The sequence below is a fragment of the Streptomyces lienomycini genome, assembly GCF_027947595.1.
Taxonomy (GTDB): domain Bacteria; phylum Actinomycetota; class Actinomycetes; order Streptomycetales; family Streptomycetaceae; genus Streptomyces; species Streptomyces lienomycini.
Genome location: NZ_CP116257.1, coordinates 4,721,719 through 4,833,921, shown reverse-complemented (window position 1 = coordinate 4,833,921; position 112,203 = coordinate 4,721,719). Strand labels below are relative to the sequence as shown.

General features: G+C 73.4%; 110 protein-coding genes (2 of these 110 cut by a window edge). 66 read left to right on the top strand and 44 right to left on the bottom strand.

Features of this window, described 5'->3' with window-relative positions; translation table 11 throughout:
- The 3 genes from BJ961_RS21940 to BJ961_RS21930 form a co-directional block, all read right to left on the bottom strand.
- Positions 1-192, bottom strand: partial view of a dipeptide/oligopeptide/nickel ABC transporter permease/ATP-binding protein gene (locus tag BJ961_RS21940; protein ID WP_271414513.1) — the 5' portion only. The gene continues 1,803 nt to the left of window position 1, outside the view; the window shows 192 of its 1,995 coding nt (coding positions 1-192); it begins with the start codon at positions 190-192; the stop codon falls past the left edge of the window.
- Positions 192-1,142, bottom strand: a complete 951-nt coding sequence (locus tag BJ961_RS21935; RefSeq protein WP_271414512.1) for an ABC transporter permease — start codon at positions 1,140-1,142, stop codon at positions 192-194. The genes BJ961_RS21940 and BJ961_RS21935 overlap by 1 nt, the downstream gene beginning before the upstream one ends.
- Before the next feature lie 79 nt (positions 1,143-1,221).
- A complete protein-coding gene (locus tag BJ961_RS21930) occupies positions 1,222-2,775 on the bottom strand; it encodes an ABC transporter substrate-binding protein (protein ID WP_271414511.1) in 1,554 nt (517 codons plus the stop codon).
- Positions 2,776-2,963: 188 nt separating this feature from the next.
- Between BJ961_RS21930 and BJ961_RS21925 the strand changes: the two genes are divergently transcribed.
- The 6 genes from BJ961_RS21925 to BJ961_RS21900 all read left to right on the top strand — a co-directional run bounded on the left by BJ961_RS21925 (position 2,964) and on the right by BJ961_RS21900 (position 9,174).
- Positions 2,964-3,716 (top strand): FadR/GntR family transcriptional regulator, encoded by a 753-nt coding sequence (locus BJ961_RS21925; protein ID WP_381160547.1) that lies wholly within the window; start codon positions 2,964-2,966, stop codon positions 3,714-3,716.
- A 234-nt stretch (positions 3,717-3,950) separates the two neighbouring features.
- A complete protein-coding gene (locus BJ961_RS21920; RefSeq protein ID WP_271414510.1) occupies positions 3,951-4,973 on the top strand; it encodes an acetylxylan esterase in 1,023 nt (340 codons plus the stop codon).
- A gap of 26 nt (positions 4,974-4,999) precedes the next feature.
- On the top strand, positions 5,000-6,484 hold the full coding sequence (locus tag BJ961_RS21915) for an exo-alpha-sialidase (RefSeq protein ID WP_271414509.1): 1,485 nt from the start codon (positions 5,000-5,002) through the stop codon (positions 6,482-6,484).
- An 88-nt stretch (positions 6,485-6,572) separates the two neighbouring features.
- Positions 6,573-7,532 (top strand): dihydrodipicolinate synthase family protein, encoded by a 960-nt coding sequence (locus BJ961_RS21910; RefSeq protein WP_271414508.1) that lies wholly within the window; start codon positions 6,573-6,575, stop codon positions 7,530-7,532.
- Positions 7,529-8,482, top strand: coding sequence for an ROK family protein (locus tag BJ961_RS21905; protein ID WP_271414507.1), 954 nt, complete (start codon positions 7,529-7,531; stop codon positions 8,480-8,482). The genes BJ961_RS21910 and BJ961_RS21905 overlap by 4 nt, the downstream gene beginning before the upstream one ends.
- A complete protein-coding gene (locus tag BJ961_RS21900) occupies positions 8,479-9,174 on the top strand; it encodes an N-acetylmannosamine-6-phosphate 2-epimerase (RefSeq protein WP_271414506.1) in 696 nt (231 codons plus the stop codon). Before BJ961_RS21905 ends, BJ961_RS21900 begins: the two co-directional genes overlap by 4 nt.
- A 75-nt stretch (positions 9,175-9,249) precedes the next feature.
- Here the strand turns inward: BJ961_RS21900 and BJ961_RS21895 are convergent, their stop codons facing one another.
- Entirely contained in the window at positions 9,250-10,704 is a 1,455-nt protein-coding gene (locus BJ961_RS21895) for a glyceraldehyde-3-phosphate dehydrogenase (protein WP_271414505.1), read from the bottom strand.
- A 198-nt stretch (positions 10,705-10,902) separates the two neighbouring features.
- Here BJ961_RS21895 and BJ961_RS21890 point away from each other — a divergent pair, with 198 nt between their 5' ends.
- The 5 genes from BJ961_RS21890 (at position 10,903) to BJ961_RS21870 (ending at position 13,543) form a co-directional block, all read left to right on the top strand.
- The gene (locus BJ961_RS21890) at positions 10,903-11,304 is read left to right on the top strand and encodes an SseB family protein (RefSeq protein ID WP_271414504.1); all 402 of its coding nucleotides are present in this window, start codon (positions 10,903-10,905) and stop codon (positions 11,302-11,304) included.
- Positions 11,305-11,487: 183 nt separating this feature from the next.
- Positions 11,488-11,952: a fluoride efflux transporter FluC gene (locus BJ961_RS21885; protein WP_271414503.1), complete on the top strand. Its 465-nt coding sequence runs from the start codon at positions 11,488-11,490 to the stop codon at positions 11,950-11,952.
- Complete coding sequence (locus BJ961_RS21880; protein ID WP_271414502.1) at positions 11,949-12,296, top strand: DUF190 domain-containing protein; 348 nt, start codon at positions 11,949-11,951, stop codon at positions 12,294-12,296. The genes BJ961_RS21885 and BJ961_RS21880 overlap by 4 nt, the downstream gene beginning before the upstream one ends.
- A complete protein-coding gene (gene crcB, locus BJ961_RS21875) occupies positions 12,293-12,667 on the top strand; it encodes a fluoride efflux transporter CrcB (RefSeq protein ID WP_271414501.1) in 375 nt (124 codons plus the stop codon). The genes BJ961_RS21880 and crcB overlap by 4 nt, the downstream gene beginning before the upstream one ends.
- Positions 12,668-12,706: 39 nt before the next feature.
- A complete protein-coding gene (locus BJ961_RS21870) occupies positions 12,707-13,543 on the top strand; it encodes an undecaprenyl-diphosphate phosphatase (RefSeq protein ID WP_271414500.1) in 837 nt (278 codons plus the stop codon).
- Between the two features lies 1 nt (position 13,544).
- Here the strand turns inward: BJ961_RS21870 and BJ961_RS21865 are convergent, their stop codons facing one another.
- Positions 13,545-14,615, bottom strand: coding sequence for a fatty acid desaturase family protein (locus BJ961_RS21865; protein WP_271414499.1), 1,071 nt, complete (start codon positions 14,613-14,615; stop codon positions 13,545-13,547).
- 134 nt (positions 14,616-14,749) lie between these two features.
- Here BJ961_RS21865 and BJ961_RS21860 point away from each other — a divergent pair, with 134 nt between their 5' ends.
- Positions 14,750-15,682, top strand: coding sequence for a glutaminase (locus tag BJ961_RS21860; protein ID WP_271414498.1), 933 nt, complete (start codon positions 14,750-14,752; stop codon positions 15,680-15,682).
- Positions 15,683-15,708: 26 nt separating this feature from the next.
- Here BJ961_RS21860 and BJ961_RS21855 read toward each other — a convergent pair whose 3' ends face one another.
- The 3 genes from BJ961_RS21855 to BJ961_RS21845 form a co-directional block, all read right to left on the bottom strand.
- Positions 15,709-16,881 (bottom strand): D-alanyl-D-alanine carboxypeptidase family protein, encoded by a 1,173-nt coding sequence (locus BJ961_RS21855; protein WP_271414497.1) that lies wholly within the window; start codon positions 16,879-16,881, stop codon positions 15,709-15,711.
- A 121-nt stretch (positions 16,882-17,002) separates the two neighbouring features.
- Positions 17,003-18,142 (bottom strand): transcription termination factor Rho, encoded by a 1,140-nt coding sequence (rho, locus tag BJ961_RS21850; protein ID WP_271414496.1) that lies wholly within the window; start codon positions 18,140-18,142, stop codon positions 17,003-17,005.
- A 300-nt stretch (positions 18,143-18,442) separates the two neighbouring features.
- Complete coding sequence (locus BJ961_RS21845) at positions 18,443-18,853, bottom strand: nuclear transport factor 2 family protein (RefSeq protein WP_271414495.1); 411 nt, start codon at positions 18,851-18,853, stop codon at positions 18,443-18,445.
- 80 nt (positions 18,854-18,933) lie between these two features.
- On the opposite strand from BJ961_RS21845, the gene BJ961_RS21840 reads away from it, so the two are divergent.
- Both BJ961_RS21840 and BJ961_RS21835 read left to right on the top strand, forming a co-directional pair.
- Positions 18,934-19,521: a PadR family transcriptional regulator gene (locus BJ961_RS21840; protein ID WP_271414494.1), complete on the top strand. Its 588-nt coding sequence runs from the start codon at positions 18,934-18,936 to the stop codon at positions 19,519-19,521.
- A 4-nt stretch (positions 19,522-19,525) separates the two neighbouring features.
- A complete protein-coding gene (locus BJ961_RS21835) occupies positions 19,526-20,251 on the top strand; it encodes a class I SAM-dependent methyltransferase (RefSeq protein WP_271414493.1) in 726 nt (241 codons plus the stop codon).
- Positions 20,252-20,261: 10 nt separating this feature from the next.
- On the opposite strand, the gene BJ961_RS21830 is transcribed toward BJ961_RS21835, so the two are convergent.
- The 6 genes from BJ961_RS21830 to BJ961_RS21805 all read right to left on the bottom strand — a co-directional run bounded on the left by BJ961_RS21830 (position 20,262) and on the right by BJ961_RS21805 (position 24,861).
- Positions 20,262-21,005 (bottom strand): GntR family transcriptional regulator, encoded by a 744-nt coding sequence (locus BJ961_RS21830; protein WP_271414492.1) that lies wholly within the window; start codon positions 21,003-21,005, stop codon positions 20,262-20,264.
- A gap of 124 nt (positions 21,006-21,129) precedes the next feature.
- A complete protein-coding gene (locus tag BJ961_RS21825; protein ID WP_271414491.1) occupies positions 21,130-22,098 on the bottom strand; it encodes an acetylxylan esterase in 969 nt (322 codons plus the stop codon).
- A 117-nt stretch (positions 22,099-22,215) separates the two neighbouring features.
- Entirely contained in the window at positions 22,216-22,800 is a 585-nt protein-coding gene (locus BJ961_RS21820) for an Rv1733c family protein (protein ID WP_271414490.1), read from the bottom strand.
- A gap of 187 nt (positions 22,801-22,987) precedes the next feature.
- Entirely contained in the window at positions 22,988-23,707 is a 720-nt protein-coding gene (locus BJ961_RS21815) for a ferredoxin reductase (protein WP_271417126.1), read from the bottom strand.
- A 49-nt stretch (positions 23,708-23,756) separates the two neighbouring features.
- Positions 23,757-24,362: a sulfite oxidase-like oxidoreductase gene (locus BJ961_RS21810; RefSeq protein ID WP_271414489.1), complete on the bottom strand. Its 606-nt coding sequence runs from the start codon at positions 24,360-24,362 to the stop codon at positions 23,757-23,759.
- Positions 24,363-24,453: 91 nt separating this feature from the next.
- A complete protein-coding gene (locus BJ961_RS21805; RefSeq protein ID WP_381161363.1) occupies positions 24,454-24,861 on the bottom strand; it encodes a MarR family winged helix-turn-helix transcriptional regulator in 408 nt (135 codons plus the stop codon).
- A 351-nt stretch (positions 24,862-25,212) separates the two neighbouring features.
- Here BJ961_RS21805 and BJ961_RS21800 point away from each other — a divergent pair, with 351 nt between their 5' ends.
- The 5 genes from BJ961_RS21800 (at position 25,213) to BJ961_RS21780 (ending at position 30,260) form a co-directional block, all read left to right on the top strand.
- Positions 25,213-26,058, top strand: coding sequence for a putative protein N(5)-glutamine methyltransferase (locus BJ961_RS21800; RefSeq protein ID WP_271414487.1), 846 nt, complete (start codon positions 25,213-25,215; stop codon positions 26,056-26,058).
- A gap of 143 nt (positions 26,059-26,201) precedes the next feature.
- Positions 26,202-27,095, top strand: a complete 894-nt coding sequence (locus BJ961_RS21795) for a hypothetical protein (protein ID WP_271414486.1) — start codon at positions 26,202-26,204, stop codon at positions 27,093-27,095.
- Between the two features lie 70 nt (positions 27,096-27,165).
- Entirely contained in the window at positions 27,166-27,537 is a 372-nt protein-coding gene (locus BJ961_RS21790; RefSeq protein WP_271414485.1) for a hypothetical protein, read from the top strand.
- 113 nt (positions 27,538-27,650) lie between these two features.
- Positions 27,651-29,666, top strand: a complete 2,016-nt coding sequence (locus BJ961_RS21785) for an NADPH-dependent 2,4-dienoyl-CoA reductase (protein WP_271414484.1) — start codon at positions 27,651-27,653, stop codon at positions 29,664-29,666.
- Positions 29,667-29,708: 42 nt separating this feature from the next.
- Positions 29,709-30,260, top strand: a complete 552-nt coding sequence (locus BJ961_RS21780; RefSeq protein ID WP_271414483.1) for a PadR family transcriptional regulator — start codon at positions 29,709-29,711, stop codon at positions 30,258-30,260.
- Between the two features lie 34 nt (positions 30,261-30,294).
- Here BJ961_RS21780 and BJ961_RS21775 read toward each other — a convergent pair whose 3' ends face one another.
- The gene (locus BJ961_RS21775; RefSeq protein WP_271414482.1) at positions 30,295-30,846 is read right to left on the bottom strand and encodes a hypothetical protein; all 552 of its coding nucleotides are present in this window, start codon (positions 30,844-30,846) and stop codon (positions 30,295-30,297) included.
- Between the two features lie 171 nt (positions 30,847-31,017).
- A complete protein-coding gene (locus tag BJ961_RS21770; RefSeq protein ID WP_271414481.1) occupies positions 31,018-32,037 on the bottom strand; it encodes a fibronectin type III domain-containing protein in 1,020 nt (339 codons plus the stop codon).
- A gap of 392 nt (positions 32,038-32,429) precedes the next feature.
- Between BJ961_RS21770 and BJ961_RS21765 the strand changes: the two genes are divergently transcribed.
- Positions 32,430-33,287, top strand: coding sequence for a glycoside hydrolase family 75 protein (locus tag BJ961_RS21765; protein WP_271414480.1), 858 nt, complete (start codon positions 32,430-32,432; stop codon positions 33,285-33,287).
- A gap of 138 nt (positions 33,288-33,425) precedes the next feature.
- Here BJ961_RS21765 and BJ961_RS21760 read toward each other — a convergent pair whose 3' ends face one another.
- Genes BJ961_RS21760 through dhaK form a run of 3 tightly spaced genes read right to left on the bottom strand, consistent with a single transcriptional unit; the run spans position 33,426 to position 35,473 of the window.
- A complete protein-coding gene (locus BJ961_RS21760) occupies positions 33,426-33,839 on the bottom strand; it encodes a PTS-dependent dihydroxyacetone kinase phosphotransferase subunit DhaM (RefSeq protein ID WP_271414479.1) in 414 nt (137 codons plus the stop codon).
- A complete protein-coding gene (gene dhaL, locus BJ961_RS21755) occupies positions 33,832-34,431 on the bottom strand; it encodes a dihydroxyacetone kinase subunit DhaL (RefSeq protein WP_271414478.1) in 600 nt (199 codons plus the stop codon). The genes BJ961_RS21760 and dhaL overlap by 8 nt, the downstream gene beginning before the upstream one ends.
- A gap of 49 nt (positions 34,432-34,480) precedes the next feature.
- A complete protein-coding gene (gene dhaK / locus BJ961_RS21750) occupies positions 34,481-35,473 on the bottom strand; it encodes a dihydroxyacetone kinase subunit DhaK (protein ID WP_271414477.1) in 993 nt (330 codons plus the stop codon).
- 496 nt (positions 35,474-35,969) lie between these two features.
- On the opposite strand from dhaK, the gene BJ961_RS21745 reads away from it, so the two are divergent.
- Entirely contained in the window at positions 35,970-37,103 is a 1,134-nt protein-coding gene (locus BJ961_RS21745) for a M48 family metallopeptidase (RefSeq protein WP_328656200.1), read from the top strand.
- 41 nt (positions 37,104-37,144) lie between these two features.
- On the opposite strand, the gene BJ961_RS21740 is transcribed toward BJ961_RS21745, so the two are convergent.
- From BJ961_RS21740 to BJ961_RS21730, 3 genes are all read right to left on the bottom strand, one after another.
- Complete coding sequence (locus tag BJ961_RS21740) at positions 37,145-38,005, bottom strand: aldo/keto reductase (protein ID WP_271414475.1); 861 nt, start codon at positions 38,003-38,005, stop codon at positions 37,145-37,147.
- 54 nt (positions 38,006-38,059) lie between these two features.
- The gene (locus BJ961_RS21735; RefSeq protein WP_271414474.1) at positions 38,060-39,058 is read right to left on the bottom strand and encodes an aldo/keto reductase; all 999 of its coding nucleotides are present in this window, start codon (positions 39,056-39,058) and stop codon (positions 38,060-38,062) included.
- Between the two features lie 522 nt (positions 39,059-39,580).
- The gene (locus tag BJ961_RS21730; RefSeq protein WP_271414473.1) at positions 39,581-40,210 is read right to left on the bottom strand and encodes a TetR/AcrR family transcriptional regulator; all 630 of its coding nucleotides are present in this window, start codon (positions 40,208-40,210) and stop codon (positions 39,581-39,583) included.
- 110 nt (positions 40,211-40,320) lie between these two features.
- Here BJ961_RS21730 and BJ961_RS21725 point away from each other — a divergent pair, with 110 nt between their 5' ends.
- Positions 40,321-41,610 (top strand): MBL fold metallo-hydrolase, encoded by a 1,290-nt coding sequence (locus BJ961_RS21725; protein ID WP_271414472.1) that lies wholly within the window; start codon positions 40,321-40,323, stop codon positions 41,608-41,610.
- A 78-nt stretch (positions 41,611-41,688) separates the two neighbouring features.
- Here the strand turns inward: BJ961_RS21725 and BJ961_RS21720 are convergent, their stop codons facing one another.
- Positions 41,689-42,345: a response regulator gene (locus tag BJ961_RS21720; protein ID WP_271414471.1), complete on the bottom strand. Its 657-nt coding sequence runs from the start codon at positions 42,343-42,345 to the stop codon at positions 41,689-41,691.
- Complete coding sequence (locus BJ961_RS21715) at positions 42,342-43,592, bottom strand: sensor histidine kinase (RefSeq protein ID WP_381161366.1); 1,251 nt, start codon at positions 43,590-43,592, stop codon at positions 42,342-42,344. The genes BJ961_RS21720 and BJ961_RS21715 overlap by 4 nt, the downstream gene beginning before the upstream one ends.
- A 203-nt stretch (positions 43,593-43,795) precedes the next feature.
- On the opposite strand from BJ961_RS21715, the gene BJ961_RS21710 reads away from it, so the two are divergent.
- On the top strand, positions 43,796-44,578 hold the full coding sequence (locus BJ961_RS21710) for a class I SAM-dependent methyltransferase (RefSeq protein ID WP_271414470.1): 783 nt from the start codon (positions 43,796-43,798) through the stop codon (positions 44,576-44,578).
- A 28-nt stretch (positions 44,579-44,606) separates the two neighbouring features.
- Here the strand turns inward: BJ961_RS21710 and BJ961_RS21705 are convergent, their stop codons facing one another.
- The 4 genes from BJ961_RS21705 to BJ961_RS21690 all read right to left on the bottom strand — a co-directional run bounded on the left by BJ961_RS21705 (position 44,607) and on the right by BJ961_RS21690 (position 49,943).
- The gene (locus tag BJ961_RS21705; RefSeq protein WP_271414469.1) at positions 44,607-45,233 is read right to left on the bottom strand and encodes a histidine phosphatase family protein; all 627 of its coding nucleotides are present in this window, start codon (positions 45,231-45,233) and stop codon (positions 44,607-44,609) included.
- 99 nt (positions 45,234-45,332) lie between these two features.
- Positions 45,333-47,492, bottom strand: coding sequence for an ATP-binding SpoIIE family protein phosphatase (locus tag BJ961_RS21700; RefSeq protein WP_271414468.1), 2,160 nt, complete (start codon positions 47,490-47,492; stop codon positions 45,333-45,335).
- A 222-nt stretch (positions 47,493-47,714) separates the two neighbouring features.
- Positions 47,715-48,899 (bottom strand): beta-ketoacyl-[acyl-carrier-protein] synthase family protein, encoded by a 1,185-nt coding sequence (locus BJ961_RS21695; protein WP_271414467.1) that lies wholly within the window; start codon positions 48,897-48,899, stop codon positions 47,715-47,717.
- Positions 48,900-49,196: 297 nt separating this feature from the next.
- Positions 49,197-49,943, bottom strand: coding sequence for a TetR/AcrR family transcriptional regulator (locus BJ961_RS21690; protein ID WP_271414466.1), 747 nt, complete (start codon positions 49,941-49,943; stop codon positions 49,197-49,199).
- Positions 49,944-50,085: 142 nt separating this feature from the next.
- Here BJ961_RS21690 and BJ961_RS21685 point away from each other — a divergent pair, with 142 nt between their 5' ends.
- The gene (locus BJ961_RS21685) at positions 50,086-51,207 is read left to right on the top strand and encodes an FAD-dependent oxidoreductase (protein WP_271414465.1); all 1,122 of its coding nucleotides are present in this window, start codon (positions 50,086-50,088) and stop codon (positions 51,205-51,207) included.
- 163 nt (positions 51,208-51,370) lie between these two features.
- A complete protein-coding gene (locus tag BJ961_RS21680) occupies positions 51,371-52,264 on the top strand; it encodes an IclR family transcriptional regulator (protein ID WP_381160583.1) in 894 nt (297 codons plus the stop codon).
- Between the two features lie 227 nt (positions 52,265-52,491).
- Here the strand turns inward: BJ961_RS21680 and BJ961_RS21675 are convergent, their stop codons facing one another.
- On the bottom strand, positions 52,492-53,064 hold the full coding sequence (locus tag BJ961_RS21675; RefSeq protein ID WP_271414464.1) for a flavin reductase family protein: 573 nt from the start codon (positions 53,062-53,064) through the stop codon (positions 52,492-52,494).
- A 265-nt stretch (positions 53,065-53,329) separates the two neighbouring features.
- On the opposite strand from BJ961_RS21675, the gene BJ961_RS21670 reads away from it, so the two are divergent.
- The 8 genes from BJ961_RS21670 to BJ961_RS21635 all read left to right on the top strand — a co-directional run bounded on the left by BJ961_RS21670 (position 53,330) and on the right by BJ961_RS21635 (position 62,618).
- Positions 53,330-54,196 (top strand): alpha/beta fold hydrolase, encoded by an 867-nt coding sequence (locus tag BJ961_RS21670; protein ID WP_271414463.1) that lies wholly within the window; start codon positions 53,330-53,332, stop codon positions 54,194-54,196.
- Positions 54,193-55,890, top strand: coding sequence for an FAD-binding protein (locus BJ961_RS21665; protein ID WP_271414462.1), 1,698 nt, complete (start codon positions 54,193-54,195; stop codon positions 55,888-55,890). Before BJ961_RS21670 ends, BJ961_RS21665 begins: the two co-directional genes overlap by 4 nt.
- Positions 55,887-56,924, top strand: coding sequence for a ferredoxin--NADP reductase (locus tag BJ961_RS21660; RefSeq protein WP_271414461.1), 1,038 nt, complete (start codon positions 55,887-55,889; stop codon positions 56,922-56,924). The genes BJ961_RS21665 and BJ961_RS21660 overlap by 4 nt, the downstream gene beginning before the upstream one ends.
- A gap of 122 nt (positions 56,925-57,046) precedes the next feature.
- A complete protein-coding gene (locus tag BJ961_RS21655; protein WP_381332893.1) occupies positions 57,047-57,901 on the top strand; it encodes an acetaldehyde dehydrogenase (acetylating) in 855 nt (284 codons plus the stop codon).
- A 28-nt stretch (positions 57,902-57,929) separates the two neighbouring features.
- Positions 57,930-58,982, top strand: coding sequence for a 4-hydroxy-2-oxovalerate aldolase (gene dmpG / locus BJ961_RS21650; protein WP_271414459.1), 1,053 nt, complete (start codon positions 57,930-57,932; stop codon positions 58,980-58,982).
- 8 nt (positions 58,983-58,990) lie between these two features.
- On the top strand, positions 58,991-60,175 hold the full coding sequence (locus BJ961_RS21645; RefSeq protein WP_271414458.1) for an acyl-CoA dehydrogenase family protein: 1,185 nt from the start codon (positions 58,991-58,993) through the stop codon (positions 60,173-60,175).
- A 20-nt stretch (positions 60,176-60,195) separates the two neighbouring features.
- Positions 60,196-61,128, top strand: a complete 933-nt coding sequence (locus BJ961_RS21640) for a VOC family protein (protein ID WP_271414457.1) — start codon at positions 60,196-60,198, stop codon at positions 61,126-61,128.
- Positions 61,125-62,618: an FAD-dependent oxidoreductase gene (locus tag BJ961_RS21635; protein WP_271414456.1), complete on the top strand. Its 1,494-nt coding sequence runs from the start codon at positions 61,125-61,127 to the stop codon at positions 62,616-62,618. The genes BJ961_RS21640 and BJ961_RS21635 overlap by 4 nt, the downstream gene beginning before the upstream one ends.
- 108 nt (positions 62,619-62,726) lie before the next feature.
- On the opposite strand, the gene BJ961_RS21630 is transcribed toward BJ961_RS21635, so the two are convergent.
- Both BJ961_RS21630 and BJ961_RS21625 read right to left on the bottom strand, forming a co-directional pair.
- Positions 62,727-63,104, bottom strand: coding sequence for a hypothetical protein (locus BJ961_RS21630; RefSeq protein ID WP_271414455.1), 378 nt, complete (start codon positions 63,102-63,104; stop codon positions 62,727-62,729).
- Complete coding sequence (locus tag BJ961_RS21625; RefSeq protein WP_271414454.1) at positions 63,104-64,267, bottom strand: Rieske 2Fe-2S domain-containing protein; 1,164 nt, start codon at positions 64,265-64,267, stop codon at positions 63,104-63,106. The genes BJ961_RS21630 and BJ961_RS21625 overlap by 1 nt, the downstream gene beginning before the upstream one ends.
- A 216-nt stretch (positions 64,268-64,483) precedes the next feature.
- Between BJ961_RS21625 and BJ961_RS21620 the strand changes: the two genes are divergently transcribed.
- The 15 genes from BJ961_RS21620 to BJ961_RS21550 all read left to right on the top strand — a co-directional run bounded on the left by BJ961_RS21620 (position 64,484) and on the right by BJ961_RS21550 (position 80,685).
- Positions 64,484-65,230, top strand: coding sequence for an SDR family NAD(P)-dependent oxidoreductase (locus BJ961_RS21620; RefSeq protein WP_271414453.1), 747 nt, complete (start codon positions 64,484-64,486; stop codon positions 65,228-65,230).
- A 148-nt stretch (positions 65,231-65,378) separates the two neighbouring features.
- Complete coding sequence (locus BJ961_RS21615) at positions 65,379-66,539, top strand: steroid 3-ketoacyl-CoA thiolase (RefSeq protein WP_271414452.1); 1,161 nt, start codon at positions 65,379-65,381, stop codon at positions 66,537-66,539.
- Positions 66,540-66,548: 9 nt separating this feature from the next.
- Entirely contained in the window at positions 66,549-68,753 is a 2,205-nt protein-coding gene (locus BJ961_RS21610; protein WP_271414451.1) for an acyl-CoA dehydrogenase, read from the top strand.
- A 7-nt stretch (positions 68,754-68,760) separates the two neighbouring features.
- Positions 68,761-69,654, top strand: a complete 894-nt coding sequence (locus tag BJ961_RS21605) for a MaoC/PaaZ C-terminal domain-containing protein (RefSeq protein ID WP_271414450.1) — start codon at positions 68,761-68,763, stop codon at positions 69,652-69,654.
- Complete coding sequence (locus BJ961_RS21600; protein ID WP_271414449.1) at positions 69,651-70,343, top strand: PaaI family thioesterase; 693 nt, start codon at positions 69,651-69,653, stop codon at positions 70,341-70,343. The genes BJ961_RS21605 and BJ961_RS21600 overlap by 4 nt, the downstream gene beginning before the upstream one ends.
- A 14-nt stretch (positions 70,344-70,357) precedes the next feature.
- Positions 70,358-71,128 carry an SDR family NAD(P)-dependent oxidoreductase gene (locus tag BJ961_RS21595; RefSeq protein ID WP_271414448.1) on the top strand — a complete coding sequence of 257 codons (771 nt, stop codon included), beginning with the start codon at positions 70,358-70,360 and terminating at the stop codon, positions 71,126-71,128.
- Positions 71,129-71,385: 257 nt separating this feature from the next.
- Positions 71,386-73,047, top strand: a complete 1,662-nt coding sequence (locus BJ961_RS21590) for an AMP-binding protein (RefSeq protein ID WP_271414447.1) — start codon at positions 71,386-71,388, stop codon at positions 73,045-73,047.
- 39 nt (positions 73,048-73,086) lie between these two features.
- A complete protein-coding gene (locus BJ961_RS21585; protein WP_271414446.1) occupies positions 73,087-74,253 on the top strand; it encodes an acyl-CoA dehydrogenase family protein in 1,167 nt (388 codons plus the stop codon).
- Positions 74,250-75,248 carry a bifunctional MaoC family dehydratase N-terminal/OB-fold nucleic acid binding domain-containing protein gene (locus BJ961_RS21580; RefSeq protein WP_271414445.1) on the top strand — a complete coding sequence of 333 codons (999 nt, stop codon included), beginning with the start codon at positions 74,250-74,252 and terminating at the stop codon, positions 75,246-75,248. Before BJ961_RS21585 ends, BJ961_RS21580 begins: the two co-directional genes overlap by 4 nt.
- The gene (locus tag BJ961_RS21575) at positions 75,248-76,381 is read left to right on the top strand and encodes an acyl-CoA dehydrogenase family protein (protein WP_271414444.1); all 1,134 of its coding nucleotides are present in this window, start codon (positions 75,248-75,250) and stop codon (positions 76,379-76,381) included. The genes BJ961_RS21580 and BJ961_RS21575 overlap by 1 nt, the downstream gene beginning before the upstream one ends.
- Positions 76,378-76,836 carry a MaoC family dehydratase gene (locus BJ961_RS21570; protein WP_271414443.1) on the top strand — a complete coding sequence of 153 codons (459 nt, stop codon included), beginning with the start codon at positions 76,378-76,380 and terminating at the stop codon, positions 76,834-76,836. The genes BJ961_RS21575 and BJ961_RS21570 overlap by 4 nt, the downstream gene beginning before the upstream one ends.
- Positions 76,833-78,017, top strand: coding sequence for a lipid-transfer protein (locus tag BJ961_RS21565; RefSeq protein WP_271414442.1), 1,185 nt, complete (start codon positions 76,833-76,835; stop codon positions 78,015-78,017). Before BJ961_RS21570 ends, BJ961_RS21565 begins: the two co-directional genes overlap by 4 nt.
- Positions 78,014-78,865: a MaoC/PaaZ C-terminal domain-containing protein gene (locus BJ961_RS21560; protein WP_271414441.1), complete on the top strand. Its 852-nt coding sequence runs from the start codon at positions 78,014-78,016 to the stop codon at positions 78,863-78,865. The genes BJ961_RS21565 and BJ961_RS21560 overlap by 4 nt, the downstream gene beginning before the upstream one ends.
- On the top strand, positions 78,858-79,646 hold the full coding sequence (locus tag BJ961_RS21555) for a 2-keto-4-pentenoate hydratase (protein WP_271414440.1): 789 nt from the start codon (positions 78,858-78,860) through the stop codon (positions 79,644-79,646). The genes BJ961_RS21560 and BJ961_RS21555 overlap by 8 nt, the downstream gene beginning before the upstream one ends.
- A 103-nt stretch (positions 79,647-79,749) precedes the next feature.
- Entirely contained in the window at positions 79,750-80,685 is a 936-nt protein-coding gene (locus tag BJ961_RS21550) for a 3-oxoacyl-ACP reductase (protein ID WP_271414439.1), read from the top strand.
- Between the two features lie 21 nt (positions 80,686-80,706).
- Here the strand turns inward: BJ961_RS21550 and BJ961_RS21545 are convergent, their stop codons facing one another.
- Entirely contained in the window at positions 80,707-81,318 is a 612-nt protein-coding gene (locus tag BJ961_RS21545) for a TetR family transcriptional regulator (protein ID WP_271414438.1), read from the bottom strand.
- A gap of 206 nt (positions 81,319-81,524) precedes the next feature.
- Here BJ961_RS21545 and BJ961_RS21540 point away from each other — a divergent pair, with 206 nt between their 5' ends.
- The 5 genes from BJ961_RS21540 to BJ961_RS21520 are packed head-to-tail and all read left to right on the top strand — an operon-like array spanning position 81,525 to position 87,716.
- Positions 81,525-83,192, top strand: a complete 1,668-nt coding sequence (locus BJ961_RS21540) for an FAD-dependent oxidoreductase (RefSeq protein ID WP_271414437.1) — start codon at positions 81,525-81,527, stop codon at positions 83,190-83,192.
- A 13-nt stretch (positions 83,193-83,205) separates the two neighbouring features.
- Entirely contained in the window at positions 83,206-84,000 is a 795-nt protein-coding gene (locus BJ961_RS21535) for an SDR family NAD(P)-dependent oxidoreductase (RefSeq protein WP_271414436.1), read from the top strand.
- Positions 84,001-84,059: 59 nt separating this feature from the next.
- Positions 84,060-85,709, top strand: a complete 1,650-nt coding sequence (locus BJ961_RS21530; RefSeq protein ID WP_271414435.1) for a FadD3 family acyl-CoA ligase — start codon at positions 84,060-84,062, stop codon at positions 85,707-85,709.
- 60 nt (positions 85,710-85,769) lie between these two features.
- Complete coding sequence (gene hsaA, locus BJ961_RS21525) at positions 85,770-86,936, top strand: 3-hydroxy-9,10-secoandrosta-1,3,5(10)-triene-9,17-dione monooxygenase oxygenase subunit (protein ID WP_271414434.1); 1,167 nt, start codon at positions 85,770-85,772, stop codon at positions 86,934-86,936.
- A gap of 12 nt (positions 86,937-86,948) precedes the next feature.
- Positions 86,949-87,716: an SDR family NAD(P)-dependent oxidoreductase gene (locus tag BJ961_RS21520; protein ID WP_271414433.1), complete on the top strand. Its 768-nt coding sequence runs from the start codon at positions 86,949-86,951 to the stop codon at positions 87,714-87,716.
- Positions 87,717-87,770: 54 nt separating this feature from the next.
- Here the strand turns inward: BJ961_RS21520 and BJ961_RS21515 are convergent, their stop codons facing one another.
- From BJ961_RS21515 to BJ961_RS21495, 5 genes are read right to left on the bottom strand one after another with little or no spacing between them, the layout of a single operon-like run.
- On the bottom strand, positions 87,771-88,571 hold the full coding sequence (locus tag BJ961_RS21515) for an SDR family oxidoreductase (RefSeq protein WP_271414432.1): 801 nt from the start codon (positions 88,569-88,571) through the stop codon (positions 87,771-87,773).
- A 35-nt stretch (positions 88,572-88,606) separates the two neighbouring features.
- Positions 88,607-89,683: an acyl-CoA dehydrogenase family protein gene (locus BJ961_RS21510; protein ID WP_271414431.1), complete on the bottom strand. Its 1,077-nt coding sequence runs from the start codon at positions 89,681-89,683 to the stop codon at positions 88,607-88,609.
- Positions 89,684-89,724: 41 nt separating this feature from the next.
- Entirely contained in the window at positions 89,725-90,711 is a 987-nt protein-coding gene (locus tag BJ961_RS21505; protein WP_271414430.1) for an acyl-CoA dehydrogenase family protein, read from the bottom strand.
- Entirely contained in the window at positions 90,711-91,886 is a 1,176-nt protein-coding gene (locus BJ961_RS21500; protein ID WP_271414429.1) for an acyl-CoA dehydrogenase family protein, read from the bottom strand. Before BJ961_RS21500 ends, BJ961_RS21505 begins: the two co-directional genes overlap by 1 nt.
- The gene (locus BJ961_RS21495; RefSeq protein WP_271414428.1) at positions 91,886-92,773 is read right to left on the bottom strand and encodes an enoyl-CoA hydratase; all 888 of its coding nucleotides are present in this window, start codon (positions 92,771-92,773) and stop codon (positions 91,886-91,888) included. Before BJ961_RS21495 ends, BJ961_RS21500 begins: the two co-directional genes overlap by 1 nt.
- 48 nt (positions 92,774-92,821) lie before the next feature.
- Here BJ961_RS21495 and BJ961_RS21490 point away from each other — a divergent pair, with 48 nt between their 5' ends.
- Genes BJ961_RS21490 through BJ961_RS21475 form a run of 4 tightly spaced genes read left to right on the top strand, consistent with a single transcriptional unit; the run spans position 92,822 to position 96,632 of the window.
- On the top strand, positions 92,822-93,988 hold the full coding sequence (locus BJ961_RS21490) for an acyl-CoA dehydrogenase family protein (protein ID WP_271414427.1): 1,167 nt from the start codon (positions 92,822-92,824) through the stop codon (positions 93,986-93,988).
- Positions 93,985-94,785 (top strand): SDR family oxidoreductase, encoded by an 801-nt coding sequence (locus BJ961_RS21485; RefSeq protein ID WP_271414426.1) that lies wholly within the window; start codon positions 93,985-93,987, stop codon positions 94,783-94,785. Before BJ961_RS21490 ends, BJ961_RS21485 begins: the two co-directional genes overlap by 4 nt.
- A gap of 4 nt (positions 94,786-94,789) precedes the next feature.
- Positions 94,790-95,431, top strand: a complete 642-nt coding sequence (locus tag BJ961_RS21480) for a TetR/AcrR family transcriptional regulator (RefSeq protein ID WP_271414425.1) — start codon at positions 94,790-94,792, stop codon at positions 95,429-95,431.
- Between the two features lie 43 nt (positions 95,432-95,474).
- The gene (locus BJ961_RS21475) at positions 95,475-96,632 is read left to right on the top strand and encodes an acetyl-CoA C-acetyltransferase (RefSeq protein WP_271414424.1); all 1,158 of its coding nucleotides are present in this window, start codon (positions 95,475-95,477) and stop codon (positions 96,630-96,632) included.
- A 65-nt stretch (positions 96,633-96,697) separates the two neighbouring features.
- On the opposite strand, the gene BJ961_RS21470 is transcribed toward BJ961_RS21475, so the two are convergent.
- The 4 genes from BJ961_RS21470 to BJ961_RS21455 are packed head-to-tail and all read right to left on the bottom strand — an operon-like array spanning position 96,698 to position 100,204.
- Complete coding sequence (locus tag BJ961_RS21470) at positions 96,698-97,765, bottom strand: NAD(P)H-dependent flavin oxidoreductase (RefSeq protein ID WP_271414423.1); 1,068 nt, start codon at positions 97,763-97,765, stop codon at positions 96,698-96,700.
- A complete protein-coding gene (locus tag BJ961_RS21465) occupies positions 97,762-98,538 on the bottom strand; it encodes a CoA-transferase subunit beta (RefSeq protein WP_271414422.1) in 777 nt (258 codons plus the stop codon). Before BJ961_RS21465 ends, BJ961_RS21470 begins: the two co-directional genes overlap by 4 nt.
- Positions 98,535-99,404: a CoA transferase subunit A gene (locus BJ961_RS21460; RefSeq protein WP_271417123.1), complete on the bottom strand. Its 870-nt coding sequence runs from the start codon at positions 99,402-99,404 to the stop codon at positions 98,535-98,537. Before BJ961_RS21460 ends, BJ961_RS21465 begins: the two co-directional genes overlap by 4 nt.
- A 14-nt stretch (positions 99,405-99,418) precedes the next feature.
- Positions 99,419-100,204, bottom strand: coding sequence for an enoyl-CoA hydratase family protein (locus tag BJ961_RS21455; RefSeq protein ID WP_271414421.1), 786 nt, complete (start codon positions 100,202-100,204; stop codon positions 99,419-99,421).
- 130 nt (positions 100,205-100,334) lie between these two features.
- On the opposite strand from BJ961_RS21455, the gene BJ961_RS21450 reads away from it, so the two are divergent.
- Complete coding sequence (locus tag BJ961_RS21450; protein ID WP_271414420.1) at positions 100,335-101,255, top strand: SDR family oxidoreductase; 921 nt, start codon at positions 100,335-100,337, stop codon at positions 101,253-101,255.
- Positions 101,256-101,321: 66 nt separating this feature from the next.
- On the opposite strand, the gene BJ961_RS21445 is transcribed toward BJ961_RS21450, so the two are convergent.
- Both BJ961_RS21445 and BJ961_RS21440 read right to left on the bottom strand, forming a co-directional pair.
- A complete protein-coding gene (locus tag BJ961_RS21445) occupies positions 101,322-101,819 on the bottom strand; it encodes a nuclear transport factor 2 family protein (protein WP_271414419.1) in 498 nt (165 codons plus the stop codon).
- The gene (locus BJ961_RS21440; protein ID WP_271414418.1) at positions 101,816-102,691 is read right to left on the bottom strand and encodes a TIGR03619 family F420-dependent LLM class oxidoreductase; all 876 of its coding nucleotides are present in this window, start codon (positions 102,689-102,691) and stop codon (positions 101,816-101,818) included. The genes BJ961_RS21445 and BJ961_RS21440 overlap by 4 nt, the downstream gene beginning before the upstream one ends.
- A 174-nt stretch (positions 102,692-102,865) precedes the next feature.
- Between BJ961_RS21440 and BJ961_RS21435 the strand changes: the two genes are divergently transcribed.
- Together BJ961_RS21435 and BJ961_RS21430 are read left to right on the top strand one after the other, a co-directional pair.
- Positions 102,866-103,537 carry a TetR family transcriptional regulator gene (locus tag BJ961_RS21435; protein ID WP_271414417.1) on the top strand — a complete coding sequence of 224 codons (672 nt, stop codon included), beginning with the start codon at positions 102,866-102,868 and terminating at the stop codon, positions 103,535-103,537.
- Positions 103,538-103,546: 9 nt separating this feature from the next.
- Positions 103,547-104,323, top strand: coding sequence for an SDR family oxidoreductase (locus tag BJ961_RS21430; RefSeq protein ID WP_271414416.1), 777 nt, complete (start codon positions 103,547-103,549; stop codon positions 104,321-104,323).
- A gap of 83 nt (positions 104,324-104,406) precedes the next feature.
- On the opposite strand, the gene BJ961_RS21425 is transcribed toward BJ961_RS21430, so the two are convergent.
- On the bottom strand, positions 104,407-106,050 hold the full coding sequence (locus BJ961_RS21425; RefSeq protein ID WP_271414415.1) for a class I adenylate-forming enzyme family protein: 1,644 nt from the start codon (positions 106,048-106,050) through the stop codon (positions 104,407-104,409).
- 284 nt (positions 106,051-106,334) lie between these two features.
- Here BJ961_RS21425 and BJ961_RS21420 point away from each other — a divergent pair, with 284 nt between their 5' ends.
- The 6 genes in view from BJ961_RS21420 to BJ961_RS21395 are tightly spaced (at most 52 nt apart) and all read left to right on the top strand, a layout consistent with a single transcriptional unit that may run on beyond the window.
- The gene (locus tag BJ961_RS21420) at positions 106,335-107,954 is read left to right on the top strand and encodes an ABC transporter substrate-binding protein (RefSeq protein ID WP_271414414.1); all 1,620 of its coding nucleotides are present in this window, start codon (positions 106,335-106,337) and stop codon (positions 107,952-107,954) included.
- Positions 107,955-108,006: 52 nt separating this feature from the next.
- Entirely contained in the window at positions 108,007-108,975 is a 969-nt protein-coding gene (locus BJ961_RS21415) for an ABC transporter permease (protein ID WP_271414413.1), read from the top strand.
- Positions 108,968-110,002 carry an ABC transporter permease gene (locus tag BJ961_RS21410; RefSeq protein ID WP_271414412.1) on the top strand — a complete coding sequence of 345 codons (1,035 nt, stop codon included), beginning with the start codon at positions 108,968-108,970 and terminating at the stop codon, positions 110,000-110,002. The genes BJ961_RS21415 and BJ961_RS21410 overlap by 8 nt, the downstream gene beginning before the upstream one ends.
- A complete protein-coding gene (locus tag BJ961_RS21405; protein ID WP_271414411.1) occupies positions 109,999-111,060 on the top strand; it encodes an ABC transporter ATP-binding protein in 1,062 nt (353 codons plus the stop codon). Before BJ961_RS21410 ends, BJ961_RS21405 begins: the two co-directional genes overlap by 4 nt.
- The gene (locus BJ961_RS21400) at positions 111,057-112,058 is read left to right on the top strand and encodes an oligopeptide/dipeptide ABC transporter ATP-binding protein (RefSeq protein WP_271414410.1); all 1,002 of its coding nucleotides are present in this window, start codon (positions 111,057-111,059) and stop codon (positions 112,056-112,058) included. Before BJ961_RS21405 ends, BJ961_RS21400 begins: the two co-directional genes overlap by 4 nt.
- Positions 112,055-112,203: the start of an NADH:flavin oxidoreductase gene (locus BJ961_RS21395; RefSeq protein WP_271414409.1), read on the top strand. 1,117 nt of this gene lie beyond the right edge of the window; only the first 149 of its 1,266 coding nucleotides appear in the window; it begins with the start codon at positions 112,055-112,057; its stop codon lies beyond the right edge, outside the window. Before BJ961_RS21400 ends, BJ961_RS21395 begins: the two co-directional genes overlap by 4 nt.

Here is a 112,203-nt window from a genome sequence, read left to right as displayed (position 1 = left end):
CCAGTGGTCGGCGCCCGGCGCCTGCGCGGGGATGCCGGTGGCGAGCGGGTCCTGGGTGAGCAGCGGCGCGAACACCGCGCCGAGCACCACCACGAGGAGGATGCCGAGGGCGATCCGGGAGGGCACGGGCAGCCGGCGCAGGCGGGTGCCGGGCCGGGCGAGACGCCCGGCGAGGGAGCGTGGAGCGAACATCACACCGTCCTGATGCGCGGGTTGACGAGCAGGTAGAGCAGGTCGACGACGACGTTGACCGCGAGGAAGGCGATCGCGATGGTGAGCACGGTGCCCTGGACCAGACCGACGTCGCCGCCGTTGACACCCTCGAGGATCAGCTTGCCCATGCCGGGCAGGTCGAAGATCGCCTCGATGACGACGGCGCCGCTGAGCATGTAGCCGACCTTGACGCCGAGCACGGTCAGCGGGGTGACCAGGGCGTTGCGCAGCACCGACCGGATGATCAGGAACGGCGGCAGGCCGCTGCCCTTGGCGGTGCGCACGTAGTCGCGGTCGAGTTCGGTGACCATCGAGGTGCGGATGAGGCGGGCCAGCGAGGAGGCGACGGGCAGGGCGAGGGAGAACGCGGGCAGCGCCATGCTCTCGATCCAGCCGGAGAAGGAGTCGGCCGGGTTGACGTAGCCGCCGGTCGGGAAGAGCGGCATGTTCAGCGCGAACTGCTGGATGAGCAGCACACCGATCCAGAACGAGGGCAGCGCGATGCCGGCCATCGACAGCACCCGGAAGACCTGGTCCGGCCAGCGGTCGCGGTAGACGGCACTGAGGACACCGAAGACCAGCGCCAGCACGACGGCGAGCGCGAGGCCGAGCAGGGTCAGCTGCAGCGTGAGCGGGAACGCGGTGGCGATCCGGTCGGTGATGGGCTGACTGGGCGACATCGTGACGCCGAGGTCCCCCCGCACCAGATCGCCGAGGAAGGCGAAGTAGCGCACGGGCAGGGGGTCGTTGAGACCGTTGGCCTCGGCGAACGCCGCTCGCGCCTCGGGGCTCGCCGACTCGCCCAGCGCGTTGTACGCGGGGTCGGTCGGCGAGAACTGGAGGACCACGAAGACCAGCAGCGCGATGCCGAGGACCATCACCGGCATCATCGCGACGCGGCGCAGCGCGAGCCGGAGGAATGCAACCATCGTGAGGTTCCTAGCGATTGGGGCGGGGGCCGCCGTCCGCGGTGGCGCGGTGGCGGCCCGGCGGCCTGGGCGTGCGGAGTCAGCCCCGGCCGACGTCGATGAAGGACAGCCCGGTGGTGGGCAGCGGCTTGAACCCGGTCAGTGCTCCGTCCCGCCAGGCGGTGGGCAGCTTGCGGTGCAGGATCGGGTACAGGGCGGCCTCGTCGGCGACCAGGTCGGTCACCTGGCCCCACAGCTGCTTGCGCTGGGCCTCGTCGGCCTCCGCGGCGGCCTTGTCGAGCAGCGACCTGGTCTGCTTGTAGGCGTCGCTGCCCTTCCAGCCGTAACGGTTCTCCGGCCAGAAGCCGTAGTAGAACCAGCGCAGCAGCAGGTCCGCGTCGTTGCCGAAGACGGACGGGTCGCCCGGCGCGGCCAGCGCGTCGAAGTTGCCCTGGTCGATCTCGGCGTACTGGGCCGCGGACTGCTGGATGTCCAGCTTGGCGTCGACGCCGACCGCCGCCCAGCTCTCCTTGATGAGCGGCGCGATGTCCTTGACCCACCCGTTGTCGGTCAGCATCAGCGTGAAGGAGAGCTTGCCCACGCCCGCCTCGGCGAGCAGCTTCTTGGCCTTGGCCGGGTCGTGCGCGTAGACGGTGGCGGCCTTGTGGTAGTCCGGGTGGGTGGCCGGGACGTACCCGGAGGCGGCCTCGGCGTTGCCCAGCAGCGCGGTCGAGATGATCTTCTCGGTGTCCAGGGCGTAGTGCAGCGCCTGGCGCACCCGCTTGTCCTTGAACCGCTCGTCGGCGCAGTTGAACATCAGGAAGAGCAGCCCGAAGGACTGGACCGACTCCACCTTGTCCTTGCCGGTGAAGCCCTTGACGTCGATGTAGGGCACATCCTCGATGGCCTGCACGCGGCCCGACTTGAGCGCGCTGACCCGCGCGGACGGGTCGGACATCAGCCGCCAGACCATCTTCTTGGCCTTGGCCGGGTGCGGGCCGTTGTACTTGTCGTACGCCTCCATGACGATCTTGTCCTCGCGGACCGCCGACACGAACTTGTACGGGCCCGTGCCGACGGGCCGGGCGTCGAAGGACTTGGCGTCGGCGCCGGCGATCTTCTCCGGCACGATCCTCACCACGGATATGCGGGAGGGGAAGAGCGCGAAGGCGTACTTCAGCTTGAACTCCACCGTCGACTTGTCGACAGCGGTGACCCGGTCGATGAACGGGACGAACTGCGCCATCAGCGAGGCGTTCTTCTCGTCCAGGACGCGTTCGAAGGAGAACACCACGTCGTCCGCGGTGACCGCCGAGCCGTCGTGGAAGGTCGCGCCCGCGCGCAGGGTGGCCCGGTAGGTGGTCGCGTTGATCTTCTTGGGCATCTCGGTGGCCAGCGCCGGCCGCGCCACGAGGGTGGCGGGGTCGAGGTCGACCAGCCCCTCGAAGATGTGCATGTTGGCGGCGTACGGGGTCGCGCCCGAGGTGATCATCGGGTCGAAGCCGGTGGAGAGCGGGTAGGAGAGGCCGGCCTCGATGGTGTCGCCGCCGCTGCCCGAGTCACCGGTACCGTCTCCACTGGAGGCCGGGCCTCCGCAGGCCGTCAGGCCGGTGGTGATCGCGGTCGCCACACCGATGGCACTGGTGTATCTCATGAACGTGCGGCGATCGACGCCGGCTGCACTGCGCGCGGACAAGGAGTCCTCCAGGCGGGAGATGAGAGATGTCGAGCAAGGTGGAGGAGGCGAGTGTGGTCGGCGCCTCACCGACAGTGCATCAGACGTCTGATGTCTGATGCTTGATAACGTGGGAACGTAGCCGGGCAAGTGAGAGGGGTCAAGAGGTGGCGGTGGGGCAAAGGGCGATTCGGCAGAGAGAGCCGGAGCCCAAGACGGCACGACAACCGTTGCGGCAGGAGGTCGTCGACGGCATCAAGGCCTACATCCTGCGCAACGACCTGCGCCCGGGAGATCCGCTGCCGACCGAGCCCGCCCTGTGCGAGGCGCTCGGCGCGAGCCGGTCCAGCGTGCGGGAGGCGATCAGGATCCTCACCGCGCTCGACATCGTCGAGGTGCGGCACGGACACGGCACCTACGTCGGCAGACTGAGCCTGTCCGCCCTGGTGGAGAGCCTGACCTTCCGCGGCCTGCTCAGCCCCGACGACGACTTCCAGGTGATGAGCGACCTCATCGAGGTGCGCGAGCTGTTCGAGCGCGGCATGGCCGAACGGCTCGTCTCCTCCCTGGACGAGGAGCAGATCGCCCGCCTCGACGCCCACGTCGAGGAGATGCGCCGAGCCGGCGCGGGAGAGGGGCACGGGTTCGTCGAGGCGGACCGGGCCTTCCACACCCTGCTCCTCGCCCCGCTCGGCAACGACCTCATCGGTCAGCTGTCCACGGCCTTCTGGGACGTCTACGTCATCGTCGCCCCGCACCTCGACGTGTTCACGCGCGAGCACGAGGCGGCCACCATCACCAACCACCAGCGCATCGTGGACGCCGTGCGCGACCGGGACCCGATCGAGTTCGCGGCGGCGCTCGCCGAGCACTACGCTCCGGTGCGCCTGCGGATCGAGGAGGCCCGCGCCCGGCGCTGACCGGCCCGCACGCGCGAGAGGGGCGCCCCGTCGGGGCGCCCCTCTCGCGCGCGGTGCGGCGGCACCGGGCCGGGCGTCCGCGAGGGAGGGGCACTTGACGGTCGTCGCCGGGATCTCTAATGTCCTCGATCAGCAGACATCAGACGTCTGCTGTCAACGCCGGGGCCGGCCTTCCGGCCCCATCCGTTCCCCGCGCTGCGCCGCGCGCACGCCTCACCCCACCGGGGCCCCCTCATGCCACTGACGGACCTCACCCTCGCCCAGTGCCTCGCACTGCGGCCCGACCTCGACGAGCCCGCCGACCTCGACGCCTTCTGGGGCCTGACGCTGCGCGAGGCCCGCGAGCACGGCGGCGCACCCGCCTTCGCGCCCGTGGACAACGGCCTGACCGAGGTCACGACCTACGACGCCACGGTGCCGGGCTTCGCCGGTGAGCCGGTCCGCGGCTGGCTGCACCTGCCCGCCCGGACGAGCGGACCGCTCGGCTGCGTGGTGGAGTTCCTCGGCTACGGGCGCGGACGCGGCCTCGCACACGAACAGGTGATCTGGGCCAACGCCGGACACGCCCACTTCATCATGGACACGCGAGGACAGGGCTGGTCCACCGCGGGCGGCGACACCCCCGACACCGCCGCCCTGAACGGCACCGTCCCCGGCTTCCTGACCCGCGGCGTCGAAAGCCCCCACGACCACTACTACCGCCGCGTGTTCACCGACGCCGTGCGCTTCGTGGAGGCCGCCCGCGCCCACCCGGCCGTGGACCCGGACCAGGTCGTCGTCACCGGCGTCAGCCAGGGCGGCGGCATCGCCCTCGCGGTGGCCGGACTCGTGCCGGGCCTGGCGGGCGTCATGCCCGACGTCCCCTTCCTCTGCGACATCCGGCGCGGCGCGACGATCGCGGCCCGGCCGCCCTACACCGAGGTCGCCGAGTACCTGAGCCTGCACCGCGACCGCGCCGAGACCGTCTTCACCACCCTGTCCTACGTCGACGCCGCCCTGTTGGCCGCGCGCGCCACCGCACCCTCCCTCTTCTCCATCGCGATGATGGACGAGATCTGCCCGCCCTCGACGAGCTTCGCGGCCTACCACCGCTACGGCGGCCCCAAGGACCTGCGCGTCTACGAGTTCAACGGCCACGAAGGCGGCGGCGGCCACCACCGCCGCGCACAACTGGCCTGGGTACGGGAGCTGCTCCGCGCGCCCCGCCCCGAGGCCCCCACCGCTCTCTCCGCCCTGCACGACCCCCAACTCGCCTGACCCCTCACCCGAGAAGAGGCCTGTTCATGCAGCGAAGAGTCACCCTCGCCGTCGGCACCGCCGCCCTGGTGGTCCTCGCCGGTGCCGTGCCCGCCGCCCACGGCGCCGACTCCCCCCACCAGGCCGCCGCGGCCGCCGGCACCCTCACCTCGCAGGACCTCGCCACCGCCGGCACCGGCTCCCCCTACTACCGCATCCCCGCCCTGACCCGCACCACCAAGGGCACCCTCATCGCCGCCTACGACGCCCGCCCCACCCTCGGCGACCTGCCGAGCAACATCGGTGTCGTCGTCCGGCGCAGCACCGACGGCGGCACCACCTGGCAGGCCCAGCAGGTCGTGCGCAAGGACGCCGCGCCCAAGGGCTACGGCGACCCCAGCCTCCTCGTCGACCGCGACACCGGCCGCGTCTTCCTCTTCTACGCCGCCTCCGTGAACCAGGGCTTCTTCGGCTCGGCCACCGGCAACGACGAGAGCGACCCGAACGTCCTCCAGGCCGACTACAGCTACTCCGACGACGACGGGGCGACCTGGAAGCACGAGCGGATCACCGCCGACATCAAGGACCCCTCCTGGGGCGGCATGTTCGCGTCCTCCGGCGAGGGCATCCAGCTGCGGCACGGCACCCACCAGGGCCGCCTGATCCAGCAGTACGCGATGCGCAAGAACGGCGCCAACTACGCCGTCAGCGCCTACAGCGACGACCACGGCGCCACCTGGAACACGGGCACCCCCGTCGGCCCCGGCGGCGACGAGAACAAGACCGTCGAGCTGTCCGACGGCCGGATCATGCTCAACAACCGCTCCAAGCCGTACCGCACGGTCGCCTACTCCACCGACGGCGGCGTCACCTACACCCCCTTCCAGCAGGACACCGAGCTGCCCGACCCGGCCAACAACGGTTCCGTCACGCGCTTCGCCCCGGACGTGGCCGCCTCCCACCCGCGCGCGTCCTGGCTGATGTTCAGCAACACCGCCACGAGGGACAGCCGCAGCAACCTCACCGTCCGCCTGTCCTGCGACAACGGGCAGACCTGGCCGGTGCGCAAGACCGTCGAGTCCGGCGCCGCCGCCTACTCGACGCTCACCCCGCTCGGCGACGGCACCGGCGCCAACGCGCGCATGGGTCTGCTGTGGGAGCGGGGCAACGTCGACCACATCACCTACTCCTCCTTCGACCTCCAGTGGCTCGGCGGAGTCTGCGCGCCGGTCACCGTCACCCCGCCCGTCTCCCTGCCCGCGGGGCGGACCACCACCGTCACCGTCCGCGTCGTCAGCCAGAACGACGTCCGACTCCCCGCCGGCGAGGTCGCGCTCGACCTGCCGGACGGCTGGAGCGCCCCGGAGGTCACCGTGCCCGCCCTCGACCCCGGTCAGGGCGCCAACATGAAGATCCCCGTCACCGTCCCCGCGAACGCCACCGCGGGCGACGTGCGGGCCACCGCCGCCTACGAGGTCCGCGGCCGCCAGCACTCCTACGGCGACACCACACTCACCGTCACCGCGCCGTAGCCGGCCACGGGCCGCCCGGCGCCGGCATCCCGGCGCCCGGCGGCCCGTTCCACCCGTACCACCACCCGCACAGCCCAGGAGAAACACCATGTCCTCGTCCCAGCCCCTGCGCGGCGTCGTGCCGCCCGTCTGCACCCCCATGGACGCGTCGGGCGAAGTCGACACCGCCTCGCTCACCCGCCTCGTCGAGCACCTCGTCGCCGGGGGAGTGCACGGGCTGTTCGCCCTGGGCTCCAGCAGCGAGGTCGCCTTCCTCACCGACCGGCAGCGGGCCGTCGCCCTGGAGACGGTCGTCGAGGCCGTCGCGGGCCGCGTCCCCGTCCTCGCCGGGGTCATCGACATGACCACCCCCCGCGTGCTCGCCCACGCCGAGGCCGCCCACAAGGCCGGCGCCGACGCCCTGGTCGCCACCGCCCCCTTCTACGCCCGCACCCACCCGCGCGAGACCGCCGCCCACTTCCGCGCGATCCGCTCCGCCGTCGACCTGCCCCTGTACGCCTACGACCTGCCCGTCTCCGTGCACAGCAAGCTCTCCGCCGCCCTGGTGCGCGAACTCGCCGAGGACGGCACGCTGGCCGGGCTCAAGGACAGCAGCGGCGACGAGGGCGGCCTGCGCAGGCTCCTCGTCGAACTCGGCGGACGCCACGGCCGCGCCGACGGTCCCGCCCCCTCCTTCAGCGTCCTCACCGGCTCCGAACTGACCGTGGACGCCGCCCTGCTGGCCGGCGCCGACGGCGTGGTCCCCGGCCTCGGCAACGTCGACCCGGCCGGTTACGTCCGCCTCTACGACGCCGTGCGCGGGGGCGACCTCGACGGCGCCGTCAAGGAACAGGAGCGGCTCGTCGAGCTGTTCGGCCTGGTCGACGCGGGCCCCGAGAGCGAGATGGGCCGCAACTCCTCCGCGATCGGCGCCTTCAAGCACGCGCTGCGGCTGCTCGGCGTGTTCACCCACGGCACCACCGCCGCCCCGCAGATCCAGCTGGGCGAGGAGTCCGTCGCCCACGTCGAGCGGCACCTGCGCGGCGCCGGGCTGCTGCCGGTCCGATGACCGCGACCGCACGGCATCCGGACGGGCCGGTGATCGGCCTCGACCTGGGCGGTACGAAGATCGCCGCCGCCCTGGTCGGCGCCGACGCCACCGTGCTCGCCCGGCACACCCGGCCCACCCCGGCGACCCGGGGCGCCGGGGCGGTGCTGGACGCGCTGGCCGAGGCCGCCCTCGCGGTGCGGGCGCCCGGCACCACCGCGATCGGCGTCGCCGCGGCCGGTGTGATCGACCCCGTCACCGGAACCGTCACCAGCGCCACCGACACCATCCGCGGCTGGGCCGGGACCCGGCTGGCCACCGGCCTCGCCGACCGCACCGGCCTCCCCGTGGCCTGCGACAACGACGTACGCGCCGCCGCCGGCCCGGAACTCGCCGGCCTCGGCGACGACGGCACCCTGATCTACGCCGCCGTGGGCACCGGAGTCGGCGGTGCCGTCGCCGCCGCCGGGCGCATGCTGCACGGCGCCGCCGGGATCGCCGGACACCTCGGGCACCTGCCCAGCCCCGAGGCCGCGGGACTGCCCTGCACCTGCGGGGCCACCGGCCACCTGGAGGCGATCGCGGCCGGCCCCGCCATCACCGCCCACTACGCGCGGCTCGGCGGAACACCGGCCGACCGCCTCCAGACCGTCGCCGAACGCGCCGCCGCGGGCGACGGCCACGCCACCGAGGCCATCACCCTCGGCGCCCGCGCCACCGGTCGCGCCCTGGGCGGCCTGGCCAACGCGCTCGGCCCGCACCGCGTCGTCGTCACCGGCGGCGTGCCCCGCATCGGCGCCCTGTACCGGGACGCGCTGTGCGCGGCGTTCGCCGCCGAGCTCATGCCGCCGCTGCGGTCGCTGCGCCCCGTCGCACCCCGCGGCGGCGCCGACGCCGCGGTCCTCGGCGCGGCCGAGCTGACCCGCACCCTGCCCCTGCACGAACCCCACCTCACTGGAGCCCGTCCATGACCCCGGCGTCCACGCCCGCGGCCGTGTCCCTGGCCGAAGCCCTCAAGGGCCGCCTGATCGTGTCCTGCCAGGCGCCGCCCGGCGACCCGATGCGCGAGACCGACACCCTGGTCCGCATGACCCTGGCGGCGCGCTCCGGCGGTGCGGCGGCGGTGCGCGTCAACGACCCGGAGGTCGTCGCGGCCACCGCGGCGGCCGTCGACCTCCCGGTGATCGGCCTGTGGAAGGACGGCGACAGCGGGGTCTTCATCACCCCGACCGTGCGCCACGCCCTCGCCCTGGTCGAGGCCGGTGCCGCGGTCGTCGCCGCCGACGCGACCGCGCGTCCGCGCCCCGACGGCAGCACCTTCGCCGAACTGGTCGAGGCCGTGCACGCGGCGGGTGCCCTGGTGATGGCCGACGTGTCGACCCTCGGCGAGGGCCGTGCCGCCGCCGACCAGGGGGCCGACCTCGTCGGCACCACCCTGTCCGGGTACGTGCCGGGCTCCCCGGTGCAGAGCGCCCCGGACCTGGCCCTGGTCACCGACCTGGCCGGAGCGCTCGACACCCCGGTGATCGCCGAGGGCCGCATCGCGACGCCCGAGCAGGCCGCGCGGGCCCTCGCGGCGGGAGCGCACAGCGTCGTCGTCGGCACCGCCATCACCGCGCCGACCGCGCTGACCCGGCTCTTCGCGGACGCCCTGGCGCCCTGACCCGGAACGCGCGAGGGGCGGTGGGAACCTGACTCCCACCGCCCCTCGCGCACGCCCGGTACGCGTACCCCGGGATCAGGCCTCCGGCGCCGGGTACGTCGGGTACTCCACCCCGGAGACGTGCTGGACGACCCGCACGACCTGGCAGGAGTAGCCGAACTCGTTGTCGTACCAGAGGTAGAGGATCGCGTTGTCGCCCTCGACCTTCAGCGCGCCCGCGTCCACGATCGAGGCGTGGCGCGAGCCGATGAAGTCGCTGGAGACGGCGTCGGGGGCGCTGATGAAGTCGATCTGCCGCTTGAGCGGAGAGGTCAGCGACACCTCGCGCAGGTGGTCCACGACCTCCTCGCGGCTCGCCTCGCGGGCCAGCTGGAGGTTGAGGATCGCGATCGACACGTCCGGCACGGGCACCCGGATCGAGCTGCCGGTGATCCGCGCCTTCAGGTCGGGCAGGGCCTTGGCGACGGCGGAGGCGGCGCCGGTCTCCGTGATGACCATGTTCAGCGGCGCGCTGCGCCCCCGGCGGTCCGACTTGTGGTAGTTGTCCAGCAGGTTCTGGTCGTTGGTGAAGGAGTGCACCGTCTCCACGTGACCGCGCAGCACGCCGTACTCGTCCTCCATCGCCTTGAGCGGCGGGACGATCGCGTTGGTCGTGCAGGAGGCGCAGGACAGGATCCGCTCGTCCGGCTTGATGGTGTCGTGGTTGACGCCGTGGACGATGTTCGGGACGTCGCCCTTGCCCGGCGCGGTCAGCACCACCTTGTCGATGCCCGGCCGCAGGTGCTTCGACAGGCCCTCGCGGTCGCGCCACTTGCCGGTGTTGTCGATGAGGATGGCGTTGCTGATGCCGTACGCCGTGTAGTCGACCTGCGTCGGGTCGTCGGCGTGGATCACCTTGATGGCGTTGCCGTTGGCGAGGATCGTGCTGTTGTCCTCGTCGACGGTGATCGTGCCCTGGAACTGGCCGTGCACGGAGTCGCGGCGCAGCAGCGAGGCGCGCTTGACGATGTCTTCGGCGGCCCGCTCCCCCCCGCCCCGGACGACGATGGCGCGCAGCCGCAGGCCGTTGCCCGAGCCGGCCTTCTCGATGAGCAGGCGGGCCACGAGCCGGCCGATGCGGCCGAAGCCGTACAGGACGACGTCGCGGCCCTCACGGCGGTCGATCTTGTTGGCGCCCGTGGCCCCCGCGACGGCCTCCGCGGTGAACTCCTCCACCGACAGCCCGCGGTCGTCGGCCTTGTGGGTCGCGGCGAGCATGCCGATGTCGATCTGGGAGGGCCCGAGGTCGAGCGTGGTGAGAGCCCGCAGGAAGGGCATCGTCTCGGTGACCGACAGTTCCGCGCCGGCGATCTGGCGGGCGAAGCGGTGGGTCTTGAGAATGCTGACCACCGACTTGTTCACCAGGGAACGGCTGTGCAGCAGGATCGTGACGTCCTGCTCCCGGTGCAGCTTCCCGATCATCGGGATCATCGATTCCGCGGTCTCTTCGCGGTTCTTCCAGTTGGTGAACGAGTCGTCGTTGACAGTCACGTCTCTTATCTTTCGAGCTAGGCGGCGCTCATATGCTAACCCCACCGCCCGATTGATCGATCAAGTGGGCCCCAGGTCGATCAGATGAGTGCCGCATCCCGGACAGGATTGCGCCGTGGACGACCGGGTACGCGAGCCTGAACCGCGTCCGCCGATCACTCGCGCGGGCACATCACCGCCGCTACCAGGGGATCTGCCATGGAGACACCCGCGAACGACCACCCCGTCACGCCCGCTCAGCAGGCGCTGGACACGCTCGCCGAGAACACCGAGGACACGACGGCGCTCGACACGCTCGCGAGCAGCGACGTCCTCGTACCGGTGCCCGACGACGCGAACGACCACGACGCCGCCGACCCCGGGATGCTGGCGCTGCCGGTGCTGGAACAGCAGGGCGGCCGCCAGGTGGTGCCGGTGTTCACCTCGGAGCTGGAGATGGCCGACCTGCTGCCGTACGTCTCCCGCTACCGCATGGTGCCGCTGGGCGCCCTCGCCGCGCAGTGGCCGGCCGACGACCTGTCGCTGTCCATCGACGCCGGCTCGGAACACCGCCTCACCCTCACCTCGGACGGCGTGCGCACCCTGCTGGCCCGCCCCTAGGGGCGGACGGCCTCCGGGGTGACCCGGGCGCCGCCCCGCGTTACGCTGAACACCGGCCGCGACCCGTACGGGCGCGGCGCGGCGGTGGGGCCCGCCGTACCCGAACCGCGGCGGACGCCGCCAACGGTCCCTACTTGCGAACAGTGGCACACCCCTGCCCGGGCGAGTAGGAGAAGCACGACCATGACAGTCCCGAAGACCGGGAGCGTCGGCGACGCCCGGTCCCCGGCCCCGCGACGCTCGCGGTGGCGTGCCCAGGGGCCCGTCGTCGCGGCCGTGGCCCTCGGCGGCGGCACCGGCGCCGCCGCCCGCTACGCCGCCTCCCTGTGGTGGCCGACGCCGACCGGCCAGTTCCCCTGGACGACCTTCGGCGTCAACGCCGTCGGCTGCGCCGTGATCGGCGTGTTCATGGTCGTCATCACCGAGGCGCGGGCCGCCCATCACCTGGTCCGGCCCTTCTTCGGCACCGGGGTGCTCGGCGGTTTCACCACGTTCTCCACCTACGCGGTCGACAGCCGGTACCTGTTCGCCGACGGCCGGGCCCGCCTCGGCCTGGTCTACCTCGCCGCGACCCCGCTCGTGGCACTCACGGCGGTGGGGCTCGCCGCGTGGACGGCCCGCCGCGTCCTGAAGTGGAGGCGGTCATGACGAGGCCGACGACCCGCGGTGCCCTTCGCCTGACCGTCCTCGTCGGCGAGAACGACACCTGGCACCACCGCCCCCTGTACGCGGAGATCGTCCACCGCGCCCACGCGGCGGGGCTCGCGGGCGCCAGCGTCTTCCGCGGCGTCGAGGGCTTCGGCGCCTCCTCCGTGATCCACACCACCAGGCTGCTGTCCCTGAGCGAGGACCTGCCCGTGGCCGTCGTCATCGTCGACACCGAGGACCGCGTACGCGGCTTCCTGCCGCTCCTCGGCGAGGTCGTCACCGACGGGCTGGTCACCCTCGACCCGTGCGAGGTCGTCGGGTACGAGGGTAAGAGGTCGTTGTGAACTGGCTGCTGGTCGTCGCGGGCGGGATGGTGGGTGCCCCGCTGCGCTATCTCACCGACCGCGCGGTGCAGTCCCGGCACGACTCCGTCTTCCCCTGGGGGACCTTCACGGTCAACGTGGTCGGCAGCCTGATCCTCGGCCTTCTGACCGGTGCGGCCCTGGCCGGAGCGGCCGGTTCGAACCTGCGGCTGCTGCTGGGGACCGGACTGTGCGGCGCCCTCACGACGTACTCGACCTTCTCCTACGAGACGCTCCGGCTGGCCGAGACCGGTGCCCGTCTGCAGGCCGCGGTGAACGTCGCGGCGAGTGTGGCGGCCGGCCTCGCGGCGGCGTTCGCGGGGGTGACAGTGGCCGACGCGCTCTGGACATGACGCGGGGCGCTCACCCGCGTGTAGTAGGAACTGGTTCCCATGAGCGCCATCAGCATCGGTCAGGCCGTCGTCCTCGGAGCCGTCGAGGGGGTGACCGAATTCCTCCCCGTCTCCTCCACCGGGCATCTCAAGATCGTCGAGGGGCTGATGGGCATCCCCGTCGACGACGACTCCGTCATCGGTTTCTCGGCGGTCATCCAGGTCGGCGCCATCGCCGCCGTCCTCGTCTACTTCTCCAAGGACATCGCGCGGATCGTCTCCGCCTGGGCGCGCGGGCTGCGCGACCGGGAGGAGCGCTACCACCACGACTACAAGTTCGCCTGGTGGGTCGTCTATGCCACCATCCCGATCGTCCTGGTCGGCCTGGCCGCCAAGCCCCTGATCAAGGGACCGCTCGCCTCGCTGTGGGTCGTCGCCGGCTCGCTGATCGTCGGCAGCGGCGTGATGTGGTGGGCGGACCGCACCGGCCGGCACAAGCGGGGCGAGGACGACACGTCCCTCAAGGACGCGATGCTGGTCGGCGGCTCCCAGATCCTCGCGCTCCTCTTCCCGGGCTTCTCCCGCTCCGGCGCCACCATGTCCACCGCCCTGTTGCTCGACCTCGACCGGGTCGCCGCCACCCGGCTGTCCTTCTTCCTCGGCATCCCGGCCCTGACCGGCGCCGGCCTGTACGAGCTGAAGGACGCGCTGGGCACGGGAGCGGGTGCCGCGCCGCTCGCGGTCGGCACCCTCGTCTCCTTCGTGGTGGCCTACGCCTCCATCGCCTGGCTGCTGAAGTTCGTCGCCAAGCACACCTTCAACGCGTTCGTGATCTACCGGATCGCGGTCGGTGTCCTGCTGTTCGGGCTGCTCGGCACCGGCGTGCTGAACAGTTGAGTCAGCGGCCCTCGCGCAGTTCCCGTCCGACGCTGTGCATGTGGCGCAGGGCTTCGCGGTGGGAGGCGAGGAGTCCCGTCTGGTGGTAGGGCACGCCGAGTTCGGCGCAGTAGGCCTCGGTGATGGTCTGGGCGCGGCCGAGGGCGGGGGTGGGCATGCTGGGGAAGAGATGGTGTTCGATCTGGTGGTTGAGGCCGCCCATGAAGGCGTCGACGAGGAGCCCGCCGCGTACGTTGCGGGAGGTGAGGACCTGGCGCCGCAGGAAGTCGAGCCGGGTGCCGTCCTCGATCATGGGCATGCCCTTGTGGTTGGGGGCGAAGACCGAGCCGAGGTAGATGCCGAACAGGCCCTGGTGCACGGCGATGAAGGCGAGCGCCTTGCCGGGGGACAGGACGGTGAACAGGCCGCCGAAGTACAGGACGAAGTGGACGACGAGGAGGGTCGCCTCCAGGGCGGGGCGTTTCACGGCCCGGCCGCCGAGCGCCTTGAAGCTGTTGAAGCTGAGGTTGAGTCCTTCCAGGGTCAGCAGCGGGAAGAACAGGGCGGCCTGGTGCTTCCCGACGAAGCGCGGCAGCCCGGTCGCCCGGCGGGCCTGTCCGCGTGACCAGACCAGGATGTCGGGGGAGACGTCCGGGTCCTTCTCCTCGTGGTTGGGGTTGGCGTGGTGGCGGGTGTGCTTGTTCATCCACCAGCCGTAGCTCATGCCGAGGAGCAGGTTGGCCGTCAGGAGGCCGCTCGTCTCGCTGGGGCGGCGGCGGGTGAAGACCTGGCGGTGGGCGAGGTCGTGGGCGGCCAGTGCGAGCTGGCCGAAGACGACGGCCATGGCGACCGCGACGAACAGCTGCCCCCAGCTGTCCCCCAGGGCGACGAACGCGGCGACACCGCCCGCGAGCGCGAGGGCGACCACGCCGAAACGCACCGTGTAGTACAGCGGGCGGCGCCTGAGCAGCCCCTCGTCGGCCATGCGCCGGGAGAGTTCGGAGAAGTCGCTTCCCTTCTCGCGTTCTCTTCCGCGTCCTTCTTCCTGCGCGGGCGTGGGCAGGCTCTCGACGAGCACCGGTGAGTTGACCATGTACTTCAGTATCAGCACGGTGGTGCGGGCGTGGAATGACGTCTGCCCCCGAAGCGGGGGTGTGGCCAGCACCACCACGGCCCGGGGGTCCGCCCCTGCCGGCCTCGCGCCGCCGGGACGGGCCCGGGGGCACAATGGCGATCATGAGCACACCGACGGCCTTCCGTCCGGTCCTGGAGCGCATCGCCGAGGAGATCGAACGGACCCCGGGCACCGGCCGGCCCGCCGACTACATCCCGGCCCTCGCCGCCTGCGACCCGCGCCGCTTCGGCATGGCGGTCGCCGAGCCGGACGGCACGGTGTACGGGGTGGGGGACTGGCGGGAGCCGTTCTCCGCCCAGTCCATCACCAAGGTTTTCACCCTCGCCCTCGACCTGGCCAGGGAGGGCGACGCCCTGTGGGAGCACGTGGGCCGCGAGCCGTCCGGCAACCCGTTCAACTCCCTGGTGCAGCTGGAGTACGAGAACGGCATCCCGCGCAACCCGTTCATCAACGCGGGCGCCCTCGTCGTCACCGACCGGCTGCACACCCGTACCGGCGACGCGGCCGGTGAGCTGCTCGCCTTCCTGCGCGCGGAGAGCGGCAACCCGGATCTGACCCACGACGAGGACGTCGCCGCCTCCGAGGCCGCGCACGGCGACCGGAACGCCGCCCTCGCGCACTTCATGGCCTCGTACGGAAACATCGACAACCCCGTGCCGGTGCTCCTCGAACAGTACTTCCGCCAGTGCTCCGTCGCCGCGTCCTGCGCCGATCTCGCGCTGGCGACCGGCTTCCTGGCCCGGCACGGCATCCGGGCCGACGGCACGCGGCTGCTCAGCCGCAGCCGGGCCAAGCAGGTCAACGCGGTGATGCTGACCTGCGGAACCTACGACGCGGCCGGCGACTTCGCGCACCGGGTGGGCCTGCCGGGCAAGAGCGGGGTCGGCGGCGGCATCATCGCGGTGGTGCCGGGCCACTGCACGCTGTGCGTGTGGAGCCCGGGCCTGGACGAGCGGGGCAACTCGGTGGCCGGGGTCGCGGCCCTGGACCGCTTCACGACGCTGACGGGGCTGTCGGTGTTCTGAACGCCCCGGACGGCTCCGTCAACTCGTCAACTCCCGTCGTCCCGCACGAGCTTGAGCCGCAGGGCGAGGGCCATGACGCCCGCGCCGAGACCGGCGACGCCCAGGATCGCGCCGGTCTCCGGCCAGCCCGGATCGTCCTCGGCCGGCTTCGCCGCGGTCGCCGCCGCGGGTACGGCCGGCGGTCCCTGCCGGGGCCCGGGGCCCCCGGGGACCAGCGAACCCACGGGATCGACCCGTCCGGCCGCCTCGAAGCCCCAGTCGAGCAGCGAGCGGGCCTCCTCGTACACCGCGTGGCCGCCGCCCTCCTGGGGATTCATCACCGTGACGACCAGGGTCCGTCCGTCGCGGCGGGCGGCGGCGATGAGTGTGTTGCCGGCGTTGCTCGTGTAGCCGTTCTTGACGCCGATCAGCCCCGGGTACGGCTCCACGCCGTCGGCCCCGGTGAGCAGCCGGTTGGTGTTCATGATCCCGTACGAGCTCCCGTCACGGCCGGGGAACATCGCGTCGACCTTGGCGCAGTACCCCGCGAAGTCCGCACGCCGCAGCCCCGCCCGCCCGAAGACCGCCAGGTCGTACGCCGAAGAGACCTGCCCCGGCGCGTCGTACCCGTCGGGCGAGCGCACATGGGTGTCGCGGGCGCCGAGCGAGCGGGCCTCGGCCTGCATCCGGGCGGCCGTGGCGCTCCAGCCGCCGGTGAGCGAGGCGAGGACGTGCACCGCGTCGTTGCCGGAGTTCAGGAAGACGCCGTTCCACAGGTCGGAGACGCGGTACGTCTCGCCCTCGACGACACCGACCAGGCTGCTGCCCGGGCCGATGCCGGCCAGGTCCTCGGGGCCGACCTCGTGGTGCAGGCCGCCCGGCAGGACCGGCAGCACCGTGAGGGCGAACAGCGTCTTGAGGGTGCTTGCCGGCGGCAGCTCGCGGTGCGCGTCGTCCGCCGCCAGCACGTCGCCGGTGCCGGCGTCGGCCACGACCCAGGACAGGGCGGAGACATCGGGAACCCGGGGAGCGCCGGGATGCGGCCGGACCTGGGTGCCCGAGCGGTCCAGCGGCGAGGGCCGCGCCGCCGTACCGCCGGGCGGGCCGGGGTCCGGCCGTCCCGCTCGGGCGGCCGCGGCGGCCGGCATGAGGGTCAGCAGCCCCGCCACGCAGAGCACGCAGGTGGATCGGACCGCCCGGGATGAGAAACCGATAGTCATACCGCAAACGTAGGAATGGACGCCCGCACCGCCACGCTGACCGGGCCGAGTCGCACCCGCGAGCACCCGGATGCCGTAGCGGAGGCCGGAACCGTGTCGGCCGCCGCCCGCGGCGGGGGTGTCAGCCGGCGGGCAGCGTCGGCTGCACCTGCCGCAGGAACGTGGCGTTGTCCGGGGTCCGGCGCAGCCGCTCCAGCAGGGTCTCCAGACCGGACTGCCCGTCCCGGCTCCCCAGGGCCCGCCGCAGCCCGCGCACGGCACCCGCCTCGGCGGCGGACAGCAGCAGTTCCTCGCGCCGGGTGCCCGAGCCGGTCAGGTCCACGGCGGGGAAGACCCGGCGGGAGGCGAGGTCCCGGCTCAGTCGCAGCTCCATGTTGCCGGTGCTCTTCAGCTCCTCGAAGTAGAAGTCGTCGGCACGCGAGCCGGTCTCCACGAGGGCGGTGGCGAGGATGGTGAGGGAGCCGCCCTCCTCCGCCTTGCGGGCCGCGCCGAAGAACCGCTTGGGGCCCAGCAGTGCTCCGGCGTCGACACCGCCGCTGAGGGTGCGGCCGCCGGACGAGGCCGCGTTGTTGTGGGCCCTGCACAGCCGGGTGAGGGAGTCGAGGAGGATGACGACGTCCTCCCCGGCCTCGACGAGCCGCTTGGCCCGCTCGATCACCAGCTCGGCGAGCGCGATGTGCTGCTTGGCGCTCTGGTCGAAGGTCGAGGCGTACACCTCGCCCCGCACCGAGCGCCGCATGTCGGTGACCTCCTCGGGGCGTTCGTCGAGCAGCACCACCATCAGCCGGGCCTCGGGGTGGTTGCCGGCCACGGCGGCGGCGATCTGCTGGAGGAGGACGGTCTTGCCGGTCTTCGGCGGGGCCACGATCAGGCCGCGCTGGCCCTTGCCGACCGGTGCGACCAGATCGGTGAGGCGCCCGGTCGCTCCGGCCGCCGGGTGCTCGAGCCGCAGCCGCTCGTGCGGGTGCAGCGGGGTCAGGTCGGCGAAGCGCCGTCGGCGGCCCTGGCCCTCGGGCGTACGGCCGTTGACGCGGACGACGTCGGTCAGGGTGCGCCCGTCGCCGCGCAGGCCCTCGACGAGGTCGCCCTTGCGCAGCCCGTGCCGGCGGATCAGCGCGGGGGAGAGGGCCGGGTCGCGGGGGTCGGGCCGCAGGCTCGGTCCCCGCAGGTGCCCCTTGCCGCCCGCCTCGATGTCGAGGACACCACCGGCGATCTCGGCCGGTGACTGCTGTACAGGGGGGTGTTCGAGTGTGGTGGTCATGGTGGTCGGTCCTTTCGAGGACACGGGCATGGGACATGCGGAGGGAAGGAGAGGCCGCGAGGGGTCGGGAACGACACGCCTCCGGGCGGCGGAAACAGCACCTCGGACACAGCGGGGACGAAGGCCCTGCTCACGAGGTGGTGCTGAGAAGCGGACGCGCCGGTCGCACTCGGACGGGCTGGTCCGCGAACCGAAGGAGAACTGGCACCGGCGCCCGATGTGGGCGTACACAAGTGCTGTCCGCACCGTACCACGAAATGCGGCGCCGTGCCGCCTTCCTCCGCGTGTACCGGCCCGGAGTCACCCGGCCGTACGCGCCCGACTCCCCTCCGCCTCCCCGGCGATCCGCTCGAACTGCGCGGCCATGGCCACCTGAAGCGCCTGCGCCCCCGACAGCGGGCGCACCATCACGGTCAGTTCGTCGATGTGCCCCGACGCGTCCAGGTGCAGGAAGTCGCAGCCGCTGATCTCGCGGTCGCCCACCCGCGCCGTGAAGAGCAGGGCGTGGTCGCGGCCGTCGGCCTCGCCGATGACGCGCTCGTAGCGGAAGTCCTCGAAGACCCGCTCGACCGCGCGCAGGATCGCCGCCGTGACGGCCTTGCCCCGGTACGGCTTGAAGACGACGGGGCTGGTGAAGACCACGTCGTCGGCCAGCAGTGCTTCGACGGCGTCCAGGTCGTGCGCCTCGACGGCCGCGCGGAATGCCCGCATCGCAACTCCCTCGTACTGAACTAATTGAATAGGTGCGGAGTAGAGTAGTCGTAGCGGGAGCCACTTGCTAGCGTGTCGACATGTCTCTCAAGTACGCCGTCCTGGCCGCCCTGCTGGAGGGCGAGGCCTCGGGCTACGAGCTGTCCAAGGTGTTCGACGTGTCGCTCGCCAACTTCTGGCCCGCAACGCCGCAGCAGCTCTACCGGGAGCTGGAGCGCCTCGCGGGCGACGGACTCATCGAGGCCCGTACGGTGCCGCAGGAACGCAGGCCCACCAAGCGGCTGTTCTCCCTCACCGCGGACGGCCGGGAGCAACTGGCCGTGTTCGCCGCCGAGCCGACCAGGCGTCCCACCGCCGTCCGCGACGAGTTCCTGATCAAGATGCAGGCCATGGACGGCGTCGACCCCGAGGCCGTGCGCGCGCTGGTCGAGGAGCGCAGGGCCCGGGCGTTGGGCAAACTCGCCCGCTACGAGCGGGTGCGGGAACGCCTCCTGGACGGCCGCACCGAGGAGGAACACCTCCGGGACGCCGACCGCGTCGGGCCCTACCTCACCCTGTCCGCCGGGATCACGTTCGAGCGGGAGAACGCCCGCTGGTGCGAGCGCGCGCTCACCGTACTGAGCGAGCGGCGTGCCCCCGCCGGGCCCGGCGGACACACCCTAGGCTGACCGGATGTTCAGCCCCGAAGGCCCCACCCTGCGCGAACTGGCGGTCCAGGCACTGTCGTCGGTCGAGCACGGCTACGACCTGCTCGCCCCCAAGTTCGACCACACCCCCTACCGGACCCCGGGCCGGGTGCTGGACGCCGTGGCCCGCGCGCTGGCCCCGATGGGGCCCTTCGACGCCGGACTCGACCTGTGCTGCGGCACCGGCGCGGGCGTGGACGTACTGGCGCGCGTGTGCCGGCAGGGCGTGACCGGGGTCGACTTCAGCGCGGGGATGCTGGAGGCCGCCCGGTCCCGCACCCCGCCGCACGGCCCTGCGGTCTCCTGGGTGCGCGCGGACGCCCGTGCCCTGCCCTTCGGCCCGGCGTTCGACCTGGTGGTGAGTTTCGGCGCGTTCGGGCACTTCCTGCCCCGCGAACTGCCGGGCCTGTTCGATCAGGTGCGCTCCGTGCTCCGGCCGGGCGGCTGCTTCGCCTTCCCCGTCGCCGCCCCGCCCCGGCCGGGTTCCCCCGCGTACTGGACACTGCTCGGCTTCGACGCGGCGATGCGGGTGCGCAACGCGCTGTGGCGGCCGCCGTTCGTCATGTACTACCGGACGTTCCGGCTCGGCGACGTCGGCCGCGCGCTGTCCCGCACCGGCTTCCGCACCGACCTGCACCCCCTGCCGGAGTTCGGGCACCGCCCCGACGGCAGCCCGTGCGCCCGGCTGGTCGTGGCCCGGCGACTCGCGTAGCCCGCCGGGGTCAGCCCGCCGCCGGCAGCGTGAACTCGTAGACCAGGGCGTCCAGTCGGGTGTCCACCAGGAGGTCCGTGATCTCCAGGGGGCGCGCGTACTGGTCGTGCACCCGCCGCACGACCCGGACCGACGCGGTGTCGGACTGGAGGGTGATGGTGTCCCGGTGGTGCAGCGTCAGACCCGCCCGGCGCATCCAGTCGTAGGCCCGCCGCAACTGCGCGCGGGCCGCACCGTCGGCGCGGTCGCGGTAGCGGGCCAGTTCCTCGACCTCGGCGACCGCCACGGGGGAAAACGATGTCACGGCGGTCCGCCGTCCCTTGCCGTCGGCCGACACCGACGTGTAGCGGTGCAGCAGGGTCGGCCGGCCCGGCACCAGCCCCAGCGCCGCGGCGTGCTCCGGCGGCGGCGCACCCCAGGCGACGGTGGCACGATCGTCCGCGCGGGGCTCCGAGGGCCGGGCGCCGACCGGGAAGACGAGGGGCACGGGACTGCCGGCCGGCGGTCCCGGCAGGGCGACGTGACTGCCCCGCCGGTCGGTGGAGAGCAGACCGTCGCGGCGCAGCACCTCCAGCGCCTGCCGCACGGTCTCCCGGCTGACCCCGAAGTGCTCGGCCAGACGGCGTTCGCCCGGCAGCCGCTCGCCCGGCGGGACACTCCCGTCCCGCAGCTCGCCGAGCAGCTGGTCCGCCACCCGCCGGTACAGGGGCCGGTCGTCGGCGGGGGACGGGTCGTGCGGGGTGGTGCGGGCCATGCCGCGCCTCCTGTTGATGACGTACGGTAGCCGCGCGGGCTCGGTGCGCCACCAGAACTACCATTGGTCTAAACCAGCAGGGAAGTCCGGTCCGCCGGTTCGGCCGAAACACCACCCACGGACGTCAGACGTGGCGGCTCAGCCAGCGCAGCTTCGCGGCCTCCTGGAACGGCCCGCCGCCCTCGTGGTCGTTGAAGTCGTACACCTCGATGGTCTTGTCCTCGTGCGTCCAGGCGTTGAACGCGGCGAAAACGGTCGACGGCGGGCAGGTCTGGTCCTCCAGGGCGGCCGAGAACAGGGCCGGCGTCCGGCCCCGCGCCGCGAAGTGCACACCGTCGAAGTAGGCGAGCGTGCGCTGCGCGTCCGCGCTCCGGCCGCGGTGCGTCTTCAGGTACAGGCCGACCTCGCGGTAGGGATGCCGGTCGGTGAGCGTGGTCGCGCGAGGGAAGTCGCACAGGAACGGCACGTCCGGCGCGACGGCGACCAGATCCGGTACGAGACCGCCCACCGCGATCGTGATGCCGCCGCCCTGACTCGCGCCCAGGGCGACCGTGCGGGCCGGGTCGGTCAGCGGGTGCGAGCGGGCCGCCTCGACGGCGCGGACGGCGTCGGTGAAGACCCGGCGGTAGTAGTAGTTCTCGGGGGCGTCCAGGCCGCGGGTCATGAACCCCGGGTACGCGGGCGTGCCGCCGACGGGGTCCGCGGTGCCGCCACCGCCGCCCCAGGCGCTGCCCTGCCCCCGGGTGTCCATCACGAAGTGGGCCCGGCCGCTGGACGCCCACAGCAGGTGCTCGTGCGGCAGCCCGCGCCCGCCGCCGTACCCGACGAACTCCACGACCAGCGGCAGCGGCTCCGTCGCCGCGGCGGGCAGGGTCAGCCAGCCCTTCACCGGGTGGCCGCCGAACCCGGCGAACGTCACGTCGTACACCCGCACCGTGGACAGCCCCGTGTCGACCGGTTCGAAGCGGGCGTCCAGTTCGTGCTCGCGGGCCTCCCCGAGCGTCCTGCCCCAGAACGCGTCGAAGTCCTCGGGCTCCGCCGACGCGCTGCGGTACGCGTGGAGTTCGTCGAGCGGAAGGTCGAACAGGGCCATCGAGAACCGCCTTTGCGGGGAACGTGTCAGACCGTACGGGTGATCACACCGTACGTGAGCGTTTGGAACACCCGCCAGGTCCGGCCCGGCCCGGGCCACCGCGGGGGCGGGGCACCGTCAGGCCCGGCGGTGGGTCCACCGCGGTTCGGTGCGCGCCCAGTCGCGGTCCCACTCCGCCAGGCGGCGCCGCATGGCCACCCCGCGCACGGCACGGTGTGCGAGGAGCACCGTGAGCGCGGTCCCGATGGCGGTGAACGAGCCGATGGTGGCGCTGTGCTGCCAGATCTCGGCGTCGTCCGACGGCGGCGGCACACTCCGGCCGCGCGAGTCCAGCCACACGTCGACCGCGTCACCGTGGCGGGTGGTCGCCGGTACCCGTGCCGTGGTGCTTCTCTCCGTGCCGTCCGGTGCGCTCCAGCGGACGGTGGCGCGGTAGGAGTGCTGTCCGCCGAGCTGCCCCTCCGGCAGGGCGCCGGTGGCCCTGTCGACCACCGAGGCACGGACGTGGTGCCGCTCGCTCCGCTGCTGGGCGACGACCGCCTGCGCCTGCCCGTAGCCCCACCACGCGGTGACGGCTCCGAGCACTGGTGCCCCCACGAACAGCAGGAGGGCGACGACCACGGCGGTCCACGCCTCGACGACGTCCGAGCGGCGCCGCAGCGGATTGTGCCGCAGGCGCCAGCCGCGTACCCGGGTTCGCATGTCGACCTCCCCGCGATCACCGCGACCGGAGGTTGGACGGACGGCCGTACGAGCACGGTGGCCGCCGCATCCTCGTGTCGCGCCACGTGTGCGAGTGCCCGCACTCATCTGGTACCCAGTCCTGCGTGCCTCGCTCACCCCTCGGGGCGGGGTCCGGGCACGAATCCGGTGCGGGTCCCGGCGTGGGTCAGCCGAAGCGCTCGATCCGGATCCGGTCCACCGGCTGTCCGGCCGCGACCAGCAGCCGTGACGCGTGTTCCGCGAAGGAGTTGGACCCGCACACGTAGGCCTCCCAGCCGCCGGCGGGCGGCTCGGACAGGAGCGGCGCCAGGTGCGCGGACGCCAGCCGGCCCACCGGCGTCCCGGCCGGCGCGGTCCGGGTGAACACGGGTGTCGTTTCCACGCCGAACTCACGGGCGTAGATCAGCTCCTCGGGGCCGCGCGCGGAGACCAGGAGACGCAGCGGCACCCTCAGGCCCCGCGCCCGGTGGTGCCGCACCATCGACATCAGCGGGACGACGCCGGAACCCGCGCCGAGCAGCAGGGCGGGCCTGTCGCCGGGCCACGCGAAGAAGCCGCTGAGCGGGCCGCGCACCTCGATCTCGTCACCGGGCCGCGCCACCGTGTGGAACCAGCCGGACACCTCTCCGTCGGGCACGTGGTCGAGGGTCAGCTCGATGTGCCCGGAGTCGTCCGGCGCGGACGCCAGCGAGTAGTGCCGCTGGGCGCGGTAGCCGTCCTCGGCGGTGAGCCGCAGCATCAGGTGCTGGCCCGGCACGTGGCCCGCCCAGCCGGGCACGGCGAGCCGGAAGGTCGAGGCGCGGGGCGTCTCGCGGCGGATCTCCGTGAGCGTGGCCGTGCGCCACGTCCCGGCCGCCTCGCCGTTCACCTCGACGCGTCCCGGCACCGCGAACCGCGCCGGGGCAGTGGAACCGCCTGCCGTGTGCGTCGCCGTCTCAGTCACCGGAGTACCGCTGCTCCCGCCAGGGGTTTCCGCGCGCGTGGTACCCGTTGCGCTCCCAGAAGCCCGGCTCGTCGTGGTCCAGCAGGTCCAGGGACGCGATCCACTTGACGCTCTTCCAGAAGTACAGGTGCGGGACGACCAGCCGCGCCGGACCGCCGTGCTCGGGGGCCAGCGGCCGCCCGTCGTACTCCCACACGATCCAGGCCCGCCCGCCGGTCAGGTCCGCGAGCGGCAGGTTCGCCGTGTAGCCGGTGTGGGACCGGGCGACGGCGTGCGTGGCGGACGGCAGTGGGCCCGCCGCGTCCAGGAAGGCGTCCAGGGACGCGCCGCCGAACCGCACCCCGAACTTCGACCAGCCGGTGACGCAGTGGATGTCGCCCGCGTACGCGGACGCCGGCAGTCCGCGGGCCCCGGCCAGGTCCCAGGCGCGGGGCTCGGCGACGAGACCGCCCACCGCGAAGGTCCAGTCGGCGGGCGCGATGTCGGGGGTGACCTCGGCGGACAGCACGGGCCAGTCGTCGCCCGCGTCGTACTGGCCGGGCGGCAGCCCCGGCCGGGCGGCGCGCGGACGCCCGGTGAAGCCTCGGGTGGTGTTCATGCGGTGGGGCCTTTCGGGCCGTCGGGGCGGGCTGCCCGCGGCCTGCGTGATCAGTGCGTACCCGTCCACGGTACGTGTCCCGGAGCGCTGCTCAGGCCCGCTCCTCGCCCCGGTCGGGCCCCGGCCACGCGTTGTACCGCTCCAGATACGCGGCGAAGCGGAGCAGGTCGTCCTCGGGCCACCGCGCGAGCCGCTCCCGGAAGGCGGCCCGCCGGCGCTCGGTGACCTGGGCCAGGACGCGCCGCCCGGACCCCGTCAGGTGCAGGACCTGGACGCGGTGGTCGTCCGGGTCGACACGCCGTTCGATCAGCCCGGCGCGCTCCAGCGCGGACACCTGGCGGCTGACGGTGGACTTGTCCAGGGCGTAGTGGGCGGCCAGGTCCGTGGCCCGCAGGCCGTCCCGCTCCTCCAGATGCCCGAGCAGCGTGTACGACACCAGCGACAGCTCCGGGTGCATGCGTCCCGCCGAGGCGCGGGCCCGGCGGGCGAAGGCCGTCATCTCGCGCTGGATGGTCTCCACGGCCGCGTCCGCCGGGCGCCCGCCCGGGGCGGCGGTCGTCTCCTCGGGTCTCCCGGCAGCCGGCACAGGTCCTCCTCCGCATCGCTGGTTGCACAGTACAACTCGAGGGGGGACGCGAGTCGGCCGCCTCCGGTCTCCAGGGCTCCTGCGGCGCCCGGTCGTTGGGGTAGTGTGACCGACGGCCGCGGACCGCCCCGGCCTTCGGACGCCTTGGAGGTGAGACCCATCACCGCTGTGTCGGCCCGGGTGCTCTCACCTCACGGCAGTGCGGTCACCGGCAACGGGTGACCGTGAGAGCGCCCTTCGGTTCCCGAAAGGCTCTCGGCTTCCATGCCTCACGCTTCCCCTTCCTCCCCTTCGTCGTCCGCGCCCTCCTCGTCCCCCGCGGTCCTCTTCTCGCCCTCCCTGCCATCGGGTGACTCCGTCGTGGCCGCCCTGCGCGCCGCCGGGTGCGTCTTCGCCGAGGACGAGGCGTCGCTCATCCTGACGGCCGCCCGCACCGCCGCGGAACTCGTCGCGCTGGTGGACCGCCGCGTCACCGGGCTGCCTCTCGAACTCGTCCTCGGCTGGGCCGAGTTCCGCGGCCTGCGCATCGGGGTCGCCCCCGGCGTCTTCGTGCCCCGCCGACGCACCGAGTTCCTGGTGTCCGAGGCGCTCGCCCACGCGCCGCACGCGGACGTCGTCGTGGACCTGTGCTGCGGGTCCGGCGCCGTCGGCGCGGCCCTGGGCGCCGCGCTCGACCGGCCCGAGGTGCACGCCGCCGACGTCGATCCGGCCGCCGTGCGCTGCGCCCGGGGCAACCTCGCGGACGCGGGCGGCCTGGTGTACGCCGGCGACCTCTTCGAGGCGTTGCCCGACGCCCTGCGCGGCCGGGTGGACATCCTCGCGGCCAATGTGCCGTACGTCCCCACCGGCGAGGTCGCCCTGCTGCCGGCCGAGGCCCGCGAACACGAACCGCTGGTCGCCCTCGACGGCGGCGCCGACGGCCTCGACGTGCTGCGCAGGGTCGCGGCCGAGGCGCCCGACTGGCTCGCGCCCGGCGGCTGCCTGCTGGTCGAGACGAGTGAACGCCAGGCACCCGCCGCCGTCGCCGCCTTCACCCGGGCCGGCCTGACCACCCGCCTCGCGGTCTGCGAGGAGCTGTACGCCCATGTGGTGATCGGCGTCAGGGGCTGACCGCCCCCGTCCGGCGTCCCCGAGGGAGTCGACCGCCGTGCGAAGCGCGTCCGGAGTTGGTCTGTACATGACTTCGGCGGCGGTCCAGACTGTGCGCCGAGCGCCCCACACCCGTGCCGCCCGGCCACCCCACGAGGAGACCCATGTCCCTGCGCGCCCGGCAACGTTGTCACACCGTCCTGACGACCGGACTCGCCGTCCTCGCCCTCTCCCTCACCCTCGGCCTCGCCGGTCCGGCGGCGGCGGCCGACCCCGCCGCCGAGACCTGGACCGAGGCCGGTTCCGACCGCGCCGACCCGCTGACCGAGAGCCAGGGCCTGGCCTCGGTGGAGGTCCCCGCGGGCAGCCCCAACCGCTACACCGGCATCGGCACCATCCCCCTCGGCCTCGGTGTCCGGGGCTGGAACCACGTCGGCGACCCCGACGCCTCGTACGACGGCCACTACATCGAGCCGTACCAGCGGGACGACGGGAACACCAAGATGTTCCGCGTGCAGGCCCCGGACGGGAGCTGGTCCGAGTACGTGCACACGCTGAGCGCGGGCGAGGCGCGGAACAACTCGTGGTCCGCCGTGACGCCGGACGGCCAGTGGATGCTGGCGGGCGAGTGGGGCACCATGAACCGGCTGCTGGTCTTCCCGACCCCCGGCGTCAACCCCGCCACCTCGCCCTCGGCGAACCTCCCGCAGGCGGCCACCGTCCACCTGGACCACGCCGTGCGCGACGTCCAGGGCTGCGACTTCCTCGACGACGCGACCACGCTGCTGTGCTCCTCCGACGACCCGGAGGGCACCCTCTTCGGGATCACCAAACCGCTGCTGCGGATCGACCTGTCGGCGGCGCCGAGCGGCACCGCCGATGTCACCGGACACGTCACCGCCCTGCGTCAGCTGCCGCTGCGCAGTGCCTGCTCCGGCGGCTTCGAGGCGGAGGGCGTCGACTACGACCGCCGCACCGGCACCCTGCGCGTGATCGTCGTGTCACCCGGCTTCTGCGTGCTGACCGACAGCAAGACGTACCGCTTCACCCGGGGCTGACCCGGCCCCTTCGCGCCACGCCGCGCAAGGTGCTTTTCTGGTGGTATGGGCCATGAGAGGAGCGATCACGATGGACGGTGAGCGACCGCACCCGGAGTCCGTCTCGGTGGAGCTGAGCGGGTGCAGCAAGGAGGACGCCCGGACCGTGTTCGACGCGCTGTGCGCCTGCTTCTCCTCCGACCGGCACACGGGCGACGTGACGCGGGAGTACCACGAGGTGCGCCCGACCGTGTGGCTCGGCACCTACGACGTGGCCGACGCCCGGCGGGGCGAGTGCGACCCCGCCCGGCTCGCCGCGTCCGTGGACGCCGACGTGCAGGGCGGCTACTGGGCGATCGACAGGTTCCGCACCACCTTGGACTCCCTGTTCACCGTGCAGGACCTGAGCACGGCCTCCGGGGACCAGGAACGGGAACTGCACGTACGGCTGGAGAGCCGCTGACACGAGCCTGCCGGGCGCCCGGTGTGGTGTGCGCCGCCCCTTTGTGCAACTAGTTGCACAAAGAGGCGGCGGTCCTCTACAACTGAGGCACCACACCGCGCACGGAGGGCCCGATGAGCCGTTACCCCCACCTGCTGAGCCCGCTCGACCTGGGATTCACCACGCTGCCCAACCGGGTGCTGATGGGCTCCATGCACGTCGGCCTCGAAGAGGCCGAGCACGGCTTCGCGCGCATGGCCGCCTTCTACGCCGCCCGGGCCCGCGGCGGAGTGGGCCTCATCGTCACCGGCGGCATCGCCCCCAACGACGAGGGCCGCCCCTACCCGGGCGGCGCCAGGCTCACCACCCCGCAGGAGGCCGGGCAGCACCGTGTCGTCACCGACGCCGTGCACCGCGAGGGCGGCCGCATCGCCCTGCAGATCCTGCACTTCGGCCGCTACGCCTACCACGCCGACCTGGTCGCCCCGAGCGCGCTCCAGGCACCGATCAGCCCGCACGTGCCGCGCGAGCTGACCGACGCGGACGTCGAACGCACCATCGACGACTACGTCCGCACGGCCCGGCTGGCGCGCGAGGCCGGATACGACGGCGTCGAGATCATGGGCTCCGAGGGCTACCTGATCAACGAGTTCATCGCCGCGCGGACCAACCATCGCACCGACCGCTGGGGCGGCTCGTACGAGAACCGGACCCGCTTCCCCGTCGAGATCGTCCGCCGGGTGCGCGAGGCGGTCGGCGAGGACTTCATCGTCGTCTACCGCCTGTCCATGCTCGACCTGGTGCCCGGCGGCTCCACCCTCGACGAGGTGATCACCCTCGCCAAGGCCGTCGAGACCGCCGGCGCGACCCTCATCAACACCGGCATCGGCTGGCACGAGGCCCGCATCCCCACCATCGCCACATCCGTGCCGCGCGGCGCCTACACCTGGGTCACCAAGCGGCTGATGGGCGAGGTGTCGGTGCCCCTCGTCACCACCAACCGCATCAACACCCCCGAGGTGGCCGAGCAGTTGCTCGCCGAGGGCGCCGCCGACATGGTCTCGATGGCCCGTCCGATGCTCGCCGACCCCGACTTCGTCGCCAAGGCCGCGGCGGGTCGCCCGGAGGCCATCAACACCTGCATCGGCTGCAACCAGGCCTGCCTGGACCACACCTTCAGCGGGCAGATCACCTCCTGCCTGGTCAACCCGCGCGCCTGCCACGAGACCGAGCTGGTCCTCGCCCCGACCCGGCGGCGCAAGCGCGTCGCCGTCGTCGGCGCCGGACCGGCCGGACTGGCCTGCGCCGTCAGCGCCGCCGAACGCGGCCACCAGGTCACCCTGTTCGACGCCGCGAGCGAGATCGGCGGCCAGCTCAACGTCGCCCGCAAGGTCCCCGGCAAGCAGGAGTTCGACGAGACGCTGCGCTACTTCCGCGACCGGCTCGCCGCCCACGGCGTCGACATACGGCTGAACACCCGAGTGGGCGCCGACGACCTCACCGGCCACGACGAGGTCGTCGTCGCCACCGGAGTCACCCCCCGTACCCCCGACATCCCCGGCGCCGACCACCCGTCCGTCGTCGGCTACCTCGACGTCCTGCGCGACGGCGCCCCCGTCGGCGGGCGCGTCGCGATCCTCGGCGCGGGCGGCATCGGCTTCGACGTCGCCGAGTACCTCACCGACGGCGGCGACAAGGCGCACGAGGACCCCGCGACGTACTTCCGCCTCTGGGGCGTCGACACCGACTACCGCGCCCCCGGCGGCCTCGCCGCGCCCGAACGCCCCGCGCCGCCGCGCACCGTCCACCTGCTCCAGCGCAAGACGTCCAAGGTCGGCGCCGGGCTCGGCAGGACCACCGGCTGGATCCACCGCACGGAGCTGAGGCACCGCGGCGTCACCATGGTCCCGGGCGTGCGCTACGACCGGATCGACGACACCGGACTGCACATCACCGTCGGCGGCGAGTCCACCGTGCTGGAGGTCGACACCGTCGTCCTGTGCACGGGCCAGGAACCGAGCCGCGGCCTGTACGACGACCTGGTCGCCGCGGGGCGCACCGCGCACCTCATCGGCGGCGCCGACGTGGCCGCCGAGCTGGACGCCAAGCGCGCGATCAAGCAGGGGACCGAGCTGGCGGCGGCGCTGTAGGGGAGGGCGGGCGGAGGGCGGGCCCGTCCCTAGGATGAGCCCATGTCACTCCCGCACGCGATCCTCACCGCCCTGGTCGAAAAGCCGTCGTCGGGGCTGGAGCTGACCCGCAGGTTCGACCGGTCGATCGGCTACTTCTGGTCGGCGACGCACCAGCAGATCTACCGCGAGCTGGGAAGACTGGAGGCCGAGGGGCTGATCCGCGCGCTGCCCGGCCAGCAGCCGGCCCGCGGACAGAAGAAGTCCTACGAGGTCCTGCCCGCGGGCCGCGACGAACTGGCCCGCTGGACCGCCGCCCCGCACGACCCCAAGCCGCTGCGGGACACGATGCTGCTGCGGCTGCGCGCCGCCGCCGTGGTCGGCACCGCCGGTGTCGAGGCGGACCTGCGCCGCCACCTGGAGCTGCACGAACGGCAGTTGGCCGAGTACGAGGCGATCGAGAAGCGGGACTTCCCGCCCGGCCGGGACAGCGCCGAGGACCGGCTCCGGCACCTGGTGCTGCGGGCCGGAATCGACCTGGAGACGTTCTGGACCCAGTGGCTCGGACGCGCGCTGGCGGAGTTCGCCGAACTGCCCGGCGACGGACCGGCCTGACCGCGGCGCCCGCGGCGCTGTGCTTCGGCCCCGCTCAGAAGCGGTACGGCTTCGAGCGGCGGCGCAGGAACCAGGCCGCGGCGATGACGCCCGCGCCCACCAGCGCCCCGCCCCCCACCAGGGTGGCCGTCCCGTAGTCCTGGACGGCCCCGCCGAGACCGCCCATGACACCGCCCGGCGACGCGGACGGAGAGGGCACGGCGGAGCGGCTGGGCGCGGGGGAGGGCGCCGAGGAGACGATGACCGTCTGGGTGCCGGCGGTGCTGTTGTTCGAGCACATGACGATCACCGTGTAGGTGCCCGGCGTGATGCCCGACCAGGCCGCGGACTGGCCCGAACCACTGCCGGACAGCGCCACCTGACGCCCCTGGGCGAAGTCCCGCTGGCTGCTGGTGAGCAGCGAGGCGGTGCCCCAACTGCCGTTCAACTGGGCGCAGGCCGTGGTCGTGACCGACACCGTGGTCCCGGTGGTGCTCACGGAGATCCCGGGCCCCGCCAGAGCCGGCCCGGCGGACAGCGCGACGGGCAGCGCGGCGGCGACCGCCACGGTCGCGCCGAAGCGGAGAAGCGGCGATGAGATGCGCATGTGGACTGCCCTCCGGCGGCACGGTCGGCGGTACATCCCTTGCGCCGCCGGGATCGGGAACGCCCGTGCCCCCTCTGGCAGCCAACAGGGCGGCGACCCTGCCCGCATGCGGAGCGCGACCGGCCAGGTGACGCGCTCACCGAGCCGGGTGGCAGCCGGCCGGGCGGCACGTCAGCGGCCCGCGCCCAGGGTCACCTTCCGCTCCGCCGAGAAGCCGCCCCAGGTCCCGTCGGCCAGCCTCGCCCGGATCCGCACCCGGTGCGTGACCCCGGCCTCGCGCCCCGCGTAGAAGCTGTACTCGGCGCGGTCGCGCGGCGCCTCGGCACCGTAGACCAGCGAGGTGGCCGCACGGCCGTCCAGGTGGATCTGGTACTCGGTCACCGGGGCGTCGGTGCGCGGCGGGACCCAGGCGAGGTCGAGGTAGTACGCCCCGTCGGCCCGGTGCGAGGCGGCGCGCAGACCGGTCGGCGCGGTGGCGTGTCCGTCGTCGGAGCCCGGAGTGGTGAGCCGGACGGCGGCTCCGGCGGGGGAGACGTTGTCGGCGGCGTCCCGCGCCCGGACGGTGAAGGAGTAGCGGGTGCCCGCCCGCAGCCCCGTGACCACGGCCGCCGTCTGGTTGCCACCGACGCTGTGCACCTTCGTGTCGCCCTGGTAGACGTCGTACGACGCCACGCCGCGGTCGTCCCTCGCGGCGGACCAGGTGAGCTGGACCGCCCGGCTGTCCACCGCCCGGCCGCGGACGTCGCCCGGCCGCGTGGGAGCGGAGTCGTCGGCCACCGCGGCGGGTGTGGTCGCCCGCACCTCGCGGCTGCGCGGTCCCAGCCGCCCGTCGGCGTCGCGCGCCCGCACGGTGAACGCGTACGCCGTCGAGGGGCGCAACCGGGTGACGTCCACCATGCGCTCGGCCGCCGGGACCTCCTCGACCAGCGTGCCGGCGCGGTACACCTCGTACGTCCGCACGCCGTCGACCGCGTTCCACATCACGTGCACGGTCGTCGCGCTTCCCGCCCGGGCGGTGACACCCGTGGGCGCCCCGGGCAGCGCGCCGCCCGTGTCCTCGCCGCTCGCGCCCCGGCCGCAGGACGACGTCAGCAGGACGAGCGCCCCGCAGAGGAGCAGGGCCCACCGGCGCCGGAACGGGACCTGAGCCGAGGCCGGAGGGGCAACGGGGGGAACGGGAACGTCGCGCACGGCTTCGCCTCCAGTACGGCCCCGACTTCGACGGCAATGGTCCGGACCAATATGACGCCGATGGCGCGATCACATCAAGAGGGCGGTGGGTGACGGTCACCCGGAAGGGTTACGTATGCTGAGTCACCTCACGACCGAACTCCCGGCGCACCCCGCCGAGTTCGGGCAGATGGCGCGGACCGCTGTCGTCGCCGTTCCCGCGCCGGCGTGGGCGGCCGGGCGGACCGGGGCCGGCACAGGCACGGTCCGCCCTCCCCGGCCGGACGCCCCGGGCCGAACGGTGCTCGGACCTGCGGTGTGCACCGTCTGGCCCTGCGAAAGGTGGTCGCGCGGGCGTTTCGGGGACAGATGGGGCCGAGTGTCCGCCCATGTCCCCCAGGAGAGGCCACATCGTGCGTGTCCAGTCGCTGACACTGGTCGCGGCCAGCGCCGCCCTGCTCGCCCCCGCGACGTTCCCCGTCGCACCCCCCGAGCCGCTCCCCGACCCGCCGGCGCGGATTCAGCCGCCCGGTGCCCCGGACCGGGCCGGGCTCCTGCGGGCGGACAGGTCCGAAGTCCGGATCGGCCCCGTCCCGCGCTCGGCGGCCGAGCAGCCCGCGCCGCCTCCCTCGCGGGCCCGGCCCGAGACCCGGGTCGGCGCCCGTCCGAAGCGGAGCGGGGGCGACGGGCCCGTCCGCGCCGCCGACCTGCTCGCCAGGGTGCGGGAGTGCGAACCCGTCTCGGCGGGGCGCTACCGCAGCGACGCCGGGGCACCCGCGGACATCCCGGTCTGCGGCACGCGCGACGCCGTGTACTGGAAGGCCGACCTGGACGTCGACTGCGACGGCCGGACCGGCGACCGGTGCAACATCCGCACCGACCCGCACTTCAGCCCCGCCACCGCCTACACGGAGTCGGACGGGCGCCCGCTGGACGCCGAACGCCTGCCCTACGTCGTCGTGCCCGGCCCCAGCGACACCTGGGACCACCGTGCGGACGACATCCGCGGCGGATCGGTCGCGGCCGTCGTGCACGGCGACCGGGTGCGGTACGCGGTCGTCGGCGACGTCGGCCCGCGCGACCTCATCGGCGAGGCCTCCTACGCCGCCGCACGGTCCCTCGGCATCCCGGCGGACCCGCAGGGCGGCGGCGTGGCCTCCGACGTGACGTACATCGTCTTCAAGGACACCGAGGTCGAGCCCATCGAGGACACGACCGCGGCGGAGCGGGCGGGGGAGCGGCTGGCGCGGAAGTTCCTGGACGGCGACTGACCCGGTCGACCGGCCGCCCCGCCGGTCCCACCACGCCTCGCCCGGAGCCCGGTGGGCGGCCGGCTCCGACGGGGGAACCGGCCGCCCGCGGGAGGGCCGGCGGCCCGATCCTTGGCCGGACCGCCGCCGGAACCCCGCTCAGGTCTTCCGGTAGGAGTACGCCTCCCCGGCCGCCGCCTCCACGGCCGCGAGGTCGGCGCCCGTCGAGGCCGTCACCACCGCCGCCACCGCTCCCTCGACGAAGGGCGCGTCCACCAGACGAGTGCGGTCCGGGAGTTCGTCGCCCTCGGCGAGCAGCGCCTTCACGGTGAGGACCGCGCTGCCGAGGTCGGTGAGGACGGCGACCCCCGCGCCCCGGTCCACCGAGGCGGCGGCCGCGGCGACCAGTTCGGAACTCGTCCCGAACCCGCCGGACGCGGTGCCGCCGGCCGGGGCCACGGGCACCGCCCCGCCACCGCCCGACAGCGCCTTCGCCAGCTCCGCCACGGAGGCGGCGACCTCGGGGCTGTGGGACACCAGCACGATCCCCACCAGCTGTCGCTCGTCACTCACCGGCCGTCTCCTTCAGCGCCTCGAAGAGCAGCGCGGCCGAGGTCGCCCCCGGGTCCTGGTGCCCGATGCTGCGCTCGCCCAGATAGCTCGCCCTGCCCTTGCGGGCCTGCATGGGCGTGGTCGCCTCGGCCCCCTCCAGGGCCGCCGTCCGGGCCGCGGCGAACGAGTCGCCCAGGGCGTCCACGGCGGGCACCAGGGCGTCGATCATCGTCTTGTCGCCCGGCGCGGCACCACCGAGTGTCCGGACGGCGTCCACCCCCGTCCGCAACGCCTCGGCCAACTGCTCGACCCCCACCTCGGCCGAGTCCCCGAGCGTCTTGCCGGTACGGCGCAGCAGCGTCCCGTACAGCGGCCCCGAGGCACCGCCGACCGTCGAGATGAGCTGCCGCCCGGCGAGGATCAGGACGGCGCCGGGGGTGTCGGGCGCCTCCTTGTCCAGCGTGGCCGCCACGGCCGTGAATCCGCGCTGAAGATTGCTGCCGTGGTCGGCGTCGCCGATGGGTGAGTCGAGGGCGGTGAGCCGTTCCGCCTCCCGGTCGACCAGCGCGGCGGTCGCCGTCATCCAACGGCGGACGAAGTCGGCGTCGAGCACATGATCTCCTTGCCTCGTAGGTACGTCCCGATTCTCGCCCCGTCCGCCGTCACATGCCCCATCGCAGACCCGGCGTACTGACCGGCGCGTCCCACAGACCGAGCAGTTCCTCGTCGATCTCGCACAGGGTGACCGAGGCACCGGCCATGTCCAGCGAGGTGACGTAGTTCCCGACGAGAGTGCGGGCCACGGCGACACCCCGCTCGCCGAGGACACGCTGCACCTCGGCGTTGAAGCCGTACAGCTCCAGCAGCGGCGTCGCGCCCATGCCGTTGACCAGGACGAGGACGGGGCTGCTCGGGGCGAGGTCGGTCAGGACGGCGTCCACGGCCGCCTCGGCGATCTCGCCCGACGTCATCATCGGCCGCCGCTCCCGGCCCGGCTCCCCGTGGATGCCGATGCCCAGTTCCAGCTCACCGGTGGGGAGGTCGAAGGTTGGGCTGCCCTTGGCCGGAGTGGTGACGGCGCTGAGCGCCACGCCGAAACTGCGGGAGCTCTCGTTGACCCGGCGGGCGATCGCCTCCACCTGCTCCAGCGGGCGGCCCTCCCGCGCCGCGGCACCGGCGATCTTCTCCACGAACAGGGTGGCCCCCGTGCCGCGCCGGCCGGCCGTGTAGAGACTGTCCGTCACCGCCACGTCGTCGTTGACCAGCACCTTCGCGATCCGAATGCCCTCGTCCTCGGCCAGTTCGGCGGCCATGTCGAAGTTGAGCACGTCACCGGTGTAGTTCTTCACGACGAACAGCACCCCGGCCCCGCTGTCCACGGCCGCCGCCGCCCGTACCATCTGGTCGGGCACCGGCGAGGTGAACACCTCACCCGGACAGGCGGCCGCCAGCATCCCGGGCCCCACGAACCCGCCGTGCAGCGGTTCGTGCCCGGACCCGCCCCCCGACACCAGGGCGACATCCCCGGCCACGGGGGCGTCCCGCCGCACGATCACCCTGTTCTCGACGTCCACGGTCAACTCGGGATGTGCGGCCGCCATACCGCGCAGCGCGTCGGCGACGACGGTCTCGGGGACGTTGATGAGCATCCTCATGGGTACCTCCTGGGAAGGCTGGTGGGCCAGGCGCCGACCTACCGCCGACTTCGGTGACGGCTCGTCAGGTCGGCCGGACGGTGGGGTGCGGCTTGGTCGGGATCCCTGCTGTCGGCAGTATCGGCCTTGCGGCAGCGAAGGTCACGCGCGAGCACGGCACGGGCGTGCCCCCGCCCGTCGGGAACCGCCCGGTCGACGCCGTGTGCCGCGCCGTCCGCCGCGGACTATGACGGCGGGATCACGGTCCGGTCCCGTGAAGGCACTGTGCCTTCACTGTGATGACGTCGTGTGATCGGATCTGCCTGTATCGGCAGGCAGGGCCTGCGGGAGGGGAACACACGTGATGTCGGCCATCGCCGAAGAGACCACACAGCCATGCCCGGAATGCGGCACGGAGATCCGCGGGGACAGCCGGTTCACCGTCTGGTGTGCCGCCTGCGACTGGAACGTGGACCCCGGGGGGCCGCAGCCGGACACGGGACGTCTCGACCGGGCCATGCGAGCCTTGGCACGTCGGCATGGCGAGCAGTTGGTCGCCGAGATGCGGAGTGGGCGGGACACGCGCCCTCGGCGTGACGCCTCGGCGCTGACGGCCACCGTGCTCGCGCTGGCCGTGAACGGCATCACCCTCGCGTTCGCCGTCGGCGGTGTCTGGGTCGTGGTGGACGGCTGGGGTGGCGCCCGGATGGTTGTGGGACTGGTCCTGCTGGTGCTGGCCTGGGCGTTCGCTCCGAGGGTGCGTCGCCTGCCCGACGACCGGCCCGTACTGCTGCGCGGCGATGCGCCCGAACTGTTCGAGCTGGTGGACGAGGTGGCACGGGAGGTCGGTACCCGGAGCGTGCACGCCATCGTGGTGGACGGAAGTCTGAACGCCGCTGTCACGACGTACGGTCTACGCGACCGGCGGCTGCTGATGCTGGGCATGCCCCTGTGGGAGGTCCTCACGCCCGAGGAGCGGATCGCGCTGCTCGGACATGAACTGGCCCACTACGCCAACGGGGACACCCGCAACGGCCTGGTGGTCGGCGCCGCGTCGCGGACCCTGTCCGTATGGCACCACCTCCTGCAGCCGTTGCCGAACTCGACCGGGTTGGAGGGGCTCGTCAACGCTCTCTACGTGGTACCACGCATGCTGGTCGGGGGGCTGCTGGTACTGCTCGCCCGGTTGACGTCACGTGCCGGAATCCGGGCCGAGTACCTGGCCGACCGGCTGGCCGCCCGCACCGCCTCCACCCAGGCCGCGGTCGGCCTCATGGACCGGTTGCTCATCATCGGGTCGCTCGGTCTCCGGCTGCGCACCGAGATCAACCGTGCCGCTCTCCGCGGGCGCAGGTCCTCCGAGCAGGCCGCGGCCCGCGCCGACGAGCTGTGGGAAGCGCTCACCGCGTACGCGTCGTCCATCCCCGAGCACGAGTACGAACGGCAGCGGCGCGTCGGAGCCCGGCGCGGGCACCAGGTCGACACCACCCACCCGCCGACCCACCTGCGCCGCGCCTGCCTGCTCGCCGGCCGGGTCGAGCCTGCCGCGGTGACACCGCAGCCCCGTCGGAGCGAACTGATCGCCACAGAACTCGCCGCGGCCCGCAGCGAAGTGGCCCGGCATCTACTGCGGGGCAGCCTCGACGCCTGAGCTCTCGCAGTCCGCGGGCCGACCCACGGCCCGCAGGCGTGTCACGTGTCGAACCGCGTCGCGCCGAGCGATTCGACCATGTCGGTGTTGTGGTGGTCGAAGATGTGGCTCCGGCCGGTGTCCAGGGTGCTGATGCGGGACATCTCCTCCTCGGAGAGCTCGAAGTCCAGCACGGCGAGGTTCTCCGCCATGCGTTCGGGGCGCACGGACTTGGGGATGGCGACGATGCCGCGCTGGGTCAGCCAGCGCAGGGCGATCTGAGCGACGGACTTGTCATGGGTGCGGGCGACGTCGACCAGGACGGGGTTCTCGAAGAATCCCTGGCCGCCTTCGGCGAGCGGGCCCCAGGACTCGTGCTGGACGCCGTGCTCGCGCATGAACCGCTGGTCGTCGGTGCGCTGGAAGAAGACGTGGGTCTCGATCTGGTTGACCGCGGGCACGGTCTCGTTGTGGGCGATGAGGTCGGCGAGCCGGTCCGGGTAGAAGTTGCTGACCCCGATGGCCCGGGTGCGGCCGTCCCGGTTGAGCCGTTCCAGCGCCCGCCAGGCACTGTAGTAGTCGCCGAAGGGCTGGTGGAGCAGGTACAGGTCGAGGTGATCGAGGGCCAGTCTGTCCAGCGAGCGGTCGAACGCGCGCTCGGCGCTGTCCTGGCCGTAGTCCTGGATCCACAGCTTGGTGGTGACGAACAGTTCGTCGCGGGGGATGCCGGCGGCGGCGATGGCCCGGCCGACGGCGCGTTCGTTCTCGTAGGCGGCCGCGGTGTCGAGGAGGCGGTAGCCGGTTTCGAGCGCGGCTTCGACCGCCTGCTGAGTCTGGTCCTCGGGGACCTGGAAGACGCCGAAGCCGAGGATCGGCATCCTGACGTTGTTGTTGAGGGTGACCTGGGGGACGGGTGCGGTCATGGGGCTGAACCTCTTTACTCCGTACGGGTGAGCCGGCCGCGGGACTGTCGTGGGTCAGCGGTGTGTGATGCCGCTCTGGGCCCCGGGGGCGAGGACCGGTTCCGTGACGGGGGCGTCGCCGAGAGCCTGGTCGACGGCGGCCAGCAGGTCGTCGGGCAGATGGATGCCGGAGGCCGCGGCGTTGGAGTGGACCTGCTCGGGGCGGGACGCGCCGGTGATGGCGGAGGCGACCTCGCCGCGGCGCAGAATCCAGGCGAGGGCCAGGGTGGGCAGGCTCATCCCGGCCTGTTCGGCGATCGGGACGAGACGCTGGACCGCCTCGAGGGTCGTGTCGCTGTAGACGAGGTCCTGGGAGACGGCCATGTCGGCGGAGGCGAACCTGCTGCCCTCGGGGACGGGCTGCCCGGGCTTGTACTTGCCGGTGAGCACGCCCTGGGCGAGCGGGGACCAGACGATCTGGGAGATGCCGTTGGCGGCGCACAGGCCGAAGACCTCGGCCTCGGGGGCCTGCCACAGCATGGAGTACTGCGGTTGGGAGGCGACGAAGAGTCCGGGGCCGGCGATGTCGATGCCGGCCCGGATCTGCTCGGGGGTCCACTCGCTGAAGCCGAGGTAGCGGGCCTTGCCCTGATCGACGACTCTCTGGAACGCCTCGATGGTGTCCTCGACCGGCACGGCGGGGTCGAAACGGTGCGCCTGGTACAGGTCCACGTGGTCGGTCCGGAGGCGGGCGAGGGAGGCGTCGATCTGCTGGGCGATCTGCTGCGGGGACAGCCCCTGGTCCTCCGGGGCGTCGGACATCCGGCCCCACACCTTGGTGGCCAGGATGTACGAGTCGCGGGGGTGGGCGGAGAGGATGTCGCCCCAGGCCGTCTCGGCGGCGCCCTGCCCGTAGACGTTGGCGGTGTCGAAGAAGTTGATGCCCGCGTCGAAGGCCGCCTCGGTGCAGGCACGGGTCCTGTCGGCCTCGACGCCCCCCGAGTACGTGAGCCAGGACCCCAGCGAGATCTCCGAGACCTCCAGGTCCGAGCTGCCGAGTGTGCGGTACCGCATGGATCGCTCCTTGCTCTTCGGTGCAGTGGGCTCCGGGTGCCCCGCCTCCACCCTGCTGCCGGCCGCGGAGGGCGGCGACCGGAGGCGAGCCCGTGAGCCCCCGCTTCCGGGGCGCGCTTCCGGGGCCGCTGGGCGCCGGGACTGCGGCGACGCGGCGCCGGATCGGTGCGGCGTAGGGCCGGTGGTCGTCGCGGCACGATCGCGTGGCCACCTTGCTCGGGAGGACCCACCGCCGACAAGATGCCCTCGACGCCGCTGAGGCTCCGGCCCACCACGGGAATCCCGCGTAGCCACCACTTCGATCCACCCCGCCCCTCTGCGGATCAGGTTCTCGACCGGTTCGGCGAGTTCGCCGGTGATGTGGTCGGATCACGCGCGAAGACGCCCTGGGCGTGCCCCGGTCTCGCGGCGAGTCGCGGTGACCGGGCACCGCGGCCGCCCCGAGCCGGTGTGACGCGGGCCGTCCGCTCGGCCCGCCGGGCGTCGAGGACGGTGGGCGTCGGGCCGGCGGGCGACCGTGGCTCACACGGCCGGGCACCGGAGGAGGGCGACCTGCATCTCCACCACCTCGCGTACCGTCCGGGCCCGCTCCCCGGGCGCCGTCTCTCCCGCATGGTGGCGGCGCTCGTGCTCGGCGAGCAGGCGCACGGTGACCAACGCGGACCACTCCAGACGCCGTTCGAGGACGTCGTGCGGCAGGTCGGCGAGGCGGGACCGGATCCCGTCGTGCACGGCGCGGACCGTGGTCGGAGTGGCGTAGGTGTCGCGCCAGGCCGCGCGCACGGACGGTTCGTCGGCGGCCTGGGCCAGGAACCGCAGGTAGTACGCGCTGCCCCCGCCCGTCCCGATGCTCTCGGCCAGCGGCTGGACGAGCAGGGTGACCAGGCTCCGCAGGTCCGGTGGGTCCGCGGCCTCGCATGCCTGTGCCAGGAGCGCGGTCCGGTGCGCGTCCACCGGCGCCGACCTCGCGGCCACGATGGCGTCGAGCAGGCCCTGTCGCGAGCCGAAGTGGTACTGCGCCGCGGACTTGTTGCGCTGCCCGGCCTCGGCGCCCACGGTCCGCAGCGAGACGGCGTCGATCCCGCGCTCGGCGAAGAGGCGCTCGGCGACGTCGATGAGTCGGGAGCGGGTGCTCGATCTGCCCTCGTCCACAAGCTTCCTCCAGTGAGTGGGACTGCTCGGTTGACCATGTTAAGGCGGTCGCCTTAACGTCGTGTCCGCTCGGCACGACAAGGTTCCACTCCTCGTGATCGGACGTCCGCATGACTCCCACCTTCCCCGAGAACCAGCAGTCCGCGGCCCGTGCCGCCTTCGGACTCTTCAACCCCGAGCAGGGACGGCGCATCTTCGACCGCACCCAGGGATCGGGGTTCGAGCCCCGTGTCGTCGACGTCGCGCCGCGCACCTGGTTCATCCAGCCCGGCATGGTCAACGTCGGCCTGTTCGAGACGGACGACGGGCTCCTCCTCGTCGACTGCGGGTGTGCCGGTGACGGACCCGCGCTTTTGAAAGCGGTGCGCTCGGTCAGCGACAAGCCGCTGCACACCGTGGTCTACACCCACGGGCACAGCGACCACGCCTTCGGTCTGTGGGCGTTCCTCGAAGCGGGGGAGCGGCCGGAGATCGTCGCGCACCGCGCCCTGCCGACCCACTTCGACCGCTACATGAAGACGGCGGGCCTGAACGCACGCGTCAACGGCCAGCGGCCCGGCGCGGACGGAAAGGCGTGGCCGGACGCCCGTGAGGACTTCGTCTGGCCCACCCGCCTGTTCGACGACCGTCTGGAGCTGACGATCGGCGGTGAGCGGTTCGTCGTCCGCCACGGCAAGGGCGAGACCGACGACGCCGCCTGGGTATGGGCCCCCGAGCGACGCGTCATCGCGGCCGGCGACCTGGTCACCGGCTACCTGCCCAACGCCGGCAACCCCAAGAAGGTCCAGCGCTACGCCGAGGAATGGGCCGAGGCGGCCGAGGAGATGGCGTCACTGAGCCCCTCGGTGATCATCACCGGCCACGGCGACCCGGCCACCGGAACGGACGCCGTCGCCGACGAACTCACCTCACTCGCACGCTACTTGCGGATCATCGTCGAGCACGCCCTGACCGGGCTCAACAACGGCGTCCTGCCCGACGAGATCGTGGCCACCCTGGAGATCCCGGAACAACTGCGCCACCACCCGCGGCTGCCCGCCCTCTACGACAAACCGGAGTTCATCTGCCGCAACGTCATCCGCAGGTACTCGGGTTGGTGGGACGGCTACCCCTCACACCTGCTGCCCGCCTCCCAGGACGCACAGGCCGCCGAGGTGGCGCGACTGGCCGGGGGAGTGGCGGCGCTGGTGGAGCGGGCCCGAACCCTGTCCGCCACCGACCTGAGGCTGGCCTGCCACGTCGCCGAGTGGGCCTTCCTCGCCGACCGGTCCGACGAGGACGCCCGGGCCTGCTACCGCGAGGTGTTGGAGGCGCGGGCCGGGGCCGAACCCTCGCTGATGGCCCAGGTGAACTTCCGCGTGTCCGCCGGCTGGGTGCACGCCGCGACCGGAGAGGTCTGAAGCGTCCGGCCGGGGCCGGGCGGACCGGGGCGGCGTGGTCGCTCCCGCCCGGTCCGCGTGACGACGCGCCGACGGGTGTCACGGCAGTAGACGGTGGCGGGTCGCGGCGGCGACCGCCGCTGTCCGGGTGCGGACGCCGAGCTTGGCGTAGACACGGCCGAGGTGGGTCTTGACCGTGGCCTCGCTCAGGAACAGCGACCGGGCGATCTCGCGGTTGCCGAGGCCCTGGCCGAGCAGGGCGAGAACGTCGCGTTCACGGGCGGTGAGTGCGGGCCCGGGGGCGTGCAGGCGGGAGACGACCCGGTCGGCGACCGAGCCCGACAGCACGGTGCGGCCGGCCGCGGCATCGCGGATCGCCGCGAACAGCCGTTCCGGCCGCTCGGCCTTGAGGAGGTAGCCGGTCGCGCCCGCGGCGACCGCGCGGGCGATGTCGGCATCGGTGTCGAACATGGTGAGGACCAGCACCCGCGGCGCGGGGCCGGACCCGGACGCGTCGCCGGCGGAGGTCAGCCGGCGGGTGGTGGCGACGCCGTCCATCCCCCTGCCCAGTTGCAGATCCATGAGCACCACGTCCGGACGCAGGCCCGCGACCATGGCGAGAGCGTCCTCACCGCTGTCGGCCTCGCCGACGACCTCGATGCCCTCGGTGCTGGACAGCAGCGCGCGCAGGCCGGCCCGGACGACGGCGTGGTCGTCGCAGAGCAGCACCCGGACGGCGGGGGCGGTCGGGTTCACGGTGCCTGCCTCCTGGGACCGTCCGCGACCAGCGGTACGGACATCGACACCACGGCGCCCTCGCCGGGCGCCGACTCGACGGTGAGCGCCCCACCGGCCCGTTGCGCCCGCCTCCGCATGCCGGGAAGGCCCTGGCCGCGGCCGGAGGCCCGACTGACGCGCGCCGGCCGGCGCGCGTCGAAGCCGTCGCCGTCGTCGGCGATGTCCACGGTGACGACGTCCTCCAGACAGGTCAGGGTGATGACGACCCGCTCCGCACCGGAGTGTTCCCGCGCGTTGGCCAGTGCCTGCTGCGTCACCCGCAGGAGCGCCGCCTCGACCCGCCCGGGCACGGGGGAGGGCGCACCGGGCGCGGTGTCCAGGCGGAACTCGACGGCAGGCCCCGGAGTGCCGCTTCGTTCCGCGAGGCCGCGCAGTGCCTGTACGAGGGAGTTCTCGGCGAGGTCGAGCGGGGTGAGGTCGCCGACGAACCGGCGGACCTCCGCCAGCGCCCGGTCGGCGGTGTCGGCGGCGTCCCGTACGTGAGCCAGCGCGGCGTCGGGGGCGGTGCGCCAGTGGCGCTGCGCGGCCTGGAGCAGCATCTGCTGGCTGGACAGGCTCTGGGCGAGGGTGTCGTGGATCTCCGCGGACAGCCGCTGACGTTCGGCCAGGGCACCCGCGTAGTGTTCGGTGGCCGCCAGGTCGTCCCGGGTACGGGTCAGGTCGTCGATCAGCCGCCGCTGCCGGACGGCCAGTTGCCTGCCGTGGACGAGGACGGCCGTGGCGACCGTGCCCAGGGCGACCGGGGCGAGTACCAGGTTCGGATTGAAATCGCCGGTGGACACCCGCACTTCGGAGACGACCACGAGCGCGACGACCACGGCCGCGAGCGGTACCGCGAGCCGCACCGGCAACTGGTGCAGCCCGGTGAACAACAGGGGCATGGTGCACCAGGTGGCGCTCGGTTCGAGAGTCAGCAGCACCAGCCAGAGCGTGAGCACGGTGCCGAGCCACAGCAGGTGCCGGGCGGTCGGGCGCTCGCCGTACCGGGGTCCGGGTGCCCCGAGCCGTCCGAAGAGACAGAGGGCGCCGAAGACGAGGAACAGTGCGAGCACCCAGCCGGTGCGAGCGCCGTCGGCGGGACCATGGGTCAGCAGCCGGGCGATCGCGCCGCCCAGCAACAACACGAACGCGGTCCGCACGGCGATCGTCAGCCGACGGGCTCCCGGGTCCGCGTCCGGGTCCGGGTGTGTGCCGCCTCGCTCCACCACGTCCGCTTCCCTCTCCCCTTCACCTTGTCGTTTCCCTGCCTGACCACATGTACAAGTGCGTCGCATGTGCCACATCATCCGATCGGCTGACCTCGGCATGACCCGCGACGACCCCCTCGGGGCGACCGCACGTCCGACGTCCCCGGCAGCGGGCCCGACGACACTTCGGGAAGACGACTCCTACCGGGAACGAGCACCTCATGCCCACCTCCACGCCGAAGAACCTCACAGCCAACCGCGCGTCCCTCGGCCATCGCGTGTCCTACGTGCTGCGCCACCCCGGCCGGGTGCCGCGGCACGTGCGCCGCACCGTTCGGGACGCCTGGCTGCGCCACCGCTCACCCGACCACGTCGCCTACTACCGGGCGGTCATGAGCTCGGACACCCGCCGTGACCCGGACGCCGCCGTGGGCAGTCGCAGCAGGGAGCGGTGGCTGGCGCTCGGGGCGATGCAGTTCGACTACCTGCGGCGCCACGGTCTGAGCCCGCGGCATCGGATGCTGGAGATCGGCTGCGGCAACCTGCGGGCGGGATGGCGCTTCATCGACTACCTGGACCCCGGGAACTACCACGGCGTCGACATCTCCCCCGACATCCTGTTCGCCGCGCAGGAGACCCTCAGGACACAGGAACTGCAGGACCGGTTGCCCACGTTGACGCCGGTGCGCGACCTCACGCTGGGCTTCCTGCCGGAGGGCCGCTTCGACGTGGTGCACGCGCACAGCGTGTTCTCGCACTCGCCGCTCCCGGTGATCGAGGAGTGCTTCGCCCACGTCGGCCGCGTCCTCGCGCCCGGCGGCTGGTTCGACTTCACCTTCGACCGCACGGAGGGCGAGGAACACCACGTTCTGCACGAGGACTTCTACTACCGCACCGAGACGCTGATCGCCCTGGCCGCCGAACACGGCCTCGCGGCACGCTTCATGGACGACTGGGAGGCACTCCCGCACGGCCAGTCCAAGATCCGGATCACCCACAGGTGAGTGTCACAGGCTTTGGCCCGGCACCGCGTCAGATGTGCAGTTCGGGCGGAAAGCCCGTCCAGCGCAGCTCGGTGGGCAGGTGCCGCATGTCGTTGGAGACGAGGACGGAGGCGGGGCGGCCGGGTGCGTAGCGGATGACCGTGAGTGCCGCGTTGCCGTGGTTGAGGCCGAGCCACCGCCAGTTCGGCGCGTGCAGGGCGTCCCGGACGAGCCAGGCGACGAGGAAGTTGTGGGTGACGACCAGTTCGTGGCGGTCCTCGTCGCCGTCCGTCACCGCCCCGGTGAAGCGGCGCAGCGCCTCGCGGGCGAGCCTTGGCCCCTGCTCTCGCTCCTCGGCGGTGGCGCCGGAGAGGAAGTCGAGGAAGAAGTCCGCCGACTCGGCCGGGAGTTCGGCCCGCTCCGGCACGTGGGGCACGTAGTCACCGGCGGCCTCCGAGACGCGCGGGGTTACCCCCTCCAGTTCGTCGGCGATGAGTCGTGCGGTCTGCTCCGCCCGTGGCAGGGGGCCGTGGTGCACGGCGGTGAAGGGGGTGCCTCGCAGGCGTCGGCCCAGGAGGGTGGCCTGGCGTCGACCGGTGTCGGTCAGTCCGCTCTCGTCCGCCGATGCCTCGCCGTGCCGGACCAGGTAGAGGTATCGGGTTGCCGTGTCGGTCATGTCGAGTCCTCGGGTCACTGGCGATCTTGTGCCCCGAGGGACGTCGTGCGCCGGCCGCCGGTTCCCCTCGCGCGGTGGAACGACGGGCCCGCGGCCGGGTCACCGCACGACCTCCGCCCAGACCACCTTGCCGGTGTCCGTCCACCGCACCCCCCACCGGGTGGTGAGCCGGTGCACGATGCGCAGGCCCCGGCCGCCGTCGTCGAGGGGTTCGCCCCGGCCCAGCCGCGGCCTGCCGTTGCCGGTGTCACCGACCTCGCACAGCAGGCCGGGACCGGCTCTGATCAGCCGTACCGTGATGGGTCCGCCCGCGAAGCGGACCGCGTTGGTGACCAGCTCGCTGACCAGGAGCAGCACACTGTCCCGGGTGCTGTCCCTGATCCCCCACTGCCGCAGCACCGGGAAGACCAGCGCGCGGGCCCGGGCGGCCGCGTCGCCCCGGGCGGGCAGCCGCCAGGTCGCGGTGTCTCCCTTGCGGTAGCCGATCATGCGCGCGAGCAGCAGGGTCACGTCGTCGCGCTGGTGCGTCGGCATCACCTCGGTCACCACCCGCCGTGCGGCCTGGTGCAGCGTGTCCCAGGGGTGCACCCTGGCCACCGCGTCCGCGAGCCTGCCGATGCCCTCGTCGATCGACAACGCCGGATCCTCGACCAGGCCGTCGGTGTAGAGGGTGAGCAGGGAGCCCGGGGCTGCCTCGAACGTGTGCACGTCGAACGGCTCCCGCAGTGCGAACTCGGCGCCCAGACCGGGGTGCGGGCGGATCGCGAGCGGGCCGGCACGTCCGTCGGGCGTCACCAGGATCGGGGGGAGGTGGCCCGCGCTGGACAGTGCCACCCGGTGGCTGACCGGGTCGTATACGGCGATGCAGCAGGTCGATCCGAGAGCGCTGTAGCCGGCCGTCAACCCGGACTCCGCGTCGTCCAGCAGCGTCACGGTCTTGTCGAGATGCTCCAGCACCTCGTCGGGCGCCAGCCCCGCGGACAGCAGCGCGCGGGCCTCCATGCTCAGCTGGCCCATGGTCGCCGCGGCCCCCAGACCGTGCCCCACGACATCGCCGACGACCAGCGCGGTGCGGCCGTCCGGCAGCGGGAAGCTGTTCACCCAGTCGCCGCCGACGCCCGCGCTGTCGGGGGTGGCGGGCTGGTAGACGCTGGCCGTCTGCACGGTGCCGCCACCGGGCCGCGGCAGCAGCCGGCGCTGCAGGGCCAGTACCTGGGTGTGCTCGCGCTGGTGCTGGCGGGCCAGGTCCACGTGGTGGGAGGTTCTGGCCACCAGTTCCTGCAGGTCGAACAGCTCGCTGTCGGCGAAGGGACGGTCCGCCCGCCGCCAGACCTCCGCCACGCCCAGGACGACGGGCGGGTCGCCGTCCAGGATCAGCGGTACGCACGCCACACCCGCCGCGCGGTCCCCGGGCACCAGGGCACGTACCAGCCGCGGGCTCCCCAGTACGCGCTCGATCGCCTTCCGGTCGGGTATGACGATGGACTGCGGGGCGTCGGCACGCCGTATCGCTTGCGACAGGAGGCGGCTGGCGTCGCCGGGAAGGTCGTCGCCCAGGGTCACGTAGCCTTCGGGCCACGCCCGGTCCGGCACCAGGGCCGCCCGCCGCAGCCGGATACGCCGCTGCGCCCGCTCGGTGACCCCCTCGCCCGTCCACACCGCGAAGTCGAGGTCGATGGCGGCCACGTCCCCCCAGGCCAGCAGGGACTCGGCGAGGGACTGCGCGGTCTCGCCGATGTCCAGCGAGGTGCCGATCGCGGTCTCGGCGGCGTACAGGTGCAGTCGCCTGGCCATGGCGATCACGGAGACCGTCAGGCCCTCCTGGGGCGCCGCCGCGGGCAGGATGCTGATCGAGACGACCAGTTCCGACCCGTCGTCGCGCCGCAGGCGCTGGACCCGGGCGACGTGCGCCTCCCCGGTCTCCAGGACCTGGCGCAACCGCCGGGTGACCGTCGGTACGTCCCCCCGGGGCAGCAGATCGACGAACGGGCTCCCGGGTTCGGCGTTCAGGCCGGCGAAGACGGGCGCCTCGAGATTGCAGCGGGTGACCTTCAGCTCCCGGTCCAGAGCGATCGCCCCGAGGATCTGCTCCTGGCGGCCCGCCGGCGGATCGTCGTATTCCGATGGAGGGCCGGTGGGATCGTCGCGGGACTCGGCGGAATCGGCCGGTGCCGTTGCGCCGAGCGGGATGTACCGACCCAGGGCGCTGCTGACCAGGTTGAACGGCGACGAGGACGATGGGGAGGGTGTGGAGTCCATGCGGCTCCCTCAGCTCGCTCGCCAACCCCCGGGACACTGCCGGGGCCGTACCCGAACCGGTGCGGCGGGCCTCGGGAATCCCGGCCGCACCTCCCATTCAATAACACGCGGGGACGCTTCGCCCACACCAGCGGATCGTGCGGTGAACGCGGACAGTGACGGGTGCCGGGATCCGGTGCGCGTCCGGCCGATCACGGCGGGCCGGGCGGCGAGGGGACCGCCCTACAGCCACTCGCCTTCCAGCGCGGTGGCCGTCAGACCGGGGGCCGCCGCGTACAGGACGGCACGGCTGCCCGCCTTCTGCCCGGCGTCGTGCGCCCGGCGCAGGATGTCGAACACGGCGGCGCCCCCGCGGTTGCCGCTGGTGTAGCTGTCCCGGCTGTACTCCAGCAGCCCCGACGGCCACTCCCGCGGCATCGTCTGCTCCATGTACTCCAGCACCCGGGTGCCGCCGGGGTGCGCGAGCAGGAGGTCCGGGTGCCAGGAGCCGGGGTCGTCCTGGTAGCGGACGCGGAGCCACTCCCACATCGCGGTGACCGTGTCCTGTACGGCGCGCGGCCCGCGCCGGTCCATCACGAAGTGGGTGCCGTCCTCCCGCGTCTCCAGACGGTGCAGGTCCCGCGTGTCCGGCAGCGTGTGGTGCCAGGCGGCGTCCAGTCGCAGCACCGACTCCGGCCTCGGGCGGCCCGTGACCACGGCCGCGACCGCGGTGTCCGCGAACAGCAGCCTGACGATCAGGGACTCCAGGGTGTCGTCCGCGGGCTGGTAGGTCGTGCTGAGCGCCTCGGAGATCACGACCAGGACCACCCGGTCGGGATCCGCCGCGACGAGGTCCGCCGCCAGCGCCAGGGAACGGGTCCCGGCCACGCAGGCCCACTGCGCGGCCGGCAGCAGCATGGCGTCGCCGCGCAGCGGGAGCCGGTTGGCCAGGGCGACGTCCAGGCCGGGCAGCGCCGGGGTGGTGGAGTTGCTGGTGATCAGGCAGTCGACGTCCGCGACGTCCAGCCCGGCGATCTGCAGGGCACCGCGTGCCGCACGCTCCCCGTACGACTGCACGGCCTCCCAGGCCGGCGCGGTGCGCTCCTGGACGGTCTGCGGCGCGGGCACCGCCTCCAGGGCGGCGACGGCGCGGTCCACTTCCTGCTCGGTGAACCCCTCGCGGCTCAGCGCCTCCCGGGCGGGCCCCCGTCCGGTGGACCGCAGTCCGCCCCCGGCGCCGGGCGCGACGGCGGTCTCCAGGGGGAGCATCCAGCCGCGGGTCTCGATGCCCGTACTGGCCGCGATGCCGTCGATCCGCGGCGCCCACGGGGCGTTCGGGTGCCGGCCGTGCACTTCCGCCACGATGTCTCGGGTCTCCACGGAGTGCTCGCCGTGTATGACGGCGGGAGGGCACAGGTATGCGGCCACGATCGGCACCTTTCTACGGGTTCTGCGCTCAACAGGTGTGCAGGTGTGCAGGTGTGCGGGTGTGCGGGTGGGGAAGGGGATGCGTCACGAGTGCTGTGGCAGGGCCCACTTCGGAGCCTCGCGACCAAGTCGAGGGCGGCGCACGCCATTTCGGGACTACGGGCGACGTCGCTCACCTAGAGCATGGCCGCGAAAGGGGCATTTGTGCAGTGACCCACGCAACGTGGGCAGCCGTCGGAGGCGTGAGACGGCGCACACGTCGACGGTCGCCTCGGGGGCGGGAGGCGCTGCCCGGCCCTACCGGCCGGGAGAGTGGAGCGCCGTGATGCCGGCCAGGACGAGGGCGATCCCGTCGAGGAACTGCTCGCGGTCGTCATGGCCGCGCACCTGGTCCGCGACGGCCCGGGTGAACGGGTAGTCGTCGGGATCGAGCCCTTCCCACGCCGTCGACACGGTGTCCAGGAACTCGTCCCGGTCCACCTCGGACCCCGGGGTGTCCGTGCCCTCGGCATTCACGGCGTTCTGGCCCGCGGCGCCGAGGATGTAGTGCATCAGCGCCGAGGACGCCGTGAACCAGTGGGCCTCCGGCACGTCCATCGCCCGGACCTGCCGGCCGAGGCTCTCGAAGATGCGCGGCGCCACCGTCCCCCAGGGGGTGCGGGAGAGCTGCGTCGCGAGCTGCGTGGCCAGCCACGGGTGCGCCTCGGTCGCGTCGAACAGGTTGAGCGCGACGGCGCGGATCGCGTCCTGCGGCGAGGGCCCCGCCCCGGTCGGCCCGGCGGACCCGCCGGACCCGGTTGGTCCGGCCGGACCGGCGCTCACGGCGGCGGCGACGACGGCGTCCGTGGCGGCGGCGAGCAGTTCGGCCTTCCCCGTGATGTGCCAGTAGATCGCCCCGGGGCCGGTCGCGAGGCGCTCGGCCAGGGCGCGGAAGGTGAGGCCGCGCTCTCCGACCGTGTCGAGGAGTTCGACGGCGACCCCGACGATCCGCTCCCGCGAGAGGGGTTCCTGCCGCCGTTCCGGACGGCGCGACCTGGATGCCATGCGGTCATCCTAAACCGCCTGGAACGCCGTTCCAGCTTGACATGCGGTGGAACGGCGTTCCACCCTGAGAGCCCTGGAACACCGTTCCAGTCGATGTCCGCCGGATTCCCTCCCGGCGGTCCACGATCACGGAGGAAGCGCCATGACCACACACGTCACGATCGTCGGCGCCGGACTCGGCGGCCTCACGCTCGCCCGCGTCCTGCACGTCCACGGAATCCCGGCCACCGTCTACGAGGCCGAGTCCTCTCCCGAGGCGCGCGCACAGGGCGGGATGCTCGACATCCACGACACCAACGGGCAGCCCGCACTGCGGGCCGCCCGCCTGACCGAGGAGTTCCGCGCTCTCGTCCTGGAGGGCCGCCAGGCGTCACGGGCCCTCGCCCCGGACGGGACGGTCCTGTTCGAGGAGGGCGACGACGGCACGGGCGGCCGCCCGGAGGTGATGCGCGGCGAACTGCGGCGGACACTGCTCGACTCGCTCCCGACGGGCACCGTCCGCTGGGGACACAAGGTCAGCGCCGTCCGCGCCCTCGGCGGGGGCCGCCACGAGGTGGCCTTCGCCGACGGCACCTCCCACCTCACGAGCCTGCTGGTCGGCGCGGACGGCGCGTGGTCCCGGGTCCGGCCGCTGCTGTCCGACGCCGTACCCGAGTACGTCGGCATGTCGTTCGTCGAGACCTGGCTGCTCGACGCCGACACCAGGCATCCGGCCACGGCCAAGGCGGTCGGCGACGGGTCGATGTTCGCGCTCGCGCCGGGCAGGGCGATTCAGGCCCACCGGGAGAGCGGCGGGGTCCTCCACGCCTACGTGGCCCTGCGCAGGCCGCTGGAGTGGTTCGACGGCATCGGTCCCGCCGACCCGGCGGCCACCGCCCGGGTGGCTCGGGAGTTCGCCGGCTGGGCGCCGGAACTGACCGCGCTGCTCACCGACGCCGACACCGCCCCGGTCCTGCGCCCCCTGCACACCCTCCCCGCCGCGCACCGGTGGGAGCGGGTGCCGGGGGTGACCCTGCTCGGCGACGCCGCCCACCTCATGCCCCCGTCCGGCGAGGGCGCCAACCTGGCCATGTACGACGGCGCGGAACTCGGCACGGCACTCGCCGCGCACCCCGGCCAGGTGGAGGCGGCGCTCGCCGCGTACGAGCGGGACCTGTTCCCGCGCAGCGCGGCGGAGGCCGCCGACGCGGCCCGACTCCACGCGCTGATGTTCGGCGACGACGCGCCGCACGGTCTGATCAAGATGTTCACCGGCGGGGAGTAGGCCCGCGCGACCGCGGCGCGGCGGCGGGGCTCCCGGCCCCCTCGCCGACCGCGATCCGGCGGCCCGCCGCAAAACAGGCCGCCCGCATCCCTTCTCACCGTTCGGGAGCGCTGTTACATTCCGGAAAACAAGAATTCATTTCAGTCTGTGACTGGAGGCTCCCATGACGGCTGTCGATGGTCTTCCCACCACGCACGCGCCGGTCCGTCGCGAGTTGCCGCCGTCGATGGTCGAGCGGGTGACGCTCATCATGGACCTGTTCGAGGGCCGCACAGCCCGGCTGTCCCTGGAGGAAGTGGCGCGGTGCACCCGGCTGCCCCGGTCGACGGCGCACCGGATCCTCGACCAACTGGTGCGGCTGCGCTGGCTCGAACACACCGGCCTGGGCTACGGGCTGGGGCGCCGGGCCCTGGGCTTCGGCGGGGGAGACGGAGCGCACAGCAGGATCCGCGAGGCCGCCGCGGCCCGGCTGCACCAACTGCAGATCCGGACCGGGCTCGTCGTCCACCTGGCCGTCCTGGACGGGGCGGAGGTGTACTACCTCGACAAGGTCGGCGGCCGGTTCGCCGCCACCGTCCCCTCGCGCGTCGGCGGTCGGGCACCCGCCCATTCGACGGCGCTCGGCAAGGCCATGCTCGCCTGGCTCGAACCGGAGGACGTCGAGGCCCGGGCCGGCGAGTCCATCGGCCGGCTGACTCAGCGCACCATCTGCGACATCGGCACCCTGCACCAGGAACTCGACCGCATCCGGCGCCGTCACGGGCTCGCCTTCGAGCGCGGCGAGTGCTTCCCCGACATCGCCTGCGCCGCCGCGGCGGTCCGCGGCCCCGACGGCCCGGTCGCCGCGATCTCCCTGGTCGGGGACGCCTGGTCGCCCCTGGAGAAGGCCGCCCCGCTGGTGGTGGACGCCGCCCGGCAGGTGTCGCACGAGTTGTTCCCCCAGCGGCAGGCGCCGGTCAGGACGCCGCGCCGGCCCGCGCCCGCCCCGGAGGAGACGTGGTCCGCGCAGGCCATGGACCGGCTGCTCGCGGCGGGCCAGTACGGCGACTGGCAGTAGGCGGTCGACGCGCCGGGCCCCGGGTTCCGGCGCGACGGAGCCGGGCGAACGACGTCGAGCGGGGTCGAGCGGGGTTCCGCGGGGTCGAGCGAGGCCCGACGAAGCCCCGGCGGACCTGCGGCGAGCCCTGGGGACCTCGGGCGGAGTCCGGGGACCTGCGGCGGAGCCCCGGGGCCTCCGGTGGGGCCCGGCGGCATCTTCGGCGAAGCTCCCGGGCGCGGTGCCGCTCATCCCCAGTGGTCGCCCCACCCCCACACGTCGGAGGCCGTGACCGCGGCCGCCGGGCTCTGGACACCGAAGCCACCGCGGAAGAAGAGCATCGGCTCCCGTTCGGTCACCGTCTCCAGGGCGAGGACCCGGCCCACCACCACGTCGTGGTCGCCCGCCGCGTGCACGTCGTGCACATCGGCGTGCACCCGCGTCAGTACGCCGGGCAGCGACGGAGTGCCCCAGCGGGACGACTCCCAGCTCAGGCCCTCGAACTTGCGGCCCTTGCTGGACCCGAACCGACCGCACAGATCCGTCTGCTGCGCGCCGAGGATGTTCACGGTGAACCGGCCCGACTCCCTGATCCTCGGCCAGGCACGCCCGCGGTGGTCGGCGCAGAACAGCACCAGGGGCGGTTCGAGGGAGACGGACGCGAAGGACTGGCAGGCGAATCCCACGGGGGCACCGTCCCGGCCCGTCCCCGTCACGACGGTCACGCCGGACGCGAAGGTGCCCATGACGCGCCGCATCCGCAGGGGCGTCGGCTCGGTCTCCTCGGCGGCCTCGGGCGGGGACAGGGACTCTGCGGTCATCGGTTTCACCTCGAGGGGGACGGTGCGGTGATGTGCCCGGGAGCGGGCAGGGGGCCGAAGCTAGGACACCCTCCGGCCGGGCCGGGCTCCCGTTCCCGATGAGTGGAACCACCCGCGGACCCGCTCCCGAGGCACGCGCGGCCCCCGCCCCCGCCGCACGCATCCCGCTGACCGAGACGTCTCCCGCGCGGCCCCGCCGGCCCTGACTACCGTCCGGGACCACCGACCACCGAGGTCCACTGAGGTCCACTGAGGGCAGGGAATGATGACGGAGCTGAGCCACGACTCCACACTGCGCGAACTCCCCACAGATCAGGGTGTGCTGCGCTACCACGAGGCCGGAGACGGTCCGCCCCTGCTGCTGTTGCACGGTTCGGGCCCCGGCGTCACCGGCTGGCGCAACTACCGCCACAACCTGGGCACGTTCGCCGAGCACTTCCGCTGCCTCGTCCTGGAGTTCCCGGGGTTCGGGGTCAGTGACCCGGCCGACGGCCACCCCATGGCCACCGCGGCCTCGGCCGTCACCCGGTTCCTGGACGGCCTCGGCCTCCAGCAGGTCGACATCATCGGCAACTCCATGGGCGGCATCGTCGGCACCCGCTTCGCGCTGGCACACCCCGAGCGGGTGCGACGCCTGGTGACGATCGGCGGCATCGGCCGCAACGTGTTCAGCCCGGCGCCCGGCGAAGGCATCAAGCTGCTCACCGAGTTCACCGACGCGCCCTCCCGCGAGCGCCTGGTGCGGTGGCTGCACTCGATGGTGTACGACCCGGCGTTGGTGACCGAGGAACTGATCGAGGAGCGCTGGGCGCAGGCCACCGACCCGGAGACGCTCGCGAGCGCCCGCCTGATGTACGGCAGCGAGGCCTTCGCCGCCCGGGCCGCCGCCGCGGCCGCCTCCGACGAGGCACCGTACTGGGCGCTGCTGCACCGGCTGAAGGCCAGGACGCTGCTCACCTGGGGCCGCGACGACCGCGTCAGCCCCGTCGACATGGCGCTCCTGCCCATGCGCACCATCCCGGACGCCGAACTGCACGTCTTCCCCGACTGCGGGCACTGGGTGATGATCGAGCAGAAGGCCGCCTGGGAGAACGCGGTCCTCGCCTTCCTGACCCGCAAGGACGCGGCGTGAGCGCCCCCGCCCGGCAGGGCTGGGACGAGGAGTTCGACTTCGTCGTCGTCGGCAGCGGCGGGGGCGGCATGGCCGCCGCGCTGACCGCCGCCGACAGCGGACTGAGCACCGTCGTCGTCGAGAAGGGCGCGATGTACGGCGGCACCACCGGCATCTCCGGCGGCGGCATCTGGATCCCCAACAACCCCACCCTGCGCGCCAAGGGCCACGACGACAGCCGCGAGTCGATCCGCCGCTACCTGGACCGGCTCACCGAGGGCCGGGTGCCCGACGCCCGCCTCGACGCCTACGTCGACCAGGGGCCCGCCGCGATGGAGCTGCTCGGCAAGAGCCGCTGGATGCGGTTCTTCTGGGTCAAGGGGTACGCCGACTACCACCCCGAGTACGAGGGCGGACGCCCGCTCGGCCGGTCCGTGGAGGCGCTGCCGTTCGACACCCGCAAGCTCGGCGAGGACGAGAAGCACCAGCGGCCCAACAGCCTCAAGGGCCCCCTCGGCCTGTGGATCACCGCGAAGGACTACCGCGACCTCGCCATGGTCAAGCGGACCTGGCGCGGACGCTGGGCGTCGGTCGTGGCCGCCTGGCGGGTCTCCTCCAACGTCGTGCGCCGCCGCCACATGGCCACCGGCGGCCGCGCCCTCGTCGCCCGCCTGCGCATGGCCCTCAAGGACGCCGGGGTACCGGTGTGGCTGCGCAGCCCGATGACCGAACTCGTCGTCGACGACGCCGGCAAGGTCACCGGAGTCGTCGTCACCCGCGACGGCCGCACCGTGCGCGTCGGCGCCCGGCGTGGCGTCCTCCTCGCCACCGGCGGCTTCGACCACAACCCGGAGATGCGCGAGAAGTACCTCCCCGAGGGCGGCCGGGACAACCACAGCGCCGGAGCCGTCGAGAACGTCGGCGACGGCATCGCGGCCGGCCAGGCCCTCGGTGCCGCACTGGACCTCATGGACGACGCCTGGTGGATGCCGTCCGTGCACCACCCCTCCGGCGCCACCATCCCGCTCGTCTCCGAGCGCTGCATCCCGCCGTCGGTGATCGTCTCCGGCGACGGCAGGCGCTTCACCAACGAGTCGTCGCCGTACGTCAACTTCGTCCACGACCAGCTGGCCGGCGGACACGTCCCCGCCTGGTTCGTGATGGACGCCAAGGCCCGCGCCCGCTACCCCTTCGCCCAGGTGCTGCCCGGCCTGCCGTTCCCCAAGGCGTTCTACGACAAGGGCACCGTGCACCGCGCCGACAGCATCGAGGAGCTCGCCGAGCGGATCGGCGTCCCGCGCGACACGCTGGCCGAGACCGTGGCGCGCTTCAACGGCTTCGCCCGCACCGGCAAGGACACCGACTTCGGCCGCGGCGACAGCGCCTACGACCGCTACTACGGCGACCCCACCCTCACCAACCCCAACCTCGACGAGATCGACAAGGCCCCCTACTACGCGGTGCGCATCGAGGTCGGCGACCTCGGCACCAAGGGCGGCCTGGTCTGCGACGAGCACAGCCGGGTGCTGCGCGAGGACGGCTCGGCCATCGCCGGACTGTACGCCACCGGCAACACCTCGGCGTCGGTGATGGGAGGCGAGTACGCCGGTCCGGGCGCCACCATCGGCCCGTCCATCGTGTTCGGCCACATCGCCGCCCGGCACGCGGCCGCCGCCGACCGCCCCGGGGCCGCCACCGCCCAGGACACGCCGTGAGCCCGGGGCCGCTGACCGTACGCGTCGTCAAGGTGATCCGGGAGACGGCCGACGCGCACTCGCTGGTCCTGGAGCCCGCCGAGGAGGACCGGGCCGCGTTCGCCTACCGGCCGGGCCAGTTCCTCACCCTGCGGGTGCCCTCCGAGCGGGACGGCGGCGCCGCGCGCTGCTACTCGCTGTGCAGCTCCCCGGTCCGCGACGAGCTGCTCAAGGTCACCGTCAAACGCACCGCCGGGGGCTACGCCTCCCACTGGATCTGCGACCACGTCACCGAGGGCGACACCCTCCAGGTGCTGCGGCCCGCGGGCACCTTCACGCCCGACTCCCTCGACGGCGACTTCCTGCTGCTCGCCGCGGGCAGTGGCATCACCCCGGTCATGTCGATCCTCACCTCCGCACTCCACGCCGGGACCGGCGGCGTCACCCTCGTCTACGCCAACCGGGACGAGCAGTCCGTCATCTTCCGCGAGGAACTGACCGCGCTGGCACGGGAGTACGGCGACCGGCTCACCGTCCTGCACTGGCTGGAGTCCCTCCAGGGCAGGCCCACGGCGTCCGGTCTGCGGGCCCTCGCCGCGCCCTACGCCGACCGTCCCGCCTTCGTGTGCGGGCCGGGCCCCTTCATGGACCTGGCCACGGGCGCCCTCGCCGACCTGGGGGTGCCCGCCGGCCGGATCACCGTCGAGCGGTTCACCTCCCTGACCGGCGACCCGTTCGCCGAGCCGGACAACGACCCGCAGGCGGACACCGAGGGGCCCGTCAGCACGGCCGAGGTGGAGCTGGACGGGGAGAGCCACACCGTCGACTGGCCGCGCGGCAAACCCCTGCTCGACGTGCTCCTCGCGGCCGGACTCGACGCCCCCTACTCCTGCCGGGAGGGCGCGTGCAGCGCCTGCGCCTGCGTCCTCGTGGAGGGCGAGGTCGTCATGGAACGCAACGAGGTCCTCGACGCCCGGGACCTGGCCGACGGACTCGTCCTCGCCTGCCAGGCACGCCCGGTCAGCGACCGGCTGAAGGTCACCTACGACGGCTGAGCCCCTCCCGCCCCCCTCTCTCTCTCTCTCTTCTCTGGACTCCCTCGACTCGGATGAGGTTCGAAACAGTGACCAAGGCGACCGCCGCGATCGTCGGATCCGGCAACATCGGCACGGACCTGATGTACAAGCTGCTGCGCTCCGAGACCATCGAGCCGCGCTGGATGATCGGCATCGACGCGCAGAGCCCCGGCCTCAAGCGCGCCGCCGACCACGGACTGCACACCGGCGCCGACGGCGTCGAACCGCTGCTGTCCGCCGCCGAGCGGCCCGACCTGGTCTTCGAGGCGACCTCCGCGTACGTCCACAAGGCCAACGCGCCTCGGTACGCCGCACTCGGCATCCAGGCCATCGACCTGACCCCGGCCGCCATCGGCCCCGCCGTCGTGCCCGCCGTCAACCTCGGCGACCACCTCGACGCGCCGAACGTCTCCCTCATCACCTGCGGCGGACAGGCCACCATCCCGATCGTGCACGCCGTCTCCCGGGTCACCGAGGTGCCGTACGCGGAGATCGTCGCCAGCGTCGCCTCGCCGTCCGCCGGGCCCGGCACCCGCGCCAACATCGACGAGTTCACCCTCACCACGAGCCGCGGCATCGAGACCATCGGCGGCGCCGCCCAGGGCAAGGCCATCATCATCCTGAACCCGGCCGAACCCCCGATGCTCATGCAGGACACCGTCTTCTGCGCGATCCCCGCCGACGCCGACCACGCCGCCGTCACCGCGTCGATCCACGAGACCGTCGCCAAGGTCGCCTCCTACGTGCCCGGCTACCGGCTGCGCACCGAGCCGCAGTTCGACGAGCCGACCCCGGTCAGCGGCGGACTCGCCCGCGTGGCGGTGTTCCTGGAGGTGGAGGGCGCCGGCGACTTCCTGCCCCCGTACTCCGGGAACCTCGACATCATGACCGCCGCCGCCACCAAGGTCGGCGAGGGCTTCGCCCAGCGGATCACCGCCCGCCGCGCCGGTGCCTGAGACCCGCCCACCGAGGAGTACACGAGTCATGCCCTACAGCACCGACCTGGACATCCGCGTCACCGACTCGTCCCTCAGGGACGGCTCGCACGCCAAGCAGCACCAGTTCACCGTCGACCACGTCACCTCCATCGTGGCCGCCCTCGACGACGCGGGCGTCCCCGTCATCGAGGTCACCCACGGCGACGGCCTCGGCGGGTCCTCGTTCAACTACGGCTTCAGCCACACCCCCGAGCAGGAACTCATCAAGGCCGCGGTGAAGACCGCGCGGCGCGCGAAGATCGCCTTCCTGATGCTGCCCGGCCTCGGCCTCCAGGACGACATCCGCGAGGCCGCCGACAACGGCGCCTCGATCTGCCGGATCGCCACCCACTGCACCGAGGCCGACATCGCCGTCCAGCACTTCGGCCTCGCCCGCGAACTGGGCCTGGAGACCGTCGGGTTCCTGATGATGTCGCACAGCAGCCCGCCCGAGGCCCTGGCCCGGCAGGCGCGCGTCATGGCCGACGCCGGCTGCCAGTGCGTCTACGTCGTCGACTCCGCCGGCGCCCTCGTCATGGAGGAGACCGGCGACCGCATCGCCGCCCTCGTCGCCGAACTTGGCGACGACGCCCAGGTCGGCTTCCACGGCCACGAGAACCTCGGCCTCGGCGTCGCCAACTCGGTGCTCGCCGTGCGCGCCGGAGCCACCCAGATCGACGGCTCCACCCGCCGCTTCGGCGCGGGCGCGGGCAACACCCCCGTCGAGGGGTTCGCCGCCGTCGCCGAACGCCTGGGCATCCGCACCGGCATCGACGTGCTCAAGATCATCGACGCCGCCGAGGACGTCGTACGGCCCGTCATGGACGGCGAGTGCCTGCTCGATCGCATGTCGCTGACCATGGGCTACGCCGGCGTCTACTCCAGCTTCCTGAAGCACGCCGCCCGCCAGGCCGGCAAGTACGGGGTGTCCGGCGCCGAGATCCTGCTGGAGGCCGGGCGCCGCAAACTCGTCGGCGGCCAGGAGGACCAGCTCATCGAGATCGCGGTCGGCCTCGCCGAGAGGGACCGCACCACCGCACCGACCTCCCCGGGGAAGTGAGCACCGCCATGACCAATCCCGTACTCGAGGCCGTCGAGGCACGCGCCGACGAGATCAGCGCCCTCGGCCCCGCCAACGAAGCCCTCGGCCGGCTCGACGACCAGGCCGTCAAGGTCCTGCGCGACGTCGGCGCCATCCGCATGCTCCAGCCCAAGACCTACGGCGGACTCGAACTGCACCCGCGCGAGTTCGCCGAGACCGTCATGCGGATCGCCGCCTGCGACGGCGCCACCGGCTGGGTCGCCGGTGTCGTCGGCGTACACCCCTGGGAGATGGCGATGGCCGACCCGCGGGTCCAGGAAGAGGTCTGGGGGGAGGACCCGGACACCTGGATCGCCTCCCCGTACGCGCCGATGGGCCTGCTCAGGCCCGTCGACGGCGGCTACGTCTTCAACGGCCGCTGGCAGTTCTCCTCCGGCACCGACCACTGCCAGTGGATCTTCCTCGGCGGCTTCCTCGCCGACGCCGACGGCAACCGGCTGAACCCGCCGCAATCCGTGCACGTCATCCTGCCGCGCGCCGACTACGAGATCGTCGAGGACTCCTGGGACGTCGTCGGCCTGCGCGGCACCGGCAGCAAGGACGTCGTCGTCAAGGACGCCTTCGTCCCCGCGTACCGGGTCATCGAGTACGCCAAGGTGGTGGACGGTTCCCTGGCCGCCGAGTCGGGCCTGACCAACCCCGCCTACCGGCTGCCGTTCTCCGCCGCCTTCCCGCTCGGCATCACCTCCGCCGTCATCGGCATGTGCGAGGGCGCCCTCGCCCACCACCTCGCCTACCAGCGCGACCGCGTGCAGATAACCGGGCAGGCCGTGCGGGACGACCCGTACGTCCTCTACGCCGTCGGGGACGCGGCGGCCGAGATCGCCGCCTCCCGGGCCGCGCTCCTCGACAACGTCAGCCGGATGTACGACATGGTCGCCGCCGGGCAGGAGATCACCTTCGAGCGCCGTGCCGTCGGCCGGCGCACCCAGGCCGCCGCCGCCTGGCGCGCGGTCCGCGCGGTCGACGAGATCGTGGCCCGCTCCGGCGGCAACGCCATGCGGCTCGACAACCCGATTCAGCGCTTCTGGCGCGACGTGCACACGGGCCTGGCGCACGCCATCCACGTGCCCGGGGCCGTCTTCCACGCCTCCGCCCTGACGGAGATCGGCGTGGAGCCGCCGCAGGGCCCGATGCGCTCGATGATCTGACCACCCAGGGAGGACCAGACATGACCCAGATCCGAGGACTCGGCTACCTCCGCGTCCAGACCCGCGACCTCGACCGCTGGCGCGAACTCACCGTGGACGCCCTCGGGTTCGCCGAGGGAACGGGACCCGACCCCGACGCCCTCTACCTGCGCATGGACGAGCGCCGCGCCCGCCTCGTCGTCCTGCCCGGCGACACCGACCGCGTGCTGTCCGTCGGCTGGGAGGTGCGCGACCAGTTCGCGCTGGCCGCGGTCGGGCGTGCCGTCGAGGCGTCCGGTACGGCCGTGAAGATGCTGAGCCAGGAGGAGGCCGACGACCGGGGAGTCGAGGCGGGCATCGCCTTCGAGGACCCGGCGGGCGTGCCCGTCGAGGTGTTCTTCGCGCCGATCCTCGACCACAGCCCCGTACTGACCGGCCTCGGGCAGCGGTTCGTCACCGACGGCCAGGGCATGGGGCACGTGGTGCTGCCCACCACCGCCATGGACGACACGGTCGCCTTCTACACCGAGGTGCTCGGCTTCCTGCCGCGCGGCGGGATCCGGCTCAGCGGCCAGGCGCCCGACGCGCCGCCCCGCCGGGTGCGCTTCATGGGCGTCAACGAACGCCACCACAGCCTCGCCGTCTGCCCCGCCCCGCACAGCGGCGAACCCGGCCTGGTGCACCTCATGGTCGAGGTGGACACCCTCGACGCCGTCGGCCGCGCCCTCGACAACGTGAACAAGCGGGACTTCTCCCTCTCCTCCACGCTGGGCCGGCACACCAACGACAAGATGGTCTCCTTCTACGTGCGCGCCCCCGGCGGCTGGGACATCGAGTACGGCTGCGAGGGCCTGCGCGTCGACGAACGGCACTACACCGCCGAGGAGATCACCGCCGACAGCTACTGGGGCCACGACTGGTCCGGCTCCGAGCCGCTCGCCGCCTTCAGCCCGCCGCCCGGGGCCGACGCGTGAGCACCGCCCGGCCGGTGACACCCGTCCGCGCCGAGACCGTCACCCGCTGGGCCGCCGAGACCGACGTACTGGTCGTGGGGCACGGCTGCGCCGGGGCCGCCGCCGCGTTCGAGGCCGCGTCGGCGGGCGCCGGCGTCCTGGTCCTGGAACGCGCGGGCGGCCCCGGCGGGTCGTCCGCGCTGTCGGGCGGCGAGCTGTATCTGGGCGGCGGCACCGAGGTGCAGAGGGCCTGCGGCTTCGAGGACAGCCCCGAGGAGATGTACTCCTACCTCCGGGCGGCCCTCGGACCGCACGCCGACGACGGGAAACTGCGCCTGTACTGCGAGGAGAGCGTCGCCCACTTCCAGTGGTTCGTGGACCGGGGGCTGGCCTTCGAACCGACCCTGTGGGACGCGCCGACCTGGATGCCGACCACCCGGGACGGTCTGATGTGGCTGGGCGAGAACGCCTGGCCCTACAACGAGATCGCCCGCCCCGCGCCCCGCGGCCACCGCACGGCCACCGAGGCGTTCGGCGGCTGGCTGGTGATGGAGAAACTGGTCGCCGCCGCCGAGGAGGCGGGCGCGGTGACGCACGCCGACACCCTGGCCACCGCCCTGATCGTGGACGACACCGGCCGCGTCGTCGGCGTCACCGCCCGCCGGCACGGCGAGGACCTGGCGTACCGGGCACGCGGGGGAGTGGTGCTCACCACCGGCGGGTTCGCCGACAACGAGGAGATGCTCGCCGACCACGCCCCGCACCTGCTCGCCCACGGCAGGGTCAGCGACGGTCTCGACGACGGCAGCGGCATCCGGATGGCCGCCGCCCTCGGCGCCGCGACGCGCCGCATGGGCGTGGTCGAACTGGCCCTGACCGCACTGCCCGCCCTGGCCGTGCGCGGCATGCTCGTCAACGCCCACGGGCAGCGCTTCGTCAACGAGGACGTCTACCCGGGCCTGTTCAGCGTGGCCGCCGTGCTGACCCAGCCCGCCCCGTACTGGGTGATCGTCGACGAGGAGGGCTACGAGGCGGTGCCCGAGCGTGAACGCTGGGGCGTCGTCCCCCGGTTCGTGTCCGGGACCCTGGGCGAGCTGGAGGCCGAACTCGATATGCCGCCGGGGGCGTTGGAGTCGTCGGTGGGCACCTACAACAGGCACGCGGCGCGCGGGCGGGACCCGTACTTCCACAAGGACGCCCGTTGGCTCCGCCCGCTGAAGGGGCCGTTCGCGGCGATCGACCCCCGGGCCGGTTTCCACCAGGGCGGCCGGCCGAGCGCGGGGGCGGGCACGGGCGTCGCCGGGTTCACCCTGGGCGGGCTGCGCACCACCGTGGACGGCGCCGTCCTCGACGTGTCCGGGACCGTCCTGCCCGGCCTGTTCGCCGCGGGGCGGGCGGCCTCCGGCATCCACGGCGAGGGGTACGTCAGCGGTACGTCGCTCGGAGACGGCACGTTCTTCGGCCGCCGCGCCGGTGCGGCGGCAGCGGCGGAACTGCGGTCCGCCTCCTGAACGCGGTGGGGCCGGGTACGCGCGGGGTGCGCGTACCCGGCCCCACCGTTGTGTCCGCCGGGCCCGGGGAAGTGTCCCGGCGGACGGTCCTGGGCGGGTGCGCCGGGCTCAGGCCCGGGGATCGGGCGGGGAGCCCGGCCCCGGTCCTGAGCGGGGTGCGGGGCCGGGGCCCGCCGGGTCGACGACCTCGATCCGGCCGCGCAGCGCCGCCTCGCGGATGGTGTCGCGCAGGGACCGGCAGCCCTCGAAGGCCCCCTCGGTCCCGCCCGTCCCACTCGTCCCGTCCCCGTCGGTCGCGTCCCGTTCCGCGCAGGCCGCCGTGGCCCGCGCGGTCCACTGCACGCTCGTCTGCTGCCAGCTGCTCTTGCGCACCAGCACCTCGGCGGCGCACCGCTCGCAGGCCAGCGGCCGCATCGGGACCCCGTCGGCGCGCTGGGTGTCGAGCCGGTTGTCGATCCTGGTGTCGTTCTGTCGGCCGACGCGCATCAGACCGGCCGGCCCTCGCCGGCGGCGGCCTTGCGGGCGAGGTTGGCCTCGACCTCCCGCTGCCACGCCTCCACGGGCCGCGCGGTGTCCAGCTCGAACTCGAAGCGGTCGGTCATCTCCGCCGTCACCTCCCCGGCATCGACGTAGAACTGCCCGTACCAGCGGCGGAGTTGGTAGACCGGGCCGTCCTCCTCGCACAGCAGCGGGTTGTCGATGCGGGTCTTGTTCTTCCAGATCTCGATGTCCTGCTCGAAGCCGAGCTTGATGAACTGACCCATGCCCGCGGCGAGTTCGTCGGCCTCCTCGGCGGACAGGGACGCCGAGCGCTTGACGACGATGCCGTACTGGAGCACGAAGCGGTTCGCGTCCACCGGGTAGTGGCAGTTGATCAGGACCGAGCGCACGTCGTCGGCGTCCTCGTAGTGGTAGGTGAGGTCGTCGATCATGAAGGACGGGCCGTGGTACGAGGCCACCGAGTTGCTGCCGCTGGTCTTCGGTTTGCCGTCCTGCTCCTGCGGGCGCGCGTCGGGACGGCCGGTGCCGCGCATGTACTGGGTGGCGGTGTGCCCCTCGAAGACGTTCTTGAAGTACGTCGGGAAGGAGTAGTGGACGTAGAAGAAGTGGGCCATGTCCACGACGTTGTCGACGACTTCACGGCAGTTGGCGTCGACCACGGTCTCGTACCAGAGCCAGTCGGTCCACTCGTCGCTCGTGGCGCCCTCGATGCGGGGGATGGTCACGTCCGCGGGCGGCGGGTTGCCCTCGGGGTCGTTCCAGACGAAGAGCATGCCGTCCTGGTCCAGCGTCGGCCAGGCCGCCGTACGGGCCCGCAGCGGGACCCGCTTGGAGTACGGGATCTGCTTGCAGCGGCCGTCGCCGCCCCAGCGCCAGTCGTGGAAGGGACAGGCCACCTGGTCGCCCTTGACCGTGCCCTGGGAGAGGTCGCCGCCCATGTGCCGGCAGTAGGCGTCCAGGACGTTGAGCGTGCCGTCACCGGCCTGGAACACCACGAGCTTCTGGCCGAAGGCCGTCACGGCGTGCGGCTTGCCGTCCTTGTACTTCTCGGCGAGGCCCAGGCAGTGCCAGCCGCGCGCGAAGCGGGTCGGTGCCGCGGCCGCCTCGATGGCCCTGACGTCGTCGTGTGCTGACTCGACTGCGCTCACGTTGCTCTCATCCCCTCAGGACGCGTGGTCTCCACGGTCCGGACGGTAGGCGCGGACATCCGGGTCCACGGCGGTGAGTCCCACTGACCGGTACCGCCGGTCCCGGGCCGCGCGAGGGGCGGTCCCGCTCGGTGGGACAGGGCCCTCTCCATCGCGGCCGGCGGGCGTACAGTCCGCCGCCCCGTCCGTCGGCACACGCCGTGAAGAGGAGCCGCGATGAACCGCTTCGAAGGTACGAAGGTCCTGCTCACCGGGGGTGGATCCGGCATCGGGCGGGCCACCGCGCTGCGTCTGGCCGCGGAGGGCGCGGCGCTGTTCGCCGTCGACCTGTCCGGCGAGGGACTGGCCGAAACGGCCGCCGCGGCCTCCGGTCCCGGGCGGATCGCGACCCGCGTCGCCGACGTCGCCGACGAGGCCGCGGTGGTGGCGGCAGTCCGGGCGGCGGCGGACGAACTCGGCGGCCTCGACGTCCTGGTGAACGTCGCCGGCATCCACCGCACCACGCCGATCGACCGGCTGACCGTCGCCGACCTGCACCACCTCTTCACGGTCAACGCCGTGGGCACCGCCCTGTTCTGCCGGGAGGCCCTGCCGCTGCTGCCGGACCGCACCGGCGTCGTCGTCAACGTCGCCTCGTCGGCCGCGGCACACGGGAACCCGTACATGACCGCCTACGCCGCCTCCAAGGGCGCCGTCCTCGGCTTCTCCCTGTCCCTCGCGGCCGAGGTCGCCCACCGGGGCATCCGCGTCGTGCCCGTCTCGCCCGGCTCGGTCGCCACGCCGCTGGCCGGGCCGCACGTGCTGCCGCCCGACCTGGACGTCTCGTACTACGGGCGGATCCGCTCCCCGTTCGGCGCCGCCGAGCCCGAGCAGATCGCCGGGGTGATCGCCTTCGCGGCGTCCCGCGACGCGGGGTACCTCACCGGGGCCGAGCTGCGGGTGGACGGGGGGTCGCACATCTGACGAGGTCCCCCTGGGGGCCGAGTGGCCGCCGGCCACTGAGCGGGACTGGATCTTGCCCACTTCCAGAACGAATTCTAGTTTTTGGAGCAGCAGCACCCACAGTCAGCCAGTCCCGGGCCCCACGCCCCCTCACCCCATACGGAGAGCCATGACCGAGGCCGTCATCGTCGAAGCCGCGCGGACACCGGTCGGCCGGCGCCGCGGTGTCCTGTCCGGGCTCCACCCGGCGGAGCTCCTCGGGCTCGCCCAGAAGGGCCTCGTCGAGCGGGCCGGCATCGCCCCCGACACCGTGGAGCAGGTCATCGGGGGCTGTGTCACCCAGGCCGGTGAGCAGTCCAACAACGTCACCCGCAACGCCTGGCTGCACACCGGGCTCCCGCACACCACCGCCTGCACCACCATCGACTGCGCCTGCGGATCGTCCCAGCAGGCCGTGCACCTGGTCGCCGGTCTGATCGCCTCGGGCGCCATCGAGACCGGCATCGGCTGCGGCGTCGAGTCGATGAGCCGGGTCTTCCTCGGCAAGGCCCTCACGCCCGACACCGGCGTGCCCGTGCCGGAGAGCTGGTCCCTGGACATGCCGGACCAGTTCACCGCCGCCGAGCGCATCGCCCGGCACCGGGGCATCACGCGGGCCGACGCGGACGCCCTCGGCCTCGCCTCCCAGCGCAACGCCGCCCGCGCCTGGGCGGAGGGCCGCTTCGAGCAGCAGATCATCGGCGTCGAGGCCCCCGTGATCGGCGCCGAGGGCCCCACCGGCGAGACCGCCCTCGTCACCCGCGACCAGGGCCTGCGCGACACCACTCCCGAGGCACTGGCCGCACTCAAGCCGGTCCTGCCCGACGGCATCCACACCGCGGGCAACAGCTCCCAGATCAGCGACGGCGCCGCCGGCGTCCTGCTGATGAGCCGCGAGCGCGCCGCCCGCGAAGGACTGCGCCCACGCGCCCGGATCGTGGCCTCCACCATGGTCGGCTCCGACCCCTACTACCACCTGGACGGCCCGGTCGCCGCGACCGAACGGGTCCTGCGCACCGCCGGCATGACCCTCGACGACATCGACCTCGTCGAGATCAACGAGGCCTTCGCCTCCGTCGTCCTGTCCTGGGCCCAGGTCCACCAGGCCGACATGGACAAGGTCAACGTCAACGGCGGCGCCATCGCCCTCGGCCACGCCGTCGGCTCCACCGGGGCCCGGCTCGTCACCCAGGCCCTGCACGAACTGGAGCGCACCGGCAAGTCCACCGCGCTGATCACCATGTGCGCCGGCGGGGCGCACTCCACCGCCACCGTCATCGAACGCGTCTGAGGAGCCGCCATGACCATCGGGCTCACCCAGGAGCACCGCGACCTGCGCGACGCCGTACGCGCCTTCGCGAACCGGCACATCACCGAGAACACCCTCCGCGAGGCGGCCGACGCCGACAAGGAGATCCTCCCCGGCCACTTCAACGGCCTCGCCGAGCAGGGGCTGCTCGGACTGCACCTGCCGGAGGACGCGGGCGGCGCCGGATACGGGCTGGTCGAACTCGCCGTCGTCACCGAGGAACTGGGGCGGGCCATGGCGCCCGGACCCTTCCTGCCGACGACGCTCGCCTCCGCCGTCCTGCACGCCGCCGGACACCGCACCCACCTCGCCGCGCTCGCCTCCGGCACCTCCGTCGGCGCCGTCGCGCTCGCCCCCGGCACCCTCGCCCTCACCCGCGCCGCCGACGGCACGGCCACCCTCACCGGCACCTCCGAACTCGTCGTCGGCGGCCACCTCGCCGACGTGTTCGTGCTGCCCGCCGCCGACGGGGGCCGCACCACCTGGCTCGTGCTGCCCCGCGCCGCCGTCGACACCACCGACGTCCGCAGCCACGACCTCACCCGCCGCTCCTCCCGGGTGACGGCGCGCTCGGTGCCCGTCCCGGCCGCCGACCTCCTCGCCCTCGAACCGGAGCGCCCCCGGGACCTCGCCGCCACCCTGTTCGCCGCCGAGGCCTCCGGCATCGCCGACCGCTGCGTCACCACCGCCTCCGACTACGCCCGGGTGCGCGAGCAGTTCGGGCGTCCCATCGGCCAGTTCCAGGGCGTCAAGCACCGCTGCGCCCGCATGCTCGCCCAGGCCGAGCAGGCCCGCGCCTGCGCCTGGGACGCCGCCCGCGCCGGCGACCCGGGCGGCGCGGACCCCGGCGAGGCCGCGCTGGCCGCCGCCGTGGCCGGTGCCGTCGCCGTCGAGGCCGCGTTCGTCACCGCCAAGGACTGCGTCCAGGTGCTCGGCGGCATCGGCTTCACCTGGGAACACGACGCCCACCTCGCGCTGCGCCGCGCCCAGACCCTGCGCGTCGCCCTCGGCCCCACCGCCGCCTGGCGCCGCCGCGTCGCCCGCCTCGCCCTGGACGGCACCCGGCGCAAGCTGGGCGTGGAACTGCCGCCGGAGGCCGAGACCGTGCGCGAGGGCATCCGCGCCGAACTGCGGGAGGCCGCCGCCCTGGAGGGCAGGGACCGCTCCGTCCACCTCGCCGACCACGGCTACACCGCCCCGCACCTGCCCGCCCCCTGGGGCAAGGGCGCCGACCCGGTGACCCAGCTCGTCATCGCCGAGGAACTGGACGCCGCGGACCTCACCCCCGTCGACATGATCATCGGCGGCTGGGTGGTGCCCACCCTCATCGCCCACGGCGACGACACCCAGCGCGAGCGGTTCCTCGCCCCGAGCCTGCGCGGCGACATCCGCTGGTGCCAGCTCTTCAGCGAACCCGGCGCGGGCTCCGACCTCGCCGGACTCACCACCCGCGCCGAGAAGACCGAGGGCGGCTGGCGCATCAACGGGCAGAAGGTGTGGACGTCCATGGCCCGAGACGCCCACTGGGGCGTCCTGCTCGCCCGCACCGACACCGGCGTGCCCAAGCACAAGGGCATCTCGTACTTCCTCCTCGACATGACCAGCCCCGGCCTGGACATCCGGCCGCTGCGGCAGATCACCGGGGAGTCCGAGTTCAACGAGGTCTTCCTCGACGACGTGTTCGTCCCCGACGACCTGCTCGTCGGCACGCCCGGCGACGGCTGGAAACTCGCCCGCACCACCCTCGCCAACGAACGCGTCGCCCTCTCCCACGACGCCGTCGGCTCCGGCGCCGAAACCCTGCTGGAGATCGCCGCCTGCGGCGGACCGGACTTTGACGGCCTGGACGGGGAACGCCTCACCACCCTCGGCGGCCACCTCTGCGACGCCCAGACCGGCGCCCTCCTCGCCCTGCGCACCACCCTGCGCACCGTCTCCGGACAGCAGCCCGGCGCCGAGGCGTCCATCGCCAAACTCCTCGGGGTCGAGGACCAGCAGCGGGTCTGGGAGACCTGCGTGGACTGGCAGGCCGACGCCGCGCTCACCGGCGAGGGCGAACGCCACGACGCCATGTGGATGTTCCTCAACTCCCGCTGCCTGTCCATCGCGGGCGGCACCACCGAGGTCCAGCTGAACATCATCGGCGAGCGCCTCCTCGGCCTGCCCCGCGACCCCGAGCCCACCCGGAAAGGCTGACCCGACCATGCCCATCGACCGCGACAAGGCGCTGCGCGCGGACCCCTCCGTCCGCGAGATCCGCTGGACCACGCGCGACGTTCTCCTCTACCACCTGAGCCTGGGCGCCGGCGGCGCCGCGGCCACCGACCCCGAGCTGCACCTGACCTACGAGAAGAACCTCCTGGTGCTGCCCACCTTCGCCCTGGTGGCCGGCACCGGCCCCTCCGCCGGGGAGGCGCCCGCGCCGGGTCTGGAGATGCCCGGCGTCGACGTCGACCTGCGCGCCGTACTCCACGCCGGACAGGGCCTGCGGGTGCACCGCCCCCTGCCCGCCTCGGGCACCGCGACCCTGCGCTCCCGCGTCGCCGAGGTGTGGGACAAGGGCAAGGCCGCGCTCGTCGTCCTGGAGTCGGCGGCCACCGGCGCCGACGGCGCACCGCTGTGGACCACGACCACCCGCATCTGGGCCCGCGGCGAGGGCGGCTTCGGCGGCGGCCCCGGCCCCGAGGAACACACGGCGGCACCGGAACGCCCCGCCGACACCGTCCTCACCACCGCCACCACACCCCAACAGGCCCTGTGGTACCGGCTCAACGGCGACCTCAACCCGCTCCACGCCGACCCCGCCTTCGCCCGCTCGGCCGGTTTCGAACGGCCGATCCTGCACGGCCTCGCCTCCTACGGACTGGTCGCCAAAGCCCTGGTCGACGGCGTCCTCAACGGCGACGTCAGCCGCCTCACCGGCCTCACCGTGCGCTTCGCGGGACCCCTCGTCCCCGGCGAGTCCATCGTGACGTCCGTGTGGCGCGACGGACCACCGGACGACGACGGCACCCAGCGGCTCCTGCTGCACGCCGCCTGCCCCGAGCGCGACGACGCGCCCGTGCTCACCCACGCGACGGCGACGGTGCGCCCGTGAACGCCCGCGCCGCAGACGAAGCCGCCCGGTCCGGATCAGCCGCCGAAGGCACCCCGGAACCCGCGCCCACGCCCGTCACGGGCCCCCGCCTCGTGGCCGAGCCCCGCACCGACGGCGTCGACGCCGCGGTCGCCGCCGCCCGCCGCCTGGTCACCGCCCTGCTGCGGGCCGGTGACGGAACCGGCGCCGACATGACCGAGATCGCCGCACGCCTCGACGCCGTCACCGGCCGGCTCACCGAGAAGGCCCCCACCGTCCCCGAACGCCTCGCCGAGATGTGGCGCGGCGAGGGCGTCACCCGCCACGACCCCGTCACCGGCCCGGAGAACGCCATAGCCCCGCCGCTCGTCCTGCACGGCCGGGAGGACCGCTCCATCGAGGGCGTCGTCACCCTCGACCTGCCCTACCAGGGCCCGCCCGGCCACGTGCACGGCGGCGTCTCGGCGCTGCTCCTCGACCACACCCTGGGCGTCGCCAACCACTGGGCGGGCACCTCGGGGATGACCGCCGAACTCACCCTGCGCTACCTGCGGCCCACCCCGCTGTTCGAGCCCCTCACCGTCACCGGGCGGCAGGTCTCGGTGGACGGCTCGCGGATCCGCACGGTCGGCGAGATCACGGCCGGCGGCCGGGTCTGCGTCACCGCGGAGGGCCTGTTCGTCAACAAGCAGCTGCCGCGGCCGAGCTGAGGAGGGAGGCGACCATGACGAATCCGGTACGGAACCTCGACGGCAAGGTGGCCCTCGTCAGCGGCGCCGGCCAGGGCGTGGGACAGGGCATCGCCCTCGCGCTGGCCTCCGAGGGCGCCCGCATCGCCGTCCTCGGGCGCACCGCGGCCAAACTGGAGGCGACCTGCGAGCTGCTGCGGGCCAGGGGAGCGGAGGCGGAGCCGTTCGTCCTCGACGTGCTGGACACGGACCGCATCCCCGGCACCGTCGACGCCGTCGCCGCGCGCTTCGGCGGCCTCGACATCCTGGTCAACAACGCCTACACCGGCTGCTACGGACCGCTGCTGTCGCTGTCCGGCGCCCAGTTCCGCAAGGGCTTCGAGAGCGGACCGTTCGCGGCGTTCGCCTTCATGAACGCCGCGCACCCCCACCTGAAGCGGAACGGCGGAGCGATCGTCAACGTCGTCACCTCCGCCATGGTCCGCTGGGACCTGAGCACCTACGGGGCCTACGCGGCGGCCAAGACCGCCCTGCGCACCCTCACCAGGGCCGCCGCCAACGAGTGGGGCCGCGACGGCATCCGCGTCAACGCCATCGCCCCGCACGCCGTGTCACCCGCCTACGCCACGTGGCAGGACGCCCACCCGGAGGAGGCCGCCGAGTTCAGCGCGACCATCCCGCTGGGCTACGTCGGCGACTGCGAACGGGACATCGGGCGGGCCGTGGTGATGCTGTGCGGACCGGACGCCCGCTACCTGACCGGCGCCACGGTGCCGCTCGACGGCGGGCAGGCCAACTTCGACTGACCACCCGGCGCCCCCGATCCGAGCCCCCGGGCACCGCCGGCAGCACGCGCCCACGCCCGTCCCTCCCGGTCAGCGGGATCGCCCCGGCCCGGCCGCCCCGGCCGCGGCTAGCGTCGCCGACGGCGGGAGGGACCGGGGGCGGACACGGCCCGAGAGGGCGCCGTACGACCACCACCAACGGAACGCGGGCGCACCACCGGCGCCCCGTCGCCGTACCGACACCGGCAGACCCGTCCACCGGGTGAGAGGGACCGACGTTGCCACACCAGACGATTGCCGACCTGCTGCTCGCCCGCGCCGGGGACGACCACCCGGGCCTGCTGACCCGCGAACGGACCTGGACCTGGGGCGAGGTGGTCGACGAGAGCGCCGCCCGCGCCGCCCTGGCCGCCGAACTGCGCACCGAGGGGCCGTTCCACATCGGCGTACTCCTCGACAACGTGCCCGAGTACGTGTTCTGGCTCGGCGGAGCCGCCCTGGCCGGCGCGGCCGTCATCGGCATCAACCCGACCCGGCGCGGCGCCGAACTCGCACGCGAAGTGCGGCACACCGAGTGCCAGTTGATCGTCACCGACCGGGCCGGTCTCGACCTGCTCGACGGCCTGGACGTCGGTGTGAAGCGCGACCGCTTCCTCGTCGTCGACGACCCCGGGTACGCGACCGGCCTCGCCGCCCACGCCGGGCGGGGACCCGCGCACGCCGCCCCGGACGTCACGGCCACCACGACCATGCTGCTCCTGCTCACCTCCGGCACCACCGGCACCTCCAAGGCGGCCATCTGCTCGCAGGGCAGGCTCGCCGCGCTCGGCGCCGCCAACAGCGCCAAGTACGACATCACCCGCGCCGACACCTGCTACTGCCCGATGCCGCTGTTCCACGGCAACGCCCTGATGGCCCTGTGGGCGCCGGCCCTCAGCGCGGGCGCCACCATCGCCCTCACCCGCAAGTTCTCCGCGTCCGGCTTCCTGCCCGACGTCCGCCACTACGGCGCCACCTACTTCACCTACGTCGGCAAGGCCATCGGCTACGTCCTCGCGCTGCCCGAGACACCGGACGACGCCGACAACCGGCTCACCCACGCCTTCGGCACCGAGGCCTCGCCCGAGGACGCCGACCGGTTCCTGGCCCGGTTCGGCTGCCGTCTCGTCGAAGGGTACGGGTCCAGCGAGGGCGCCGGCATGCTCAAGCGCGTCGCCGACGGACCGGTGGGCGCCCTCGGCAGACCCGCCCGCGACGGCGTCCGCATCGTCGACCCGACGACCCGCCGGACCTGTCCGCCCGCCCTGCTCGACGCCTACGGCCGGGTGCGCAACCCCGAGGAGGCCATCGGCGAGATCGTCGACACCGAGGGCGCCGCCCGCTTCGAGGGCTACTGGAACAACGAGGCGGCCAACGCCGAACGGGTCAGGCACGGCTGGTACTGGACCGGTGACCTCGGCTACGTGGACGAGGCCGGCTACTTCTACTTCGCGGGCCGCTCCGGGGACTGGATCCGCGTCGACGGCGAGAACATCTCCGCGCTGCTCACCGAACGCGTCCTGCGCAGGCACCCGGGCGTCGTCGCCGCCGGCGTCTTCGGCGTGCCCGACCCCCGCTCCGGCGACCAGGTGATGGCCGCCGTCGAGATCCCCGACGGCACCCGCTTCGAGGACCTGGACCTGCCCGGATTCCTCGCCCGCCAGGAGGACCTGGGCACCAAGGGCGCCCCGCGCTACGTCCGCGTCTCGCACGCGCTGCCCACCACGGGCTCCAACAAGCTGCGCAGGAAGGAGATGCAGCTCGACGGCTGGCGCACCGACGACCCCGTATACCGCTGGACGGGCCGCGGCGGCCCCGCGTACGCGCCGATGACCGACGACGACAAGACCGCCCTGCGCGACGAGTTCCTCGCCAACGGCCGCGGACGCTTCCTGCCCTGACCGGCGACGACCAGGGCGACGACCTAGGAGTGACGAGACATGCACCTGCGTGAGAGCGCCGCGCACCGCGAGCTGCGGCGGGAACTGCGGGCCTACTTCGCGGGCCTGATGCCCGAGGACGAACGCCGCCGCGTCGGCGAGGAGGGCGTCGGCGGCGACCGCTTCCGCGAGGTCGTCAAACGGCTCGGCGCCGACGGCTGGCTGGGCATCGGCTGGCCCACCGAGTACGGCGGCCAGGGCCGGTCCGTCGAGGACCAGTACGTGTTCTTCGACGAGGTCCAGCGGGCCGGGCTGCCCTTCCCCTTCGTCACCGTCAACACGGTCGGCCCCACCCTCATGGCGCACGGGTCCGAGGAGCACCGCAGGCGGTTCCTGCCCGGCATCCTCTCCGGCGACATCGTGTTCGCCATCGGCTACACCGAGCCCGAGGCAGGCACCGACCTCGCCTCGCTGACCACCCGGGCCGTACGCGACGGCGACACCTACGTCGTGGACGGCTCCAAGATCTTCACCAGCGGCGCCAACACCGCCGACTACGTGTGGCTCGCCGCCCGCACCGACCCGGACGCCCCCAAACACCAGGGCATCTCCATCCTCATCGTGCCCACCACCGACGAGGGCTTCGACTGGAGCCCCATCCGCACGGTGGGCGGCATGGTCGTCACCGCCACCTACTACAGCGGCGTACGCGTCCCCGCGGCCGACGTCGTCGGCGAGGTGAACGGCGGCTGGCGGCTGATCACGGCCCAGCTGAACCACGAGCGCATCGGCCTCGCCGCCCTAGGCGGCCGCATGATCCAGCTCTGGGAACGCGTCCTGGACTGGGCGAAGGAGAACGGCACGGCCGACATCCCCTGGGTGCGCCAGGAGTTCGCCCGCACCCACGCCCGGCTGGAGGCGATGCGGCTGATGAACTGGAAGATGACCGGTGCCGTCGCCGCCGACACCCTGACCGGCGCCGACGCGGGCGCCGCCAAGGCGTACGGCACCGAGACCCACATCGCCGTCCAGCGCGGCCTGACGCAGATCCTCGGCGCGGCCGGCCGCATCCGGCCCGAGTCACCGGGCGCCGTCCTCGCCGGACAGATCGAACAGCTCTCCCGGCAGGGCGTCGTGAACACCTTCGGCGGCGGCGTCAACGAGATCCTGCGCGACATGGTCGCCACCCAGGGCCTCGGCCTGCCGCGCAAGGGGCGTGGCGCGTGACCGGGCGGGAGGACACCGGTCGGGACGCCGGGTACGAGGAGCGGCTGCGGGCCTTCACCGGACGCGAGCTGCGCCCCCTCACCCCGGCCCAGGACCCGGTCAACCAGCCGATGATCCGGCACTGGACGGAGGCGATGGGCGACACCAACCCCGTCCACACCGACGCCGGGGCGGCCCGTGCGACCGGACGCGGGGGCGTGGTGGCACCGGCCTCGATGATCCAGGCATGGACGATGCGCGGCTACGCCGCAACCGTCTCCCCGCCGGCCGGGCGGGACGGCTTCGACGAACTGGTCGACCTCCTCGACGAGGGCGGCTACACCTCCGTGGTGGCCACCGACTCGGAGTTCACCTTCCTGCGCGAGCTGGAGCCCGGTGACCACGTCGCCGTCCGCGAGACCGTGGAGTCGATCTCGGCGGAGAAGCGGACCGGGCTGGGCACCGGCAGGTTCGTCACCACCCTCAAGACGTACACCGACCAGCACGGCGAGACCGTCGCCACCCAGCGCTGGCGCACCCTCCGGTTCCGCCCGGCACCGGCAGCGGCTCCAGAGCCGGAACCGCTGACGGAGCCCGCCCCGCCCCCGGCCCTGCGGCCCCGCCCGGCCATCAACCGGGACAACGCCTTCTTCTTCGACGGCGCCAGGCAGCACCGGCTGCTCGTCCAGCGCTGCGCCGCCTGCTCCGCCCTGCGCCACCCGCCGGGCCCCTGCTGCCCGGAGTGCAACTCGCTGGAGTGGGACACCGTCGAGGCCTCCGGCCACGGTCACGTGTACAGCTACGTCGTCAACCACCACCCGCGCCACCCGGCCTTCGACTTCCCCCTGCTCGTCGCGGTCGTCGAACTCGCCGAGGGCACCCGCCTCATCACCAACCTGACCGGGGTCGCGCCCGACGACGTCGCGATCGGCATGCCCGTGGTCCTCGACTGGCTCGACGCCGACCCCGATCTGACCCTGCCGGTGTTCCGGCCCGCCCCGACGGAGGCACCCTGATGGATTTCTCCCTGGGAGAAGAGCTCGAAGCGGTCCGTGACCTGGCGCGGGAGATCTTCACCGACCGAGCGACGCCCGAGCGGCTGCGCGAGGTGGAGACCTCACCCACCCGGACCGACACCCGTCTCTGGGCGGACCTGGCCTCGGCCGGACTGCTCGGCGCCGTACTGCCGGAGGCGGACGGCGGCGCGGGACTCGGCATGGCGGGGCTCTGCGTCCTCCTCGAGGAGCAGGGCCGCAGGGTGGCACCGGTACCGCTGTGGCCGGCCCTGGTCGGTGGTCTCGCCGTCGCCGCGCACGGCACCCCGCGACAGCGGGCGGAGCTGCTGCCGGGCCTCGCGAGCGGCGAGGTACGGCCGACCGTCGCGCTGGAGGAGTTCGGTCCCGCCGACCCGCTCACGCCCCGCACCAGGGCGACGCCGGACGACACGGTCCAGCACGGCCCGCGCTGGCGGCTGACCGGCACCAAGGCCGTCGTACCCGCGCCGGACGGCGCCCGGCACGTCCTGGTCACCGCGACCACCGACGCGGGCCCCGGCCTGTTCCTGGTCGCCTCGGACGCCCCCGGGCTGACCCGGGAACCCGCCGAGACCACCACGCACGACATGAGCGGCCACCTCGCCCTCGACGGCGCCCCGGCCGAAGCCGTGGGCACACCCGGCGACGGCGCCGTGGCGGCACTGGTCCGCGACGCCTCCGTGGCGCTGGCCGCCGTCCAGGTGGGCGTGGCCCAGGGCGCCCTGCGGTACGCGGCCGACCATCTGGGCGGACGCCTGCAGTTCGGCCGCCCGCTGGCCACCTTCCAGGCCGTGCAGCACCAACTCGCCGACTGCTACATCGACATCGACGCGATGCGGGTCACGCTGTGGCAGGCCGTGGACGCGCTGCGGGAACCGTTCGACGCCGCGGACGCCGACCGGGCCGCCCTGGTCGCCAAGTGGTGGGCCACCGAGGCCGGTCTGAACACCGTCCACCGCGTCCAGCACGTGCACGGCGGCATCGGCGTCGACACCGACTACCCGGTGCACCGCCACTTCCTGTGGGGCAAGCAGATCTCCACCACCCTGGGCGGCGCGGGCGCCGACCTGGAGCGGCTCGGCGCCCTGCTGACCGGCGCGGCGGTGGCCTCATGAGCCCCGTCCAGGACACCACTCCTGCCGTCCCCGCCACCCGCGCCTACGCCGAGGTCGCCGTCGGCGACGTACTGCCGGACCTGGCGATCCCGGTGACACGCACCCTGATCGTCGCGACGGCGCTCGCGAGCCGCGACTACCAGGACGTGCACCACGACCCCGGACTCGCCCGCGAGCGCGGCTCCAAGGACGTCTTCATGAACATCCTGACCAGCAACGGCCTGGTCGAGCGCTACGTCACCGGCTGGGCCGGACCCGCCGCCGTCGTCAAGGCCATCCGCATCCGGCTCGGCGCCCCCAACCACCCCGGCGACACCATGGTGCTCACCGGCACGGTCACCGCGAAGTCCGACGCGGACCACCACGTCGACGTCGCCGTCAAGGGCACCAACGGCATCGGCGCCCACGTCACCGGCACCGTGACGGTGCGCCTGCCCGGGGAGGCGACGCCATGACCACCGGCACCCTCTCCCCGGCCGCCGCCGTGGTCGGCATCGGCGCCACCGAGTTCTCCAAGAACTCCGGACGCAGCGAACTCCAGCTCGCCTGCGAGGCCGTGCTCGCCGCCCTCGCCGACGCCGGCCTGACCCCCGCCGACGTGGACGGCCTGGTCACCTTCACCGCCGAGACCAACTCCGAGATCCACCTCGCCCGCAACACCGGCATGGGCGACCTGACGTTCTTCTCCCGCATCGGCTACGGCGGCGGCGCGGGCTGCGGCACCGTCCAGCAGGCGGCCATGGCCGTGGCCACCGGCGCCGCCGAAGTCGTCGTCTGCTACCGGGCGTTCAACGAGCGCTCCGGCGAACGCTACGGGCTCGGCCAGGCCGCCCGCCCCATGGACACCACCGCCGACCGGGCCGCCTACGCCTGGATGACCCCGTTCGGGCTGAGCACCCCCGCCCAGTGGGTTGCCATGTTCGCCCGCCGCTACCTCCACGAGTACGGCGCCACCACCGACGACTTCGGCCGCGTCGCCGTCGTCGACCGAAAGCACGCCGCGAACAACCCCGCCGCCTGGTTTCACGGCCGCCCCATCACCCTCCAGGACCACCGGGACTCCCGCTGGATCGCCGAGCCGCTGCGGCTGCTCGACTGCTGCCAGGAGACCGACGGCGGCCAGGCCCTCGTCGTCGTCTCCGCCGAACGCGCCCGCGACCTGCCCCACCCGCCCGCGCTGATCCGCGCCGCCGCCCAGGGCCTCGGCGCCGACCAGCACATGATGACCAGCTACTACCGGCCCACCATCACCGGCATCCCCGAGATGGGCCTGGTCGGGCGGCAGCTGTACCGGCAGAGCGGCCTCGGCCCCGACGACGTCGACGCGGCGATCCTCTACGACCACTTCACCCCGCTGGTCCTGCCCCAGCTGGAGGAGCTGGGCTTCTGCAAGCCCGGCGAGGCGAAGGACTTCATCGCCGACGGCCACCTCGAACTCGGGGGACGGCTGCCCCTCAACACCCACGGCGGGCAGCTCGGCGAGGCCTACCTGCACGGCATGAACGGCATCGCCGAGGGCGTCCGCCTGGTCCGCGGCACCTCCGTGAACCAGCCGGACGGCGTCGGCCACGTCCTGGTCACCGCCGGGACCGGAGTCCCCACCAGCGGCCTGATCCTGGGAGCCGACCACCGATGACCAGCACCCGCGCGTGGCACGGCCACGACCTCGGCACCCGCACCGTCTCCTACACCGAGCGCGACGCCATCCTGTACGCCCTCGCCGTCGGCGCCCCGGCCGACCGGCTGGACCTCGTCTACGAGCGGGACCTGCGCGTCCTGCCCACCTTCGCCCTCACCCTCGCCCAGTGGGCGCCCGACGCCCTCGGCGCTCTCGGCGCATTCGACGTCACCACCGCCGTGCACGGCAGCCAACGCCTCACCGTGAAACGCCCGTTGGAGCGTTCCGGCGAGCTGGTGACGTCCGCGCGGGTCGCCGCCGTGTGGGACAAGGGCTCCGCCGCCGTGTTCGACGTCGAGGTGGACTGCGACCGCTTCACGGCCACCTGGTCGATCTTCGCCCCCGGCAGCGGCGGATTCGGCGGCGAGCGCGGCCCCTCCGCCCCCCGCCGCCCGGACCGGCCGACCGACCACCGGCTGACCGTGCCCACGCACTCCCGGCAGGCCGCCCTCTACCGGCTGCTCGGCGACCGGCACGCCATGCACATCGACCCCGGGGCGGCGAAGGCGGCGGGCATGCCCCGGCCGTTCCTGCACGGTCTGTGCACCCTCGCCGCGGCGCTGCTGCCGCTCGCCGACACCCTCGGCGCGCACCCCGCCGACCTGGCGGAACTCCAGGCCCGGTTCGCCGCCCCCGTCTTCCCGGGCGACCCGCTCGCCCTGCACGGCTGGACCGGTGACGACACCGGCGTCCGCTTCGAAGCGGCGGCCGACGACGGACGCACCGTGCTCTCCGGCGGCCGCGCCCGCTTCGCCCCCGACCGGGGCCCCGCCGCACCGACCCGCGAGGAGACCCCCGATGCTTGACCCCGCACAGCGCGCCGAGGCCGCCGAACTGCTCCGCACCGCACAACGCGACCGGGCCCCCGTCGACCCGCTGACCACCACCTGGCCGGACATCGACGCCACCGACGCGTACGAGATCCAACTGCTCAACATCCGAGAGCAGTTGAAGGCGGACGGCGTCACCGTCCACGGGCACAAGGTCGGCCTGTCCTCCAAGGTCATGCAGCAGATGATGGGCGTCGACGAACCCGACTACGGCCACCTGCTCTCCGACATGGTGCTGACCGAGGGGACACCCGTCGACACCGGCCGCTACTGCCAACCGCGCATCGAGGTCGAGATCGGGTACGTGCTCGGCCGGAGCCTGCCCGGCGAGGGGTGCACCACCGCGGACGTCCTCGCCGCCACCGAGTACGTCGTGCCCAGCATCGAACTCATCGACAGCCGCATCAGGGACTGGAAGATCGGTCTCGCCGACACCATCGCCGACAACGCGTCCTCCGCCGGGGTGCTCCTCGGCGCCGCCCGCGTCCGCCCGGCCGACCTGGACCCCGCCGACGTCGCCGCCGTCCTGTACCGGGGCGGCGAGGAGATCGCCCGGGGCAACACCAGCGCCGTACTGGGCGACCCGACCGAGGCGGTCGCGTGGCTGGCCCGCAAGGTGGCCTCCTACGGGGTGCGCCTGGAGGCCGGGCACGTCGTGCTGCCGGGCTCGTGCACCCGGGCGGTGGACGTGCGGCCGGGGGAGGAGTTCCGGGCCGAGTTCGAGGGACTCGGCTCCGTGTCGATCGCCTTCGCCTGAGCACCGTCCGCCCGCCGGCGCCTCGGGCGCCCCCCTACGACCACATCGGCTCGACCGGTCACGCACCACGCGACACCGGAACAGGAACACGGAAAGAGGCAGCATGAGCACCACGAACACCACCCTGGAGGGGCGTACCGCCGTCGTCACCGGTGCGGGCGCGGGACTCGGCCGGGCCGAGGCGCTCGCCCTCGCCGGACTCGGCGCCAACGTGGTGGTCAACGACGTCGGCCCGGCGGCCGACGACGTGGTCGCCGAGATCAAGGCCCTGGGCGCCGGCGCGGTCGCCGTGACCGGTGACGTGGGCGACTGGTCCATGGGCGAGCGCCTGGTGGCGGCCGCCGTGGAGACCTTCGGCGGCCTCGACGTCGTCGTCAACAACGCGGGCGTACTGCGCGACCGGATGCTCTTCAACCTCTCCGAGTCCGACTGGGACGACGTCCTCCGCGTCCACCTCAAGGGCCACGCCGGTCTCTCCCGCGCCGCCGCCGTGCACTGGCGGGCCGCCTCCAAGGCGTCCGGCGCCCCCGTCTACGGCCGGGTCGTCAACACCAGCTCCGAGGCCTTCCTGTTCGGCGCCCCCGGTCAGCCGAACTACTCCGCGGCCAAGGCCGGGATCACCGCGCTCACCCTGGCCACCGCCCAGGGCATGTCCCGCTACGGGGTGCGCGCCAACGCCATCTGCCCGCGCGCCCGCACCGCCATGACCGCCGACTCCTTCGGCGAGGGCGTCGACGCGCCCGGCGGCCTCGACATCATGGCCCCCGAACGCGTCGCCACCCTGGTCGCCCACCTGGCCTCACCGGCCGCCGACGGGATCAACGGGCAGGTCTTCGTCGTCTACGGCGACATGGTCGCCCTGCTCGCGCCGCCCACGGTGGAGCACAAGTTCACCGCCGCCGACGGCACCTTCACCCCCGAGGAGCTCGACGCCCAGCTGACGCCGTACTTCACCGGCCGGGACCCCTACCGGAACTACGCCGCGTACAGCGTCGCCGCGCTCGACACGACGGGCACCCAGCAGACCCCGACGGGCTGAGAACCCGGCGCCTCGCCCCCGTCAGACCCCGTCGCCGCCGGGGGCGAGCAGCAGCCGGCAGGCCATCCGCAGGTCGGCGTCGGCCTCCTCCGGGGAGATCCGCTCGTTGAGCCGGGACTGCAGGACGCCGTACCAGAGCAGGGTCAGCAGCCGCAGCCGGGCGACATGGTGCTCCGTGGGGTCCTCGACGGCCCAGGCCCGCAGCAGCAGGTCGAGGAAGCCCGTGTCGACCCGGGCCAGGTCGGGGACGGTCGAGGCACGGGCCGCGTTCGCCGACTGGATCATCGCGGTGGCGAGCTCCGGCCGGCGCAGCAGACTGCGGGTGGCACCCGCCAGCGTCGCGAAGACGGCGTCCTCGGGCGAGTCGTGCCCGGTCCGGTCCGCGAGCCGCGCGCCGAGCCCCTCGATCTGGTCGGCCATCACGGCCGTGAACAGGTGCGTCTTCGACGGGAAGTACCGGTACAGGGTGCCGATCGCCACCCCCGCCGACTTGGCCACCTCGTGCATCTGCACCCGCTCCAGCCCCGTCTCGGCGGCGATGTCCGCCGCCGCCCGCAGGATGCTCTGCCGGCGTGCGTGCTGCCGGGGCGAACTGGGCTCGGCCCCCGCCCTGGCCTCGGCGATTCTGGGCACCGCTCTCCCTCCAGGCGCTCGATCGTCTTGTGGCGACGGTCTTCGACAATACGCGCGACCGGGCCGCACGTCAGGTGCCCACCGGCCCTCGTACCGGTCAGTGGGACCGCTCCCGCCCGCACCGACGTCGGCGCGGTCTGCTGAGGCCGCACACCACCGCACCACCACGTACCACTGAGCACCACCGACTGGCAGGAGGGGCATCCATGCGGGACGGCCGACGGGAAGGCGACGCCACCCACGGCGCCATACACGGGCCCACCGGCGACGCGATCCACGACGTGATCGTCGTCGGATCCGGCGCGGGAGCCATGACCGGGGCCCTGGTGGCCGCCGCGGACGGCCTGGACACGGTCGTCCTGGAACGGGCGCCGCTGCTCGGCGGCACCTCCGCCTACTCCGGGGCCGCCTGCTGGCTGCCCGGCACCCAGGTGCAGGAACGCGCCGGACTCGGCGACTCCACCGACGCCGCCCGCACCTACCTGCGGGCCCTCGTCGGCGACGCCGGATCGGACCGCCGGGAGGCCTTCCTGCGCCACGCGCCCGAGCTGGTCGCCCGGCTGGAACGCGACCCGGCCGTGGAGTTCGAGTGGCGGGCCTTCCCCGACTACGTCGCCGCCCCGGGCCGCATGGACGCCGGGCGTTCGTTCGTGCCGCGCGACCTCCCCCAGGAGGAACTGGGCGACCTGCTGCCCCTGGTCCGCCCGGCCGTCGACCGGGACCGGGCCGGGCAGGGCCACCCCGACGGACCGCTGACCGCCGGCCGCGCCCTGATCGGCCGCCTCCTGCTCGCCGCCACCCGCACCGGCAACGCCACCGTGCGCACCGGGCACCGCGTCACCGGGCTGGTCACCGAGAACGGCCGGGTGACCGGCGTCGAGGCCGAGACCCCGCACGGCACGGTCACCGTACGGGCCCGCAAGGGCGTGCTGCTGGCCGCCGGCGGCTTCGAGGGCGACGACGCGCTACGGTCCGAGCACGGCGTGCCCGGCGCCGCCGCGTGGACCATGGCACCCCCGGGGGCCACCACGGGCGACCTGCTGCGCGCCGCGGTCCGGATCGGGGCCGCCACCGACCTGATGGACGAGGCCTGGTGGTGCCCCGGCACCGAACGGCCCGACGGCAGCGCCGCGTTCACCCTCGGTCTGCGCGGCGGCATCGTCGTGGACGCGCACGGGCGGCGCTTCGCCAACGAGTCACTGCCGTACGACCGCATGGGCCGCGCCCTCGCCACCGCGCAGGCACCCGCCCACCTGATCTTCGACTCCCGTGAGGGCGGCGGCCTGCCCGCCATCACCGTGCCGCCCGCCGACCCGGCGCAGCACCTCGCGGCCGGCGTGTGGGTGAAGGCCGACACCCTGCCCGAACTCGCCGAACGCCTCGGCGTCCCGGCCGACGCCCTGACCGAGACCGTCGCCCGCTTCAACGGCCACGCCGCCACCGGCACCGACCCGGACCACCACCGCGGCGAGGACCCCTACGACCGGTTCTTCGCCGACACCCGCCACGCGCCGGGACCCAACCCCTGCCTGGTCCCGCTGGACCGCCCGCCCTACTACGCGGCCCGCCTCGTCCTCGCCGACCTCGGCACCAAGGGCGGCCTGCGCACCGACGTCCACGCCCGCGTCCTCGACGGCGACGGACACCCGATCCCCGGCCTGTACGCCGCCGGGAACACCGGCGCCTCCTTCACCGGCGGCGTCTACCCGGGCCCCGGCGTCCCCATCGGCACCGGGATGGTCTTCGCCTCGCTGGCCGTGCGGGACATGACCTCCCCCGACGCGGTCCCGGCCACGCTCCCGGCCAGTGGGATCACCGGCGGCGCCGCCCGAGAGGCACGTTCTACGGTCACCGCACCGCCGGCCAGGGACTGAGGAGAGGTACTCGATGATCGACAAGAGCGTGTACGGGCCGTGGGCGGTCGTCGCCGGGGGCTCCGAGGGAGTCGGTGCCGCGTTCGCCGAGCAACTCGCGGACGCCGGGATCAACCTGGTCCTGATCGCCCGGAAACCGGGACCGCTGCACGAGACCGCCGACCGGGCCCGCGCCCGGGGCGTCGAGGTCCGCACCCTCGCCCTCGACCTGCTCGACCCCGGAGCCCTGGCGGCCGTCCGCACGGTCACCGACGGACTCGAGGTCGGGCTGCTGATCTTCAACGCCGGTGCGAACACCTACGGCCACGACTTCGTCACCGGCGACCTCGACGGCGTCCAGGGCGTCCTGGACCTGAACATCACCGCGCAGCTCGCCCTCACCCACCACTTCGGGGCCCTGATGAAGGCACGGCGCCGCGGCGGCATCATGCTGGTCGGCTCCCTCTCCGGCTACCTGGGGCAGGCCCGGATCAGCGTCTACTCCGCGGCCAAGGCGTTCAGCCGGGTCTTCGCCGAGGGCCTGTGGCTGGAGCTGCGCGAGTACGACGTGCACGTCCTCGAACTGGTCCTGGGCGTCACCCGGACCCCCGCGATGGAACGCGCCGGCCTGCGCATGGACCTCCCCGGTCTCCGCGTCGCCGAACCGGACGACGTCGCCCGGGAGGGCCTCGACCACCTCGCCGACGGGCCCGTGCGGGTCGCCGGGGGCAACGCGGAGACCGCCGAGCGGCGCAGCGGCTTCCCCCGCGCCGAACTCGTCCTGGGCGCGCACGAGGCCTCCCAGCGGCTGCTGCCCTCGTCCACCTGACGGGCGCCGCCGCACCGCACCCTCACCGACCGCGTACGCCGTCACCTCCCGGAGAGCAGATGAGCGAGCCCGAGCCCCCACTCACGATCCCCGGCGCCCTGGACCTCGCCGCCGCCCGCGCCCCCGACCGCGAGGCACTGGTGGACGACGACGTACGGCTGAGCTGGCGGGAACTGCGCGACCAGGTGCGGGCCGCCGTCAAGTCGCTGATCGCGCTCGGCACGCGCCCCGGTGACCGGATCGCCGTCTGGGCGCCCAACGGCCACCGCTGGGTGGTGGCCGCGCTCGCCGTCACCTCGGCCGGCGCCGTGCTGGTCCCCGTCAACACCCGCTACAAGGGCGGCGAGGCCCGCGGGCTCCTCGAACGTGGCGCCGCCAGGCTGCTGTTCGTCGAGAACGGCTTCCTCGGCAAGGACTACCTGGCCATGCTGAGGGACGGCGCGGAGGCACCGGAGGAGACGCTTCCCGTACCGTCCCTGCCGGGCCTGGCAGCCGTGGTGACCCTCGACGGCGACGGCGACGGCGACGAGGACGGCGAGGACGGTGCGGGTGGCGCACGGGGCGGAGAGGACCGTCCCGGCACCCTGCCCTGGCGGGACTTCCTCGCCTACGGCGCCCACCTGCCCGACGACGAGGTCACCGTCCGTACCGCCTCCGTGCGCCCGGACGACCCGTCCGACCTGCTCTTCACCTCGGGCACCACCGGGCGGCCCAAGGGCGCGCTGACCACCCACCGCCAGAACCTCACCACGTACCGGGCCTGGAGCGCGCGCACCGGAGTCACCGGCGACGACCGCTACCTGATCCTCAACCCGCTCTTCCACTGCTTCGGCTACAAGGCGGGCGTACTCGCCTGTCTCCTTCGCCGGACCACCATGGTGCTGCAACCGGTCTTCGACGTGAACCGGGCCCTGCGCGCCGTCGAGACCGAACGGATCAGCGTCCTGCCGGGCCCGCCCACCATCTACACCGAACTGCTCGACGCCCCCGACCGGTCCCTGTTCGACCTGTCGTCGCTGCGTCTCGCGGTGACCGGCGCCGCCGTGGTGCCCGTCGCCCTGGTCCGGCGCATGCGCGCCGAACTGTTCCCCGAGGTGCTCACCGCCTACGGCCTCACCGAGTCCTGCGGCACGGTCAGCGTCTGCTCCGCCGACGACGACGCGGAGACCGTGGCGCTGACCGCGGGCCGCCCCATCGACGGCGTCGAGGTGCGCGTCACCGACGGCGACCGGCGCCCGCTGCCCGCCGGGCAGGACGGCGAGATCCTGGTCCGCGGCTACAACGTGATGCTCGGCTACCTGGACGACCCGGCGGCCAGCGCGGCCGCCGTCGACGCCGACGGCTGGCTGGCCACCGGAGACGTCGGCCACTTCGACCCGCGCGGCAACCTGGTCCTCACCGGACGCTCCAAGGACATGTTCGTGGTCGGCGGGTTCAACGTCTACCCGGCCGAGATCGAGCAGGTCCTCACCGGGCACGACGCCGTTTCCGAGGCCGCCGTGATCGGCATCCCCGACCCACGGCTCGGGGAGGTCGGCCGGGCCTACGTGACGGCCCGCCCCGGCGCCGGGAGCGATCCCGGCGTCCTGCTCGACTGGTGCCGCGAGCGGCTCGCCAACTTCAAGGTCCCCCGCGAGGTCGTCGTCCTGGGGGCGCTGCCGCGCAACGCCGCCGGCAAGGTCGACAAGGCCGCGCTGCGCACCGACTGACACCCGCGGCGCCACGACGCACCGCACGGACACGGCCCGCGAGGGCCTGGAGGACGGACGATGGGCAATCAGGTTCTGGAGTCGGTACGCGCCCTGCTGCCCGGCATCGGCAAACGGGCCGTCGCCGCGGACGAGGCACGCCGCATACCGGAGTCCACGATCCGCGAGCTGACCGGCGCGGGCGTCTTCCGGATGCTGCAACCCGCCCGGTACGGCGGCCTGGAGAGCGACCCGGTCGACTTCTACCAGGTGGTGCGGGCGATCTCCGCCGTCTGCTGCTCCACCGGCTGGGTCGCCTCGGTCCTGGGCGTGCACCCCTGGCAGCTGGGCCTGTTCCCACGCCGGGCGCAGGACGACGTCTGGGGCGAGGACCCCGACACCCGCATCTCCTCCTCGTACGCGCCGGTGGGCCGGCTCACCCCCGTCGACGGCGGCTACCGGCTCACCGGCCGCTGGAGCTTCTCCTCCGGCTGCGAGCACGCCACCTGGGCCCTGCTCGGCGCCCTGGTCGTCGGTGCGCAGGGACGGCCGGTCGACTTCCTCACCGTGCTGGTGCCGCGCTCGGACTACACCATCGAGGACGCGTGGGACGTGGTCGGGCTGCGCGGCACCGCCAGCAACGACATCGTCGTCGAATCGGCGTTCGTGCCCGACCACCGGGTGCTGCGCAACTACGAGCAGGCCCGGCTGAAGGTGCCCGGGCAGCAGGTCAACAAGGGGCCGCTGTACCGTCTGCCGTTCGGCGCGATCTTCACCAGCGCCGTCACGGCCCCGGTGATCGGCGCCGTGTCGGGCGGCTACGAGTCGTACGTGTCGCTGATGAAGGAGCGGGTGCGGCTCAGCCTGGGCGGAGGCCGGTTCACCGAGGACCCCTTCGCCCAGGTCGCCATCGCGCGCGCCGCCTCCGACATCGACGCGACCGTCCTGCAGATGGACCGCAACCTGCGCGAACTGTCCGAACTCGCCGCCGCTGAGCGGGAGATACCCATGGAACTGCGGTTGCGTACCCGGCGCGACCAGGTCCGGGGCACCGAACGGGCCGTCGCCGCGATCGACCTGCTCTTCAAGACCGCCGGCGGCAACGCGCTGCGCCGCGGCAACCCCGTCGAGCGCGCCTGGCGCGACGCCCACGCGGGCAGCGTGCACGTCGCCAACGACGTGGAACGCGCGCTCGCCATGTACGGCCGCGGGGCGTTCGGCCTCACGGTGGAGGACAACCTGGTCTGAGGAGGAGCACACATGCGGCTCGAAGGACGCGTCGCGATCGTCACCGGCGCCGGGGACGGCATCGGCGCCGCGGTGGCCCGGCGGTTCGCCGCCGAGGGGGCCAGGGTGCTGGTCGCGGAGGTGAACGAGGAGACCGGCCGGGCGGTGGCCGACGCGATCGGCGGCCGCTTCCTGCGCACCGACGTCGGCGACAAGGCCCAGGTGCTGGCCATGGTCGACACCGCGGTGCGGGAGTTCGGCGGCGTCGACATCCTGGTCAACAACGCCTGGGCGGTCGGCGACCTCGGCAGGGTGGAGGACAAGACCGACGAGATGCTGGCCCGGGGGATGGGCATCGGCTTCTACGGCCCGTTCCGGGCGATGCGGGCGGCGTTTCCGCACATGCGGGAGCGGGGCTGGGGCCGGGTCGTCAACATGTGCAGCCTCAACGGCGTGAACGCCCACATGGGCACCCTGGAGTACAACGCCGCCAAGGAGGCCCTGCGCACCCTGACCCGCACCGCGGCCCGGGAGTGGGCCCCCACCGGGGTCGTCGTCAACGCGATCTGCCCCGGCGCCAAGAGCGCGGCCTTCCGGCGGCGGATGAGCGCCAACCCCGAGCTGGAGAAGCAGGTCGGCGCCATGAACCCGATGGGACGGATGGGCGACCCGGACGAGGACGTCGCCCCGGCCGCGCTGTTCCTCGCGAGCGAGGACGCCCGGTACGTCACCGGCAACACCCTCTTCGTCGACGGAGGTTCGCACATCAACGGCGTGGCCTGGGCCCCCGACCTGCTGTGACCGACCCGAGCCCGGGAGAGGCGGCACGCTCTCTCCCGGGCTCCGGCATGTCCCTCACACCCCCTGGTTCGCTGACCTCGCGGCGAGGTACCGGGCCGGGAACTCCCCGCCGCCGTGCACCGCGAGATCCGCCCCGTTGACGTACGCCGACAGGTCGCTCGCCAGGAACAGGCAGGCCCGCGCGACGTCCGCGGGTACGGCCATCCGCTCCATCGGGATCACACCGGCCACCGAGGCGCCGCCGTCCGCGCCGTAGACGGACGCCGCGCTGTCGGTGCGGATCAGGCCGGTGGTGATGTGGTTGACCCGCACCTGCGGCGCCCACTCCAGGGCCAGTGCCCTGGTCAGTGCCAGCAGTCCGGCCTTGGCGGCCGTGTACGCGGCGGTGCCCGGCTGCGGATCGTGAGCGGAGACGCTGCCGATGTTGACGACCGAACCGCCGCCCGGCCGGGCCCGCATGGCGCCGTGGGCCGCCTGCGCCACGTAGAACGGCGCGAGCAGGTTGAGCGCGACGATCTTCTCCACGAAGCGCGGCGAGACGGTCGCCGCGTCCGCGTCCGGGGAGCCGCCCGCGTTGTTGACGAGCACGTCGAGACGGCCGAAGCGCTCCACCGCGCTGTCGACGAGTCGCGCCGCCGCCGCCGGATCGCGCACGTCGGCGGCGACGAAGACCGCCTCCCTGCCCCCTGCCGCCGGCAGGGCGCCCGGCGCGTTGCGGCCGCAGACCACCACGTCGGCCCCGGCCCCGAGGAACGCCTCCGCGATGGCGGCGCCGATGCCCTTGGTGCCGCCGGTGACGAGGACCACGCGCCCCGTGAAGTCCAACGGGTTGCTGATGTCGGTGTCGGTGTCCATGTCCACTGGCCTCTCCGGTCAGCTGGGGTGGCTGTTCAGTACGAGGTGAGTCCGAGCCCGGCGGCGAGCCGTGCCCGGTGCGAGGCGGGCGGGCCGAACAGCTCGCCCGCTCCGTGCGCCCGCTTGAAGTAGCGGTGCGCGTCGTGCTCCCAGGTGATGCCGATCCCGCCGTGCAGCTGGATCGTCTCCCCGGCCACCGCCGAGAACGCCTCGGAGCACACCGACTTGGCGACTGCGGCGGCCCGCGGCAGCGCGCCGGGGTCCTCGTCGGCGGCGAACGCCGCGCCGAGCGCCGCCGAACGCGCCGACTCCACCAGCACATAGGCGTCCGCCAGCCGGTGCTTGACCGCCTGGAACGAACCGATCGCCCGGCCGAACTGGACGCGGTCGCGCGCGTAGGCGACGGACAGTTCGAGACAGCGCTCGGCGGCGCCCACCTGCTCGGCCGCGAGCGCCGCGCAGGCCAGGTCCCGCACATGCGCCAGGATCCGCTCCCCGTCGCCGGCGATCCCGACCGGGCGCCCCTCGGCGCCGTCCAGGACCCACCGGGCCTGGCTCCGGGTGCCGTCCATCGTGACGACGGGTTCGCGGCGCGCTCCGGGCGCGTCCGCCGCCACCTCGAACAGGGAGACACCGGCCGCCGTACGGGCCGCGACGACCAGCACGTCGACGTCCGGCCAGTCCAGGACGTGCTCCTTGACGCCGCTGAGGAACCAGGCGCCGCCGCCGGGCCCCGGAACGGCGCGGGTGCGCAGCGCCGCCGCGTCCCAGGAGCCCTGTTCGGCCCAGGCCAGCGCACCCACCGCACGCCCTTCGGCCAGTGCCGGCAGCAGGCGCCCGCACGCGTCCTTGTCGCCGGAGGCGAGCAGCGCCCCCGCCGTGAGCACCGTCGAGCCGAGCACCGGCAGCGGGCTCAGGCACCGGCCCAGCTCCTCCATCAGCACGTGCACGTCCCGGGCGCCGCCGCCCGCGCCCCCGTACTCCTCGGGCACGGCGAGTGCGGCGACGCCGACCTGCTCGGCCAACGGCCGCCAGGCGGCGGCTCCCTCGTGCCGGGTCAGCAACGACCTCACGGCCGACCGCAGTTCTTCCTGCTCCTCCGTCAGCCTCATCGGGCTGCTCCCCTCGGTGTGTGGCGCGGTGGTGCGCGCGGTCAGGCGGCCAGGACGCGGGCCCGGCAGGCGGCCGGGGTGCCCCAGGCGTCGCGCAGTGGACGGGCCTTGCGGATCCACAGGGACAGGTCCAACTCGTCGGTGTAGCCGACCGCCCCGTGCAGTTGCAGCGCGGTGCGCGCGGCCCGGTGGGCGGCCTCGCCCGCCGCGACCTTGGCGGCGGCGACGTCCCGGCCGGCCTCCGGAGAACCGGCGGCGAGCGCGAGCGCGGCCCCGTGCACGAGTGGCTCGGCGAACTCCAGGGCGACCAGCGTGTCCGCCAGCCGGTGCTTGAGGGCCTGGAAGGAGCCGACGGGCACACCGAACTGGGTGCGCCGGCCGACGTACTCGACGGTCCGGGCGAGCAGCGCGCGGCCGAGCCCCAGGGACTGGGCCGCGGTGGCCAGCGCGGCCATGTCCGCGGCGTGTGCGGCGGCCGTGGCCACCGCCGGTCCCTGGGCCAGCACCGCCCCGCCGGACACCTGCGACAGGCGCCGCGCCGGATCCGCCGACGGCTGTACGGGACCGGGCTGGGCGCCCGCGCGCAGCACGTCGCCGTCCACGACCAGCACCGTGTCGGCCGCGTCGGCGTCCAGGGCGTACGGGCCGAGGGCCGTGAGGCAGAGGGTGGCGACGGTCTTGCCCGAGGCGATGCCGGGGAGGTGGGCGGCGGCCGTGTCCGGGTCGCCGAGCCGGTCGAGGAGGGCCGCCGCGGCGACCGTCTCGACCAGCGGACCCGGTACCGCGTGCCGCCCCAGCTCGGTGAAGGCGACGGCGATGTCGAGCGGCAGCGGGCCGAACCCGTCGTGGCGTTCGGGCACCGCGAGGGCGAACACCCCGGCCTCGGCCAGCCGCGCCCACACCGCCCGCCCCGGTGCATGGTCACCGGCGGCCCAGGACCGTACGGCGGCCGGGGTGTCCGAGGAGGCGAGGAGTCCGTCGAGGGAGCGGGCGAACTCCCGCTGCTCGGCGTCGAGGAGGAACCGCATCACCGGCGTCCCTTCGGCAGGCCGAGCAGCCGCTCGGCGATGATGTCGCGCTGGATCTCGTTGGTGCCCGCGTAGATGGGCCCGGCCAGGGAGAAGGTGTACCCCTCGGCCCAGGCACCGCGGTCCGGCGACTCGGGGGCGTGGTCGGCGAGTTCGCCGTACGGTCCGAGCAGGTCGAGGGCCGTCTCGTGCAGGGCGATGTCCAGCTCGGACCAGAACACCTTGTTGAGGCTGGAGGCGGCACCGGCCGGGCCGCCCTCGTCGTGCAGGATGCGGGAGGCGCCCGCGTAGGAGAACAGCCGGTAGGCGCGGGCGCCGATCACCGCGTCGGCGACCCGGTCGCGCAGCGCCGTGTCGGCGGGGTCGCCGTGCTCGCGCCACAGCGCGGTCAGCCGGTCGGCGGCGGCGGTGAAACGTCCGGGGCTGCGCAGGGTGAGGCCGCGCTCGTTGCCGGTGGTGCTCATGGCCACCCGCCAGCCCTGGCCGGGCTCCCCGATCACGTCCTCGTCCGGCACGAACACGTCGTCCAGGAACAGCTCGGCGAAGGCCGGTCTGCCGTCGAGCCGTCCGATGGGCCGTACGGTGACGCCCTCGGCGTCCAGCGAGAACATCAGGTACGTCAGCCCGCGGTGCGGCCGGCCGGCGTCCGGGTCGCTGCGGAACAGGCCGAAGGCCCGGTCGGCGAACGCGGCCCGCGACGACCACGTCTTCTGGCCGCTGAGCAGCCAGCCGCCCTCGGTGCGCCGGGCCGTCGACCTGAGCGAGGCCAGGTCGGAGCCGGACTCCGGCTCGGACCAGGCCTGCGCCCAGATGACCTCGCCGCTCGCCATGGCGGGCAGGATCCGCGCCCGCTGCTCGGGGGTGCCGTGTTCGAAGAGGGTGGGGGCGAGCAGGTTGATGCCGTTCTGGCTGACGCGTCCGGGGGCGCCGGCCGCGAAGTACTCCTCCTCGAAGACCAGCCAGCGCAGGATCGAGGCGTTCCGCCCGCCGAACTCCTCGGGCCAGGAGACCACCGACCAGCGGTCGGCGGCCAGTTCGGCCTCCCACTCCCGGTGGGCGGCGAACCCCTCGGCGCTCTCCAGGGACGGCAGGGGGATGGCCGGCACATGGGCCGCCAGCCAGTCGCGGGCCTCGGCGCGGAACGTCTCGTCGGCCTCGTCGAAGTCGAGGTCCATCAGCCGCCCGCCTTCTTCATCGCCCGGATGTCCATCCCGCCGAGCGCGTCCGGCGCGGTCTCGGCGTTGTGCGCGTGCGCGAGGTGGTGCAGGCCGAACACCGAGTCCATCCCGGCATGCAGCCCCTGGAGGTCCTCGGCCTGGTTGACGGCGCGCTTGGTCAGTGCGAGTCCCAGGCGGGGCATCTCGGCGATGCGCAGCGCCAACTCCCGCGTCGCGTCGGCCAGTTCATCGCGGGGCACGACACGGTTGACCATGCCGACCTCGTACGCGCGGCGGGCGCTCATGCGGTCCCCGGTGAAGAGGAACTCCTTGGCCACGCGCGGCGGCATCACCCACGGGTGGGCGAAGTACTCGACGCCGGGGATGCCCATCCGCACCACCGGGTCGGCGAAGAACGCGTCCTCGGAGGCCACGATCAGGTCGCACACCCAGGCGAGCATCAGCCCGCCCGCCACACAGGCGCCCTGCACGGAGGCGACGACCGGCTTGGGCAGCTCGCGCCAGCGGCGGCACATGCCCAGGTACACCTCGGACTCGCGGGCGAAGCGGCTCTCCGCTCCCTGTTTGTCCGAGTGGTCCCACCACAGCCCCGCGCGGCGTTCGAACGGCAGGTGGGCGTCCCGCTCGGGGGTGCCGATGTCGTGGCCGGCGGAGAAGTGCTTGCCCGCACCGGCGAGGACGACGGTCTTCACCTCGTCGTCCTCGGCGGCCCGGTAGAAGGCCCGGTCCAGGGCGTAGGTCATCGCGGAGTTCTGGGCGTTGCGGTAGTCGGGGCGGTTCATGGTGACCGTCGCGACGGGACCCCGCTTCTCGTAGCGGACGGGCGTCCCGGAAGCGTCGGACGCGTCGAGCGCCTCGGGTCCGTGGTTGTGGGCAGCGGACATCGTCGGCCCTCCTTCCCTAACAAGTGTTTGGTAGATTAACGTAACGGCATGAGCAGCGTCGAGGAGTTCCGCGCCGAGATCCGCGGCTGGCTGGCCACCCACCTCACCGGCGCCTTCGCCGCCCTGCGGGGCCGCGGCGGCCCGGGGCGTGAGCACGAGGTCTTCGCCGAACGGCTCGAGTGGGAACGGCACATGGCCGCCGCCGGCTGGACCTGCGTCGGCTGGCCCGAGGAGTACGGCGGCCGGGGCGCGACCATCGAGCAGCAGGTCGCCTTCCACGAGGAGTACGCCCTGGCCGACGCACCCGCCCGGGTCAACCACATCGCCGAGCAGCTGCTCGGCCCCACCCTGATCGCCTTCGGCACCCCCGAGCAGCGGGCCAGGTTCCTGCCGCCGATCGTCGCCGCCGAGGAACTGTGGTGCCAGGGCTACAGCGAGCCCGACGCCGGATCCGACCTGGCGAACGTACGGACCCGCGCCGAACGCGACGGCGACCACTGGGTGGTCACCGGGCAGAAGATCTGGACGTCACTCGCCCACGAGTCCCAGTGGTGCTTCGTCGTCGCCCGCACCGAACCGGACTCGCGGCGCCACCGGGGCCTGTCCTACCTCCTGGTCCCGCTGGACCAGCCCGGCGTCGAGGTCCGGCCCATCACCCAGCTGACCGGCACCTCCGAGTTCAACGAGGTGTTCTTCGACGGCGCCCGCACCCGCGCCGACCACATCGTCGGCGCCCCCGGCGACGGCTGGCGCGTGGCCATGGCCACCCTCGGCTTCGAACGCGGCGTCTCCACCCTCGGCCAGCAGGTCGGCTTCCGGCGCGAACTGGAGACCCTCGTCGAGACGGCCAAACGCAACGGCGCGGCGGACGACCCGCTGATCCGCGACCGGCTCGCCCGCGCCTGGACGGGACTCGAGACCATCCGCTGCAACGCCCTGCGCATGCTCGACGGCGTCGCGTCCGGCGCCCCCGGCCCCGAGGCGTCCATCGGCAAGATCTTCTGGGCCACCTGGCACCGCGAACTGGGCGAACTCGCCATGGACGTGTGCGGCGCGGGCGGCATGCTCGCCGCCGGTGAGCCCTACGACCTCGACGACTGGCAGCGGCTGTTCCTCTTCTCCCGCTCGGACACCATCTACGCCGGGTCCAACGAGATCCAGCGCAACATCATCGCCGAGCGCGTCCTCGGCCTGCCCAAGGAGGCCCGCCCGTGACCCCCGCACCCCCGCCCACGCCGCCGCCCTACGTACCGGGGCACTCCCTCCTGGCCGGACGCACCGCCGTCATCACGGCCGCCGCCGGTGCCGGGATCGGCGGCGCCACCGCCCGCCGGTTCCTGGAGGAGGGCGCCCGCGTCGTCATCGGCGACGCCCACGAACGGCGCCTCGGCGAGAGCGCCGCCGCCCTCGCCGAGGAGTTCGGCGCCGACAACGTCGCCGCACTGCCCTGCGACGTCACCGACCAGCAGCAGGTCGACGCCCTGTTCGCGCTCGCCGCCGAACGCCACGGCGGCCTCGACGTCGTCGTCAACAACGCCGGACTCGGTGGCACCGCCGACCTCGTCGACATGAGCGACGACCAGTGGGCCAAGGTCCTCGACGTCACGCTGAACGGCACCTTCCGCTGCACCCGGGCCGCCCTGCGCCGGTTCCGGGAGCAGGACGGCGGAGGCGTCGTCGTGAACAACGCCTCCGTCATCGGCTGGCGGGCCCAGCGCGGCCAGGCCCACTACGCCGCCGCCAAGGCCGGGGTCATGGCCCTCACCCGGTGTGCCGCCCTGGAGGCCGCCGACTTCGGCGTACGGGTCAACGCCGTCGCCCCCAGCCTCGCCATGCACCCGCACCTGGTGAAGGTCACCACTCCCGAACTCCTCGCCACGCTCACCGCACGCGAGGCCTTCGGCCGCTACGCCGAGCCGTGGGAGATCGCCAACGTCATCGTCTTCCTGGCCAGCGGCTACGCGTCGTACATGACCGGTGAGACGGTTTCCGTCAGCAGTCAGAGAGCATGAGCGGATGAAGAGCAACTCCTCAGCCCCGTCGTCGTCCACCTCGTCGTCGTCCACCCCCTCGCCCTCCGCCGTCGAGCGCCGCGCCGAGATCCTGGCCACCGCGGCCCAGGTTTTCGCCGACCAGGGCTACAACGCCACCACCGTCCGCCGCATCGCCGACGCCGCCGGGATGCTCGCGGGCAGCCTCTACTACCACTTCGACTCCAAGGAGTCGATGCTGGACGAGATCCTCACCGCCTTCCTGGACGAGCTGTGGGCCGGCTACGACACCGTGCTCGCCGCCGGACTCGGACCGCGGGAGACCATCGAGGCCCTCGTCACCGAGTCCTTCCGGCAGATCGACCGGCACGGCCCCGCGGTCGCCATCTACCAGAAGGAGTCCCGGCACCTGTCCGCCCAGCCGCGCTTCGACTACCTCGCCGACTCCCAGGTGAAGTTCGAGAACGCGTGGCTGCGCACCCTGGAACGCGGCGTCGCCGAGCAGGTCTTCCGCGGCGACCTGGACGTGCGGCTCGTCTACCGGTTCGTGCGCGACACCGTCTGGGTGGCCGCCTCCTGGTACCGCCCCGGCGGCACCCACAGCCCGGAGGAGATCGCCCGGCAGTACCTGTCCATGGTCCTGGAGGGCATCACCCCGCGCGGCTGACGCCCCCGGCCCACACCCCGATCCACCACCAAGGAGCACTGTCATGGCCGAGGCCTACATCGTCGAAGCGGTCCGCACCCCGGTCGGCCGGCGCCGGGGCGGACTGTCCGCCGTCCACCCCGCCGACCTCGGGGCCCACGTCCTCAAGGCGCTGATCGAACGCACGGGCATCGACCCGGCCGCCGTCGACGACGTCGTCCTCGGCTGCCTGGACACCGTGGGACCGCAGGCCGGGAACATCGCCCGTACGGCGTGGCTCGCCGCCGGCCTGCCCGAGGAGGTGCCCGGGACCACCGTCGACCGGCAGTGCGGCTCCTCCCAGCAGGCCGTCCACTTCGCCGCCCAGGGGGTGCTCTCCGGCACCCAGGACCTGGTCGTCGCGGGCGGCACCCAGAACATGTCGATGATCCCCATCGCCTTCGCCAGCCGCCAGGCCGCCGAACCCCTCGGCCTCACCGACGGCCCCTACGCCGGTTCCGAGGGCTGGCGTGCCCGCTACGGCGACGCGCCCGTCAACCAGTTCCACGGCGCCGAACTCATCGCCCGGAACTGGGACATCTCCCGCGAGGACATGGAACGGTTCGCGCTGCGCTCGCACCAGCGGGCCGCACGCGCCGTCGACGAGGGCCGCTTCGACCGCGAGACCGTGTCCTACGGCGACGTGGCCCGCGACGAGGGCCCGCGCCGCGACACCTCGCTGGAGAAGATGGCGGCCCTCAAGCCGGTCGTCGAGGGCGGCCGGCTGACCGCCGGGGTGTCCTCCCAGGTCTCCGACGGCGCCTCCGCGCTGCTCATCGCCTCCGAACGGGCCGTCGCCGAACACGGACTGACCCCGCGCGCCCGCGTCCACCACCTGTCGGTGCGCGGTGAGGACCCCATCCGCATGCTGTCGGCGCCGATCCCGGCGACGGCGTACGCCCTGAAGAAGGCCGGGATGTCCATCGACGACATCGACCTGGTCGAGATCAACGAGGCCTTCGCACCCGTCGTCCTGGCCTGGCTCAAGGAGACCGGCGCCGACCCCGACCGCGTCAACGTCAACGGCGGTGCCATCGCCCTCGGCCACCCGCTCGGCGCCACCGGCACCAAGCTGATGACGACCCTGCTGCACGAACTGGAGCGCACCGGCGGCCGCTACGGCCTGCAGACCATGTGCGAGGGCGGCGGACTCGCCAACGTCACCATCATCGAACGCCTCTGAGGCACAAGCGAGAGGGGGCGGTCCGGATCTCCCGGCCGCCCCCTCTCGCCTGTGCCCCAAGCGGTCTACCGGGGCAGCGACTTCAGGGCGGCCTGCGCCTCGTTCATGATGCGCCCGACCAGTTCCGTGCAGGACGGCAGGTCGTCGATCAGGCCCGCCACCTGACCCGAGGCCATCACCCCGATGTCCGTGCGCCCCTCGACCATCGAGGCCTTGAGCAGCATCGGGGTGTTGGCGGCCAGCAGCACCTGGCCCCAGGTCAGTTCCTTGCCGTGCTTCATCGCCAGTCCGTCCCGCACCAGCCTCGGCCAGCTCGCACCCGTCTCCTTCCGGAAGGCCGCGGCGTGCCGCAGCGCCCGCAGGCTCGACGTCACACGGCCGGCCCGCTCCAGCGAGTCGACCATCGCGGTGCGCAGCATGCGGTGCGGCATGCCGTCGACCTTCGTCGTGACCGTGACGTCCTTGACCGTGGCGGCCAGGTACTTCGCCTTCACCTCCGCCGGGACGGTGCTGTCGGAGGTGAGCAGGAACCGGGTGCCCATCCCGATGCCGGCCGCCCCGTAGGCGAGCGCGGCCACCAGACCGCGCCCGTCGTGGAAGCCGCCCGCCGCGATCACCGGGATGCCGACCGCGTCCACGACCTGGGGGAGCAGCACCGACGTCGCCACGTTCCCGGTGTGCCCGCCGCCCTCGCCGCCCTGCACCATCACCGCGTCCGCGCCCCACGCGGCGACCTTCTCCGCGTGCCGCCGGGCGCCGACCGAGGGGATGACCACGACACCGGCGTCCTTGAGCCGCGCGATCAGCTCCTTGGACGGGGCGAGCGCGAAGGACGCCACCCGCACGCCCTCGTCGACGATGATCCGTACCCGGTCCGCGGCGTCCCCGGCGTCCGCCCGCAGGTTGACGCCGAACGGGGCGTCCGTACGGGACTTGACCTCCCGCACCGCCGCCCGCAACTGCTCCACGGACATCGTCGCGGAGGCGAGGATGCCGAGCGCCCCCGCGTCGGCGGAGGCGGACACCAGCCGGGGACCGGCCACCCAGCCCATCCCGGTCTGCACGATCGGGTACCGCACCCCGGTCAGTTCGGTGAGCGGCGTCACGAACGCTCCGTCGCCCGGCGCGCTCACGCCGGGACCTCCCGCTCCCGCAGCCCCTTCGGGTCGACGACCTCGCGGATCAGCCGCAGCTCCGCCTCCGTCGGCTCCCGGGTGAAGGGCACTTCGTCGGGGACCGTGAGGGCGAAGCCGGTGGCCGCGGTGACCTGCTCGACGGTGACCCCGGGGTGCAGGGAGCGCAGCCGCATCGTGCGGTCGGGGGTCTCGAAGTCGAAGACGCCGAGGTTGGTGACGACCTCGGGGATGCGGTGGTAGCGGGTCGCGGCGGGGCCGGCCGCCGCGGCCCGGTCGTACCCGACGCCGCTGACCATGTCGACCCGCTCGACGAACACCCGCGCCGAGTGCTTCGGCACCCAGTAACTCGTCGGATTGTTCAGCGTGTTGACCGGCGCCCCGCGCACACCGAGCAACTGCCGGGTGGGCCGGGCCCAGTCGCCGATGCAGGAGATGTTCTGGTTGCCGTACCGGTCGAGCTGGCTCGCGCCCATCATCACGTGCCGGCGGCCGGTGGCCGTCAGCGCCAGGTGCTGGCGGAACGGCAGCCAGCCCTCCACGGCCCCCGGACGCTGCCCGACCGCGGGCACGTCCGCCATGAGCAGCGCCTCCCCGTCGGTCAGCAGCAGGTCCGGCGAGAAGGTGAGCTTCGCCAGCCGCGCCCCGATGGCCGGGACGGTGCCCATCGGGCTGGCGAGGACCTCCCCGTCGCCGCGCCAGGCCTCGGCGCAGGCCACCACGCAGTACTCGGCGCGGGTCGCGGCCGGCAGGCCGGTCTCGGTGACGCTCATGCTTCCTCCTCCTGCTGGTCCTGCTGGCCCTGGTGGAACGCCGCGACGGCGGCCTGGTAGGCGGCTTCGTCCCCGGACAGGAACCGCGCCTCGAACGCCTGCCACGCCTCGGGATCGCGGGCGGCCCGGACGTAGGCGCGCTGGAAGTCCTCGTCCCGGTCGTGGTCGGGGACGCAGGAGGTGAAGTGCGCGCCGTTCGGCGTCTGAACGACACCGTCCACGAAGAGACGCTTCACCAGCAGGGTCTGCGGGCCGTGCTCCTTGAGCAGGTCCGCGGTGTCCACGATGCGCTCGCAGGAGACGTACGCGTGGTCGGCGGCCTCGCAGAACAGGTCGTCGAAGTACGGGTCCGGGCCCAGGTACTGGCCGTTGCCGTGCACGTCGGCGCGGTTGAGGTGGACGAGGGCCGCGTCCAGGCGCAGGGCCGGTGCCGCCACCAGTTCCTCACCGTCGTCGTAGGGCGAACGGACCGTGCGCAGCGAGGGATTCACCTTCATCACGTCCGATCCGAGCCCGGCCCGAACCGGGATGAACGGCAGCCGCTGCGCCCCGGCGGTCAGGCCCCACATGAGCATCGCCTCGTCCAGCTCCACCATCTCGAACGCCCCGCGCTGCCGGGCGGCGGTGAAGTGCGGCTCCAGGGGGATGGAGTCCAGGGTGCCGAAGGCCGCGACCAGCTTGCGGACCTTCCCCGCGGCCGCCAGCAGGCCGACGTCGGGACCGCCGTACGACACCACCGTCAGATCGGTGACGTCCGAGCGCAGCAGCGCCCGCACCAGGGCCATCGGCTTGCGGCGCGAGCCCCACCCGCCGATGCCGATCGTCATGCCGCTGCGCAGCCGGCCGACGACGTCGTCCGCCGTCATCGTCTTGTCCTGGGTCACGCTCGCTGCTCCTTGTCGGTGCCGGAGGTGTCGGTGCCGGAGGTGTGGGTGCCGAAGGTGTCGCGTACGCGGTCGGCGACTCCGCTGAGGTTGGCCTCGAAGGTGAAGCCCTGCTCGAAGCGGTAGCTGCGGCGTACGTCGACGGGGTCGATGCCGTTGATGGCGGCCTTGGCCAGCCGGATCAGCTGCCCGTCCTTGGCGGCGATCTCACCGGCCAACTCCAGCGCGGCCGCCCGCAGTTCCTCGCGCGGAACCACGCGCCACACCGAGCCGTGCCGGTGCAGTTCCTCGGCCGTGGCGGTGCGGGAGGTGTAGTACAGGGCCCGCATCAGATGCTGCGGGACCAGCCGGGCGAGGTGCGTGGCCGCGCCGAGCGCGCCGCGGTCCAGCTCCGGCAGCCCGAAGGTCGCGTCGTCGGACGCCACGATCGCGTCCGCGTTGCCGACCAGGCCGATGCCGCCGCCCAGGCAGAAGCCGTGCACGGCGGCCACCACCGGCACCTCGCACTCGTAGACCGCGGCGAACGCCTCGAAGCAGCCCCGGTTGGCGCCGATCAGCGCGCCGTGCCCCTCCGTGCGCTGCATCTCCTTGATGTCCACGCCCGCGTTGAACCCGCGGCCCTCGGCGGTGAGCACCACGCAGCGCACCTCGGGATCGGAGCCCGCGGCGCGCACCGCGGCGGCCAGCTCGTACCAGCCGCGCACGGGCAGGGCGTTGACCGGGGGGAAGTCCGCGGTGACGACGGCGACGCCCTTGTGCGGGGCGGAGGTGGAGACACCCATGAGCAGATCAGCTACCTTTCCACCAAACGTTTGTTAGGCAGAAGGTAGCAGTGATACGAACGCCGGGGGAGTGCCCCGTGCCACTGAGCGGTACGGCACCACCCCGGCCCGTCCCGAAAGGACCACCCTCATGACCTCACCGACCGCCCTGTGCGCCGGCCGCGTCGTCGCCGTCACCGGCGCGGGCCGCGGGCTCGGCCGCGCCCACGCCCTCGCGTTCGCCGCCGAGGGCGCGAAAGTCGTCGTCAACGACCTCGGCGTGGGCCTCGACGGCTCCGGCGCGGGCGACGGCCCCGCCCAGCGGGTCGTCGAGGAGATCCGCGCCGCCGGCGGCGAGGCCGTCGCGCACGGCGGCGACATCGCCACCGGCGACGGCGCGGCCTCCCTCGTCGCCGCCTCCCTCGACTCCTTCGGCCGGCTCGACACCCTGGTCAACAACGCGGGCTTCCTGCGCGACCGGATGCTGGTGAACCTGGACGAGGACGACTGGGACGCGGTGATGCGCGTCCACCTCAAGGGCCACTTCCTGCCGCTGAAGCACGCGGCGGCGCACTGGCGTGCCGAGGCCAAGGCCGGCCGCGTCCCCGAGGCGCGCGTGATCAACACCGGTTCCGGAGCGGGGCTGCTCGGCAGCGTCGGCCAGGGCAACTACTCCGCGGCCAAGGCGGGCATCGTCGGACTGACCCTGGTGGCCGCCGCAGAGATGGGCCGCTACGGCGTCCAGGTCAACGCGATCGCCCCGGCCGCCCGCACCCGGATGACCGAGGACACCTTCGCCGAGACCATGGCGGCGCCCGGCGCGGGCGGCTTCGACGCGATGGCCCCGGAGAACGTGTCGCCGCTGGTCGTGTGGCTCGGCTCGGCGGCCTCGGCCGGGGTGAGCGGCCGGGTCTTCGAGGCGGAGGCGGGCCGCATCACCGTGATGGAGGGCTGGCGCCCGGGCCCCACCGCCGACAAGGGCGCCCGCTGGACCCCGGCCGAGGCGGGGGAGACGGCGACCAGGCTCCTGGCCGCCGCCGAGACGCCCCAGCCGGTGTACGGCGCCCGCTGACCGGGCCGCACGACGCGGAAGGGGGCGGTGACGAGTCGTCACCGCCCCCGTCCGTGGGCAACCCGGTCAGCCCTCGGCCCGCTCCCCGCGCACCCCGCCCGCCAGCAGTGCCGGGGACTCCGGGCGCCCGTCCAGGACGCGGTTGGTGCGGGTGACCACCTCCCACCCGGGGGCGGAGTCCGTACGGCGCAGCCGCCAGTGGTTGGCGGTGGCCCGGCGCACCACGTACCGGCCCCCCTCGTGCACCACCATCAGCGAGTGGCACACGGCGACCGCCTCGTCGCCGTCGACCGTGATGTGCGGCGGTCCCACGACGTGCGCGCAGCCCTGCCGGATCCAGCCCCGGTGCGCGGCGGACCGCACCATCGCGCCGATCTGCTCCCGGCCCGCGAGGAAGAGTTCGTCGATGTCGTAGACACCGTCCGACGCCCACAGCGCGGCGACACCGTCCGCGTCGCCGCCGTCGACCAGCGGCCCGTAGGAGGCCATCATCCTGGCGATGTCCCGCTCGTCCTCCAGACGCCGCAGCCGCGCTTCGACGTCGTCCGGCAGTCGCTCGCTCACGCCGTCGCCTCCTCGTCCGCCGCGAGACCAGCGATCTTCGCCAGCGCCTCCAACTGCTCCACGTAATGGGCCGCCGACTCCGCCGCCAGCGACACGCTCACCAGCGTCGCCCCCGCCGCGGACACCTCGCGCAGCGCCCGCGCCGCGGCGTCCGCGTCGCCGGACGGATCCAACGGGCGTCCCGCGCTCAGCACCACCTCGAACCCCTCCGGCAGCGGCGCCGCGTCGACCATCTCGCGCAGCCGGTCCAGCGGCAGCCCGAACGGCACCCAGCCGGTCCCGTACGCCACCGCCCGCCTCAGCGAACGCGGCGTACGGCCGCCGATCCACAGCGGCACCGTCTCCTGCACCGCGTGCGGCTCCACCACGAACCCCTCGTAGTCGAAGTGCTCCCCGTGATAGGCCGGTTCCCGGCGGGACAGCGAGGCCCGCAGCGCCGCGAGGGCGTCGTCGGCGATCCCGCCCCGCCCCTCGAAGACAGCGCCGAGCAGCCGGAACTCCTCCTCCAGACTCCCCACGCCGAGCCCGAGCACCAGCCGACCGCCGGAGATCCGGTCCAGCGTGCCGTAGCGCTTGGCGAGGGCCAGCGGGTGGTGGTAGCCCAGCACCAGGACCTGGGTGGCGAGCCGGATGCGGCGGGTGCGGGCGGCGAGGTACCCGAAGGTGGCCAGCGGGTCCCAGTAGGTCCCGCCCCGCTGCTCGGCCACCTCCGCGGGCACCGCCACGTGCTCCGAACAGGTCAGGTGGTGGAAACCGAGCCGGTCGGCGGCCTCGGCGACCGCCCCCAGCTCCTCGATGCCGGCACCGCGCTCCCACGGGGAGTGGACACCGGGTACGGCCGTGACGACGGGACTGGTGATGCCGATCCGCATGGGGGCACCTCTCTCGGACGCGAACAGACGGGAGGGGGTGTGAGGGGCGGGCGAAGGGCCATCCAAGTCCGCGCCCCGCGCCGCAGGCGGCCGGATCCCACTGACCGGAACGCCGCGCACCGAGCCCGCACGGCACGCGAAAACATCGACGGCCGACGGAAGGACGACCTGACCGTGCCCCGAACGAGCGGCGAGAGAGCCCCCGCGCGCCCCACCTCGGCCAGACAGCGCCAGCGCCACGCCCGGATCCTGCGGAGCGCGGCACGCCTCGGCGCGGAACACGGCCTCGAACGGGTGCAGATGCACGACGTGGCCAGGGAGTCCGGCGTCGCGATCGCCACCCTGTACCGCTACTTCCCCTCGAAGACGCACCTGTTCGCCGCCGTCATGCACGCCCAGGTACTCCGGCTCGACGCCGACACACCGCCCCCGCCGCCCGGCACCGGACCGGTGGAGGCCGTGACCGACCTGCTCACCCGAGCGAGCCGACAGCTCTTCGAACAGCCGCTGCTGGCCCTCGCCATGATGCGGGCCAACAACGCCGCTTCCGCCGACGACAGCGGCCCGCCCCGCCGCACGGACGAGCTCCTCGCCGATCTGATGCTGCGCACGGCAGGCGTGAGCCACCCCACCGAGCGGGACCGCCGCGTGGCCCGCCTGCTGCAGCAGGCCTGGTACGGACTGCTCGTCACCGTCCTGTACGAACGCTCCTCGCCCCAGGACGCGCACGACGGCATCCGGCTGGCCTGCCGCCTCCTGCTCGCCCCGCAGCCCGGTCACCGGGAGTGGACGCGACCTCGCGCGAGCGGGCCGACTAGCGTGCCCGCACTTCATCGGCCGACCTGAGGAGACCCCATGCCCCGCAACGTCGTCGTCACCGGTTCCGGTTCCGGGATCGGTGCCGCCCTCACGGACCTCCTGCGCGCCCGGGGCGACCGCGTCATCGGCGTCGACCTGCGCGGCGGCGAGATCGACGCCGACCTGTCCACCCCGCGGGGCCGTACCGCAGCCGCCGCCGCGGCGACCGAGGCGGCCGGGGGCGTCGTGGACGCGGTCGTCACCTGCGCCGGCACCTCCGTGCCCGGCACCGCGATGGTCACCGTCAACTACTTCGGCACCACCGAGTTCGTCACGGCGCTGCGCCCGGCCCTCGCCGCCGCCCGGCAGCCCCGCGTCGTCCTCATCGGCTCCATCTCCGGCACCCGGCCCACCGACCCGGACGTCGTCGCCGCCTGCCTGGCCGACGACGAGGACAAGGCCCTCACCCATGCCGAACGCGCCGTCGCCGACGGCCACGCCCGCCGCCTCTACCCCTCGTCCAAGGCGGCGCTCGCCCAGTGGGCCCGGCGCACCGCCGTCGCCGACGGCTGGGCCGACGCCGGGATCCCCGTGAACGTCGTCGCACCCGGCATCGTGCTCACCCCGATGAGCGCGGGCATCTTCGACGACCCGGAGATGAGGAAGGTCATGGACACCGCCGTCCCGATGCCGCTCAACGGCTACCTCCGGCCCGAGGACGTGGCCCGCGCCGTCCTGTTCCTGGCCGGTGACGACAACACGCACATCACCGGGCAGGTCGTCTACGTCGACGGAGGCGCCGAGGCGACGCTCCGCGAACCCGCGCATTTCTGAGCCACCCCCACAGACCCCCACCGGCACACGACGGTGCCCCGGCCGCGCACCGCGCGCCGCCGGGGCACCGTCGTCTCCGGCCCTCAGAGCCGTACCGAGTGCCGGATCACCTTCCCGGTCGCGTTGCGCGGCAGCGCCTCGTCGGTCAGCCGCCAGCGCCGGGGCACCTTGAAGTAGGCCAGTTCCCTCGCCGCGTACTCCCGCAGCGCCTCCTCCGTGACCTCCGCCCCCGGCCGGAGCACCACGACGGCGGCCACCTCCTGGCCCAGATCGGGGTGCGGCGTCCCGATGACGAGGCACTCGGACACGTCCGGGTGCTCGACGAGCACCGTCTCGATCTCGGCCGGATAGATGTTCTCGCCGCCCCGGATGATCAGGTCCGAGCGGCGGCTGACGAGGAACAGCCGGCCCTCGCGCAGGCACCCCAGGTCCCCGGTGCGCAGCCAGCGGTCCGCGCCGATCGTGTCGGCGGTGGCCCCGGGGTCGCGCCAGTAGCCCAGCATGTTGTACATGCTGCGCACCCACACCTCGCCCTCCTCGCCCTCGCCGAGGACCTCGCCGAGCGGGTCGCGGATCTCCAGCCGGACACCGGTCACGGGCCGGCCCAGGGTGCCGGGGGCGGCCGCCAGCTCCTGCGGGTTCGCCGCCGCGATCGCCGTACACGACTCGGTCAGCCCGTAGCTGTCCACGAGCGAGTCCTTCGCGAACGGCAGCTCGCGCCGCAGCCGCTCCTTGAACGCCGTCGTCGACGGCGCCGAGGCCAGCGCGAACGCCGTCAGCGACGACGTGTCGTACCGGTCCGCGCCGCCGTGTTCGAGCAGCCGGTGCGCCATCGTGGGCACCGCGCCCCAGTTGGTGACGCGTTCCCGCTCGACCAGGGCAAGGACCGCGTCCACGTCGAACGCGCCCTGGTGCAGCGCGATCCTGCTGCCCGTGGCGAGCCGCGGCACGGCGAGGTTGTGCAGGCTGGCGATGTGGAACAGCGGCAGGGTGAGCAGGTAGACGCGGTCCTCGGCGGTCAGCGGGTCGCCGAACTCGTGCAGCAGGGCGTCGTTCAGCCGGTGGTACTCCACGACCGCCAGCAGGTTGCGGTGGGTGTGCACAGCGCCCTTGGGACGGCCCGAGGTGCCCGAGGTGTAGAGGATCACGGCCGGATCGTCCTCGGCGACGTCGGCGGACGGCAGCGGCGCGTCCGGGTGGGCCACGGCGAAGCGGCTCACCTCGTCCTCCAGGGAGACCACCGGGACCCCGCAGTCGGCCAGCTTCGCCGACTGCCGGGCGTCGGCCACCACCAGCGACGGCTCGGCGTTCGCCACCCCGTGGGCCATCTCGCGCGGTGACCACCAGGCGTTGAAGCCGACCGCCACCGCCCCGATCGACACCGTCGCCCAGAACGTCTGGATCCACTCCGGGGAGTTCGCGGCGCCGATGGCCACCCGGTCCCCCTTGGCGATGCCGTACTCCTCGCGCAGCACCCGGGCCAGCGAAGCCACCTGGGCCGCGTGCCCGGCGAACGTGATCCGGCGGTCCGCGGTGACGATGTAGTCGCGGTCGGCATACGCGACCGACGCGTGCAGCACCTCGTGCAGCGCCCGCTGCCGGTGGGTGAAGACCGGCAGCCGGGCACCCAGCACGTCGTCTTCGGCGAGCTCGAACCGGCCGCCCGGGCCGGTGAGCGCCGCCACGCGGGCGAGGGCGGCAGAGCGGTGATCCGTGTCGCTGGGCATCGGGACTCCTGGTGCGTCGGGAACCTCACTGGGACCGCGGTCGGGCTCAGTCTCGGCGCGGACCGGGGATCGCTCCCCGGCCGGTTCCGGTCACTGGGACACCGTGTCACGGCACGGTCGGACGCCGAACGGCCACCCCGCCCGCGCGTCGGAGCCCTCCCACCCGGCTCCCGGTGAGTGGGATGCGTCACGTCGGCCGGATTTCGCCGGCCGTAGCGTCCACCCACCCGATCCGGCTCCGGACCGCCACACCGCTTCCCCCCACCGGACTACTGGAGGAACACATGAAGCGAGCACCCCGGGCGCGAGCCCGACTCGCCGCAGCCCTGGCCGCCGCGGCGATGCTCACCTCCGCGTGCGTCTCACCGGACGAAGGGGGCAGCACCGGCGGCGAGCAGCAGAAGGCCGAACGCGGCCGCTACACCTTCGGCGCCATCGGCAAGCAGCCGACGGGCGGCAAGCCCGTCCGCGGCGGCACCCTGCACTTCGCCGACTACGCCGAGGCCCGCAGCCTCAGCCCCGCCGCCACCTACGCCACCGGCGCCTCCGGCGGCTCCGCGCTCGCCGCCGTCTACGACGTCCTCATGCGCTACGACACCGCCGCCCACACGTACGTGCCGTGGCTGGCGAAATCCCTGCGGTCCAGCGAGGACGCCAAGACCTGGACCCTCACCCTGCGCGACGGCGTCGAGTTCTCCGACGGCACCCCGCTCGACGCGAAAGCCGTGATCGGCAGCATCAAGTGGTACCAGGAGAACAAGGGCGCCGACACGACCATGCTCGCCCCGAACCTCGCGAAGATGGACGCCACCGACGACTCCACCGTCGTCTTCACCCTCCGCAACTCCTGGGCCACCTTCCCCGCCATGCTCGCCCAGGCACCCGGCATGATCGTGGCGCCCGCAGCCTACGCCGGGAAGAAGTTCGAACCCATCGGCGCCGGCGCCTTCACCCTGGGCTCGTACAAACCCCAGGAGGAGATGGTCCTCAAGGCGAACAAGAACTACTGGAAGGGCGAGCCCCACCTCGACGCGCTGCGCTTCACCTGGCCGCAGTCCGACCGCGCCAAGCTCGAAGCACTCGACGACGGCACCGCGGACGTCGCCTACATGCGCAGCCCGGACGTGGTCGACGACGCCGTCAAGGCGGGCCACCCGGGCGAGCTGACCCTGACCGGCCTCGGCAACATGGTCGTCGTCAACAACCGCGAGGGCCGGCCCGGCGCCGACCTCCGGGTGCGCAAGGCCATGGCCCTGGCCCTCGACCCCGCCCTCGACACCGAACGCGCCTACGACGGCAAGGGCCTGCCCGGCCAGGAGATCTTCCCGCCCGAGTCCCGCTGGCACTCCGACGTGAAGCCCCTCGGCATCGACCTCGACCAGTCGAAGAAGCTCCTCGCCGAAGCCAAGAAGGACGGCTACGACGGCACCCTCACCTACATGGACGGCACCGACCCCGTCTCCCGGGCCAAGGCCGTCGTCACCAAGGCGATGCTGGAGCGCGTCGGCTTCAAGGTGGAGCTGGACCTCGTCTCCTCCATCGCCGACCGCACCGCGAAGACCTACGTGGAGCACGACTTCGACATCAGCCGCGGCGCGGCCAGCGTCTCCGAGAGCGACCCCTACCACCGCCTGCAGAGCGTCCTGAACTCCAAGAGCTACGGCAACCCCGGCGCCTACGCCAACCCGAAGATGGACCAACTGCTCGTCGAACTCCAGGGAGCGGCCGACGAGACGCAGACCCAGCGGGTCCTCGACGACATCCAGACGCTGTTCAACGAGGACGTCCCCCTCATCAACCTCGGCGCCAGCGCCGCGTTCACCGCCTGGGGCGAGAACGTGCACGGCATCGTGCCGACCGACGAGTACATGGCCCTCTTCGGCGAGGCCTGGATCGGCAAGTGACCCCCGCGGCCCCGGGCCCGGCGGCGGCGCCGGGCAGAGATCTGGAGGAACCATGAGTCCCGCCGCACTGCGCCGACTGGCCCTACGGCTGCTGGAACTCCTCGGCGTGCTGTTCATCGCGAGCATCGGGGTCTTCTCCCTGGTGGTCCTGATGCCCGGCGACCCGGCCGTCGACATCCTCGGCGCCGGCCGGGCGCCCTCCGAGTACGCCGCGCTGCGTACCGAACTCGGCCTCGACCAGCCCCTGGTCAGCCGCTACCTCGACTGGCTCGGCGGCGCGCTCACCGGCGACCTCGGACGCTCCGTCGTCCCCCCGCAGAGCGACGTCGCCGACCGGGTGCTGTCCGCCCTGCCCGTCAGCTTCGAGATCGCCGCACTCGGACTCCTCATCGCCCTGCTGATCGCGGTGCCGCTCGCCATGTGGTCGGCCTACCGGGAGGGCTCGGCGGCCGACCGGATCATCGGCGCCGGCACCTTCGGCGTCCTGTCCGTCCCCAGCTTCCTGGCCGGACTGCTGCTGATCCTCGTCCTGGTCAACTCGGCCGGCTGGTTCCCGCGCTCCTCATGGGTGCGGATCGGCGACGGCGACCTCCTGGGCAACCTGCACCACGCGTTCCTGCCCGCACTGACCGTCGCGCTCGCCGAACTCGCCATGTTCACCCGGGTGCTGCGCGGCGACCTGATCGTCACGCTGCGCGAGGACTACATCCTCGCCGCCCGCGCCAAGGGCATGAACCCGCTGCGCGTCCTGTTCACCGACGCCCTGCGCCCCTCCTCGTTCTCCCTGGTCACCCTGCTCGGCCTCAGCCTCGGCCGGCTGATCGGCTCCACCGTCGTCGTCGAGTACCTCTTCTCGCTGCCCGGCATGGGGACACTGATCGTCAACGCCGCCGGCCAGGGCGACTACCCGATGGTCCAGGGCGCCGTGCTCACCATCGCCGTGATCTACGTGGTGATCAACGCCGGCATCGACCTCTCCTACGGCTACCTCGACCCGAGGACGCGACGTGTCCATGTCTGACCTCGCTCCGCGCACGCGGACCGCCTTCCCGCCGCCCCTGCTCGCCGGCGCCGCCCTCACCGTCGTCGGCCTGGTCCTGCTGGTGTTCGGCGCGACCACGCCCCAACTCGTCACGCCCGCCAAGGCCGCCGTCGCACTGCTCGGCCTCGGCCTGCTCCTCGCCGGGGCCTCCCGGCTCGGCAAGGTGTGGGCGGGGCCCGGCTTCGACGTGGTGTTCTGGTTCGGCGCGGCCTGGCTGCTGCTGCTCGGCCTCGCCATCCTGTGCGCGCCGTGGCTGCCGCTCGCCGAGGACCGCGACGTCGCCAGCACCGTCGCCGAACCCGTCTTCGCCACCCCGACGTTCACCGGCGGCCATCCACTCGGCACCAACGCCTTCGGCCTCGACCTGCTCGCCCGCTCCCTCTACGGCGCCCGCTCCTCCCTGCTCATCTCGCTGTCCGCCGTCGCCCTCGGCACCGTGGTCGGCGGGGCCATCGGCATGGTCGCCGGGTACTTCCAGAAGAGCGTCGACCGGGCGGTGGGCATCGCCACCAACTCCCTGCTCGCCGTGCCCCCGCTGATCCTGCTCATCGCCCTCGCGACCGTGCTCCAGCCGCACCTGCGCAACGTCGCCTTCTCCCTGGCCCTGCTCACCATCCCCGGCATGGTGCGCCTCGCCCGCGCCACCACCATGGCCTACGCCAACCGGGAGTTCGTCGTCGCCGCCCGCGCCATGGGCGCCACCCGCACCCGCATCCTGCTGCGCGAACTCCTGCCCAACGTACTGCTGCCCGTGCTGTCCCTCGCGGTCGTGATGATCTCGGTGCTCATCGTCGCCGAGGCCTCCCTCAGCTTCCTCGGCCTCGGCATCCAGCCCCCGGAACCCACCTGGGGCAACATGATCGCCGAGGGGGAGGGCCGGGTCTTCGAGGAGCACCCGCACATCGTGCTCGTGCCCGGTGCCTTCCTCTTCCTCACCGTGTTCGCCTTCAACATCGTCGGCGAGAAGGCTCGCGGGCGCTGGGACTCCCGGAGCGTGAAACTGTGACCCCGAAGCGAGAAGCCGCGACCACCGCACCGCCCTCCACCGACGGCACCGCCGTACCCCCGCTGCTCGACGCCACCGACGTACGCACCGCCTTCCACACGCCCCGCGGTCAGGTCCGGGCCGTCGACGGGGTGTCGCTGACCCTGGCCGAAGGAGAGACCCTCGGCATCGTCGGGGAGTCGGGATCCGGGAAGTCCGTGCTCGGCCGCACCCTCATGGGCCTGATCACCGACGGGCCCGGCACCACCGTCTCCGGCACCGTCCGGATCGGCGGCCAGGACGTGCACGCCCTCACCCCCGCCGGACGGCGCGCGCTGTGGGGCACCGAGGTCGCCATGGTCTTCCAGGACCCGATGACCTCCCTCAACCCGGTCAAGAAGGTCGGCGTCCACCTGTCCGAGAGCCTGCGACTGCACCTCGGCCTCAGCCGCGCCGACGCCCGGAACCGGGCCGTCGACCTGCTCCGCCAGGTCGGCATCCCCGAACCCGCCCGGCGGGCCGGCCAGTACCCGCACGAACTGTCCGGCGGCATGCGCCAGCGCGTCGTCATCGCCATGGCCCTCGCCTGCGGCCCCCGGCTGCTCATCGCCGACGAACCCACCACCGCGCTCGACGTCACCGTGCAGAAGCAGATCCTCGACCTGCTGCACTCGCTCGCCGAGGAACTGCGCATGGCGACCGTCCTCATCAGCCACGACCTCGCCACCGTCGCGGGCCGCACCGACCGCGTCGCCGTCATGTACGCGGGCCGCCTGGTCGAGTACGCGGACACCGCCGCCGTCTTCGACCGCCCCCGCCACCCCTACAGCAGCGCCCTGATCGCCTCCATCCCGCGCCTGGACCTGCCCCCGCACACCCTGCTGCCCGCCATCGAGGGCCGCCCGCCCAACCTGCTGCACCCGCCCCCCGGATGCCGCTTCGCCCCGCGCTGCGAGGCGGCGACCGACCGCTGCACCGCCGAGTCCCCGCGCCTGACCGCCTACGCCGGCGAGCGCGACGCCGGCGGGCTCGTCGCCTGCCACCACCCGCTGGGCGCCGCCGAGGAGGCCACCGTATGACCACCACCCGGGACGCGCCCGCGCTGACCGCGACGGACCTCGTCGTCGAGTTCCCCGCCGGACGCGGACAGAAGGTGCACGCCGTCTCCGGCGTCTCCCTGGAGGTCGCGGCGGGGGAGACCCTCGGCATCCTCGGCGAGTCCGGCTGCGGGAAGTCCACCGTCGGCCGCTCCCTGATCCAGCTGCCACCCCCCGACACGGGCACCGTCCGCCTCGGCGACGTCACCCTCACCGGCCTCGCCCCGCGCGAACTGCGCCGCGCCCGCGCCCGGATGCAGATCATCATGCAGGACCCGGTCTCCGCCCTGAACCCGCGCCGCCGGGTCAAGGACCTGGTGTGGGAGGGCCGGGCGATCTGGGGCCCCGGCGACGACACCCGCGACCGGGACGCCCGCGTCGACGCCGCCCTGCGCGACGTCGGCCTCGACCCCGCGACCGTACGGGAGCGCCGGCCGCACGAACTCTCCGGCGGCCAGTGCCAGCGCGTCTGCATCGCCCGCGCCCTCATGCTCGACCCCGAGGTGCTGATCTGCGACGAACCCGTCTCCAGCCTCGACGTGTCCGTGCAGGCGCAGATCCTCAACCTCCTGGAGACGACGACCCGGCGGCGTTCACTGAGCATGGTCTTCATCGCCCACGACGTGTCCGTGGTGAAGAACATCAGCGACCGCGTCATGGTCATGTACCTCGGCAAGGTCTGCGAGGTGCTGCCCTCCGACGGCATGCAGCACGAGGCCGCCCACCCCTACACCCGGCTGCTGCTCGCCTCCCTCCCCGACGCCCAGCTCGGCTCCACCGCACCCGCCGGACCGCCCGCCGCCGAGGGGCAGGCCGCCGAACTGCCCTCACCCCTGAACCCGCCCTCGGGCTGCCGCTTCCGCACCCGCTGCCCGCTGGCCACCGAACGGTGCGCCGCCGAGGAACCCGCCCCGCGGGAGATCCGGCCCGGCCACCGGATCGCCTGCCACCACGCCGAACCCAGGAGGAACCACCCGTGACCGCCCCCCAGACCCCCGCCGCGCCCGACAGCCCCGCCACGACCCCCGCCGCCCCCGACGTCCTGGCCCCCGCCAAGCTGGGCCCCCTCGAACTGCGCAACCGCGTCATCAAGGCCGCGACCTACGAGGGGCTCAGCCACAAGTC

Coding starts and splice junctions, on each gene's coding strand:
- BJ961_RS21935 (WP_271414512.1), bottom strand. CDS start 1,142: ATGGTTGCATTCCTCCGGCTCGCGCTGCGCCGCGTCGCGATGATGCCG.
- BJ961_RS21930 (WP_271414511.1), bottom strand. CDS start 2,775: ATGAGATACACCAGTGCCATCGGTGTGGCGACCGCGATCACCACCGGC.
- BJ961_RS21920 (WP_271414510.1), top strand. CDS start 3,951: ATGCCACTGACGGACCTCACCCTCGCCCAGTGCCTCGCACTGCGGCCC.
- BJ961_RS21915 (WP_271414509.1), top strand. CDS start 5,000: ATGCAGCGAAGAGTCACCCTCGCCGTCGGCACCGCCGCCCTGGTGGTC.
- BJ961_RS21910 (WP_271414508.1), top strand. CDS start 6,573: ATGTCCTCGTCCCAGCCCCTGCGCGGCGTCGTGCCGCCCGTCTGCACC.
- BJ961_RS21905 (WP_271414507.1), top strand. CDS start 7,529: ATGACCGCGACCGCACGGCATCCGGACGGGCCGGTGATCGGCCTCGAC.
- BJ961_RS21900 (WP_271414506.1), top strand. CDS start 8,479: ATGACCCCGGCGTCCACGCCCGCGGCCGTGTCCCTGGCCGAAGCCCTC.
- BJ961_RS21890 (WP_271414504.1), top strand. CDS start 10,903: ATGGAGACACCCGCGAACGACCACCCCGTCACGCCCGCTCAGCAGGCG.
- BJ961_RS21885 (WP_271414503.1), top strand. CDS start 11,488: ATGACAGTCCCGAAGACCGGGAGCGTCGGCGACGCCCGGTCCCCGGCC.
- BJ961_RS21880 (WP_271414502.1), top strand. CDS start 11,949: ATGACGAGGCCGACGACCCGCGGTGCCCTTCGCCTGACCGTCCTCGTC.
- BJ961_RS21870 (WP_271414500.1), top strand. CDS start 12,707: ATGAGCGCCATCAGCATCGGTCAGGCCGTCGTCCTCGGAGCCGTCGAG.
- BJ961_RS21865 (WP_271414499.1), bottom strand. CDS start 14,615: ATGGTCAACTCACCGGTGCTCGTCGAGAGCCTGCCCACGCCCGCGCAG.
- BJ961_RS21860 (WP_271414498.1), top strand. CDS start 14,750: ATGGCGATCATGAGCACACCGACGGCCTTCCGTCCGGTCCTGGAGCGC.
- BJ961_RS21855 (WP_271414497.1), bottom strand. CDS start 16,881: ATGACTATCGGTTTCTCATCCCGGGCGGTCCGATCCACCTGCGTGCTC.
- rho (WP_271414496.1), bottom strand. CDS start 18,142: ATGACCACCACACTCGAACACCCCCCTGTACAGCAGTCACCGGCCGAG.
- BJ961_RS21845 (WP_271414495.1), bottom strand. CDS start 18,853: ATGCGGGCATTCCGCGCGGCCGTCGAGGCGCACGACCTGGACGCCGTC.
- BJ961_RS21840 (WP_271414494.1), top strand. CDS start 18,934: ATGTCTCTCAAGTACGCCGTCCTGGCCGCCCTGCTGGAGGGCGAGGCC.
- BJ961_RS21835 (WP_271414493.1), top strand. CDS start 19,526: ATGTTCAGCCCCGAAGGCCCCACCCTGCGCGAACTGGCGGTCCAGGCA.
- BJ961_RS21830 (WP_271414492.1), bottom strand. CDS start 21,005: ATGGCCCGCACCACCCCGCACGACCCGTCCCCCGCCGACGACCGGCCC.
- BJ961_RS21825 (WP_271414491.1), bottom strand. CDS start 22,098: ATGGCCCTGTTCGACCTTCCGCTCGACGAACTCCACGCGTACCGCAGC.
- BJ961_RS21820 (WP_271414490.1), bottom strand. CDS start 22,800: ATGCGAACCCGGGTACGCGGCTGGCGCCTGCGGCACAATCCGCTGCGG.
- BJ961_RS21810 (WP_271414489.1), bottom strand. CDS start 24,362: ATGAACACCACCCGAGGCTTCACCGGGCGTCCGCGCGCCGCCCGGCCG.
- BJ961_RS21805 (WP_381161363.1), bottom strand. CDS start 24,861: ATGACGGCCTTCGCCCGCCGGGCCCGCGCCTCGGCGGGACGCATGCAC.
- BJ961_RS21800 (WP_271414487.1), top strand. CDS start 25,213: ATGCCTCACGCTTCCCCTTCCTCCCCTTCGTCGTCCGCGCCCTCCTCG.
- BJ961_RS21795 (WP_271414486.1), top strand. CDS start 26,202: ATGTCCCTGCGCGCCCGGCAACGTTGTCACACCGTCCTGACGACCGGA.
- BJ961_RS21790 (WP_271414485.1), top strand. CDS start 27,166: ATGGACGGTGAGCGACCGCACCCGGAGTCCGTCTCGGTGGAGCTGAGC.
- BJ961_RS21785 (WP_271414484.1), top strand. CDS start 27,651: ATGAGCCGTTACCCCCACCTGCTGAGCCCGCTCGACCTGGGATTCACC.
- BJ961_RS21780 (WP_271414483.1), top strand. CDS start 29,709: ATGTCACTCCCGCACGCGATCCTCACCGCCCTGGTCGAAAAGCCGTCG.
- BJ961_RS21775 (WP_271414482.1), bottom strand. CDS start 30,846: ATGCGCATCTCATCGCCGCTTCTCCGCTTCGGCGCGACCGTGGCGGTC.
- dhaK (WP_271414477.1), bottom strand. CDS start 35,473: ATGAGGATGCTCATCAACGTCCCCGAGACCGTCGTCGCCGACGCGCTG.
- BJ961_RS21745 (WP_328656200.1), top strand. CDS start 35,970: ATGCGAGCCTTGGCACGTCGGCATGGCGAGCAGTTGGTCGCCGAGATG.
- BJ961_RS21740 (WP_271414475.1), bottom strand. CDS start 38,005: ATGACCGCACCCGTCCCCCAGGTCACCCTCAACAACAACGTCAGGATG.
- BJ961_RS21735 (WP_271414474.1), bottom strand. CDS start 39,058: ATGCGGTACCGCACACTCGGCAGCTCGGACCTGGAGGTCTCGGAGATC.
- BJ961_RS21725 (WP_271414472.1), top strand. CDS start 40,321: ATGACTCCCACCTTCCCCGAGAACCAGCAGTCCGCGGCCCGTGCCGCC.
- BJ961_RS21710 (WP_271414470.1), top strand. CDS start 43,796: ATGCCCACCTCCACGCCGAAGAACCTCACAGCCAACCGCGCGTCCCTC.
- BJ961_RS21705 (WP_271414469.1), bottom strand. CDS start 45,233: ATGACCGACACGGCAACCCGATACCTCTACCTGGTCCGGCACGGCGAG.
- BJ961_RS21700 (WP_271414468.1), bottom strand. CDS start 47,492: ATGGACTCCACACCCTCCCCATCGTCCTCGTCGCCGTTCAACCTGGTC.
- BJ961_RS21690 (WP_271414466.1), bottom strand. CDS start 49,943: ATGGCATCCAGGTCGCGCCGTCCGGAACGGCGGCAGGAACCCCTCTCG.
- BJ961_RS21685 (WP_271414465.1), top strand. CDS start 50,086: ATGACCACACACGTCACGATCGTCGGCGCCGGACTCGGCGGCCTCACG.
- BJ961_RS21680 (WP_381160583.1), top strand. CDS start 51,371: ATGACGGCTGTCGATGGTCTTCCCACCACGCACGCGCCGGTCCGTCGC.
- BJ961_RS21675 (WP_271414464.1), bottom strand. CDS start 53,064: ATGACCGCAGAGTCCCTGTCCCCGCCCGAGGCCGCCGAGGAGACCGAG.
- BJ961_RS21670 (WP_271414463.1), top strand. CDS start 53,330: ATGACGGAGCTGAGCCACGACTCCACACTGCGCGAACTCCCCACAGAT.
- BJ961_RS21655 (WP_381332893.1), top strand. CDS start 57,047: ATGTACAAGCTGCTGCGCTCCGAGACCATCGAGCCGCGCTGGATGATC.
- dmpG (WP_271414459.1), top strand. CDS start 57,930: ATGCCCTACAGCACCGACCTGGACATCCGCGTCACCGACTCGTCCCTC.
- BJ961_RS21645 (WP_271414458.1), top strand. CDS start 58,991: ATGACCAATCCCGTACTCGAGGCCGTCGAGGCACGCGCCGACGAGATC.
- BJ961_RS21640 (WP_271414457.1), top strand. CDS start 60,196: ATGACCCAGATCCGAGGACTCGGCTACCTCCGCGTCCAGACCCGCGAC.
- BJ961_RS21630 (WP_271414455.1), bottom strand. CDS start 63,104: ATGCGCGTCGGCCGACAGAACGACACCAGGATCGACAACCGGCTCGAC.
- BJ961_RS21620 (WP_271414453.1), top strand. CDS start 64,484: ATGAACCGCTTCGAAGGTACGAAGGTCCTGCTCACCGGGGGTGGATCC.
- BJ961_RS21615 (WP_271414452.1), top strand. CDS start 65,379: ATGACCGAGGCCGTCATCGTCGAAGCCGCGCGGACACCGGTCGGCCGG.
- BJ961_RS21610 (WP_271414451.1), top strand. CDS start 66,549: ATGACCATCGGGCTCACCCAGGAGCACCGCGACCTGCGCGACGCCGTA.
- BJ961_RS21605 (WP_271414450.1), top strand. CDS start 68,761: ATGCCCATCGACCGCGACAAGGCGCTGCGCGCGGACCCCTCCGTCCGC.
- BJ961_RS21595 (WP_271414448.1), top strand. CDS start 70,358: ATGACGAATCCGGTACGGAACCTCGACGGCAAGGTGGCCCTCGTCAGC.
- BJ961_RS21585 (WP_271414446.1), top strand. CDS start 73,087: ATGCACCTGCGTGAGAGCGCCGCGCACCGCGAGCTGCGGCGGGAACTG.
- BJ961_RS21575 (WP_271414444.1), top strand. CDS start 75,248: ATGGATTTCTCCCTGGGAGAAGAGCTCGAAGCGGTCCGTGACCTGGCG.
- BJ961_RS21570 (WP_271414443.1), top strand. CDS start 76,378: ATGAGCCCCGTCCAGGACACCACTCCTGCCGTCCCCGCCACCCGCGCC.
- BJ961_RS21565 (WP_271414442.1), top strand. CDS start 76,833: ATGACCACCGGCACCCTCTCCCCGGCCGCCGCCGTGGTCGGCATCGGC.
- BJ961_RS21560 (WP_271414441.1), top strand. CDS start 78,014: ATGACCAGCACCCGCGCGTGGCACGGCCACGACCTCGGCACCCGCACC.
- BJ961_RS21555 (WP_271414440.1), top strand. CDS start 78,858: ATGCTTGACCCCGCACAGCGCGCCGAGGCCGCCGAACTGCTCCGCACC.
- BJ961_RS21550 (WP_271414439.1), top strand. CDS start 79,750: ATGAGCACCACGAACACCACCCTGGAGGGGCGTACCGCCGTCGTCACC.
- BJ961_RS21540 (WP_271414437.1), top strand. CDS start 81,525: ATGCGGGACGGCCGACGGGAAGGCGACGCCACCCACGGCGCCATACAC.
- BJ961_RS21535 (WP_271414436.1), top strand. CDS start 83,206: ATGATCGACAAGAGCGTGTACGGGCCGTGGGCGGTCGTCGCCGGGGGC.
- BJ961_RS21530 (WP_271414435.1), top strand. CDS start 84,060: ATGAGCGAGCCCGAGCCCCCACTCACGATCCCCGGCGCCCTGGACCTC.
- hsaA (WP_271414434.1), top strand. CDS start 85,770: ATGGGCAATCAGGTTCTGGAGTCGGTACGCGCCCTGCTGCCCGGCATC.
- BJ961_RS21520 (WP_271414433.1), top strand. CDS start 86,949: ATGCGGCTCGAAGGACGCGTCGCGATCGTCACCGGCGCCGGGGACGGC.
- BJ961_RS21515 (WP_271414432.1), bottom strand. CDS start 88,571: ATGGACACCGACACCGACATCAGCAACCCGTTGGACTTCACGGGGCGC.
- BJ961_RS21510 (WP_271414431.1), bottom strand. CDS start 89,683: ATGAGGCTGACGGAGGAGCAGGAAGAACTGCGGTCGGCCGTGAGGTCG.
- BJ961_RS21505 (WP_271414430.1), bottom strand. CDS start 90,711: ATGCGGTTCCTCCTCGACGCCGAGCAGCGGGAGTTCGCCCGCTCCCTC.
- BJ961_RS21500 (WP_271414429.1), bottom strand. CDS start 91,886: ATGGACCTCGACTTCGACGAGGCCGACGAGACGTTCCGCGCCGAGGCC.
- BJ961_RS21495 (WP_271414428.1), bottom strand. CDS start 92,773: ATGTCCGCTGCCCACAACCACGGACCCGAGGCGCTCGACGCGTCCGAC.
- BJ961_RS21490 (WP_271414427.1), top strand. CDS start 92,822: ATGAGCAGCGTCGAGGAGTTCCGCGCCGAGATCCGCGGCTGGCTGGCC.
- BJ961_RS21480 (WP_271414425.1), top strand. CDS start 94,790: ATGAAGAGCAACTCCTCAGCCCCGTCGTCGTCCACCTCGTCGTCGTCC.
- BJ961_RS21475 (WP_271414424.1), top strand. CDS start 95,475: ATGGCCGAGGCCTACATCGTCGAAGCGGTCCGCACCCCGGTCGGCCGG.
- BJ961_RS21465 (WP_271414422.1), bottom strand. CDS start 98,538: ATGAGCGTCACCGAGACCGGCCTGCCGGCCGCGACCCGCGCCGAGTAC.
- BJ961_RS21460 (WP_271417123.1), bottom strand. CDS start 99,404: ATGACGGCGGACGACGTCGTCGGCCGGCTGCGCAGCGGCATGACGATC.
- BJ961_RS21455 (WP_271414421.1), bottom strand. CDS start 100,204: ATGGGTGTCTCCACCTCCGCCCCGCACAAGGGCGTCGCCGTCGTCACC.
- BJ961_RS21450 (WP_271414420.1), top strand. CDS start 100,335: ATGACCTCACCGACCGCCCTGTGCGCCGGCCGCGTCGTCGCCGTCACC.
- BJ961_RS21440 (WP_271414418.1), bottom strand. CDS start 102,691: ATGCGGATCGGCATCACCAGTCCCGTCGTCACGGCCGTACCCGGTGTC.
- BJ961_RS21430 (WP_271414416.1), top strand. CDS start 103,547: ATGCCCCGCAACGTCGTCGTCACCGGTTCCGGTTCCGGGATCGGTGCC.
- BJ961_RS21425 (WP_271414415.1), bottom strand. CDS start 106,050: ATGCCCAGCGACACGGATCACCGCTCTGCCGCCCTCGCCCGCGTGGCG.
- BJ961_RS21420 (WP_271414414.1), top strand. CDS start 106,335: ATGAAGCGAGCACCCCGGGCGCGAGCCCGACTCGCCGCAGCCCTGGCC.
- BJ961_RS21415 (WP_271414413.1), top strand. CDS start 108,007: ATGAGTCCCGCCGCACTGCGCCGACTGGCCCTACGGCTGCTGGAACTC.
- BJ961_RS21410 (WP_271414412.1), top strand. CDS start 108,968: ATGTCTGACCTCGCTCCGCGCACGCGGACCGCCTTCCCGCCGCCCCTG.
- BJ961_RS21400 (WP_271414410.1), top strand. CDS start 111,057: ATGACCACCACCCGGGACGCGCCCGCGCTGACCGCGACGGACCTCGTC.